This window comes from Massilia sp. CFBP 13721, assembly GCF_014842025.1.
In the GTDB taxonomy this organism is placed as follows: Bacteria; Pseudomonadota; Gammaproteobacteria; order Burkholderiales; family Burkholderiaceae_D; genus Telluria.
Genome location: NZ_JACYUY010000008.1, coordinates 1 through 107,143 on the forward strand (window position 1 = coordinate 1; position 107,143 = coordinate 107,143).

The 107,143-nt window shown below is 62.7% G+C and carries 136 protein-coding genes and 1 tRNA gene (1 of these 137 cut by a window edge); 40 read left to right on the top strand and 97 right to left on the bottom strand.

Annotation, left to right across the window (positions count from 1 at the left end; translation table 11 throughout):
- Positions 1–557: 557 nt before the first annotated feature.
- The 6 genes from IFT60_RS09525 to IFT60_RS09550 form a co-directional block, all read right to left on the bottom strand.
- Positions 558–2,798 carry a carboxy terminal-processing peptidase gene (locus tag IFT60_RS09525; protein WP_192051734.1) on the bottom strand — a complete coding sequence of 747 codons (2,241 nt, stop codon included), beginning with the start codon at positions 2,796–2,798 and terminating at the stop codon, positions 558–560.
- Between the two features lie 157 nt (positions 2,799–2,955).
- On the bottom strand, positions 2,956–3,474 hold the full coding sequence (locus IFT60_RS09530; protein WP_374001138.1) for a hypothetical protein: 519 nt from the start codon (positions 3,472–3,474) through the stop codon (positions 2,956–2,958).
- Positions 3,475–3,525: 51 nt separating this feature from the next.
- Positions 3,526–4,077, bottom strand: a complete 552-nt coding sequence (locus tag IFT60_RS09535; RefSeq protein WP_192051736.1) for a thymidine kinase — start codon at positions 4,075–4,077, stop codon at positions 3,526–3,528.
- Between the two features lie 65 nt (positions 4,078–4,142).
- Complete coding sequence (locus IFT60_RS09540; protein ID WP_192051737.1) at positions 4,143–4,706, bottom strand: sugar O-acetyltransferase; 564 nt, start codon at positions 4,704–4,706, stop codon at positions 4,143–4,145.
- Between the two features lies 1 nt (position 4,707).
- Positions 4,708–6,942: a penicillin acylase family protein gene (locus tag IFT60_RS09545; protein ID WP_192051738.1), complete on the bottom strand. Its 2,235-nt coding sequence runs from the start codon at positions 6,940–6,942 to the stop codon at positions 4,708–4,710.
- Positions 6,943–6,990: 48 nt separating this feature from the next.
- Positions 6,991–7,782, bottom strand: a complete 792-nt coding sequence (locus IFT60_RS09550) for a hypothetical protein (protein ID WP_192051739.1) — start codon at positions 7,780–7,782, stop codon at positions 6,991–6,993.
- Positions 7,783–7,960: 178 nt separating this feature from the next.
- On the opposite strand from IFT60_RS09550, the gene IFT60_RS09555 reads away from it, so the two are divergent.
- Positions 7,961–8,047, top strand: a tRNA-Leu gene (locus tag IFT60_RS09555).
- Between the two features lie 75 nt (positions 8,048–8,122).
- Here the strand turns inward: IFT60_RS09555 and IFT60_RS09560 are convergent.
- Positions 8,123–8,356 carry a hypothetical protein gene (locus tag IFT60_RS09560; protein ID WP_192051740.1) on the bottom strand — a complete coding sequence of 78 codons (234 nt, stop codon included), beginning with the start codon at positions 8,354–8,356 and terminating at the stop codon, positions 8,123–8,125.
- A gap of 97 nt (positions 8,357–8,453) precedes the next feature.
- Between IFT60_RS09560 and IFT60_RS09565 the strand changes: the two genes are divergently transcribed.
- A complete protein-coding gene (locus IFT60_RS09565) occupies positions 8,454–8,633 on the top strand; it encodes a hypothetical protein (protein ID WP_192051741.1) in 180 nt (59 codons plus the stop codon).
- On the opposite strand, the gene IFT60_RS09570 is transcribed toward IFT60_RS09565, so the two are convergent.
- The 37 genes from IFT60_RS09570 to IFT60_RS09750 all read right to left on the bottom strand — a co-directional run bounded on the left by IFT60_RS09570 (position 8,630) and on the right by IFT60_RS09750 (position 41,456).
- Positions 8,630–8,944 carry a hypothetical protein gene (locus tag IFT60_RS09570; RefSeq protein ID WP_192051742.1) on the bottom strand — a complete coding sequence of 105 codons (315 nt, stop codon included), beginning with the start codon at positions 8,942–8,944 and terminating at the stop codon, positions 8,630–8,632. The genes IFT60_RS09565 and IFT60_RS09570 overlap by 4 nt on opposite strands.
- Positions 8,944–9,306 carry a hypothetical protein gene (locus tag IFT60_RS09575; RefSeq protein ID WP_192051743.1) on the bottom strand — a complete coding sequence of 121 codons (363 nt, stop codon included), beginning with the start codon at positions 9,304–9,306 and terminating at the stop codon, positions 8,944–8,946. The genes IFT60_RS09570 and IFT60_RS09575 overlap by 1 nt, the downstream gene beginning before the upstream one ends.
- Entirely contained in the window at positions 9,303–9,809 is a 507-nt protein-coding gene (locus tag IFT60_RS09580; RefSeq protein ID WP_192051744.1) for a glycoside hydrolase family protein, read from the bottom strand. Before IFT60_RS09580 ends, IFT60_RS09575 begins: the two co-directional genes overlap by 4 nt.
- On the bottom strand, positions 9,806–10,078 hold the full coding sequence (locus tag IFT60_RS09585; protein ID WP_192051745.1) for an HP1 family phage holin: 273 nt from the start codon (positions 10,076–10,078) through the stop codon (positions 9,806–9,808). The genes IFT60_RS09580 and IFT60_RS09585 overlap by 4 nt, the downstream gene beginning before the upstream one ends.
- A gap of 70 nt (positions 10,079–10,148) precedes the next feature.
- Positions 10,149–10,406 (bottom strand): pseudouridine synthase, encoded by a 258-nt coding sequence (locus tag IFT60_RS09590; protein WP_192051746.1) that lies wholly within the window; start codon positions 10,404–10,406, stop codon positions 10,149–10,151.
- Between the two features lie 3 nt (positions 10,407–10,409).
- The gene (locus IFT60_RS09595) at positions 10,410–11,696 is read right to left on the bottom strand and encodes a phage head spike fiber domain-containing protein (protein WP_192051747.1); all 1,287 of its coding nucleotides are present in this window, start codon (positions 11,694–11,696) and stop codon (positions 10,410–10,412) included.
- A gap of 1 nt (position 11,697) precedes the next feature.
- Positions 11,698–12,330 carry a hypothetical protein gene (locus IFT60_RS09600; protein ID WP_192051748.1) on the bottom strand — a complete coding sequence of 211 codons (633 nt, stop codon included), beginning with the start codon at positions 12,328–12,330 and terminating at the stop codon, positions 11,698–11,700.
- Entirely contained in the window at positions 12,327–18,107 is a 5,781-nt protein-coding gene (gene gpJ, locus IFT60_RS09605) for a TipJ family phage tail tip protein (RefSeq protein ID WP_192051749.1), read from the bottom strand. The genes IFT60_RS09600 and gpJ overlap by 4 nt, the downstream gene beginning before the upstream one ends.
- Entirely contained in the window at positions 18,104–18,781 is a 678-nt protein-coding gene (locus tag IFT60_RS09610; RefSeq protein WP_192051750.1) for a tail assembly protein, read from the bottom strand. The genes gpJ and IFT60_RS09610 overlap by 4 nt, the downstream gene beginning before the upstream one ends.
- A gap of 38 nt (positions 18,782–18,819) precedes the next feature.
- On the bottom strand, positions 18,820–19,560 hold the full coding sequence (locus tag IFT60_RS09615; protein WP_192051751.1) for a C40 family peptidase: 741 nt from the start codon (positions 19,558–19,560) through the stop codon (positions 18,820–18,822).
- Between the two features lie 2 nt (positions 19,561–19,562).
- Positions 19,563–20,252, bottom strand: coding sequence for a phage minor tail protein L (locus IFT60_RS09620; RefSeq protein ID WP_192051752.1), 690 nt, complete (start codon positions 20,250–20,252; stop codon positions 19,563–19,565).
- Complete coding sequence (locus IFT60_RS09625; protein WP_192051753.1) at positions 20,249–20,584, bottom strand: phage tail protein; 336 nt, start codon at positions 20,582–20,584, stop codon at positions 20,249–20,251. Before IFT60_RS09625 ends, IFT60_RS09620 begins: the two co-directional genes overlap by 4 nt.
- The gene (locus tag IFT60_RS09630) at positions 20,581–24,720 is read right to left on the bottom strand and encodes a phage tail length tape measure family protein (RefSeq protein ID WP_192051754.1); all 4,140 of its coding nucleotides are present in this window, start codon (positions 24,718–24,720) and stop codon (positions 20,581–20,583) included. The genes IFT60_RS09625 and IFT60_RS09630 overlap by 4 nt, the downstream gene beginning before the upstream one ends.
- Before the next feature lie 3 nt (positions 24,721–24,723).
- Positions 24,724–25,020 carry a DUF1799 domain-containing protein gene (locus IFT60_RS09635; protein ID WP_192051755.1) on the bottom strand — a complete coding sequence of 99 codons (297 nt, stop codon included), beginning with the start codon at positions 25,018–25,020 and terminating at the stop codon, positions 24,724–24,726.
- A gap of 14 nt (positions 25,021–25,034) precedes the next feature.
- The gene (locus IFT60_RS09640) at positions 25,035–25,457 is read right to left on the bottom strand and encodes a phage tail assembly chaperone (RefSeq protein ID WP_192051756.1); all 423 of its coding nucleotides are present in this window, start codon (positions 25,455–25,457) and stop codon (positions 25,035–25,037) included.
- Positions 25,458–25,540: 83 nt separating this feature from the next.
- The gene (locus IFT60_RS09645; RefSeq protein ID WP_192051757.1) at positions 25,541–26,188 is read right to left on the bottom strand and encodes a phage tail protein; all 648 of its coding nucleotides are present in this window, start codon (positions 26,186–26,188) and stop codon (positions 25,541–25,543) included.
- Positions 26,189–26,269: 81 nt separating this feature from the next.
- Positions 26,270–26,623 (bottom strand): DUF3168 domain-containing protein, encoded by a 354-nt coding sequence (gene gp17 / locus IFT60_RS09650; protein ID WP_192051758.1) that lies wholly within the window; start codon positions 26,621–26,623, stop codon positions 26,270–26,272.
- The gene (locus IFT60_RS09655) at positions 26,613–27,146 is read right to left on the bottom strand and encodes an HK97 gp10 family phage protein (RefSeq protein WP_229510773.1); all 534 of its coding nucleotides are present in this window, start codon (positions 27,144–27,146) and stop codon (positions 26,613–26,615) included. The genes gp17 and IFT60_RS09655 overlap by 11 nt, the downstream gene beginning before the upstream one ends.
- On the bottom strand, positions 27,143–27,451 hold the full coding sequence (locus IFT60_RS09660) for a phage head closure protein (RefSeq protein WP_192051759.1): 309 nt from the start codon (positions 27,449–27,451) through the stop codon (positions 27,143–27,145). The genes IFT60_RS09655 and IFT60_RS09660 overlap by 4 nt, the downstream gene beginning before the upstream one ends.
- Positions 27,448–27,993, bottom strand: coding sequence for a head-tail connector protein (locus IFT60_RS09665; RefSeq protein ID WP_192051760.1), 546 nt, complete (start codon positions 27,991–27,993; stop codon positions 27,448–27,450). Before IFT60_RS09665 ends, IFT60_RS09660 begins: the two co-directional genes overlap by 4 nt.
- Positions 27,990–28,418, bottom strand: a complete 429-nt coding sequence (locus IFT60_RS09670; RefSeq protein WP_192051761.1) for a hypothetical protein — start codon at positions 28,416–28,418, stop codon at positions 27,990–27,992. The genes IFT60_RS09665 and IFT60_RS09670 overlap by 4 nt, the downstream gene beginning before the upstream one ends.
- 381 nt (positions 28,419–28,799) lie before the next feature.
- Positions 28,800–31,403, bottom strand: a complete 2,604-nt coding sequence (locus IFT60_RS09675; RefSeq protein WP_192051762.1) for a hypothetical protein — start codon at positions 31,401–31,403, stop codon at positions 28,800–28,802.
- Between the two features lie 29 nt (positions 31,404–31,432).
- Positions 31,433–31,849 (bottom strand): hypothetical protein, encoded by a 417-nt coding sequence (locus IFT60_RS09680; protein ID WP_192051763.1) that lies wholly within the window; start codon positions 31,847–31,849, stop codon positions 31,433–31,435.
- Between the two features lie 10 nt (positions 31,850–31,859).
- Complete coding sequence (locus IFT60_RS09685; RefSeq protein ID WP_192051764.1) at positions 31,860–32,039, bottom strand: hypothetical protein; 180 nt, start codon at positions 32,037–32,039, stop codon at positions 31,860–31,862.
- 3 nt (positions 32,040–32,042) lie between these two features.
- Positions 32,043–32,201 (bottom strand): hypothetical protein, encoded by a 159-nt coding sequence (locus IFT60_RS09690; protein ID WP_192051765.1) that lies wholly within the window; start codon positions 32,199–32,201, stop codon positions 32,043–32,045.
- A 51-nt stretch (positions 32,202–32,252) separates the two neighbouring features.
- Positions 32,253–33,452, bottom strand: a complete 1,200-nt coding sequence (locus tag IFT60_RS09695; protein ID WP_192051766.1) for a phage major capsid protein — start codon at positions 33,450–33,452, stop codon at positions 32,253–32,255.
- Positions 33,453–33,536: 84 nt separating this feature from the next.
- Complete coding sequence (locus IFT60_RS09700; RefSeq protein ID WP_192051767.1) at positions 33,537–34,340, bottom strand: head maturation protease, ClpP-related; 804 nt, start codon at positions 34,338–34,340, stop codon at positions 33,537–33,539.
- Positions 34,337–35,629: a phage portal protein gene (locus tag IFT60_RS09705; RefSeq protein ID WP_192051768.1), complete on the bottom strand. Its 1,293-nt coding sequence runs from the start codon at positions 35,627–35,629 to the stop codon at positions 34,337–34,339. The genes IFT60_RS09700 and IFT60_RS09705 overlap by 4 nt, the downstream gene beginning before the upstream one ends.
- An 8-nt stretch (positions 35,630–35,637) precedes the next feature.
- Positions 35,638–37,311, bottom strand: coding sequence for a terminase large subunit (locus IFT60_RS09710; protein WP_192051769.1), 1,674 nt, complete (start codon positions 37,309–37,311; stop codon positions 35,638–35,640).
- Positions 37,312–37,779: a terminase small subunit gene (locus tag IFT60_RS09715; RefSeq protein ID WP_192051770.1), complete on the bottom strand. Its 468-nt coding sequence runs from the start codon at positions 37,777–37,779 to the stop codon at positions 37,312–37,314.
- A 139-nt stretch (positions 37,780–37,918) separates the two neighbouring features.
- Complete coding sequence (locus tag IFT60_RS27045; RefSeq protein WP_192051771.1) at positions 37,919–38,626, bottom strand: HNH endonuclease; 708 nt, start codon at positions 38,624–38,626, stop codon at positions 37,919–37,921.
- 327 nt (positions 38,627–38,953) lie between these two features.
- Entirely contained in the window at positions 38,954–39,280 is a 327-nt protein-coding gene (locus tag IFT60_RS27050; RefSeq protein ID WP_192051772.1) for an HNH endonuclease, read from the bottom strand.
- On the bottom strand, positions 39,280–39,450 hold the full coding sequence (locus IFT60_RS09730) for a hypothetical protein (protein WP_192051773.1): 171 nt from the start codon (positions 39,448–39,450) through the stop codon (positions 39,280–39,282). The genes IFT60_RS27050 and IFT60_RS09730 overlap by 1 nt, the downstream gene beginning before the upstream one ends.
- Positions 39,450–39,719, bottom strand: a complete 270-nt coding sequence (locus IFT60_RS09735; RefSeq protein WP_192051774.1) for a hypothetical protein — start codon at positions 39,717–39,719, stop codon at positions 39,450–39,452. Before IFT60_RS09735 ends, IFT60_RS09730 begins: the two co-directional genes overlap by 1 nt.
- Positions 39,716–40,066: a hypothetical protein gene (locus IFT60_RS09740; protein ID WP_192051775.1), complete on the bottom strand. Its 351-nt coding sequence runs from the start codon at positions 40,064–40,066 to the stop codon at positions 39,716–39,718. Before IFT60_RS09740 ends, IFT60_RS09735 begins: the two co-directional genes overlap by 4 nt.
- Before the next feature lie 120 nt (positions 40,067–40,186).
- On the bottom strand, positions 40,187–40,360 hold the full coding sequence (locus IFT60_RS09745; protein WP_192051776.1) for a hypothetical protein: 174 nt from the start codon (positions 40,358–40,360) through the stop codon (positions 40,187–40,189).
- A gap of 664 nt (positions 40,361–41,024) precedes the next feature.
- Entirely contained in the window at positions 41,025–41,456 is a 432-nt protein-coding gene (locus IFT60_RS09750) for a hypothetical protein (protein WP_192051777.1), read from the bottom strand.
- 390 nt (positions 41,457–41,846) lie between these two features.
- Between IFT60_RS09750 and fliT the strand changes: the two genes are divergently transcribed.
- The gene (fliT, locus tag IFT60_RS09755; protein WP_229510774.1) at positions 41,847–42,218 is read left to right on the top strand and encodes a flagellar protein FliT; all 372 of its coding nucleotides are present in this window, start codon (positions 41,847–41,849) and stop codon (positions 42,216–42,218) included.
- A gap of 14 nt (positions 42,219–42,232) precedes the next feature.
- The gene (locus tag IFT60_RS09760) at positions 42,233–42,490 is read left to right on the top strand and encodes a hypothetical protein (RefSeq protein WP_192051778.1); all 258 of its coding nucleotides are present in this window, start codon (positions 42,233–42,235) and stop codon (positions 42,488–42,490) included.
- A gap of 9 nt (positions 42,491–42,499) precedes the next feature.
- Here the strand turns inward: IFT60_RS09760 and IFT60_RS09765 are convergent, their stop codons facing one another.
- The 7 genes from IFT60_RS09765 to IFT60_RS09795 are packed head-to-tail and all read right to left on the bottom strand — an operon-like array spanning position 42,500 to position 45,739.
- Entirely contained in the window at positions 42,500–42,844 is a 345-nt protein-coding gene (locus IFT60_RS09765; RefSeq protein ID WP_192051779.1) for a DUF1064 domain-containing protein, read from the bottom strand.
- Positions 42,841–43,095, bottom strand: coding sequence for a DUF7220 family protein (locus tag IFT60_RS09770; RefSeq protein ID WP_192051780.1), 255 nt, complete (start codon positions 43,093–43,095; stop codon positions 42,841–42,843). Before IFT60_RS09770 ends, IFT60_RS09765 begins: the two co-directional genes overlap by 4 nt.
- Positions 43,092–43,565: a dATP/dGTP diphosphohydrolase domain-containing protein gene (locus IFT60_RS09775; RefSeq protein ID WP_192051781.1), complete on the bottom strand. Its 474-nt coding sequence runs from the start codon at positions 43,563–43,565 to the stop codon at positions 43,092–43,094. Before IFT60_RS09775 ends, IFT60_RS09770 begins: the two co-directional genes overlap by 4 nt.
- A gap of 19 nt (positions 43,566–43,584) precedes the next feature.
- Positions 43,585–43,824 carry a hypothetical protein gene (locus IFT60_RS09780; protein ID WP_192051782.1) on the bottom strand — a complete coding sequence of 80 codons (240 nt, stop codon included), beginning with the start codon at positions 43,822–43,824 and terminating at the stop codon, positions 43,585–43,587.
- Positions 43,821–44,462 (bottom strand): DUF6475 domain-containing protein, encoded by a 642-nt coding sequence (locus IFT60_RS09785; protein WP_192051783.1) that lies wholly within the window; start codon positions 44,460–44,462, stop codon positions 43,821–43,823. The genes IFT60_RS09780 and IFT60_RS09785 overlap by 4 nt, the downstream gene beginning before the upstream one ends.
- Positions 44,452–44,949 (bottom strand): phage replication protein O, encoded by a 498-nt coding sequence (locus IFT60_RS09790; RefSeq protein ID WP_192051784.1) that lies wholly within the window; start codon positions 44,947–44,949, stop codon positions 44,452–44,454. Before IFT60_RS09790 ends, IFT60_RS09785 begins: the two co-directional genes overlap by 11 nt.
- A complete protein-coding gene (locus tag IFT60_RS09795) occupies positions 44,942–45,739 on the bottom strand; it encodes a phage antirepressor KilAC domain-containing protein (RefSeq protein ID WP_229510775.1) in 798 nt (265 codons plus the stop codon). The genes IFT60_RS09790 and IFT60_RS09795 overlap by 8 nt, the downstream gene beginning before the upstream one ends.
- Positions 45,740–45,857: 118 nt before the next feature.
- Here IFT60_RS09795 and IFT60_RS09800 point away from each other — a divergent pair, with 118 nt between their 5' ends.
- Positions 45,858–46,133, top strand: coding sequence for a hypothetical protein (locus tag IFT60_RS09800; protein WP_192051785.1), 276 nt, complete (start codon positions 45,858–45,860; stop codon positions 46,131–46,133).
- 2 nt (positions 46,134–46,135) lie between these two features.
- On the opposite strand, the gene IFT60_RS09805 is transcribed toward IFT60_RS09800, so the two are convergent.
- From IFT60_RS09805 to IFT60_RS09875, 15 genes are all read right to left on the bottom strand, one after another.
- Positions 46,136–46,840, bottom strand: a complete 705-nt coding sequence (locus tag IFT60_RS09805; RefSeq protein WP_192051786.1) for a metallophosphoesterase — start codon at positions 46,838–46,840, stop codon at positions 46,136–46,138.
- On the bottom strand, positions 46,837–47,325 hold the full coding sequence (locus tag IFT60_RS09810) for a hypothetical protein (protein ID WP_192051787.1): 489 nt from the start codon (positions 47,323–47,325) through the stop codon (positions 46,837–46,839). Before IFT60_RS09810 ends, IFT60_RS09805 begins: the two co-directional genes overlap by 4 nt.
- Positions 47,322–47,549, bottom strand: a complete 228-nt coding sequence (locus IFT60_RS09815; RefSeq protein ID WP_192051788.1) for a hypothetical protein — start codon at positions 47,547–47,549, stop codon at positions 47,322–47,324. The genes IFT60_RS09810 and IFT60_RS09815 overlap by 4 nt, the downstream gene beginning before the upstream one ends.
- Positions 47,546–47,935, bottom strand: coding sequence for a hypothetical protein (locus IFT60_RS09820; protein ID WP_192051789.1), 390 nt, complete (start codon positions 47,933–47,935; stop codon positions 47,546–47,548). Before IFT60_RS09820 ends, IFT60_RS09815 begins: the two co-directional genes overlap by 4 nt.
- Before the next feature lie 2 nt (positions 47,936–47,937).
- Entirely contained in the window at positions 47,938–48,492 is a 555-nt protein-coding gene (locus tag IFT60_RS09825) for a Ref family recombination enhancement nuclease (protein ID WP_197986667.1), read from the bottom strand.
- Positions 48,492–48,698, bottom strand: a complete 207-nt coding sequence (locus tag IFT60_RS09830; protein WP_192051790.1) for a hypothetical protein — start codon at positions 48,696–48,698, stop codon at positions 48,492–48,494. Before IFT60_RS09830 ends, IFT60_RS09825 begins: the two co-directional genes overlap by 1 nt.
- Positions 48,695–49,393: a hypothetical protein gene (locus IFT60_RS09835; protein ID WP_192051791.1), complete on the bottom strand. Its 699-nt coding sequence runs from the start codon at positions 49,391–49,393 to the stop codon at positions 48,695–48,697. The genes IFT60_RS09830 and IFT60_RS09835 overlap by 4 nt, the downstream gene beginning before the upstream one ends.
- Positions 49,390–49,818: a hypothetical protein gene (locus IFT60_RS09840; RefSeq protein WP_192051792.1), complete on the bottom strand. Its 429-nt coding sequence runs from the start codon at positions 49,816–49,818 to the stop codon at positions 49,390–49,392. The genes IFT60_RS09835 and IFT60_RS09840 overlap by 4 nt, the downstream gene beginning before the upstream one ends.
- A 256-nt stretch (positions 49,819–50,074) precedes the next feature.
- Positions 50,075–51,139 (bottom strand): DNA cytosine methyltransferase, encoded by a 1,065-nt coding sequence (locus IFT60_RS09845; protein WP_192051793.1) that lies wholly within the window; start codon positions 51,137–51,139, stop codon positions 50,075–50,077.
- Complete coding sequence (locus tag IFT60_RS09850; protein ID WP_192051794.1) at positions 51,136–51,606, bottom strand: hypothetical protein; 471 nt, start codon at positions 51,604–51,606, stop codon at positions 51,136–51,138. Before IFT60_RS09850 ends, IFT60_RS09845 begins: the two co-directional genes overlap by 4 nt.
- Complete coding sequence (locus tag IFT60_RS09855) at positions 51,603–52,385, bottom strand: hypothetical protein (RefSeq protein WP_192051795.1); 783 nt, start codon at positions 52,383–52,385, stop codon at positions 51,603–51,605. The genes IFT60_RS09850 and IFT60_RS09855 overlap by 4 nt, the downstream gene beginning before the upstream one ends.
- Before the next feature lie 228 nt (positions 52,386–52,613).
- Positions 52,614–52,922 carry a hypothetical protein gene (locus IFT60_RS09860; RefSeq protein ID WP_192051796.1) on the bottom strand — a complete coding sequence of 103 codons (309 nt, stop codon included), beginning with the start codon at positions 52,920–52,922 and terminating at the stop codon, positions 52,614–52,616.
- A 59-nt stretch (positions 52,923–52,981) separates the two neighbouring features.
- Positions 52,982–53,197, bottom strand: coding sequence for a hypothetical protein (locus tag IFT60_RS09865; RefSeq protein WP_192051797.1), 216 nt, complete (start codon positions 53,195–53,197; stop codon positions 52,982–52,984).
- A gap of 51 nt (positions 53,198–53,248) precedes the next feature.
- Positions 53,249–53,533, bottom strand: a complete 285-nt coding sequence (locus tag IFT60_RS09870; protein ID WP_192051798.1) for a hypothetical protein — start codon at positions 53,531–53,533, stop codon at positions 53,249–53,251.
- A 64-nt stretch (positions 53,534–53,597) separates the two neighbouring features.
- Positions 53,598–53,894 (bottom strand): hypothetical protein, encoded by a 297-nt coding sequence (locus tag IFT60_RS09875; RefSeq protein ID WP_192051799.1) that lies wholly within the window; start codon positions 53,892–53,894, stop codon positions 53,598–53,600.
- A gap of 72 nt (positions 53,895–53,966) precedes the next feature.
- On the opposite strand from IFT60_RS09875, the gene IFT60_RS09880 reads away from it, so the two are divergent.
- From IFT60_RS09880 to IFT60_RS09905, 6 genes are all read left to right on the top strand, one after another.
- On the top strand, positions 53,967–54,674 hold the full coding sequence (locus IFT60_RS09880; RefSeq protein ID WP_192051800.1) for an XRE family transcriptional regulator: 708 nt from the start codon (positions 53,967–53,969) through the stop codon (positions 54,672–54,674).
- Positions 54,671–54,958 carry a hypothetical protein gene (locus IFT60_RS09885; RefSeq protein WP_192051801.1) on the top strand — a complete coding sequence of 96 codons (288 nt, stop codon included), beginning with the start codon at positions 54,671–54,673 and terminating at the stop codon, positions 54,956–54,958. Before IFT60_RS09880 ends, IFT60_RS09885 begins: the two co-directional genes overlap by 4 nt.
- 38 nt (positions 54,959–54,996) lie before the next feature.
- The gene (locus IFT60_RS09890; RefSeq protein ID WP_192051802.1) at positions 54,997–55,392 is read left to right on the top strand and encodes a hypothetical protein; all 396 of its coding nucleotides are present in this window, start codon (positions 54,997–54,999) and stop codon (positions 55,390–55,392) included.
- A 54-nt stretch (positions 55,393–55,446) separates the two neighbouring features.
- Positions 55,447–55,764, top strand: coding sequence for a hypothetical protein (locus tag IFT60_RS09895; protein ID WP_192051803.1), 318 nt, complete (start codon positions 55,447–55,449; stop codon positions 55,762–55,764).
- A 220-nt stretch (positions 55,765–55,984) separates the two neighbouring features.
- Positions 55,985–56,143 carry a DUF3761 domain-containing protein gene (locus IFT60_RS27170; protein WP_229510786.1) on the top strand — a complete coding sequence of 53 codons (159 nt, stop codon included), beginning with the start codon at positions 55,985–55,987 and terminating at the stop codon, positions 56,141–56,143.
- 463 nt (positions 56,144–56,606) lie between these two features.
- The gene (locus IFT60_RS09905) at positions 56,607–57,116 is read left to right on the top strand and encodes a hypothetical protein (RefSeq protein WP_192051805.1); all 510 of its coding nucleotides are present in this window, start codon (positions 56,607–56,609) and stop codon (positions 57,114–57,116) included.
- A 381-nt stretch (positions 57,117–57,497) separates the two neighbouring features.
- Here IFT60_RS09905 and IFT60_RS09910 read toward each other — a convergent pair whose 3' ends face one another.
- On the bottom strand, positions 57,498–57,869 hold the full coding sequence (locus IFT60_RS09910) for a hypothetical protein (RefSeq protein ID WP_192051806.1): 372 nt from the start codon (positions 57,867–57,869) through the stop codon (positions 57,498–57,500).
- Positions 57,870–58,384: 515 nt separating this feature from the next.
- On the opposite strand from IFT60_RS09910, the gene IFT60_RS09915 reads away from it, so the two are divergent.
- From IFT60_RS09915 to IFT60_RS10005, 21 genes are all read left to right on the top strand, one after another.
- Positions 58,385–58,543, top strand: a complete 159-nt coding sequence (locus IFT60_RS09915) for a hypothetical protein (protein WP_192051807.1) — start codon at positions 58,385–58,387, stop codon at positions 58,541–58,543.
- A gap of 24 nt (positions 58,544–58,567) precedes the next feature.
- Positions 58,568–58,861, top strand: coding sequence for a hypothetical protein (locus IFT60_RS09920; protein ID WP_192051808.1), 294 nt, complete (start codon positions 58,568–58,570; stop codon positions 58,859–58,861).
- A 94-nt stretch (positions 58,862–58,955) separates the two neighbouring features.
- Entirely contained in the window at positions 58,956–59,369 is a 414-nt protein-coding gene (locus IFT60_RS09925) for a hypothetical protein (RefSeq protein ID WP_192051809.1), read from the top strand.
- 61 nt (positions 59,370–59,430) lie between these two features.
- Positions 59,431–60,228 carry an SPFH domain-containing protein gene (locus IFT60_RS09930; protein ID WP_192051810.1) on the top strand — a complete coding sequence of 266 codons (798 nt, stop codon included), beginning with the start codon at positions 59,431–59,433 and terminating at the stop codon, positions 60,226–60,228.
- A gap of 96 nt (positions 60,229–60,324) precedes the next feature.
- Complete coding sequence (locus IFT60_RS26795; protein ID WP_267874626.1) at positions 60,325–60,459, top strand: hypothetical protein; 135 nt, start codon at positions 60,325–60,327, stop codon at positions 60,457–60,459.
- A gap of 119 nt (positions 60,460–60,578) precedes the next feature.
- On the top strand, positions 60,579–61,478 hold the full coding sequence (locus IFT60_RS09935; protein WP_192051811.1) for a recombination-associated protein RdgC: 900 nt from the start codon (positions 60,579–60,581) through the stop codon (positions 61,476–61,478).
- A gap of 32 nt (positions 61,479–61,510) precedes the next feature.
- Positions 61,511–61,678: a hypothetical protein gene (locus IFT60_RS09940; protein WP_192051812.1), complete on the top strand. Its 168-nt coding sequence runs from the start codon at positions 61,511–61,513 to the stop codon at positions 61,676–61,678.
- A gap of 177 nt (positions 61,679–61,855) precedes the next feature.
- The gene (locus tag IFT60_RS09945) at positions 61,856–63,538 is read left to right on the top strand and encodes a hypothetical protein (RefSeq protein WP_192051813.1); all 1,683 of its coding nucleotides are present in this window, start codon (positions 61,856–61,858) and stop codon (positions 63,536–63,538) included.
- A complete protein-coding gene (locus tag IFT60_RS09950) occupies positions 63,539–63,856 on the top strand; it encodes a hypothetical protein (RefSeq protein WP_192051814.1) in 318 nt (105 codons plus the stop codon).
- Positions 63,857–63,863: 7 nt separating this feature from the next.
- Positions 63,864–64,862: a hypothetical protein gene (locus IFT60_RS09955; protein WP_192051815.1), complete on the top strand. Its 999-nt coding sequence runs from the start codon at positions 63,864–63,866 to the stop codon at positions 64,860–64,862.
- Entirely contained in the window at positions 64,859–65,251 is a 393-nt protein-coding gene (locus tag IFT60_RS09960; protein WP_192051816.1) for a hypothetical protein, read from the top strand. The genes IFT60_RS09955 and IFT60_RS09960 overlap by 4 nt, the downstream gene beginning before the upstream one ends.
- A gap of 3 nt (positions 65,252–65,254) precedes the next feature.
- The gene (locus IFT60_RS09965; RefSeq protein WP_192051817.1) at positions 65,255–66,037 is read left to right on the top strand and encodes a hypothetical protein; all 783 of its coding nucleotides are present in this window, start codon (positions 65,255–65,257) and stop codon (positions 66,035–66,037) included.
- A complete protein-coding gene (locus tag IFT60_RS09970) occupies positions 66,034–66,237 on the top strand; it encodes a DUF1382 family protein (protein ID WP_197986273.1) in 204 nt (67 codons plus the stop codon). Before IFT60_RS09965 ends, IFT60_RS09970 begins: the two co-directional genes overlap by 4 nt.
- Positions 66,234–66,494 (top strand): hypothetical protein, encoded by a 261-nt coding sequence (locus IFT60_RS26495; protein ID WP_229510776.1) that lies wholly within the window; start codon positions 66,234–66,236, stop codon positions 66,492–66,494. Before IFT60_RS09970 ends, IFT60_RS26495 begins: the two co-directional genes overlap by 4 nt.
- Positions 66,491–66,706, top strand: coding sequence for a DUF4224 domain-containing protein (locus IFT60_RS26500; protein ID WP_229510777.1), 216 nt, complete (start codon positions 66,491–66,493; stop codon positions 66,704–66,706). Before IFT60_RS26495 ends, IFT60_RS26500 begins: the two co-directional genes overlap by 4 nt.
- Position 66,707: 1 nt before the next feature.
- Positions 66,708–67,820, top strand: coding sequence for a tyrosine-type recombinase/integrase (locus tag IFT60_RS09980; RefSeq protein ID WP_192051819.1), 1,113 nt, complete (start codon positions 66,708–66,710; stop codon positions 67,818–67,820).
- Between the two features lie 359 nt (positions 67,821–68,179).
- A complete protein-coding gene (locus IFT60_RS09985; protein WP_192051820.1) occupies positions 68,180–69,214 on the top strand; it encodes a tyrosine-type recombinase/integrase in 1,035 nt (344 codons plus the stop codon).
- Between the two features lie 89 nt (positions 69,215–69,303).
- A complete protein-coding gene (locus tag IFT60_RS09990; RefSeq protein WP_192051821.1) occupies positions 69,304–70,107 on the top strand; it encodes a hypothetical protein in 804 nt (267 codons plus the stop codon).
- Positions 70,108–70,204: 97 nt separating this feature from the next.
- Positions 70,205–70,927 carry a hypothetical protein gene (locus IFT60_RS09995; protein WP_192051822.1) on the top strand — a complete coding sequence of 241 codons (723 nt, stop codon included), beginning with the start codon at positions 70,205–70,207 and terminating at the stop codon, positions 70,925–70,927.
- A complete protein-coding gene (locus tag IFT60_RS10000) occupies positions 70,908–71,267 on the top strand; it encodes a hypothetical protein (RefSeq protein WP_192051823.1) in 360 nt (119 codons plus the stop codon). The genes IFT60_RS09995 and IFT60_RS10000 overlap by 20 nt, the downstream gene beginning before the upstream one ends.
- A gap of 267 nt (positions 71,268–71,534) precedes the next feature.
- The gene (locus IFT60_RS10005) at positions 71,535–72,653 is read left to right on the top strand and encodes an acyltransferase family protein (RefSeq protein WP_192051824.1); all 1,119 of its coding nucleotides are present in this window, start codon (positions 71,535–71,537) and stop codon (positions 72,651–72,653) included.
- Here the strand turns inward: IFT60_RS10005 and IFT60_RS10010 are convergent, their stop codons facing one another.
- The 29 genes from IFT60_RS10010 to IFT60_RS10150 all read right to left on the bottom strand — a co-directional run bounded on the left by IFT60_RS10010 (position 72,654) and on the right by IFT60_RS10150 (position 103,361).
- Positions 72,654–72,905: a hypothetical protein gene (locus tag IFT60_RS10010; protein WP_192051825.1), complete on the bottom strand. Its 252-nt coding sequence runs from the start codon at positions 72,903–72,905 to the stop codon at positions 72,654–72,656.
- A gap of 119 nt (positions 72,906–73,024) precedes the next feature.
- Positions 73,025–73,423 carry a DUF1353 domain-containing protein gene (locus IFT60_RS10015; protein ID WP_192051826.1) on the bottom strand — a complete coding sequence of 133 codons (399 nt, stop codon included), beginning with the start codon at positions 73,421–73,423 and terminating at the stop codon, positions 73,025–73,027.
- Positions 73,420–74,073: a glycoside hydrolase family 19 protein gene (locus IFT60_RS10020; RefSeq protein WP_192088008.1), complete on the bottom strand. Its 654-nt coding sequence runs from the start codon at positions 74,071–74,073 to the stop codon at positions 73,420–73,422. Before IFT60_RS10020 ends, IFT60_RS10015 begins: the two co-directional genes overlap by 4 nt.
- Positions 74,070–74,315 carry a hypothetical protein gene (locus IFT60_RS10025; RefSeq protein WP_192051828.1) on the bottom strand — a complete coding sequence of 82 codons (246 nt, stop codon included), beginning with the start codon at positions 74,313–74,315 and terminating at the stop codon, positions 74,070–74,072. The genes IFT60_RS10020 and IFT60_RS10025 overlap by 4 nt, the downstream gene beginning before the upstream one ends.
- A 130-nt stretch (positions 74,316–74,445) precedes the next feature.
- A complete protein-coding gene (locus tag IFT60_RS10030) occupies positions 74,446–75,273 on the bottom strand; it encodes a hypothetical protein (protein WP_192051829.1) in 828 nt (275 codons plus the stop codon).
- A gap of 98 nt (positions 75,274–75,371) precedes the next feature.
- On the bottom strand, positions 75,372–75,773 hold the full coding sequence (locus tag IFT60_RS10035) for a DUF4376 domain-containing protein (RefSeq protein WP_192051830.1): 402 nt from the start codon (positions 75,771–75,773) through the stop codon (positions 75,372–75,374).
- Between the two features lie 178 nt (positions 75,774–75,951).
- Positions 75,952–78,450 carry a hypothetical protein gene (locus IFT60_RS10040; protein WP_192051831.1) on the bottom strand — a complete coding sequence of 833 codons (2,499 nt, stop codon included), beginning with the start codon at positions 78,448–78,450 and terminating at the stop codon, positions 75,952–75,954.
- The gene (locus tag IFT60_RS10045) at positions 78,447–80,018 is read right to left on the bottom strand and encodes a hypothetical protein (RefSeq protein ID WP_192051832.1); all 1,572 of its coding nucleotides are present in this window, start codon (positions 80,016–80,018) and stop codon (positions 78,447–78,449) included. The genes IFT60_RS10040 and IFT60_RS10045 overlap by 4 nt, the downstream gene beginning before the upstream one ends.
- Positions 80,015–80,977: a fibronectin type III domain-containing protein gene (locus IFT60_RS10050; protein ID WP_192051833.1), complete on the bottom strand. Its 963-nt coding sequence runs from the start codon at positions 80,975–80,977 to the stop codon at positions 80,015–80,017. The genes IFT60_RS10045 and IFT60_RS10050 overlap by 4 nt, the downstream gene beginning before the upstream one ends.
- A gap of 1 nt (position 80,978) precedes the next feature.
- Complete coding sequence (locus IFT60_RS10055) at positions 80,979–83,570, bottom strand: hypothetical protein (RefSeq protein ID WP_192051834.1); 2,592 nt, start codon at positions 83,568–83,570, stop codon at positions 80,979–80,981.
- Between the two features lie 49 nt (positions 83,571–83,619).
- Positions 83,620–88,653 carry a tape measure protein gene (locus IFT60_RS10060; protein WP_192051835.1) on the bottom strand — a complete coding sequence of 1,678 codons (5,034 nt, stop codon included), beginning with the start codon at positions 88,651–88,653 and terminating at the stop codon, positions 83,620–83,622.
- 13 nt (positions 88,654–88,666) lie between these two features.
- Positions 88,667–89,011 (bottom strand): DUF1799 domain-containing protein, encoded by a 345-nt coding sequence (locus tag IFT60_RS10065; protein ID WP_192051836.1) that lies wholly within the window; start codon positions 89,009–89,011, stop codon positions 88,667–88,669.
- A 14-nt stretch (positions 89,012–89,025) separates the two neighbouring features.
- Positions 89,026–89,478, bottom strand: coding sequence for a hypothetical protein (locus tag IFT60_RS10070; protein WP_192051837.1), 453 nt, complete (start codon positions 89,476–89,478; stop codon positions 89,026–89,028).
- Positions 89,453–90,424, bottom strand: a complete 972-nt coding sequence (locus IFT60_RS10075) for a phage tail tube protein (RefSeq protein ID WP_192051838.1) — start codon at positions 90,422–90,424, stop codon at positions 89,453–89,455. Before IFT60_RS10075 ends, IFT60_RS10070 begins: the two co-directional genes overlap by 26 nt.
- Before the next feature lie 3 nt (positions 90,425–90,427).
- Positions 90,428–90,577: a hypothetical protein gene (locus IFT60_RS10080; RefSeq protein ID WP_192051839.1), complete on the bottom strand. Its 150-nt coding sequence runs from the start codon at positions 90,575–90,577 to the stop codon at positions 90,428–90,430.
- Positions 90,574–91,011 (bottom strand): hypothetical protein, encoded by a 438-nt coding sequence (locus tag IFT60_RS10085; protein ID WP_192051840.1) that lies wholly within the window; start codon positions 91,009–91,011, stop codon positions 90,574–90,576. Before IFT60_RS10085 ends, IFT60_RS10080 begins: the two co-directional genes overlap by 4 nt.
- Complete coding sequence (locus tag IFT60_RS10090) at positions 91,008–91,304, bottom strand: head-tail joining protein (protein ID WP_192051841.1); 297 nt, start codon at positions 91,302–91,304, stop codon at positions 91,008–91,010. The genes IFT60_RS10085 and IFT60_RS10090 overlap by 4 nt, the downstream gene beginning before the upstream one ends.
- 7 nt (positions 91,305–91,311) lie before the next feature.
- Positions 91,312–91,644, bottom strand: coding sequence for a DUF2190 family protein (locus IFT60_RS10095; RefSeq protein WP_192051842.1), 333 nt, complete (start codon positions 91,642–91,644; stop codon positions 91,312–91,314).
- Between the two features lie 36 nt (positions 91,645–91,680).
- On the bottom strand, positions 91,681–93,747 hold the full coding sequence (locus IFT60_RS10100) for a prohead protease/major capsid protein fusion protein (protein WP_229510778.1): 2,067 nt from the start codon (positions 93,745–93,747) through the stop codon (positions 91,681–91,683).
- A 66-nt stretch (positions 93,748–93,813) separates the two neighbouring features.
- The gene (locus IFT60_RS10105) at positions 93,814–95,286 is read right to left on the bottom strand and encodes a phage portal protein (protein WP_192051843.1); all 1,473 of its coding nucleotides are present in this window, start codon (positions 95,284–95,286) and stop codon (positions 93,814–93,816) included.
- Positions 95,286–95,498, bottom strand: a complete 213-nt coding sequence (locus tag IFT60_RS10110; RefSeq protein ID WP_192051844.1) for a phage head-tail joining protein — start codon at positions 95,496–95,498, stop codon at positions 95,286–95,288. The genes IFT60_RS10105 and IFT60_RS10110 overlap by 1 nt, the downstream gene beginning before the upstream one ends.
- Positions 95,499–95,548: 50 nt before the next feature.
- Entirely contained in the window at positions 95,549–95,908 is a 360-nt protein-coding gene (locus tag IFT60_RS10115) for a Mor transcription activator family protein (RefSeq protein ID WP_192051845.1), read from the bottom strand.
- Entirely contained in the window at positions 95,839–97,836 is a 1,998-nt protein-coding gene (locus IFT60_RS10120; RefSeq protein WP_192051846.1) for a phage terminase large subunit family protein, read from the bottom strand. The genes IFT60_RS10115 and IFT60_RS10120 overlap by 70 nt, the downstream gene beginning before the upstream one ends.
- A complete protein-coding gene (locus tag IFT60_RS10125; protein WP_192051847.1) occupies positions 97,833–98,399 on the bottom strand; it encodes a hypothetical protein in 567 nt (188 codons plus the stop codon). Before IFT60_RS10125 ends, IFT60_RS10120 begins: the two co-directional genes overlap by 4 nt.
- A 152-nt stretch (positions 98,400–98,551) precedes the next feature.
- Positions 98,552–99,307 (bottom strand): hypothetical protein, encoded by a 756-nt coding sequence (locus tag IFT60_RS10130; protein ID WP_192051848.1) that lies wholly within the window; start codon positions 99,305–99,307, stop codon positions 98,552–98,554.
- A 256-nt stretch (positions 99,308–99,563) separates the two neighbouring features.
- Positions 99,564–102,296, bottom strand: a complete 2,733-nt coding sequence (locus tag IFT60_RS10135) for a DUF5906 domain-containing protein (protein ID WP_192051849.1) — start codon at positions 102,294–102,296, stop codon at positions 99,564–99,566.
- Positions 102,283–102,477 (bottom strand): hypothetical protein, encoded by a 195-nt coding sequence (locus tag IFT60_RS10140; RefSeq protein ID WP_192051850.1) that lies wholly within the window; start codon positions 102,475–102,477, stop codon positions 102,283–102,285. Before IFT60_RS10140 ends, IFT60_RS10135 begins: the two co-directional genes overlap by 14 nt.
- A 44-nt stretch (positions 102,478–102,521) precedes the next feature.
- Complete coding sequence (locus IFT60_RS10145; RefSeq protein WP_192051851.1) at positions 102,522–102,965, bottom strand: phage regulatory CII family protein; 444 nt, start codon at positions 102,963–102,965, stop codon at positions 102,522–102,524.
- 66 nt (positions 102,966–103,031) lie between these two features.
- A complete protein-coding gene (locus IFT60_RS10150) occupies positions 103,032–103,361 on the bottom strand; it encodes a transcriptional regulator (RefSeq protein WP_192051852.1) in 330 nt (109 codons plus the stop codon).
- Positions 103,362–103,431: 70 nt separating this feature from the next.
- Here IFT60_RS10150 and IFT60_RS10155 point away from each other — a divergent pair, with 70 nt between their 5' ends.
- The 7 genes from IFT60_RS10155 (at position 103,432) to IFT60_RS10185 (ending at position 106,469) form a co-directional block, all read left to right on the top strand.
- Entirely contained in the window at positions 103,432–104,088 is a 657-nt protein-coding gene (locus IFT60_RS10155) for a LexA family protein (RefSeq protein ID WP_192051853.1), read from the top strand.
- 3 nt (positions 104,089–104,091) lie between these two features.
- On the top strand, positions 104,092–104,541 hold the full coding sequence (locus IFT60_RS10160) for a S24 family peptidase (protein ID WP_192051854.1): 450 nt from the start codon (positions 104,092–104,094) through the stop codon (positions 104,539–104,541).
- Between the two features lie 13 nt (positions 104,542–104,554).
- Entirely contained in the window at positions 104,555–104,872 is a 318-nt protein-coding gene (locus IFT60_RS10165) for a hypothetical protein (RefSeq protein WP_192051855.1), read from the top strand.
- A 234-nt stretch (positions 104,873–105,106) separates the two neighbouring features.
- A complete protein-coding gene (locus IFT60_RS10170) occupies positions 105,107–105,259 on the top strand; it encodes a hypothetical protein (protein ID WP_192051856.1) in 153 nt (50 codons plus the stop codon).
- Positions 105,259–106,011 carry a hypothetical protein gene (locus IFT60_RS10175; RefSeq protein ID WP_192051857.1) on the top strand — a complete coding sequence of 251 codons (753 nt, stop codon included), beginning with the start codon at positions 105,259–105,261 and terminating at the stop codon, positions 106,009–106,011. The genes IFT60_RS10170 and IFT60_RS10175 overlap by 1 nt, the downstream gene beginning before the upstream one ends.
- A 1-nt stretch (position 106,012) precedes the next feature.
- A complete protein-coding gene (locus tag IFT60_RS10180) occupies positions 106,013–106,201 on the top strand; it encodes a hypothetical protein (protein WP_192051858.1) in 189 nt (62 codons plus the stop codon).
- Between the two features lie 10 nt (positions 106,202–106,211).
- Positions 106,212–106,469 carry a P-loop NTPase family protein gene (locus IFT60_RS10185; protein ID WP_192051859.1) on the top strand — a complete coding sequence of 86 codons (258 nt, stop codon included), beginning with the start codon at positions 106,212–106,214 and terminating at the stop codon, positions 106,467–106,469.
- Here the strand turns inward: IFT60_RS10185 and IFT60_RS10190 are convergent.
- Positions 106,453–106,773 carry a hypothetical protein gene (locus tag IFT60_RS10190; RefSeq protein ID WP_192051860.1) on the bottom strand — a complete coding sequence of 107 codons (321 nt, stop codon included), beginning with the start codon at positions 106,771–106,773 and terminating at the stop codon, positions 106,453–106,455. The genes IFT60_RS10185 and IFT60_RS10190 overlap by 17 nt on opposite strands.
- A 71-nt stretch (positions 106,774–106,844) precedes the next feature.
- Between IFT60_RS10190 and IFT60_RS10195 the strand changes: the two genes are divergently transcribed.
- Positions 106,845–107,143, top strand: the 5' portion of a protein-coding gene (locus IFT60_RS10195) for a YfdP family phage-associated protein (RefSeq protein WP_192051861.1). The gene runs 52 nt beyond the window's last position; only the first 299 of its 351 coding nucleotides appear in the window; the start codon lies at positions 106,845–106,847; the stop codon falls past the right edge of the window.

The window sequence follows — 107,143 nt, forward strand, 5'->3', positions numbered from 1 at the left end:
CTTTTAGAAAGCGGACATTTTAACTTTGCCAAAAGCGGACATTTCTAATTTGCCTTTACACACCCTACGTACTGCGCGATGCGGGCGTTGCGGCCCGCATTGCGATCACCGTAGGGCGGGCATGCCCGCGTGCGGCGCATGCAAGTCGTCACCGCACGCCATGGCCACGAACGAAGAAGCTCCCGAAGTAACACGGTTGCATGTTGAAACGTTCTTCGCGGACATCCAGGTATGCATTGGTACGACCGCGTGGGCGGAGCCTACCCTGCATCTTGCGCGATGCGGGAGGCAGCGGCCGCATCGCGCGATACGTAGGGTGGGCTCTGCCCACGCGGACCAACGGATGCATGTCGACACGTTCATCGCGGACGCCCGGGTATGCATGGTACGACCGCGTGGGCGGAGCGGTTCGACGCCCGGCCCACCCTACGCGCGATGCAGGCGCCACGTCCTGCATCGCGATCACCGTAGGGCGGGCATGCCCGCCGCGACCGCACGCCGCGGCCACGGACGAAAAAAAAGCTCCCGAAGGAGCTTTTTTTGACGATGCAAAAACCTTATTCAGGCTTCGCGCTCGCCATGTACGGCATCGTGCGCGAGGCCATGCGCGTATCGGTTTTGAGCATGCCGGCTTCGTCGGCCAGGATATGGGCGGCTTCCTGCAGCAGCACGTCCTTGGCATCCTTGGCCGCCTTTTCCGCCGCGATCTCGGCCGACAGCGCGCGCTCGTCGCCTTGCAGGCCATCGTCGCGCAGTGCATTGCGTGCGGCGACGACCGCCTTGGCTGGACGGGTTGGCTCGGGCACCTTGCTGCGCGCTTCCTTGCCGCCCGGCGCCGCGACCGGTTCGTCGACGCTGCCCTTGGCGGCTGCCAGGCGTGCTTCACGCATCTTGGCGCGGGCGTCCTGGGTGTCGCGCTCCTTGCGGCGCACGGCTTCGTTCAGCGAGATCGCGTTTTCCTTGCGCAGCTTCATGACTTCGGCGATGTCTTCGCGCAGGTCCTGGAACTCCTTGTCCTTGGCGATGCGCGCCTCGTGGCGTTTCTGCAGCGGCGCCACCAGTTCCTTCAGGTCGCCGCTCGGGATGTAGGTCGCCGGCTTGATCGACACCCATGGCAAGGCGTTGTCGAACGAGGACTCGCCGAAGCTGTCCGGATCGGTGGTTACCGGCAGCTTGATGTCGGGCGTGACGCCGCGCAGCTGGGTGGTGCCGCCATTGATGCGGAAGAACTGGGCGATCGTCATCTTCAGTTCGCCGTAGCGCACTTTTTCCGACTGCGAGAAGCGGTCGAGGTCGATCAGGGTCTGGACCGTGCCCTTGCCGAAGCTCGGTTCGCCGATCACCAGGCCGCGGCCGTAATCCTGGATCGCGGCGGCGAAGATCTCCGACGCCGAAGCCGAGCCGCGGTTGATCAGGACGCCCATCGGACCGTCCCAGGCCAGGCCGGCCTGGGTGTCGCTCTCGACTTCGACGCGCCCTTCGGCGGTACGCTGCTGTACCACCGGACCCTTGTCGATGAACAGGCCCGTCAGCTCGACCGCTTCGGTCAGCGAACCGCCGCCGTTGTTGCGCAGGTCGATCAGCACGTTGTCGACTTTTTCCTTTTTCAGTTCGCCCAGGATGCGGGCGACGTCGCGGGTCGCGCTCTTGAAGTCCTTGTCGCCCTTGCGGCGCGCTTCGAAGTCCTGGTAGAAGGTCGGCAGCGAGATGATGCCGATGCGGCGGTTCACGCCGCCTTCCTTGACCTGGATGATCGACTTCTTGGCGGCCTGCTCTTCCATGCTGATTTTCTTGCGCACCATCGAGACGGTGACGTGCTTGGCGTCGACGCCGGCGTCGCCCGGGATCACGTCCAGGCGCACGGTCGAGCCCTTCTCGCCGCGCACCAGCTGCACCACGTCGTCGATGCGCCAGCCGAGCACGTCGGTGAAGGCACCGGTGCCCTGCGCCACGCCGACGATGCGGTCGCCCACCTTCAGCTTGCCGGACTTGTCGGCCGGGCTGCCCGGCACGATTTCGCGGATCACCGTGTAATCGTCGCGCGTCTGCAGCACGGCGCCGATGCCTTCCAGCGACAGGCGCATGGCGATGTCGAAGTTGTCGGCCGAACGCGGGCCGAGGTAGTTGGTGTGCGGCTCGATCGCGGTGGCGTACGCGTTCATGAACATCTGGAACACGTCTTCGTTGTTCAGCTTTTTCATGCGCGAGACGTAGTTATCGTAACGCTTGTCGAGCGTCTCGCGGATGCCCTTCTCGTCCTTGCCGGCCAGTTTCAGGCGCAGCCAGTCGTTCTTGACGCGCTTCCTCCACAGGTCGCGCACTTCGTCCTCGGACTTCGCCCACGGGGCTTTTTCGCGGTCGAGCTGCAGCGTTTCGTCGACCGTGAAGTCGAGTTTCGTCTTGAGCAGGCTGCGCGCGTAGTTCATGCGCTCGGCAAAGCGCTGCTGGTAGAGGTTGTAGATGGCGAAGGGCTGGGTCAGGTCTTCGTTGTTGATGGCGTCATCGAACTTGGTGCGCATCGGCGCGAAGCGGTCGAGGTCGGCCTGGGTGAAATACAGCTTCTCGCCGTCGAGCGTCTGGAAATAGTTGTCGAAGATTTTTTCCGACATGGCATCGTCGAGCGGCGTCGCCTTGTAGTGATAGCGCCCGAGCACGCGCGAGGCCCACAGCGCGGCTTGCGTCTGTGCGGCGATGGGTTTCATCTGGGTGGATGCGACTTTTTCTGGCTGTGCGGTGACCGCGTGCGTCGACAGGGCGCAGGCGGCGGCCAGGGCGACGATCAACATCTGCTTCTTCATTAGTCGTTCTCCGAACGTGAACTTGGGTATCGTACCGAACGCCGGATACTCATGGTATCGACGGCGTGCGAACTCATTCTACAGGAACGCGGGCCCGCGTCGAGTCGGCTCACGCTGGGCGGACTGACAAGATTAAGGATGGCTTAAGCCGGCGTGGTCAGCCTCGCACCAGCCTCAGTATCGCGTCGTGCCAGAAGTAAAGGCCGCCGCCCATGCCGAGCACGACGATCCAGGGCCAGGAACGCACGGCCAGGCGCCAGTCGACCGGCGACGGCCAGAACGACAGGAATTGCGGAGCGAGCAAGACGGCAAGCGCCAGGTCGAGCGGCGCGAAATGCCAGCCGGGGCCGGTGCGCCAGGCGGCCACCGCCAGCGGCAGCAGCAGGATCAGCAGTGGCGCCAGCGCCGCCGGGGCCGCGTTGTACCAACGCAGGTTGGCAAAGGTAACGGAACCGAGTTCCCACACCTTGCCCTTACGGCGCGGAAACAGGCTGATATTGGTCGGCTCGGCATTCGTCAGCAGGCCGACACCGAAGTGCGCCAGCTCGTGGCACAGGGTGCCGGGCGCGGTCAGCAGGAAAAAGGCGGGATGCCTGCCGGCCAGCATCCAGAACAGAAAGGCGACCGCCATCGACGGCACCAGGTAGAGCAGGATGTCCGCGCTGCCGCATAGCACACCTGGCAATACGCTAGTGCATGCCGGCAGCACGCTCGCCATCGAAATGCTTTAACGAGAATAAAAACAGCGGCCGCAGGCCTGCCGATAACTTTCGTTGCCGCCGATACTGACCTGCTCGCCTTCATGGATGCGCCGGCCGGCCTCGTCGACGCGGATATTCATGGTCGCCTTCTTGCCGCAGGTGCAGATGTTCTTGATTTCCTCGATGTCGTCGGCCAGCGCCAGCAGGTAGGCCGAACCGGGGAAGGGGTCGCCGCGGAAATCGCTGCGCAGGCCATAGCAGATCACCGGCACGCCGCGCACCTGGGCCAGCTGGTGCAGCTGCTGGACCTGCTCCTTGGTGAGGAATTGCGCCTCGTCGACCAGCACACAGGACACCTTGGGCGCCGCGGCCAGGAAATTGGTGCCGGCGTCAAAGGTATCGACCTGGCGCTGCGGACCGAGACGCGAGGTGATCAGGCCGACGCCGTAGCGGTTGTCGATCACGGCCGTGTAGAGCTTGACCTGCTGGCCCTGCTCTTCGTAGTTGTGCGCGACCTGCAGCAGCGCCGTGGATTTGCCGGCGTTCATCGCCGAATACCTGAAATAGAGTTTTGCCACTGCCCTGCCCGTGCACCAAATGAGAATCGCGAAATTATAGCGTGCGCGCTGGCCGCCGCGCCAGCTCAGCCGTTGACCTTGGGAGCGACGATCCGCGCCGGATTGCCCGCGACGGTCGCCCCGGCCGGCACGTCGCGCGTGACCACGCTGCCGGCGCCGACGATCGCGTCGTCGCCGATCGTCACCCCCGGCAGGATGATGGCGCCGCCGCCGATCCAGACATTGCTGCCGATGGTGACCGGGATGCCCGATTCCAGCCCGCTGCGGCGTACGGCCGGGTCGCGCGGATGGTCGGCCGTGTAGATCTGCACGGCGGGGCCAATGCGGGTTTCCTCGCCGATCGTGACGCGCACCACGTCGAGGATCACGCAGTTGTAATTGATGAAGACGTTCTTGCCGAGGTGGATGTTGCTGCCGTAATCGCAGTAGAACGGCGGACGCAATATCGCCCCCTCCCCCACGCCGCCGAGGCGCTCGCGCAGCAGCGTGCCCCAGACATCGGCGGTCGCGCCTTGCGCCGCGTTATAGCGCGCCATCCAGGCCGCACAGGCGGCCAGCTCGGCCTGGATTTCCGGGCAGCCGGCGTGGTACAGCTCGCCGGCCAGCATTTTTTCCAGTTCGGTTTTCATGTCATTTCCCCGGGTGGTACTCGCGCTCGAGCTGCTTGCGAATGTCTTCCTTGTAGAACAGCACATCCTTGAATTCCCCACGGCTGTACATCTCGGCCTGGTCGGCAAAATGCTTCGAGGCTGGATTGCCGCTCTGCCCACCGGCCAGGATGCTCCTCGCCCTCACCTTCGGCCCGAATTCGACGGCGGCGACGAAGCTGTTGCCGCGGTCGCCGTAGATGCGTTTGGTCTTTTGTTTGGCCACCATGCCGAACGACGCCAGCGAACCCCAGGTCGCCGACGTAAACGCCACCGGCCAGCTTGGCTTGCCGTCGTCATATGCCTGGTCGACGTCGCCGCTGATGCGCTGGAAACGGTTGATCTCGCCCCACGGGGTTTTCCAGGTGCCGAAGTCGCGCGTCAGCTTCGCGCTGGCGCGGGACAAGGCCTCGAGGCGCTCGTCCGCATTCAAGCGGGTGCTGATGAAATCGACCGTCGGCATGTTCGCCGCCCGTGCCCGTGGCGCGTTGGCGGCCACCATGTCCTGGCCCCAGTAGACGGCCAGCGCGGTCGGCACCGAGTTCGCGGCGAAACGCAGGTCCCAGCCGCGCAGGCTCGCCACCTGTTCGGCCAACTGCGCCTTACGCGCGTCGCCGGACGGCAGCGCATCGAAGTCCCTGGCCAGCTGCGGCACCAGCGGCTCGAAAGCGGTGAGATAGCTGTCGTAGGCGGCGGCAATCAGGCTGTCGAGCGTCAGGTTCCTGGCATCCTTCAGCACCCGTTCGGCGTGGATGCCGCGCGCATTTTCCGGCAGCGACCACATGTAGTCGGGATAGTCCTTGCGCTTGGGGCTATTAGCGCCGGATGCGCTGAAGGGCCAGTTGTTCGTGTTCGAGATATAGCCGCTGGCCGGGTTAGTCAGCGTGATCGTGTCCTTGACGTCGTGCAGGCCCTGCCATTCGGTGGCCGGGTTGCTGCCGTCGACCGGCTTGGACCAGTCGAACTTCGTGTCGCGCTTCGGGATGAAGTTCCCGTGGAAGTAAGCGATGTTGCCGTCGGCGTCGGCATACACGGTGTTGTTCGAGGAATTCGTGCGCAACTCCATCGCCTGGTAAAAAGCGGCGTAGTTCTTCGCCTTGGTGCGCGAATACGACTGGGTCAGCGCCTTGACCGGCTCGTCCATCATTTTCACGGCGACCCACTTGCCGTTCTCGCCGCGCACGATCGGTCCGTGGTGGCTGAAGTACGCCGTCACGCTGCGGCTGCCCATGCCGCCATCCGGCTTTTTAAAGGGCAGCGCGATCGGCACGGCGCGCAGCGCGCGCTCTTCCTTGCCGTATTTGTAGAAGAATTTACCCTGCCGTTCGACCACCGTTTCCAGGTATTCGTCGATCACGTCACCGCCGCCCGAGGTATGCATCCAGCCGGCGCGCTCGTTGAAGCCCTGGTAGATGAAGAACTGGCCCCAGGTCACGGCGCCGTAGGCGTTCAGGCCCTGTTCGCTGGCCATGTGGATTTCGGGGCGGAAGTAGAACGAGGTGTGCGGATTGATCAGCAGGAGCGGATGGCCGGAGCGCGAGAGCTTCGGCGCGATCGCAAAGCCGTTCGAGCCGCGTGGTTCTTCATCCTTCACGTTACGTGTATCGGCCAGGGTCGGTTTCAAGGCCTTGCCGTAAAACGCTTCCAGGTCTTTCAGCTCGATCGATTCGATGTCGCCGCCGATGCTGCCTTCGCTGAACGACAGCGCCATCCAAGGCTCGAAACGGGTCAACAGCTTGGGCTTCACTTCCGGGTGCGTGTGCAGGTAAAAATTCAGGCCGTCGGCAAAGGCAACCATCAATTCCTGCAGCCAGGCCGGGCTGGCCGCATACTTGGCCTGCATGTCGCTTGGTGTGATGTACAGCTTCATGCGCAGGTCGCGCCAGACTTCCTTTTCGCCCTCGACTTCGGCCAGGCGACCCATCGCATTGATGTAATTGAGCTCGACGCGGTTGAAGTCGTCCTCGGCCTGGGCATACAGCATGCCGAACACGGCGTCGGCGTCGCTCTTGCCGAACACGTGCGGGATGCCCCATTTGTCGCGCATGATCGTGACCCGGGCGGCCGTGGTTTGCCAGCGCGCCAGTTCCGTGGCGTTCGACGCGGTGCGCGCCGTGGCCGTGACATTCGCCGGGGCGCTCTTCTGCTCGGCCAGCGCCGGTGACGCGGCAATCACCAGACCGGCCAGGGCGATTGCTACAGAACGGGACAGGATCATGCGGAGTTCTCCGTGCGGTTATCGTTATCGTTATCGGCTCACATCAACTTAGCCTGCGTTGGCCAGCTTCTGCTTGAGGATCTCGTTTTCGGTCAGCAGCGTCGCCATGCGGTCCTTCAGCGCGGCGATTTCTGCTTTCAGTGCGACCTTTTCGTCGATCGGCTCGCCGTCCGGCCCGAGCTTCTTCGGCTTGGTCGCCGACTTTTGCTCGCGTACCTGGCGCGCCGCCTGCTGCAGTTCCTTGCGCCCGCCAGCCACTGCGGCGATCTGTTCCGATTCCGGCAGCGAGGCGACGTTCGCCGCCGCGTTGATCGAGATCGTGCCCGAGCGCACCGCTTCGACCAGCTGCGGCGTGGCCGCCTTCTGGATGCGTTCGATCTGGCTGATGGTATTGCTCGACACCCGCGCCGCCTTGGCGACTTCCTCGCGCGTGTTCCACGGCGGCGGCGGGCGCGGGTCCATGTCGTCCGGGTTCGGCGCCGGCGGCTCGTCGGCCATCTTCTGCGCCATGCGCGCGGTGACGATTTCCTTCTTCTTCAGCGCCAGCAGGCCGCGCTGGAAATCGGACACGCTGCGCCGCGCCAGGTGGTTGTCGATCATCCACAGCATGACGTCTTCGATGGTCTCGAAATTGTTGTTGTGGACGGTGCGGAAGGGGATGCCGTTGCGGCGGCAGATCTCGTAGCGGTTGTGGCCGTCGATGAGGACGTCGCGCCACAGCACGAGGGCGTCGCGGCAGCCCTCGGCCAGCAGGCTGCGTTCGAGCGCGGCGTATTCGATCTCGCTCAGCGGATCGACAAAGGCGCGCAGTTGGTCGTTGATGATGATATTCGTGGTCAATTCGGGTCCTTGTGCTTCTCGTTCAGGCGCGTGCGTCGAAGCCTCCGTGGCTCTTCTGCGCCGGGGAGCATGCTACACCATTCGATGGCTGGGCCATAGACCCGGCCCAGGCCGCCGCGCTTACAATCTTGCACTTTTGACCCGCCCCGGCACGCCTGTGCTAGAATCCTGCCGCGCTGCCCCGATGGTGAAACTGGTAGACACCCGGGACTTAAAATCCCGTGCTCGCAAGGGCGTGCCGGTTCGATTCCGGCTCGGGGCACCACTGTTTATGCGGCTCTCGCAAAACGAAGCGCAATTCTTCAGTTCCGCAAAATACACGCAGTTCCGCAAAAATCTTTCACGCGCCGGGCGGGAGGCGTGGAAACTCCTTCACGCACGGCTCATCCTTGAGCTTCTCGCGCAGGGTGTCGAGGATCGCGCCCTGCGGGCCAGGCAGCGTGGTCAGCATGCGCTGCAGCTGGTCGGCGTAGAGCAGCGTGGCGCGCATGCGCTTGATTTCCCACAGCAGCGCACGGACGTCGGGCGAGTCCGGATTGCGCCCCTGGATCGCGCGAAGTTCATCCGTGGGCAATGGCGGCTTGAAACCCATGAGGCACCTATACTGTATATTTGCACAGTATAGCAAGGCCGAACTGCTGAGCGTCAAAACCTGCTCGGCGCATGCTGGCATGATGCTGCCTATGGACAAGCGAACCGACAAAGCCACCGCCACCGTCATCGATGAGGCGCTCCGTTTGCGAGCGGCGGCCGGCGTCGGACCGGCAGCCACCTACCTCTACACCCGTTGCGTTCCGGTCTGGATCGCGCACCGCGTGCTGGTGCGTCCGCCGCGCCGGCGCCGCGGCTAAACGCCCTTCACCTTCTCGACGGTGCGCGAACACCCGGCAATCACCACCTCGAGCTTTGTGGCGTAGCCCTCCCATGCCGCAGCGTCGATCAGTGCGGCTTGCGCCGCCGCCTTGTCGCCCGGGTAGGTGCCGGCGCCGAACGTACTCACCGGGCGCGCCGGCACCGCGCCGACGCAGCCGACTGCGACCGGTACCGAGATTTTCGGCAGCGGCGAGCTCGTACAGCCGGCCAGCACCGCCACCACCAGGGCGCAGGCGCAGCGCCCAGCTGCAGGCGCGACCGAAAGCTGCAGGTGGCGCAGGCTCGGCATCACCACCGCCCCCACGCTTCGCGCATCACCCCGCCGCAGTCCGGCGCTTGGCTGGCGGCGACGGCCGCGCCGCGGCTCTGCGCCCGCGCGATCACGGCGGCGGCAAACTTCTCGGCAACCTCGCGGCGCCCGTCGGCGGCCACCTTCTCGGCGCCCAGCTTGTCGACGGCGGCGCTCTGCTCGAGCAGGCGGGCTTCGACAGCGACGCGCTTCTCGCGCTCCGCGGCCAGCGCGCGCAGGTGCGCAGCATCCAGGCGCCAGCCGTTGGCCACGGCGCCGGCGGCAGCAGCGCTGGCCAGCGCCAGCACCAGGGCGGCTAGGCCGGCGGCAAGCCGGTACTTCGTTGGGATTAGGTCGATCATTGCGCCTCCATGCATTTCTTGTGGCGTGCCAGCTGGCGGGTCCACACGCCTGGGCAGGTGCGGTTGCCCGGCGTCGAGCAGTCATAGCCGTCGGACTTGCGATACAGCAGCAGTGCGTCGCAGGCGGCGCCGTACTGGCCGGCCAGCAGCTGGCGGCGCATCGTCGACGCGCGCCAGGCGCCGGTACCGTACTGGTAGACCCAGTCCATGTACAGGTCGTACTCGGCCTGGTGCAGCTCCACGCCAGGGATCGACGCGCGAAACGCGGCCTCCTCCTTCGACAGGTGCGCGGCGGCGCGCTGCACTGCGCGCACGGGCGTGATACGGTCGCCCAGTTGCACCGGTGCGCCGTCGTCGCGGAAGGTCGACCCGAAGCCCACCGTCGGGCGGTCGTTCTTCGTCGGCACCACCGCGGCCTCGGTGTATCCCTCGCTGGAAATGATCCCGACGAAGGCGGACGCGCTCAGGGCCAGAGCCGCCGCCAGGATGCGCGCGCGGCTCACGGCTTCAGCCCCAGGGCCGCCAGCCGCGCGACTGCCTCGCGCTCGGCCAGGTCGGCCAGGTGTGCCTGCTGCTTGACCAGGTGCGCCTGCTGGTCGGCCAGATGCCGCTCGCGTGCGTTCTTCTGGCGCGTGTACCAGACGTTGAGCACGAGCGTGAGCAGCGCCGTGACGATGCCGGCCACGACGCCCCACTGGGAGAGGGTCAGCGCGCTGCCGATGGTCAGGCCACTGCCGGCGTAGGTGGTGGCGTCGAGGGGAGTTACTTTCATGGTTGCCTTTTCATTGGGCGTAAAAAAAACCGCTCGAGGCGGCTGGTCTATTGGTTGGTGCTGGCGCGGCTCAAGCGCGCTCGGTCGGCGGTGGTGACTGGTACCGCTGCCCTTCCTTGATGTGCGCGTTGACGCAGTGGTTCGGGCCCTGGAACGGGTGGAAGATCGCGTCAATCACCACCTTCCAGAACTTGTACGGGTAGCGGTGCCCCAGCCGGCCGCAGCGCGCTGAAAGCGTTTCATCAGGCCAGCCGAACAGGATCGTGTTGACCATCTGGTCGAGGCCGATTGCGACATTGCGGACATACTCGAGAGGCGTCATTTTCATTTATCAGACTTCCTTAAAAGTGATGCTGGTGGTGTAGCCGGCGGCATACTTCATGCCGATTGCACTGCTCTTGGACCTGGTCGCGTAGACCATGTAATCGCGCTCGCGCGCCGGGTCGGGATCGTTCGGGAAGACGCTCAGCAGCAGCGGATACACCGCGCTGTTGCGCGCCATGGCGGTCAGCGCGGCGCGATCGTCGGCCTCGAAATAAGACAGATCGATGCTGACCTCGTCCGAGATGAACCCGACTTTGCCGCAGGTGTCCCCGCCGCCGGTCTGTAAGTTCTCCGACCCGTCCAGCACCGTGACGGCCGCCGACGCGGCGTTGTACTTGGGCGACCAGTACGGCCCGGCCACCATGCTGCAGGCCTCGAGGTAGCCCTGCACGTTGTCCGGGTCGTTGATGTCGACCGCCAGGCCGCGCGCCTGCATCTCGGCCGGCAGCCAGTGGCGCGCGTAGGTGCCGCCGCCGTAAGCGTAAGCGCTCGCCGCCTGCGCCGCGGTAAAGCCGCGCAACTTGGTCGCCGGCCACGGGCATGCCGGTGCCCAGCCGCTGTCGTAGTCGTAGCTCTGCCAGGTGTCGATGTAGCCGGCCGGGCGCGTCGCGGCGGAGGCGCCGGTCGGGTAGTAGCTGGTGCACGTGCCGCCGGTCTCCAGCTGTGCGCCCCAGATCTGGATGTCACGTGCGTTGGTGCCGCTGCCGGTCGAGACGGCGAAGATGTTGTTACTCGATACTTTGCCCACCGCCTTCAAGCGTTGCCAGGCGCCGCTGAGCGTGAATACCTGGTCGACGCCGCCGGCGGAAACCGCAATCGTCTGGCTGGCAGTGCCCCTTACCCAGATCGATCCGGAGCACAGCACGCCAGCACCCAAGCCTGCAGCCTGCGAAACTGCCTGCCCGGCGCCGGTGAACTGCACCCGACACGCCGTGTTCGAGCCGTCTGGCGCCGGGCCATAGTTCGCCGTAAGCGTGATGCTTGGCTTGGACCAAGCACCATTGGCGAAGTCCGAGCTATAGCGCACCAGGTTCGTGGCCGCAGCCTCCTCGCTCACGCGCACGCGCATCATCACAGTCGGCGACCAGTTGCAGAAGGCAAAGCCCGCGAACTGGATCGGCTCGGGCGTGGCGAACAGCGCGGTGATGCGCGCGCTGGTACCGGTGGCGCGCCAGAACGCGGACTTCTTCCAGTTCACCAGGTTCGACGCCGCCAGCGCGCCGGCGGTGCTTGAAGCGGTGAGCGACGCCGCGCGCTCGAGCGCATTGTCGGAAACGATTCTCAGGTTTGGCATGCTATTCCGTTAGGGTGAGATTGAGTTGCGCGGCCATGGCCCGCATATCGATGCGCATGTCGGCGGTGATCGCGGCGATCTCAGCGCCTTCAGCCGCGTGCCGCACGTCCTCTTTGTTCATGAGGCGCAGATCGCGCACCTCGTCGAGGATGTGCATCCAGCCGTCGGCGGTGGCCAGGATGTCGTCGGCGGCCTGGCGGTTCGTCCAGCCGTCGCGCCATTTCGCCATGGCCCAGCCGGCCACGCCGCGCGGTGCGCCGGCACCGCCCTCCTCTTCTGGGTAGCCCGCTTCACGCCATGCGCGCGCCTGGGCCTCGACGCGCCGGTACTCTTCGGATTGCATGGTCATGCGGTTGACGACAGCCAAGCGCAAGCTTTCGGCAGCGGCGTCGATCGCCGTGATGGCCTGGGCGCGGATCTGTGCGAGCGGTGCTGTCTCGATCCACTTCGGCACCTCGTCGATCAGGTGCAGCACTTCGGTCGGCGTCGACTGCTCGCTCCAGTCGATCGGGCCGGGCAGCCCGATGTAACTGCGGCCGGCTTCCATGAAATTGCCCTGATACGGACGCTCGACGGCCAGGCACTGGGAAACGATTCTCGTGTCCGGGTCGAATTCGGCGAAAAATTCAATCATATGGATCCAAAATTGGCGGTACTCGTGAAGGACGCTGACGCGGTCAACCCGTTGGCGTCGGTGATGGTGCCGGTGATGCGGACGCGCGTGGAGGCGTTTGTGCCGTTGGCCGAAACGGAAACGGTGTCGGTGCTCTCTCCCGAAATGAAGGTGCGCGCAGCCGCACTGCCCTCGATGTCGGTCACGGTCCACGAAAAACTGCGGTAGGGGAGCTTGCCGCCGCTTCCGATGATTTGCCGGCTACCCAGCGAGCGCGAGCCGTTTGCGCCAGATGACGTGATGGGGCCACCTGATAACGACGCCGTGAACGCCGCGAACGTCGGGCTGATGATGATCGGGCTGGTAAGGGTCAGCTGTCCGCCTAGCAGTGTCAGACCAGGCGCATAAATATCGCCATTGGCATTTACCTGCAAAAACCTGTTGACATTGAAGTTCCCGAGCATCAGGCCTTCTGCGCTCAGATAAACAAGGTCTCCACCCGGCCACTGCCCGAACCCAGCCGCGTTCGCGCTTTTGACATAACCACCCTGGGCGAAAGTGATCGCCCCGAACGATCCGTAAGCGGCCGACAGCTGGCCTGCGAACCATGGGGCGCCGCCGGCGGCATCAAGCTGGAACGTCAGGTTGCCAGCTTGGTTGTAGGACACCCAGCCGCGCTGTGTTTGTGCGCACCCATAACCGCCCGAGCGATAACCGTTGGCGTCCACGGTAAGCGAGCCGGAGATGAGCGCGCCGGCGCCGGTCATGATGTTGGCTGCAGATTTGCTGACCTTGTCAGGCAAGGCGTTATTCGCCATAAGGCCAGAGTACGCCCAGCCGACGACGGTTTGCGCCTCGGTGTCACCCACCTTGGTGCCAGCGGGTGCACCCATCGTAGCGCCGCTCTGGAAACGGGAGATGCGCAGGTTGCTCGCACGCGCCGAACCAAAATTACTGCCGCCATCAATCTGGAGCCAAGGCGTGATGCAGTATGCTCCGGCGGGCATCACGATATAACCGGAGCGCTGTGCCCAGCTGGAACCCGGCGGGCTGGAAAGGGAGCTTGCGTACCAGATAATCGTTCCGTTCCGGTCGTAGACAAACGCACCGAACCGCACGCTGTAAGGCGTGGTTGAAGCGTCGATGTAGGCGTCAAAATACAGCGTCTCACCGGGGGTAACGGGAATTTTCGCCGCCCCTTCGTCGTGCAAACAGTCGCGCCCGGTGAATTGAAGCGCTTTCGTGAACGGCTGACCATCGACGTTGACCACGTAGCTACCGTTCGCCCACCCGTCAAGCTGCCCATCGTCGAACCGACTCTTGCGCAACAGGTTATTGCCATCATCTGGCCGGCCCGCAGTACCTGCCCATGTGGACTTTGTCGCCGCCACATTCGCCTTAGCGGTTGCATCAGCAGCAGCGGCATTGACGGCAGCCACGCGGGCAGCTTCAGCCTTGGCCGCCGCGTCTGCGATGGCGCGTGCCTCTTCGGCCGACACCTTCCCATCAGCATAGGCTGCTGCGTTTGTAGCGGCCAGCCCGGCTTGGGCTTGCGCGTACGTGGCAGCGGCATTGACAGCGGCGACACGAGCAGCTTCGGCTTTGGTCGCTGCGTCTGCGGCAGCGGCTGCAATGGCCTCGCTGTTCTTCGTCCCCGGTGCTTCAAAGCCCGGTTGCAGGCCGGTGGGCGTCAGGATGTCCGGGCCACCAGGCGCAGCAATGACCAAGTTCGTAGCGCGCGCAGCGCCCGTATTGGCCACCCGGAACGGCGCGGCGGCGAACGTGCCGGCGCCAGCCCACTGGTTGCCCGCAGCGTCCACGTGCCAGCTCGTCGCACCCGTGCCGATGTCGATACTGCCGCCGGTGATCTGCCCCAGATTCGCGACAATGGCCGACAGCGTGCCGACCTTGAGGGACGACCAGTACGGAATCGACCAGGTAACGGTATCGTTTGCCGGGTTGTAAATCCCATCCGTCTGGTACATGAACTGCCCGGCGGCGAGCGCAGGAACCGTTTTCGTGTACGTACCGGCCAGGCCGCCGCTGTTGGCCGCTGGCACACTGGTTTTACCGGCCGTTGGCGCCGGCGCGGTCGACGTGCTGGCGGTGGTGGACGCGCAGTATGCCGTGACGTAGCTCGCGCCCTCGGCGCCAGTGATGCTGGTACCGGCGCGCGCCTTCGACAGCGAGAGTTGCTTCTGGATCGTCACGCCACCGTACACGGCCTGCAGCGTCGCCGCAGCTTGGTCGGCACTCATGGACACGACCGAATAGGCGCCCGCCGAGGTGATCGAGACGTCGCAGCCGACCTCCGAAAACACCGAGTACGCCACGCCAGCGCCGGTTTTGTCGGCCGTGCCCTGATACACCTTGAACGTGCCGCCGGCAGTATCGAACGACGAAACGACGCCCGCACTGGTGGCGGCCAGCGCGGTCGATTCGTTGGTCAGGAAGCCGACGATCGCATCATCGCCATCGAGACCATCGGCGCCGCCGGTCACCTGCACCAGCGTGATTTCGTCGAGGTAGACCGTCCCAGCCATGGTCGACTGCACGCGGAACACGCGCGCGGCCGTGAAGGTGCCCGAGTCAACGGCATACGTGGCCGAGGTGGCGCCGGCGATGTTAACCCAGGCCGCACCGGTCCAGTATTGCCACTGGTGCGCGCTGGCGGCGCCGCCGTATGGCGTGGCCGTCAGGGTGATGGATGCTGGAGCGAACACCGCTGCCGCATTCGCCCGGCTGAACACCTGGCCGCCAGTCGTCGAGATCTCGACGTACATGGCGACGCCCTGCGAGCCGTTCAGGCCAGCCGAGCCGGCCGCCGTGATAGCCGCGCTGCCCCAGTTGAATGCCGTTGCGGCGGTGGCGGCGGAATCCGTCACGCGCACCGTGGCCTTCCACAGCGTATAGCCAGGCGATGGAGACGTGCCAGGCGTCAAAGACCAGTTTGCTGGTGCCGCACCAAAAGCGAAGCCCGCCCAGGTGAGCGTGCCCGTGCCGACTGGCCCAGCCGGAATCGTGGCAGCCCACTGGAAGACGGCCACCTCGTACGACTGCAGACCATCCAGGCCCTTCGCGCCGTTCTGCACGCCGTCCTCGATGACTGCGTTCGTGTAGGCGACCGGCGAAGTGATTGCGGCAACGGCGGCAGACAGCGGGACGGCGGCGGCGAACAGCCTCCAGCCGGGCGTGCCAGGATTGGCGGGGGCCGGGTTTGCCCAGCCGTCTTGACCGGTATAGCCGGAGTTCGTGAGGCTCGCCCAGATGAATGTGCTTACTCCAGTTGGCTTAGCCGGCGCGACCGGCGCCCACTGGAACAGCCGCGCAACCTGAGTTTTCAGGCCATCCGCGCCAGCTGCTCCATCACGGCTCTTGCCGACCTTAAGCGGGCGAGCATACGTGCGGCCGAACGAGGTCACACTCGCGGTCACCTCTGCCGAGGCGGCCGACATGTTCGCGAACGTGAGTTGCGCGGTGGTCGCAGTTTTGTTCGTCAGGGTGCCGCCGACGCAGGACCATGTGACAGGCCCGGTGAGCGCGATCAGCGTCGCCGAAAACGTAATTACGCCAGGCGTGGTTTCGCCAGCTTGGTTCGTGTGGAAGCCCGGAGCATCGGAGGTCAACAGGACATCTGCATTCTTCGACGCCCCGTCCTTCGCGATCTCGACCGCCACCGACAGCGTTTCGACCGACGTTACCCCGATCGAGTTCACCGCCGCCATTTTCGCGACGAACGACCCTGGTAGCACGTCCTGCACATCAAGAGTGGGGCTTGGCTGACGCGGGATAGCAACCCAGTTGTCGCTGCCGCGGCGGTACGCGCCCTCGTAGGCGACAGCACCCGGTACCGGCGCGCAGCTGACCTGCAGGGCCAGCTTCTGGACGTCGTCCAGCGACACCGTATAGCCTGCGAGCGTCACTGACGCTGGCGGCGCCTGGCGGCTGACATCGAGCGCTGTCTGCGTGCGCGGCACAATGGCCGTGCCGTTCTCGACGAAGTCGAACTTGCCAGTCTCGTGTTGGATCGCGGCGATCGAGAAGGTCGTTTCATCCTTTTCGGCGACCGACAGCACGCGGAACAATGGCGCCGACAGCTCGGTGCTGTCGACCGACCATACCGACTGCGCCTGTGGCAGGACGGACCAGGCCAAGGTAACCGTGACCGAGTCGCCGGCCACGCTTTGCACGGCGCGGGTTTCGCTCTGGCCGGTCGGGAGAATGACGGTCAGGTTATCGCCAGCCTTCACCAGCGGCGCCTTGTCCAGCACCACCGTGCGGCCAGTTGCCGAGTGAATGCGGCCGCCGGTGCGGCGCCCCATGCGCGACGGATCGGCGATGCGCACGATCTGGCCGGGCAGCGCGATTGCGCCGTCCATGCCGACGTCGAACGACAGTGCTTCGGTTTCCAGGCGCGAGGTGGCCAGCGCCCAGCGGCCGGCGCGCTGCGCCTGGCCCTGCGACGTGCAGCCGAACGCTGTCAGCTCGGTCTGCTGGATGCCGTAGCGTTTGATCCCCTCCGGGTCCTCGACGTACTCGACCTTCGGCTTGTAGAAGTCGGCCGGGTCGTTCCAAGTCACCACCGCAGTGGTAAAGCGCGTGCCTTTGCTGCTGCCGGCGCGCGTGAACTTGCCGCCAATGACGTTGGCCGCGGTGTACACGTAGACCGGATCGGTCGGCATGTCGGCGGACGCGATGATCGTGCCGCCGCCCCAGTACGAAATGCCACGGAAGATCGAGGCGATATCCTGCAGGACAGCATAGGCCTGCTTGCGGGTTTGCAGGTACAGGTTGCACGTGAAGCGCGGTTCGGTGCCGCCCTTCCCGTTCGGGACCATCTGGTCGCAATACTGGGCGATGCGGTACAGCGACCACTTGTCCAACTGGGCCGCCGTGATGCGGTCGCCCAGACCATAGCGCAAGTGCAGCGCGAGGTCGCGGAATACCCACGCCGGATTGTCGGACCAGGCCGGCTTGAATGTGCCGTCCCAGACGCCGATGTACACGCGGGTGACCGGATTGTAGTTGCTCGGCACCTGGATGATGCGCCCGAACATGTCGTAGGCGCGCGTCGGCACCGACTGAAATGCCTTCGCATCGACTTGGATACCCACGATGGCGGACATCGGGTAACGCAATTTCGCGTCGATCACCTCGGTGAAGCTGATGATGCGGGTCTTGTCGACGATGTTGACGACGCTCGAATCCGGGGTCAGACGCGAGACGCGGATTTGCCAGCCGCTGGTTGCGCGCGGCAGATCGATACGTGCGCTGCGCTGGTACGCGCTCATGGTCTTGCCGCTGAAGCTGTTCGACAGGACAGTCTGGTATGCCGCGCCGTCCGTCGAGAGCTCGATCCGGTAATCGACCCTGGAGCCGCCGACGTCGCCGTTCGAGGTATCGGCCTTGTACAGCTGGTCGACGCCGAGCGTGATGCGAACGGCGGAGAGCTCGGTATTGCCGATCGCGCGCACCCATGGCGTGCCGAATTTCAGCTCAACGCCGACGGAGACTTCGCTTTCGACGTCAGGGAAGCCGGGAATGAAGTCCTGGTCCTGCGTGCCGGTGCGGAAGTCGACCGTGACGCCAGCAAAATTCGGAGTGCCGTTGGCGTTCTGCACCGGGGTGCCGTTGAGGAACACCGACTCGACACCATTGGCCAGGCCGAGGATCTCCCCTTCGGACACCAGGTCGAGGACGCGCGCGTACGAGGTGCTGTGCAGGCTGTCCGGCGCTTCGTAGTGGGTGTGCGACGAACCGCCGCCCTTGCCGCCGCCGTAACCGATGATGTCGCTCATTGCTGGTCCTCGTAAAACTCTTTTGCTTTTGGAATTGGGTTCCGCGTGGCCGGCGCGCCCACGTAGGCCTGCTCCTGCGCGACGATGCCGGCGGAAATCACGGCTGAGCCGACGATCATCCGGCCATAGAGGACCGGGACCGCTCCACCCTGGATTGTCGTGTTGACGGCGCCGGAGAAGTTATATGAAGCGCCGTTTTCGGTACTGGCCGCTGCGGCCGAGCCACTCTGCTGCGGCGACAGCGCCTGCACGACGCCACCCACCATGACGGCCACGCCGTAACTCGAGATGGCACTGCCGACGGTGAATCCGACGCCGCCGAGGGCCGTGAAGGCGGTAAAGCCGGCAACGGCCCAGCCTGCGACGACCAGGGCGGCGCCGAGCAGCAGCGTGCCGAGCAGGCCCGACTTGGCACCGGCGATGACCGGAGCGATGCGGATGTCCTGCGCGCCGCCCGATAGGGCCAGCTCGTCCTTGCCGATGTTCTGCTTGCCGAGGAAGCACGCGTAACGCACGCCGCGCTCGCGGCTGGTCATCAGCTCGCGCTCGAAGCCGGGCACGAGCACGCACAGCGCGCGGATCGCCTCGGCTGTGTTCTCGACCGCCAAGCGGTGCACGCGACCGAACTGGGCGCCCAGCTTGCCGTACAGGCGAATGGTGCGAAGATTTTCCATAGGCTCCAGAAATGAAAAAGCCCGCTTTCGCGGGCCTGTCAGGTTTGCGGTTGATGCCGCAGAATCGCTCGGGTGCTTTCCTGATACCACCCGCCGTAGAGGTCTCGGCTCGACAGCCGGCCGTGCATGTGGTGCAGCATCAGCCCGTCGCCGATGTAGATGCCGGCGTGGTTCGGTACGCCGTTCTTGGCGCGGATCTGCATCAGGATGACGTCGCCGACCTCGGGCACCGCGCCGTCGGCAAGCTTCACGAAGCCGGCCTGCGGAAAGCCTTCGGTGTACAGGTCGGATTTCCCGTCGTTCCACCATTCGTCCGCGCGCGGGAACTGAGGCAACGCGATGCTGCGCTCCTGTGCGTACCAGTCGACGATGAGCTGGTAGCAGTCCAGCACGCCGTGCGAGAACTGGCGACCGACCAGCGGCGCCCGGTAGCCGGAAGGCTCGATTGTCACCATCTCGCCGGCGGCCGGCGCGCCGTCGACCAGGTCGACCCGCACGATATGCCAGGGAACGCCGGATGCCTCGCACGACACCAGGTCGGCCTGGCTGGCAGCCGCCGGCGCGCCCGGGTGGGAATGGACGACTGCCAGGATATCGCCGAGCGTCTCCGCAGCGGCGTATTCCTCGGCCGGCAAGACGAAGTGTTCGGTACCTTGCGCGGCATTCGTGCATGGGAGGTAGCGCTCGCGGCCCTTCACGACCAGGACGAGCCCACAGGCCTCGCGGGGGAACTCCTTTTCGGCATGCGCGCGGATCGCGTCGATAGTCTCGGTTTTCATGATCAGGATTGGATAAGGGCCGCGGCCGGGAAGCCGCCGAAATTGAGCACGCTGCGGGCGCCGAAGCGCACCTTGCAGCTGCTCAGCCGCTTCGAACAAACGTCGAGCGCCGGGTCGGTCACAGCCTGGTCGTTGACGTTGAACTTGGCCGCGCCGACGTAGCCACAATGCGCCCCGCGGTATTGCCAGGCGCAGAGGTTGGCGATGATCTGCCGACGCGGCAGCATCACCTCTTGGAAGTCGAGCGCGCTTTTCAGTTCGAACTCGACAACCTCATTCGTTTCCGACGTCTTCTGCTCGATGAACCACACCTCGAGCGGGAATTCCTGATCAGGATCCGCTGTCGGGTTGCCGTTCGCGAAATTGGCCGCGTCCAGGTACTGGCCCAGCGTGACGTGCCTGGTGAGCTTGGCGCCGACCAGGTCGTCCAGAGTGATGCACAGCGCCGAGATCGAGCCGTCGACGTTGCCAACCGAAAGCCGGGGCGTTGGCTGCTGCCCCTCGCTGGTCTTGGCGAAGCCTTCCGCCTCGATCGGCCAGGGCGTGTAATCGTTGCCCTGCCAGCGGATCGTGCCGGCCTGCTGGTAACCATGGAACCGGAGCAGGCCGCCGCCGGCGATCGCGGATGCATCAAGCTCGTATAGCGCGACGCGTGCGCCCGGCTCCAGGCCTTGGATGTCTGCTGTGATCATGGTTGGAAGGACTGCTCAAAAGTTGCGGTTAGCTGCCACATATCGCCGCCAAGGTGCTTGGAGTCGTACGATGCGCATTTGTAAAACCCCTGCGCGCCAAGTGGCGGCGTCCAGTAGAACGATTGCCAGCCGCCGCAGGTGTCGAGGAAAGCAGTTATCGGCGCAATCTTGCTGGCCGCGCCGGTGAACGACAGCGGCCAGGATTGCGATTTATTGTTGATGCCGTCGGCGGCAGTTTGCTGATAGCCGTCGCCGAACTGCGCCTTGAGCACGCGGAACGCGCTCGTGCCCGACGGTCTCGCGTCGTGCTTCCAGGTGAACGTCGTCGTCATCCTCTCCCCATCTTCATATTCCAAATCAGGCCACCCTGCCGGCTTTCGCGCACGATGACCTCTTTCGCCTTGGACGCGATCATGTCGGCCAGCGCACGGCCGGCGGCACTTTGATCGCCGGTTGTCGTGCTTGATGCGCCCCCTGCGGTCACCTGCACATTCGTCTGAATGGTGATGGGCGATCCACCGCCGGCGCCGATCATGTGATTCGGCGTGATCGCGCCGGTAGAGGATGGAGTGAAGATTTCCGGCCCCTTCTCGCCGACCAGGTACGACAGGCCAGAACTGACCGGCCCGCCGGCGGCGCGCGCGCCCGAGATGCCGAAGGCCGACATGAACGCCGACGTCCAGCCGCCACCGCCGCCGGAGCCGATCGACCCCAGCAGCGATGACGCGACACTGCTCAATGCCGATTTCGCCTGAATGCGCGCGAAATCGGCAATGATCGAGGTGGCCAGGTCCCGGAAGTTCAGCTTGCCAGTGGTGACGAAGTTGGCGAACGCGTCCTCCGCGCTGCGCAAGCCGTTCGTCAGCGCATCCCCGACCATCCCGCCAACGTTTGTAGCCTCCTCGCCGTATTGCTTCAGGGAGAGGCGGAGATTGACGTATGGGTCACGCGACTTCGTGAAGCCGTCACGCTCGGCGGCCGAGCCAGCGCGGATTGCCGCCGCCTGGTCCCGGTAAATCTGAGCAAGCGCGCTGCCAGGCTGGATCGCCTCCAGAGCAGCTGCGGCCTCGTCCTTGAGGTCGGCAATATTCGCAACGCGCTGCTGCCGCAGTTTCGCCGCCTCAGTGCCAGTGAGGCCGATCTCCTCGTTGTATTCCCGCTGAACCCTGACGTTCTCCAGCAGGCTGGTGCGTTCAGCCTGGGCGGACACGATGCCCGCCGAATACAGCTGGCTCGAATCGTCGGCCCGCCTACGCCGCGCAGCCTCCAGGTCGAGATCACGCTGCTCCTCTCGGTTCCGCCGCTCCGCGCGGTTCACGGCAATCTGGCCCTCAAGATCAGCCTGCTCGCGCTGACTGTTTATCTTGGAGCGGACCAGGCCCAGCTGATCCTGCAGGAGTCGCTTTTGCCGATCCAACGCAGAAACTTCGATCGCCGCGGTCTTGGTAATCGCGTCGTCTTCCGAGATGGCGCCCAGGGAGCGCTGCGCCTGCAGGCGCGCCAGCGCGCGCTGGTCGAGCGTGTTTTCGATCTCGGCGCGGTTGCGCAGGGCTGTAATGCTGGTGTCGATACCGGCCGTGTAGACGTCGTTATATTTCCGGCGAACGACCAACAGGCGAGTCTGAATTTCCTCCTCGCTGAGCCCGTTTGCGCGCCCCTCGGTTTCCGAGGCGGCCAGATCGCGTTTCAACTGGTCCTGGCGCGTGAGAAGGATGTTCTGCTCGCTCAGCCAGCGCTTCCGGACCTCTTCGGCCTTCAGTGCCTTTTCTTGCGCGGCGCCGGCCGCCACCTCGCTCGCCATGCCCGACTGGAGCTCTTGCCGGCGCGCCAGCAGTTGCGCAATGTCCCGCCGCAGTTCATTCGCGATACTGGAGTCGCCGTCGCCGCTGGACTCCCGCTGCGCCAGGCCGCTCTGCTTTAACGACAAGATGTTGTTGATGCGCCCGATTTCTTCGTTCGGCGTTTCCTTCCTGCCGATATCGAGGATGGCGTCCCAGCCCTTTTTCGCCCAGGTGGAGATATCCATCCAGCCGCGCTTGAGCGCCCCCATGTTTTCGAGGACTTTCTTGTTGCGCTTCTCGAATTCTTCGGCGTAGGTGCTTTGCGCCAGTGCAGCGGCGTCGTTCTGACGCCCCTCGTCCTGCAGCGCCTTCACTTGGGCATAGGTCGCTGCCGTGACGAAGTGGTACTTCTCACCCAGCTTTTGCAGCGCCTCGAGCGGCGCCCGGCGCAGATCAGCGAACTCGGCCGCAGTGTCCTTCACGGCCTTGTCGAGCACCCGCTCCGTCTCCACCGCAACGGCGGCGAAGCGCTGAAGGTTTGCTGACGAGACCGCGCCAGTGTCGACAAGCACCTGAAGCGCTTCAGCTGCGGCACCCTGCGTGTTCTTCGATACGTCGGAAATTCCGCGCGCGGCATCCATCAACTGGTTGATCGACGTGCCGGCGGCGTTGTTACTGAGGACGATGGCTTGACCAAACGCCTTGGCCTCATGCGCACCTTCGCTGTACGCATAGGCTAGCGTGCCGACGGCTGCGGCGGCAACTGTAACCGGGGTGATCATGCCCAGCACCGTGCTGCCGATTGCCTTCGCAGCACCACCAAAGCTACCGAACATGTCGCGCAGCTGGCCACCCTGCTGAAGAAACACAGTCAGCGGAGCCTGCCCGCCCTGCAGGCTGACCACGATGTCGGTGATCTGGGCCGGCGTCTGGCGCAGCGCAGCGTTTAGTGCCGCGGCTGACATCTCTCCGTTGCGCAGCCCCTGGTCGGCAGCCCGCAACTGGTTGATGAACGGCTGTGCCCGACTGGTGACGCCCATCTGGGCGGCCTGCAGCTCGAGCAACTCGATGCGGGTTTTGCCGAGGGCAGCCGCCTGCTGCTCAAGGCCTCGAATGAACGAATCCTTGCCGGCCTGGACCTGGTCAGCCTCACGCTGCGCCTGGGCTGTCGCCTTGGCCGCCGCCGTCACCTGCTCCTGCGCGGTGCGCATGGCATGCAGTTGAGCAATCAGCGGGTCGGCCGACGCCGTCAGGCCCATTTGCGCAGCGCGGTAACGCTGCACTTCTTCGATCGACAAACCGAACAGAGCGATTTGCTCTCGCAGGCCAGCCAGGAAGCTGTCCTTTCCGGCCTGCATCTGCGTTGCCTCACGCTGAGCCTGGTCGGCGGCGCGCGCGGCGGCGGCCACCTGCTCCTGCGCCACGCGCATCGCATGCAACTGCGTAATCAGTGGTTCGGCGGCTGTCGTCAGCCCCAGCAGTGCTGCGTGGTGCCGCTGCACCTCTTCGGTGGAGCGGCCGTACAGCGCAATCTGTTCGCGCAAGCCGTCAAGGAAGCTGTCACGCCGCGACTGCGCCTGGGCAGCGTCCTGCTGCGCCTGGGCGGCGGCGCGCGCGCTTGCGGTGACCTGGTCCTGCGCAGTCTGTAGGGCGCGCATTTGTGCAATCAGCGGCTCAGCGGCGCTTGCCGCGCCCATCTGGGCCGCGCGGTACCGCTGCACCTCGTCAGCCGACTTGCCGAAAAGTGCGATCTGTTCGCGCAGGTTTGACAGGAAGCTGTCTCGGGCGCCCTGGGCCTGAAGGGCATCTTTCTGCGCCTGGGCAGTCAGACGTGCTGCGCCGGCGGCCTGCTCATGAGCGTCACGTAGCGAGCGAAGCTGGGCGATCAGCGGTGCGGCGGCGGTGGCGGCACCCAGCTGCGCCGCCCGATATTCGAGAATGCCCTCGGTCGACCGGCCAAACAGAGCGATTTGCTCGCGCAGACCATCGAGGAACGTGCCCTTTGCCGATTCGACCTGCGCGGCCTCGCGCTGCGCTGCAGCTTGCGCTCGCGCTGCAGCTTCCGCCTGGCCCTGTGCTGCCCGCATGTTCTGCAGTTGCAGGATCAGCATGGACGATTCTTGCGCGGCGCCAGCCTGGGCGGCGCGGTACCGCAACACCTCCTCGGTGGATTTGCCGAACAGAGCGATCTGCTCGCGCAGGCCCGAGATGAACGACTCCCGGCCGGCGTGCGCCTGCGCGAGCTCGCGCTGCGCGGCTGCCTGGGCTTTGGCCGACTCGGCAGCCTGCTGCTGCGCTGCCTGCTGGGTGGCGAGCGTGCGCGCTGCCTGGGCCTGGGCCTGCTCGACCGCGCGCAGTTGCACTAGGTATTGCTCGAGCACGGCCGGGTCGACGCCGCGCTGGCGCGCCAGCACCTCGTAATAGGCGCTACCCGTCTTGCCGCCCGCCTCCATCGCAGCCGTCGTGCGCTGGATGGAGTTGACCAGGTTGCGCTGCGCGACTTCGACGCTGCGCGCCGAGGTGCTTGCGCTCCCGCCAATGCCTTCCACTGCGCGGTCGGCCTGCTGGCTGGCGCGCTGCACGCTGCCGGCCATCGCTCCGGCCTCGCGAACGATTTCATTGAAACCGGTGCGCGCGCCTGTGGTGTTGACTTGTGTTTCAAGTACGACGGCGCGGGTTTCGCTCATGCTTTAGTCCTCTTCTCTCATGGCCGCCATCGCGGACGCTTCCATCACGCGCATATCCGACTCGATGTCGTCGTACTCGGCCGGAGTGAGCTTCATCCGGTCCATCTTGTGATACATGACGCTGTAGTCCAGCCCGACGATGCCCATGCCGGCGCCGCGCCACTGCGTCTGGATGTCGCATAGCAGGCGGAAGGAAGGCCAGTTCTCCGGCCAGACCTCGAAGCACTCGTCGGCATAGTCCTCGCGCGTCAGGCCGCTGGCGGCCAGTTCCTCATCGGATGGCGGCGCGGTAAAAAGCACCCGCGCCGCCTCTTTCAGTTTCCCTGGCGGCCTTCGGTGATCGCGTCGCGGTAGGTCGCGACAATTGCCGGAATGGCGGCCGGAACTTCCGCCACCAGCTGGACGACAGCTGCTTTGTCGAAGGGCATGTCGAGATCCCAGCCTTCGACGCAACCCATGATGTAGCGGACGCTCGTCTCGTCCTGGCGCGCCAGGATGTCCGATTCGGTCAGCTGCGGGATCGGCGCGTTGCCTTCGGCCAGCTTCTTGAGCTTGTCCATTTCGGCGGCGTCTTCGGCCTGAATCTCGGCGACGATGCCGTCGGTGAACTTGCCGAAGTCGGTGCGGTCGCGATATTTGTACGTCACGCCGATCTGACCCGGCTCGCCGTCCACCTGGAGGAACTTCACCGTGCGGACGAACGAAGTGGGCGGCTTGCCCAGAATGATTTTTGCCATTTTGTTTTGCTTTCAGTCGAATAAAAAACCGACGGGAATGACCCGCCGGCGGAAAAGGCCGGAGGACTCCGACCTGGCAAAACTTAGGACGCGTAGCGCACCGGCTGACCCTGCTGGGCCATGTTCGCCTTGACGCTCATGACCTGGCCCTTGGTCAGGGTCGGGGTCTCGTCATAGGTGATGTAGCCGTTGTAGAGGATGATGCTGTTGCTCGGCAGCTGGGCGCGCACTGCGGCGATCTTGCGACCGTCGGAGATTGCCTTCAGGGCGGCGTGGTGCGGCAGCGTCGGGTCGTCGCCGATCGTGATGGCCAGCGTACGGGCCGAGTAACCGGCCGGGATGTTCAGCTCGGTGTCGGTATCCATCGGCTCGACGGTCACGAACTTCGCATCACCGCCCGACGGCTCGCAGGTGATGACCTGCGTGATCGGCACCCAGGTCGAGATCTTGCGCAGCGAGCCGATGCCGGCGCCGGCCGGGAACAGCGCAGTCGACGTGGTATCGAGGCCTTCGAGGGTTACGGAAGTGCCGGACACGGCCTTCGCACGAAACACGCGGCTGTTCGCGCGGGTCCAGCCGGAGGTGAGCTCCAGCAGATCGCCGATGGCGAACGTATTTGCTGCGGTGGTCAGCACCGATTCCGTTGCGTTCGTGGCGGCCGTGACGGTGATCGCCGTCGCGTAGGCCGAGGCAACCGCGTACGTGGTGCCGTTGGGGAGGGAAAATGCCATTGGTGGGCCTTTCAGGTAAGCGCCCGGCTGCCGGGCATAAAAAAACCGCCCGAAGGCGGCTGGTTTGTCGTTGCAGGCGGATCAGCGATCAGCCCAAATGTTGAAATCCTGTCTGCTGCAGTACCGCGCCATGTCGGCATCGAAATCACTGACTGCCGCCCCCTGCGGGCTGGCCTGGATGGTCGTTGCGCCGGTCAAGCGCGCCTCGATCGCGAGAATCAAGGTCTTGGCCTGCTTGCGGGAGTCGGCCCAGACATTGATCTGCATGTCGGCGTTCTCTTTGGACGGCAGCGTGTTGTCGAGACACGCAATCGACTGACCACCAATCTGCTGGAAGGTCACGTATGGACGCTCCGTCCCTGTCGACGCAAAGTCCGGGAATACGCGCGAGCAGACCGCGACCAGCTCGGCGAACAGTTTTTCCTCAAGTGTCATTGTTGATAAACCTCAGTAGGACGGTTTGGGCCGCGTCAGCCGCCGCTTCCGCTTTTGACACGGCCTTTCGCACGAAAGACTTGGCTGCCACTTGTTTCGGCGTAGCCAGCGGGATGTAGTACGCGTCCTTGGCTGCCTGTGACGCTCGCCCCTTTGGCTTGGGTTTGCCGCGCATCTCGGGGCGTACCGCTGTGTAATAATTGCCATCTCTGCCGACGTATGTCACATATCGCTGAATGTGGCCGTACTCGACCAGGTGTCCGTGCGGTGCTTTCTTGCGGTTCCACGAAATCTGATAAGTCGCGAGTCCAGGCTTGCTTCGAGACTGCGAGTACACTTGATAGATGCTGTAATACAGCTTCGCCGTCTTCATGCCGTTCGCGGCCACATTGCGCCGCACCTCGTCATACAGAACTTGGGCGGCCGCTTGTGCCGCCGGACGAGCCCCCACCTCCGTTGCCTCCGCCATTTCTTCGATAATCGCGTTAAGTCCTTCCGAGTCCAGCCGCAGCAGCAGGCTCATTTGATCGACTCGCAGACCAGGTCCATGAAGCGCCTGTCGGCGTTGCGCAGCGGCGGCGATTTGATCTCGTATGTGGTATCGCCGTGCACCAACTGCATCGCAGCGGTAATCTCAGGTCGGTGCCACATGCAGACCGATGCGCGCAGCACCGACACATCGGCGCCAGCGCGCAGAGTCTCCAGGCCGCGCAGATGGCGAACGTCAGCCCAGAACACGCCAAGGTCGACCCATTCGGCCGTTGGCTGGCCGATCGAATCAGCGCCCTGAACCCGTTCGCGGATGATGACGCGGTCGTTGAGCCTCATGCGTACACCCGGCAGCCGTCGAGCAGGCGCGGCAAATATTCCATCTTCATATTCCCCGTCTGGCCGAACTGCATGGCGATTTTTCCGAGGATATAGCCCTGAATGGCGGCCGGCACCGTGGTGTGATCAGGCCCGTAGCCGACCGTGTATTGCACCTGCACCGCGTTGATGCGCGCCATGGTTGCCGGCCAGGCTGCCCCGGGCGCCGGCACGATGTAGCTTGGCTCGCTTTCGTCGTCGGTCATGTAATCCTGCGGGTCGAGAGTCTGCAACTGGCCGTCGACGTCGTAGAACTTCACGTGTTGGACAGCGAGCAGCGGCGGCCGAGGCAACTGGATCGCTTGTGGGAACCGGTCCAGCGTCACGCGCCAGGTCTGCTCGACCAGCGCGCGCTGGGTTTCAAATTCGGCCTCGTCCGTGTAGGTTTTGATCGCCAGCGTCAGCTCGGCGTCGGCCGCCGCGCCATCCTGCCGCGCCGCGGTGCGCGCAGCATCGAGCGACACCGCCAGCGCTGCCGGCGGCGTGATCAGTCTTGCGGTCATCGAATGTTCCTTTGAATTGCTGCTGGTCGAGACTGGTGCTCGCTGCGCTGCGGGATATAGCCGGGCCCAGCCGGCGCTCGCGCGAACACGCCGCCACCAGTTGCCGTCGCGGCGCCGACGCGTGCGTACGCCGCCACGCCCAGCGGCGACGCCGTTGCCGGGATGGCGATGGTGCCAGCGGCGATGACCGCACCGACCGAGCCGAAGGCGGCGACGCCAGCCGGAGCACAACCGGCACCGCCTGATCCCGCCGCCGCGCCGACGCCTGCCGACGCGCCGACGCCTACCGGTGCCGCAGTGCCAGGGATGCTGCTGCCAGCGGATGCGCTTGCGGTACCGACCGAAGCCGACGCCGCCACACCCAGGGGAGCCGCACGCGCGCCGGCCGATGCCGAGGCCACGCCGACTGCAGCGGCAGCTGACACGCCAGCAGGCGCCGCCGTTGATGCGCTACCACCTGTTGCAGTGGCGGCGCCGACTTGGGCGAGCGCGCCGACACCGGCTGGAGTCGCAGTTGCGCCAGCTGATGCACCTGGTGTTCCGACCAATGCGGACGCTGCCACCCCCGACGGGGAAGCGATGGATGCGCTGCCGCCGGCCGCCGTGGCAGCGCCGACAGATGCCGACGCAAACACACCAGCAGGAGCGGCAGCAGCGCCGCCAGATGCCTCCAGTGCGCTGACGCTGGCATATGCAGTTACACCGGCCGGGTTTGCTACCCCATCGAGACCGATTACAACCGGCGCCCCATTAAAATACGCGCTCGGCGCGTAGGCGTTTGGCGAGAATCCTTGCATCTCACATCCTTATGTCAGGCCAACACCCATTGGATGATAGAGATTCGCGCCTGCATCCGCTGCGAGGTAGAACGCCGGGTAAAGAGCGGCAGTGCTACCACTCCCATAGTTATGGATCACCGACCAGGTCACGCCGTCAGCGCTGGTTTCCAACGTCAACACACCATTTTTCCTGCGGACGCCGTAGTGGTTCCCGACAATTCCATTCGGGCCACCTGTGGCAGCGCCGCCGGCGATGATCGTTATTGGCGCGGTATTTTCGTAGGTGATAAAGCCAGCTGCGATTGGCGAACCGATCGTGTTGTCCAGCGCCAGACCGAAGTTCACGTAAATGCCCTGCAACCCAGAGGGATGCTGACAGTAGATAAAGCCGTCACTATTGGCGGCGATTTTCTGTGTGCTCGACCGCCCGTAGGTGTTGTAGCCCCCCGTCGGGTAGCCGCGCTGTGTGGTCGTCCACACGTTGCTGCCGTCGTTGGTGATCGTGCTATTTCCGAGGGTGTACGCAATTGGTGATGCTGCACCCGCGACGTTATTGACGATCGCTTGTCCTGCAAAATTTGCCAGCATATTCCCTGAAAGGTCCCGCGCGTTGCCTCCGGTGCCGGGTTGGGTGTATGCCCCGGTACGGGCAGCTTCGCCAGCGACGAACGCAGGCGTAACGGTCACGTCGATGTAGATGCCGCTGACTGCCACTGCCGTGGACGTGTGGCCTGCTATCAGGAACGCGCTGGCAGCCGGAACATAAGCCTCACCCATATTCTCCGACATGGTGAAGCGCACAACAGTCGGCGAGCCATTCGCAACCGCGGCGCTTATGACGGTCGGCGGCGTGGTATCCGCCACCGCGGAAACGCCGTCGCCGGACACCTGCGTGAAGGTTCCCGAAGTAGCTACCGCACCACCGCTGGGGAGATAGCCGCTCAGGTTCAGGCGAGGAATCGTCGACGCGGTGGCGAACGTGGCCGATCCGCCGGAATGGGTGATGTTCGCTGCGTTGATGCTGCCGATAGTTCCGTTCGTATTCGCCAGCAGGTTGGTGATGTTTTCGAGGGAAACGCCGCTGGCGATCAGCGAGTTAATCACCGCACCGCCGCTTGTTTCCAGCAGCACGGATCCATTCGCAGCCCCCGCGCGTTTCACACGGCTGTCAGTAATTCGCACTTCCTTGACGGTGCCGCCTACCATCTGGAAATGCTTCGTGACGAAATTGCTGGTCGCATCGACTGCGTTGTAGCCAATGATCCAGAGCGACTCAAGATTGACGCCGTTGCCGTCGATCAGGATGGTCGGCATTGAGGCGTTGAACGCCCGGCGCTTCAGCGCCCGGATAACGACGTGCTGTGCGCTGGAGCGAATCCGAATGACGCATGCGCCGGTCACATCGACCTCGATGTCATCCAACAGGATATTTTGAATATTGCCGATACCCGCAACACCTGTCAGGTCGTTCTCAACTTGCCGGTTGTCCAGCAAGATGGCATGACCAAAATTCGTTTTCCCTTTGATATTGCTGTAGACAGCATGGTCGATAGGATTGACTCCGGACATGACCCGGATGCCGTAGGTTGCGGCATTGTCAAGCATCACATCGCGCACGGTGATGTGGCTCATTGACCCATTAGCGCCGACGTAGAACGGGTAGGTAAACCCTGGAGTCCACGCCCACACATCGTCAGGGCTGGTCGAAATCGGATCGTCCGATGTATTGGCGACGATATTCTCCAGCAGGAACCTGTGACAGTTACCGCCAACGTTGATGCCGTCATTGTTGACGACGTAGCCTGGACCGACGTCCACCCGAACGTTGCGCACCGTGCCGTCGGTACAATTGAGGAAGTGACAGGCGTAACTCGGGCTGTTGTACAGCAGATGATCTTCCACCAAGATGCGACTTACGCCATAGAAGCGCATGTTGCAATTCAGGCCGACCGTCCCATTACCTTTGTCGTTTTTGTCCCCGTTCTGATCGCCACGATTAACGCCGCGGTTGCCGTTGGTCGAGCCGCCCGTGATCTTGATATCGTGATCGATCCTACTGGCCGGATTGAAGGAACGGTTGTAGTTTTCGAGCAGCGTCTTGTTCGATCCCGTCTTCAGCTTAAGGTCACAGCCTGGAAGAATATCGAGATGTGTAGTGCTGCGTATGCGCAGGCCTGCCGCGAGGTACAGGCCGTCGACCACAACACGAATCGGACCGTCTACCGCTTTGTCAAATACCGCCTGAATGGCCGCCGTGTTGTCGGTCCCGTCGACCGCTGCCGTTGTGTCCGATACAGCCCCCATCTTGCTCAAGTAGAACACGCGCGCCGATGAGCCGCGATCGATTGCGTTCGCGTCCATTGTGGCAAACACGGTTTTCGTGCCGGCACCGAAATTGACCTTTGCGCCGCCATTCGAGCTATGCAATACCGTGTCGCGCGAGAACGTGGTCGCCGACAGGATCGTGCAGAGGGACAGCTCCCAATCGCTGCCAGCTTCGTCCTCGATCATCATTGCTACCTGGCGGCCGACAGCGATATCCGACAGCGGACGGCAGCGGGCGGCGGCGCCGGCCGAAACGGTAATGCTCCCGGTGCCCGTCGTGGTGGTCGTGGTCTTTATGCGGTTCATGCAGCGATGGCCTTTTGATGATGGATGCGTTAGGCGATCCGGATGACGGCGGTTGCCGCAACTGGGGCGGGCAAGGTCACACCGAATGTGCCGTTGGTCGATGTGACGTCGGCGCCGAAGTCCAGCACCGCCTTGACCTTGTTGCCGTTCGTGGTATCGACGATGGCCATGCCGCGCGCGGTGATGGTGGAATTCGGCCAGGACGGGTCGGCGAAGTCCATGATCGCGACGTCGCCGTCGAGCGATTGGGCGATGCCAGTCAGGACCTGGCCGCCGGCCGTGTAGCCGGGACCGGTCACTTCGCCCGCGGCGGAATACGTGGTCGTGGCCTTGCTCAGCGCGGCCGCGCTGGTGTACAGCACGGCCTTGTAGACGTTGCCCGGCGGGCAGCCGGCGATGAGCGCGTCCAGCTTCGCCTGGTTCGGGAATGCGGCGGTAATGGCCATGTGGTCCTCGTTATTTCTGGTTCAGCCGTGCGCAGATCAGCGCGACCAGCTGGTCATCGGTGCGGCCGGCGACATCCTCCAGGTAGAGGACGACGCGGCCGCGGGTGGTTTGTACCGGGAAGCACAGGGCTTCCGGGTCAGCAGCCCACGCGCGCAACTTCGTGAGCAGCGCGGTGGTGGCCGGGCCCATGGGTTACTTCAGCGATTCGGCGTACTCGACCGCAGCTGGGTCGGCGTCGACCTTGCCTGCGAGTGACTTCGCTTCAGCAGGATCGATCTCGATCACGTCATTGCAATTTCCATGGGCGCCGTCAACCAGGACGCGCACTTTCACTTTTTTGGTTTCTGCCATTTTTGTATCTCCGGTGGTGGCAGCCAGCACTTGGCTGGCCGCGGTTGGTTTTTACGAAGCGCTGTTCTGGTACAGGCGCACCGCGGCGGTATCGAGCAGGTTGCCGCCGGAACGGGTCCAGCCGCAGAAGCCGACCTGGCCCTTCAGGGCGAAGGCCGAGTCGTCGAAGCGGCGCATGGTGGTCGAGTTGGCGACATCGCGGATGGTGTACTGCGACAGGTCACCGAAGGCGATCGACTTGGCGTTTGCAGCCATGACGGGCACGTCGTCGTTGATCGCGATTGGTTTGCCGAGCAGCAGGTCCGGTGCGCCCTCGACAACCGCCGGGATCCAGATCGGACGGCCGACGGTATCGACCAGCTTCGACAGCGACGCCACGCTCAGGTCGTTCATCATCCAACGGGCGCTGCCGCGGTACGCACGGTTGACCGAGTGCTTGACGTCGACGAGGTCGCCGTAGGTGACGGTGCTGGCCTGGCCAGTGGCGCCGATCTTGCCGACGGTCGAAGCCGGAATGAGGCCCAGCGGCTGGCCAGTGCCGGTGCCGACGGTCTGGTGCATATTCTGGATGCGGGCGATGCGGGTCGCCAGGCGGTTCACGACGAATGCGACGACGTCGATTGCGCTATCCTGGATCAGTTCCAGCGGCAGCGCGATCTGCTTTGACGAATACTTGAACACCGGCAGGCCGAGGGTGTTGAAGGTGATGTCGCCGTTGCCAGCACTGCCATTTTCGGCCACGATCTCGCCGATTTCGCTCGTACCATCGCTGGTCGGGAAGTTCATCGCGTGACCGGTCTCGGTGGTCAGCACGGTGGCGACGTCGCGCATGCCGCCGAACGCCTTGAGGCGGTCGATGACCATCTTCGCGACTTCTGCCGGCACCGTATAGCCGCCCTCAGCCGGGGTCGTGGTCGACATCGCATTGCGGATCGCCGCTGCCTGCTCCGCGTTGACGTTCTGGCCGTGGCGCATGTACAGCGCGACGGCGACCAGGGCGCTGATTTCGACGTCGCCGCCTGCTGCCTGCGGCTTGGTGCGGGTCACGTCGTTGAAGAACTTCTCGGCTTCCAGCTCGCGCATGGTTTCGAGGTTCTTGATCTGGGCTTTTGCGCCGTTGATCTCGCTGGCAAAGTTGTCGAACTTCGCCTGGTCTTCGGCGGCCCAGACCTGGTCCCCCTTATCGGCGATCAGCTGGTTGGCTTGGGCTGCGAGGTTGGAAATCTTCTCGCGCAGTTGCTGGATGGTCATGTATATCCTTGAAATAAAAAGGGAGCCGCAGGGGCTCCCAAAGGGGCGAGGCGTCCGGCCTCGGCGGGTGTAGCGCGAGAAGCGTTACGAGGTTGCTTGAATCAGTGCGAGGCGGTTTCGGTTCGCCTGAGCCATCGAATTGGCGATAGGGGCCGGCGCCGCAACGGGCACCAGAGCGACCTCAGCGTTGGGCGTCGCGACGGCTGGCGCAGCAGGCGTGACCGCTGGCTCGACCGGAGCCGGTGCAGCGGCGAGCACTGCTGGAGCCCTGGAATAGGCCGACAAGTTCCATGCGTTCGAAACGCCGCCTTCGCCTGCGATGCTGTCGATGAAGCCGTGCTCGAGCGCTTCGGCTGCCGTCATCCAGGTCTCGGCTTCCATCATGGCGATCACCTCCTCGGCCGGCTTCCCGGTCTTGGTGGTGTAGTCGTCCACGATCGACAGCTCGACCTTCTCCATCAGATCGGCGGTGTCGCGCAGTGCGGTCTTGTCGCCGAAAGCTGCGCCCTGCGCGTTGTGGATCATGAAGAAGGCGCCTTTTTGCATGACGACCTCGCTGCAGGCGACCGCGATGCTCGTCCCAGCGCTGGCGCACATGCTGACGATGTTGGCGATGGTCCTGCCAGGGAAGTTGCGGATCGCTGCGGCGATTTCCTTGCCTTCGAAGACACTGCCGCCAGGCGTGTTGAAATGGAAGTGGAGATCCTTGGTCGGGTCGGCCTGATCGATCGCGGCGACGATGTCCGCTGCGTTGGCCTCATACCCGGGTGCGATCACACCTCGGACGAAGATCGTTTGGCCGGCTGAATTCGTCACGAGGACGGCGCGCTTCCCGGCAACGATGGCGGTTGCCGCGTTGTCGAGGCAGAGTTGGAAAAATGGGTTCATTCAGCTGCCTTGTCGTCTTGCGAGTTGTTCGATTTTGCTGTTGCCGCGGCGCCGTCACGCGGCGCGCGGTAGACCTCGCTGCCGCCGGCGGTCGGCGGCATGCGCAGCCGGCGCCGGACTTCGTCCTGACTCATCCAGCCGTCGCCAGCACCAGGTCCGCCCAGTGCGGAGCGGAAGTACTCGCCCATCGCCTTCAGGTCGGTTTCGTACAGGGCATCGCGGTAGAACTCGACAAACCGCCCTGTGTTGCGCGGGTATAGCTTGCGGTTGAGTTCCTGCTCGATCTTGCGCAGCCAGGTATTGAGCGTGTCGCGCACGAAGCCGCGGCCCATCTGCTCCAAGCCGCTGCCCCAGCTGGTGGAGCCGGTGCTCTCGTTGATCATGAAGCCGGGCACGCCGAAGGCCCGGGCGATGTCCATTACCTGGAACTTGCGAGCTTCAAGCAGCTGCGCGTCTTCGGCGGAAAGGCTCAGCTCTTTTGCTGTCAGCCCCTCGGTCAGCACCAGCGGCAGTTTGTGTGCATTCGCCAGGCCGGAGTACCGATTGACGAACGCCGCCTGCAGTTGGGTGATCTGGTCCGGGCTCATCTTCGCGCCAGCCTGGAGGATCATCGACGGGTGCGCGCCGCCTTCGAAGAACTTGCCGCTGTATTCGTCCATCGCCAGCGCGTTGCCGATCGCCGTACGCGCGCCCGCCTGAATGCAGGACATCGACCGCATGGTCGAGTCGTCGAAGTTCAGGCCCGGGAAGTGCAGGATGTCGGACGGATCGAACCAGGTCGAAATCCCGTGGGACGGCAGGTTCACGTAGTAGCGGACACCCTCGCCCGGCGTGCGAATCGGCGAAACGCAGCCCCAAGGCAGCGGCAGGATCTCGCGCAGCGTGCCGTTCATGCGCCAGCGCAGCAGTGCGAAGGCATCGCCGCGCAGCGTCTGCGACATGCTGACGCCTTCCCACATCGAGGCTGCGGTGTACATCGGGCTGGGCTGCTCGTTGAGCAAGTACCACAGGTCGTTGCGCGGCATCCGCGCCGGGATCTCACCGCCATCCAGCGAATACTCGTGGATCGGGCAGCTGATAATCCCGCCGGCGATCTTGGCCACGCAGGCGGCTACCGCGGAGACGCGCATGGCCGAAGTGGCCGACACGGTCATTCCGGACGGAGCAACGCCGAAGGACTCCATCACCTCCGGGCTGTATTGCGTCTGGTTTGAGACTTGCGGCTGCGCCGGCTCGGGCGATGCCTGTCGCCAGTGCTCGGTGGCGGCCAGAGCATCGAATATTTCCATGTGATTCCTTACAGGACGACGAAGCCCTGAGTAATTTCGCCCGACGATGCGACGGGATTGAGCGACATGAGGTAGACCGCGTTCAGCATCGCCATCAGCGGGTCGATCTTTCCGGTGCCCGAGGCTTGTTTCGTGATCAGCACCGCATTCGCGCTCGGCACGATCTTGGCGTTGCTGACGCACCAGGCCATGAGCGGTTGGCCGCTATGCACGAATAGGCCCTCGGCCAACTTGCGCTCAGCGGTCTTGATCGGGCTGGTCAGCTTCCAACCCTGTGTAACGCCGACGATCTTGTCCGTTGGGACGCCACTCATCTCGAGTGCGTCGAGAATGGCGCCAATGCCTTGAGGATCCAGGCCGAGCTTGTCCAGTACACCAGCCTCGTGGACCATGGCGACGTTCGCGGCAAAGTGGTCGATGTCCTGGCCGATGTGCTCGACCAGTGTCAGGTGACCATCGCGCGCGAAGTCCTGCAGGCGCGGCGCGATCTCCTTGCGGCGCTCCAGCACCGAGGGGTGCGCCCAGGCATGTGCCCAGCCGAGCCACCGCCGGGTTTCCTTGCAGCGGCCGATTGCGTATTGCCCCAGCAAGTCGTCCAGGCCGCCGCCGTCACCACCCATCGTGACCACCTCGGATCGCTCAATCAGGTCGGATAGCGAAAACGTGCGGTCGAGTACGCCCTGTTGCATCCAGAAATCGGCGCCAGCCCAGCGATCGGAGCGCAGATTCATGCCGATTTCGACGTTCGCGTGCTTCGCCATGAAGCCGCGGAACGACTCGGGGCCGGCTTGCTCTGCTTTCGTGAATTCGCGCTCAAGGAACGCGCGGTCGACTGAAAACCCGATGTTCGGATTGACCATCGCCATGTTTTCGAGCAGCAGGCATTCGCCCGACTCGACCATGTCGAGAGGGTGCTCGAAGATGATCGGGACGAAGGCCGGGTCGACGATCTCGCCGTCGCGCACCTTACGTGCGTACTCGAGCTTCTGCTTAAACACACCCGCTGGTGGCTCATCAGACTGCGTTGTCAGCCAGATGACAAATCCCTCCGGCCGCGATGCCAAGCCGCCCAGCGCCTCACGGAACATGTTTTCGGCGCTCGACATCTTGCCGAACAGGTGTAGCTCGTCGACCAGGGTGCCGACCGACTTCTTGCCGCCGACCGTGTTCTGATCGGCTGCCAACACCTTGAGGATTGAGTTGCTCTCCCGGTGCGTGATTTTCTTCTCGTGCGACTGCACGTGCATCAGCGCGTCGAGCTCATCGTCCTTCTGGACCATGTCGCGCGCTGGCGTGTATGCGTTGTTTGCCACCTCGACGGTCGGGGCCAACACCGAGAACTCCGCCGACTGCCGCCAGTTCAGAATCAATGCGGTCAACATGATCCCGGCGGCTACCGTCGACTTCGAGTTCTTTTTCGGCAGTAGCACGAAGAATTCAACAATCAGGCGACGTCCACTCTCGGCGTCGTAAGCGCCGAAGATGCAGCGCACCAGGTCGAATACCCATTCGGCACACGACTCGCCGAAGGTCGGGCTACCCGGCGCATCAACGATCTTGAGTTCCTTGAAGATGGCGAGCGCATGCTCAGCCTGCTCCGGAAAAATCGGCGGCGGGATGATTGTCTCGCCCGCGCGAAGTCGCGCCGCCCAATCAGGGCAAGCAGTTGTCCAATCCGGCATTTAAACCTTCTTTCCGCCGGCAGCGACAAGCTTTGGTGGTGCGGTGGCGGAGAATCTTCCGGCGCCAGCCTGTTTGGCGGCGTCCTGCTTTTGATCTTTTTTGCCGCCCTCACCCAGCTTCTTGTGCTTAAAAGGCAGCATGGCCTTGGCCGCATCCATGCGGTACCGCAGGTCCGCCGCCGGCTCGTTCATCACCGTGGTGAGGAACTCGATCGGGTCGGCCGTGTGCGGGATTTCGATGACGTCGGCCGGATCCGGGCCGGTCGGCAGCGTCCTCTTTGAGGTCGCGTCTGAGGTTCCCTGGTGAGCTTGGTCAAGCCGGGCTTTAACATCCTTGTCTTTAACAAGTCGAGAGCCGGCCGCTGATGCTGTTGCTTCGCTGTAGCCGGCACGAATCGCCGCTTCCTTATTCGAGAACCCGGCCAAAACGGCATCGGCGAAGGCTCGCTTTTTGCCTGTTAAAGCCATTAACAATTTCCTCCAAGGGAGATTTTTTCCGCGAATGGGAGACATAGCGGTGTCCAGGGCCTCTTGCCTTCTGGACTTTTTATGGGGGGGTGGGGGTCGTTGCATGGGCGCAAGCCATCGACCAACCTCCACCAAGGGCCTAGCCGATCAGCAGCAATTGCCCAAGAGGCCGATCGGACTTTTCCGCATTGCATTTCCTGCAAGCGCATTGAGTGTTGCGGTAGGAGTGCTCACCGCCCACCGAGAGTGGAATGATGTGATCAAGCTCGGGCGCACGATCATCGTATGTGCCGCGCTTCTCTTTCGGCGTCCTCACGCCACACAACTTGCAACGCCAGCCATCGCGATCAAATACCTTGAATGGGTCGACAGGCTCGGCTGTTGCCCCACGCTGCACGGCCTTTCTCTTGAGCCTATTGGCTCGTTTTTGGGCTCGAGACCGTTGCTCCGCGCAGGGCGCGCAGAGTGTAGTGCTGCCTAATCCATAGAGCGGGCAGAACTCGCACTGGCATTCCTCACACGCTATCTGCCTAGCTTCAGCACGATGCTTTTCCAGTGCAGCTTCAAGCGCTTTTACCCTGGCATGAGCAAGATCGCAAGCCCTAGAGCACCGCTCCCTGCTCGACCTTGTTGGGACGAAGGAAGCGGCGCAAACCTGGCATTCTTTAGCGCTTGGGCTTGTAGCCGCTGGCCTCTTGGCCACTGCCCAATCGCACCTGCACTTCATGGAGCAAAAGCGATTAGGGCTCGTGCTCGTTCCGCTTAGTCGGCGATGCGAATCCTTGCCACAATGTTCGCAGACGAACCAGCACCTCTCCTGCCGAATGGCCGCGAGGTGCTGCTCCATCGGGATATTTCGCTTTCGACGCTGCGCGAGTTGGCTGCACTTAGCCGAGCAATACACCGCTAACCGATTGTTAGAAAACCTCAATGCACAGTGCTTGCAGATTTGGTTCGATCGATCCTTCTCCTTGCGCGATCTGCGAACGTCCGCGCAGGCCTGGCATGCCTTGTGCGGCTTGCCAGACTTAAAAAATGACGAGATGCCATTCCCGCATGCGCAGACGGCATGTGAGGTGGAATTGAAAGCAGTCACTGTGATACCCGCGTATTCCAGTTGATTAGAGGCCGATCTGTGTTAGCGCACATATCGGCCTTGCTGCTTCAATTTTACCTACTTGATCAGTTCGCCTGTCGCACGCCGCTTGGCCTCAGCTGCGGATTTCTCGTTATGGCATGTAGTGCAAAGTAACCACTTATTGGACTCGTGGTCACTACCGCCAGCCCAGAGCGGAATCTTATGGTCGACATCAATGCCAACCGCCGTTATTCCCTTCACCGCGCATGCCTGGCACAGGCCGCAGTCACGCAGGCGGATCCGTTCGCGGTCGCGCACGCCGGCGCTGCCCCGCTTCCGCTCGACCATCGCGGTCGGCGCCGGGGCAAGCCGTGTGTTCGTGGCGGCCTGGAGGCGTGGCTTCAGGGTGTTGAGCCTGACCATCAGCGCACCTCGGTCTTGATGCCCTTGTCGACCCAGTAGCGCATGCGCTTCCGGTCGGGCTTGCGGCCGGTGAGCCAGCCCATGATGGCGACGCCGATCAGGTAGTGCTTGAGCCACCAGCGCCACGTCACCGTGACTTCCGCCGTGATCTCGCTCGTGGTCTGGGCCATCAGCTTTTCCCTTTCCGCCGGCGTCGGCGTGCAGGCCTGGCCGGCGCCGGTGCACCCAGCAGCAGCAGCTGCACCAGCTCCAGCACACTCATGCCAGGCTTGCCGTGCCCGTTGGCGCGCAGCAGGCGCTTAGCCTCGTAGCAGTCGGCGAGCAGCTCGCAGTGATCGGCCAGCACGGTAGGCTGGTGCACGTGGTGCAGCATGGCCGGGCGGTTCGGCACGACGGCGCGGACGATCTCGTCCCGGTACATCTCGGCGAGGGGAGTCATGCACTGGTCCTGTTGAGGTAGGCGTCGATGGCGCGCGCCAGTGGCGACCAGTCGCAGCGCAGCTGGCGCGACGTGCGCTCCATGAACTCGGCGTGAGCAGCGGCAGTGCGCTGGCCCATCCAGGCGTCGAAGTGGATTGCGCGCGGCGCGGGCGCCGGTCTGAAGCGCGGCACGAGGTCATAGACCATCAGGGCAGTGGTGATTGCCTTGCCATCCTGAGGGTAGTACTCGCATTGGACACGAACGAATTCGCCAGTGCGAGCATGCAGCGTGAAGGATTTCGTCAGCTTGGGCAGGCCCAGCGCTTCGATCAGATCCTTGCCGATCTCGTTTGCGGTGATCGCCATCACGGCGCCTTACCCTTCTCGGCAGTCAGGTCGATGATCGACTGCTCGCGGTTGATCTGCACCATGAAGCGCAGCCATTTGACCTCGGACTCGATGCTCATGCGCCGCCGATGCCTTCGCTCACGATGCCGACTCGATTACACGGGCGGCAAATTGACCATCCAGAACGAGGACACCCACATTTGGCGGAAGCTCCATGCGAGCCTGCGCAACAATCATGGCGCGCTGGTCGTCGGTCAGGCGCGCCGAAACGGACAGGACCAGCGTGGCGGTCTTTGGGATGGCGAGCGACATAGACACCTCAGAAATAAAAAAGCCGCCAGCAGCGAGAGCGCTACGGCGGCGAAGTCCAGCCGAGAGACTGGAGGAGACAATTTGTGGCGGCCGGGATCTCCCAACCCTACGCAGTGCGCTTGACCACACGGCTGCATGCTCGACTGTCGTTGATCACTTAAGATCCGCGTAGCCGCCCCACTCCGAGCATGCATGCGTGTGGTCACCGATTACGTCGGTGAGGCGCGAAGCTCCCATCAGGCAGGGTATTCCACAGAGGTGCAGGTACAAGCAGCGGTGCCAATGCGCTGCGCTTCGGTATTCTTGCCGGTTACAGCGTCCGGCGACGTGGCGCGCTTGGGTAGCGCCCGTCTGGTCTGGCCGGTGCCAGGTCGTATTCGAGTGTGATTTTGGTGCCGTCTCTTGAGTATCGCCGGGCGGGTGCTCCGGCACTCATCAGGCAACTGTGACCCCGTGCGCGTTTCGTCGCGCTTTCACGTGAAGACCAGCGGCAGGTGCGGTTAGCGCTTCATGTGTCACCTCGTCGGTAGGTTGGTCGCCCCGAACGAGGCGAACCGAACGAGCCCCAGAGCTATCTGCAAAGTGGGCCGTAAACGCAAAAAGCCCGAACGTTTGACGGTTCGAGCTTTTCTTTGGACGAGCAGAATCGCCCGATGCATGCAGTTTACGAGAATTGCAGCCGCGTGGCAACATTGTTGCGCAATTTCTTTTCGAGCTCGTCGCGCGCATCCGTCAGCACGTCTTCGTAGCGAGCATTCTGGAAACGCCAGGCCGACGCGATGCCCTGGCTCTTGTAGATCGCCCAGCGGTGTTGGATGCAGAGGCTGTCGACCATGGCGTTGACGACCTCGCCCAGCTTGAGGTCCGCCGCGCGCTGCTGTGCATGGACGTCGCGCTCGTCGACTGCATCGCTGGCCAGCTTCATGCCGCGCGAGCCCAGGTCCCGGTCGTCCACGCGCATGTAATCGGACCAGCAGGCCATCAGCTGGGCGTACGGGTCTGGCTTCTGAAAGGCCGGCTGCGCCACTCCCTGCTCTCGCGGGGCTCGGCGCAGTTGTGGGGAAAAGATTGTGCCGAGCGTTGCGGTCATGGTCATGGTTTTGCCCTCCGTAAAGATTCGCAAAGCTTATCATGCCTCCTGATTTTTATTGCCCTGCCCGAACTTTTCCTGAATTAAATTTTGTCGCTATTTTGCACCAATGCAAAAAGGTCAATCGCCAAGGATGCATTCTGTGACCTCTCGCAAGACTCGATTTCCGGCTAGAAATACACTGGCTTCACGGTCCTGCAGTTGGATCTATTACTTGGTTCGGTGGAAATAAAGGGCTAGTCGGAAAGTGTCCTCGGCGAAACAACCCCGACAGCCGGCAGCATGGCAGCCATTCGGCGCTTTCACCATGCGTGGCCGGCACCAGTTTGTATCGAACTAGAAGCACCAAAGCGAACATTGATCGAGTGCAAGGCTTCGAGAAAGTCGCCCCATAACATGAGATTTCTCCTCATACGGCGTTACGCCATTCGCGCACTCTATGCGTTCTGGATCCTGCTGATCACCTATACCTGGTGCATGACCATGAAACCACAAGACCTTCTGGCTATGTACGAAAGCATAGCGACCATCACAAGCAAGATGGTTTCGGCTGCAAACGCGCGCGATCTGGACACCCTGGAATCCCTGCGCGAGCAGTGCGGCGCCCAGCTTAGTGCGGCCGCCGGCGGAGTGTCCGCCCTGGAGGGTGCGCAGCGCTTGCGTAAGATCGAGCTGCTCAAGCAGATCATGGCAAACGACCGGGCGGTCCGCGAGATAACTGAACCGTGGCACGCCAAACTTGAGCAGCTGGCACGTGCAGCAGCGTGACGCGAAGGAATAGCATGCAAGGCGCCCTCACCCAGCCCAACTCCACGATCGACCGCAGCAGAGTGCGGCGCTTGGTGGAAGAATACAGCGCGCACCTTTTCGCGCTTGCCGCTGTCCGTGGTGACCTAAGCGAATCCATATCTACGCATGGCCGCCACGTGCGCGCATTTATGACCACGCTCGACGAAACGGACCGGGCGCAATTCGTATCTTTTTACATGCAGGAGATGAGCGCGCGCGGGATAGCGCATGATGTGACCCTATCCCAGTAGTGCGGCTGGTCAGAATTCCTCCAGCGCCCAGCCACCGCCATCTTTCTTTGGCTTCGCCTGGATCGCGATGAAGCGCATCGGGTACAGGTCGGCGGCAATCTTGATCTTCGCGCGCGCGTCGTCGAGCCAGTATCCCTTCACTTCGTGCATCTCCAGTTGGCCGTCGGCGAGCATGACCGCGAAGTCCGGGCTGTAGAACGTGTTGTCAGCCAGGCGCAGCTTGATCCCCTCGAACTTGAACCAGGCCACCTCGCCAGCGTGGCGCCGCAGCTCCAGCGTGGCGGCGTAGGCCTGCTCGGTCTTGTTCATCGCGCCCGTCTTGAGGCGCCCGAGTGCCTGAAGACCCTTCTTCACTGGCGCGCCTCGATCGTTGCGGCCACCGCGCTGGCCATGCGCTGCAGCTTTGCATTGAACCAGCGGCGCACGCAGTACGAGCGCGCCACGCTAATCACCGTGTATATCGCACCCAGGGCCAGGTTCGCGCCTGGCGTGATGTGAAACCCGAACAGCGGGAAGATGAACATGTTGGCCGTGAAGTTGATCGCGAAGCCGATGATGACGTTGATGATCGCCTCGATCAGCGAGCCGAGTCGAGTTTGCATCATGCTGGCAGCCCGGTGAAGTTGATGGTGTAGTGGACCGGCTGACGGTCCGCGTATCGGTCGATGATGTTGGCGGCGCCGGCATTCAGGGCCGGGTAGAACGGCAGCGCGCGTGGCGGCCGGTCGTCGGTGAACTTCCCCTGCATCATGGCGTCGCGCAGCACGACCAGCGAGGTGATCGCCTTCGTCACATGCGACATGCCCGAATCGGCGTCGATGTCCTCACCCTCCCACCAGGCCATCAGGTGCCGCATCACACCGTCGTAGTAGACGGAGCCGCGCACACCCACCGCGCGGTAGTTGTGGCGGCCGTACTTGCTCGCACCCTCCAGCATGGCCACGCCGATCTCGGCCAGCACCGTCGCGGGCACGGTCGACATTGGCGCCTTGCGCACGCCGACCAGGTCTTTCGGGTTCGTCAGCTTTGCGTCAGCCAGCGGGTGGAACGTCAGCATCTCGTGGGAATCGTTCATATCATCCTTTCGTTTCGGTTTATGCTTCGTCGTTTTTCTGTTTTGCCTGCTGCCTCTCGATCCAGGCAGTGCGCGGCGCCATCGGGCTGGCCCAGAAGAAGTGCACGCAGGTCTGGTGGTCCCAGGCCACGAACGGATTCTTCAATTCGTAGCTGGTGCCGTCGTACCCGGTGCACCGCCCTTCCCCGCGTGCTTTGTGCTCCGGGTAGCCGATGGTGGTGAAGTGCTTGCACCGGGCGCAGATCTCCTGCCAGGTCATGCGGCTATCACCAGCGGCGCGGCCGGCGCGGCACCCTTCGCGTCACCGCCCAGCAGCGGCGTTTCAAGAGCACGCCCGCTGGCGATGACCTGGCGCGCGACCTCCGCATTGCCGATCAGCCGCACGCACGGTTTCGCCAGCCCTTCGGCCGTGTTGTGGGTGCTCGCGGTCCCCAGCAGGTATCGTGGGTATTCAGGAATCTGGCCGGAGATTCGGAAACCGCGGTACCGGTTGATGAACTCCTTCGCCACGAACGGCCAGCCGTCATCGTCGTGCGAGCAGGTGCGCACCCAGCCACCCATGTCGAGCAGCACCCGGTGGATGATCGGATCATCGAAGGCGACGTCCGTCCAGATGCCGACCTGGCGCACCGCGCGATCGACCTTCGACCAGGCCAACTGCGCTTGATCTTCGGTCCGGCCCTGCAGCACCCGCGTGACGTCGGCGATCTTCGGCATGAACTGGCCGCTGTCCGGATTTTGCGTGTGCTGCCAGAGCGCGCGCTCGACCGCCTCCACGTCATACTGGCGCAGGCCTTCCCAATACAGGCCGATGGTGCCGGTCGATATCTCTTTGCTGTAATAATCTGCTATCCCCGTGAGCAGCGTGAGGAAGCGTGGACGGTCGTTAGGCTGCATTGCCGTGCTCCTCAAGCCAGCGCGCGGCGTTCTGCGCGGTTGCGGCGCCAGCCTTGCCCAAGGCGGGCACGGTGCGCAAGACGGATGCAACGGTCCCGTCACGCTGCTGCGCCAGGCGCCCCCACTTGTCGCGCAGGGTCTTCGGGCAGTGAATATTCCGGGTCCAGAACCGATCCGAGTGCGCCCACTGAAAGAGCTCGCAGATCTGGCGGTGCGTCCGGCCGTCGCGCTCGCGCATGAGCCGAACGTCGTTGGCCCAGGTCGTGTAATTCGGCTCCCTCGACTGCGGCGCGGCGCTGACCAGCACGCCGAACAGCCAGCGCGCACACCGCTCATCATCGGGATTGGTTTCGCGCGCGGATTTTGCTGCTTTCGTTTTCGTCTTGACCTGGTCGACAGCATCCAGCAGCTCGAGCAACTGCGTCGAGTCGACCAGCACGGCCGGCACCGAATGCGCAGCCTGGCGCAGGGCTTCGCGGCTAAGCATGGGCGACCTCCGCTGCTTGCTCCTGCTTTTTCTTCAGCTGCCACTTTGCCCACTCGCCGGCCACCCAGGTGATCCCCTTCGGCGTAAAGCGTGCGGCGTTGTAGGCATGACCGTTCGTTTGGGCGGTACCGGCCTTGACGCAAAAACGGCCGGCGTCGATGTGCTGCGCGTGCGGCGTGAGCGCGCGCCCCAACCGGTACCAGATCTTCTGCTCAATCAGAAACTCCCGGAACCGGTTTTCGTTGGCGCCCAGCAGCTTGGCTACTTCGCGAAACCCTTTCGTGCCAGTCGAGTCGGCGTAGCGCTCCACGAACTCCACGGCCGGCGCAGCGGCTTCCAGTTGCGCGGCCTGGGCGGCAATCACATCCTGCTGGTCGGCAGCCAGGCGCAGCGCCTGGGCGAAGGTCTGCGGAATGGCCGGCGCCGGCGCGAGCGAGTACGAGCCAGTTCGGCGAATCGTCGGCAGAATCTCTTCGAACACGAGGCGCTCGAACTGCTGGGCCGCCGGCAGTGCGCAATTTACGATCAGGCGCAGCACATCGGGTTCGGCCAGCACGCGCACCTCCTGCACGCCGCCCGAGGTTTGAAGGGGGTAGCGTTTCGCGATACCCCTGCAGTGCCGGTTAATTGCGTCGGCGGCGTTGGCATAGCCGAGGGCGTCGCAGACGTCACGGCCGACGAACAGCGGCTCGCCGTCGTCGCCGGTGATCACGCGAATCTCGCGGCCGTCAAAGTGGAACGGCGCCAGGCCAGCGGCAGGGCTGCCTTGCAATGTCAGAATGCTTCCCATTTTCGTTTCCTTTCTTTCTATTGGCGCCGCGTCAAGCGGCATCCCGGTAGAGGCGGCGGGCGCCGGCCGAAGCCAAGCACGGCGTCGTGCTACGATTTACGTTTTTGCCGGAGCCACAATGAAGCTGTCGACCGAAAGCACACACCTCGACTGGGACATTCGAACGGTGGCGGCGCCCGACAATCCCGAGGACTGGAAGCCGGGCGACCCGGATTGCTACTTCGTGCGGGGCGTGGCCGAACTCCGTGCTGACGGCGACCGGTTCAAATACTCGAGCGACAAGCCGCTGATGGTCGATACCGACCACATCGACGACGTGCGGCGCGCCGCGGTCTACCATGCCGACGCCAGGCTTCAGCTGCAGGACATGATCAACCGGCTTTTGATCAAGTAGGGTCATACCGCCCCCGCCGGGCAAAGGGTCGACGCGTCGAGCAGCGTGAAGGTGCCCGTCCGCCAGCCCATGGTGTCGATGTAGATCGTGTTACCGAGGGTGATCGACTTCAGCATCGGCGTGTGCCCCACAACCACAGCGCGCACGCCCTCGACCGGGTCGGTGTCGCCCATTTCGACGCGAACTCTCGACCACTGCGCACATTCGAGCAGCGCACGGCGCCTTTTGCCGGATAAGGTAAGGCTCTCCAGCATGGCGGTGAAGTCTCGCCAGACCGGCGTCGGGCACTCCGCGTGGACCACGCCCACCAGGCCCTGCTCCGTCTCCAGTTCGATGGCGATCGGTAGCGCGGCGAGGGTGGCGGCGACCTCCAGTTGAGTCTCGCGGTCAAGGGCGATCATCCATGAGCCGCCATTGGCTGCGTAATTGCCCCATTCCATATTCCCATCGGGCCAGCGGATCGCCATGTCCTCGTGGTTGCCCTGGACAGCATGCACCCACGGCTGCCCAAGCCATTCGACCACCCACGCCGATTCAGGCCCGCGATCAACCAGGTCGCCCACCATGATGAGGCGATCCCCTGCCTCTGGGCTGAAGCCGATCGCCTGTAGCGCGTACTGCAGCTTGGTGAAGCAGCCGTGCACATCGCCCACAATGATGTCGCGGCCGTCGGCATTACGCGCGAGGCGTTTTACCGAACCCCTCATGCCGCCTCCCGTGCCAGCTCGCGCACGACGCTGGTCGAGTTGATGTGGTGGCGCACCCGCCGGTCGACCTCCTGGCACGCGCGCTCGACGTCGATGGCGCGCACGTTCTCCAGCTGGGCGTCGTGACACTCCAGGCCGGCGCGGATCGCGTTGAGTTCGTCGCCCTTCAGGATGACGCGATCGAGTTTGACGATGCGCTTGCCCACCTCCAGCAGCGCGTCGCGCGCGGCGATGGTCTGCGCGCGGAACGCGTTGCCGATGCCCTGCTCGCACATGACGTTGGCCATGTTGATCGCGCCGACCAGCAGGTCCCAGCCCTCCCGCGTGCCGGCGCCCTGGGTCATTTCGGCCAAGGCCTTGTGGCTGCGGATCTGGATCAGGCGCAGGTGCTCGATGTGGTCGCCGCTCATGCCGCCGAATACGGTGGTCAGGACGTTGCGGGCGACGTATTTCGGGCGGTACTTTCTATTGCGTGGCTTTTTCATACTGTTTCCATTTCTTTCTTCGCGTCGGCGTGCTGCTCCAGGAACGCGCGGCGCTCGCGCGTCTGCCCGGCCGGCGCCGGCTTGAACAGCACCGTCGGCGGCGCGTCAGCGCGCACGTATCGCTCGTAGCCCAAGCACCAGCCGCGACCCTCGGCGGCCTGCTGCTCGTGGCCACTGATGATGAAGCGGGCGCACATGGCGCATGGATCGTGGGCGCGTGTCATGCTGCAACCGCCATCGACACGGCCACCGGGATCTTGAGGCGCTTGCACTCGTCCTCGTACGGCAGCCAGGTCTCAGCGGGCGCGCCGTTCTTGATCACCGGATTGCCTTCCTTGTCCCGCTTCGGGCCACGCACCATCAGCACCGTGTCGCGCACATGGCCGGGGTCGGCGGCGATCCAGTCGATGCAAAAATGCGGCGTGTCGAGTTCAGGGCTGATCTTCACGCGTCGCCCCCCCTGGTTGAACATTTGATCCGCCAGCGCATCACGGCGCGCAGCCCACTCCACCGGCGTCAGGTTGCGGCCGTCGGCCTGAGTGGAAGTCTTTTTCGCCGCTGCGGCGCGGCACACAGTCAGGCTGATTCCAAAAACGCAAAATGCACCCATGGTCAGTACTCCGTCATTTCTTCAGTGGTCGCGCGGGCATCCGCCGGCGCGCGCTGGTTAATTTCGATGAGGGCCACGCACTCGGCCAGCAGCTCTCGCTCGGTGCCATACCGCGCCTGGAACGTCGCCTTGCGCCCGTGCAGGCTGATCCGGCCGCGCGGGTCGGTGTCGTCCTGCTGGTGGTGCGCGCTGCAAAGTGGAAGCACCAGGAAGTGCGCGCCCGGCTTCGTTCGCCCGTCGATGTGGTGGATGCTCACCGCCGGGTTGGTGCGGCCGTCCTTCTTGCAGGCGATGCAGCCCAGTGCGGCAATCGAATCCATGAAGCGCGCTTCGGCGGCAGTGGGCGGGCGGCCCTTCATGCCGCGCGACTTCATCGGCTTTGGCAGCTTGGTCGGCTTCGGGTCGCGTGCGCGGGCCTTTGCCTGGACCGCGTGGACGCGCAGCAGGCCGGCGCCGGCCGCCAGGGTCTTCGTGCTTGAGCTGCTCATCGGCGTTTTGCGCTGGAGGGGCTTGCCCTGCTTGAGAGGCTTACCGGGCTTGAGGGTCGAGGTGCGCATCACAACTGCCTCCAGCAAAGCTCGATTGCCTGGGCATCGGTGAACCCTGCTTTTTGTAGTTCCACGAATTGCTGATGCACTTCCCGGGCGCGGTAGCGGATCAGCTCGCAGCGCATAGGCCAGTTTTCATTCGCCATCTCGACGAACTCCTTGACCTGGGCCGCGGCCTGTGCGCGCTTCCGCTCTTTGTTGTCGGCGGGCGTCATGGTGCCACCCGCTTGAACTCGACCACCCACACCCATGGGTTGGCGTCCCAGCTGCCGGCGCCGTTGATGCTTTCCCACAGCGCCTGGTATGCCTGCACTGGCGATGGCCCGATTGGAGGCTTCGCGCCGGCCGAGACAGCTTCGTCGAATAGGAAGCGCCAGGCTGGAAAGTGCTCGCGGTCCCATGCCTGGCTGCGGATATGCACTGCGCCTTCGGCGATCGCATCCGATTCGCTGCAGTCTTGCAGCCGCTCGACGCGCACCGACACCACCTCCAGCAGGATGCGGCTGGCCCAGCGGGGCATGTGAATGCTCGGGCGCCACACCAAGTCGGAACCGGTCCAGTCGGCGCGGAAGATGCAGTGCTCCGGCTTCTGAAACTTGCGCGGGATTTCCGACAGCGGCGAGCCTTTGCAGCCCATGTACTGCGTGTAATGCCAGGTGCCATCGTCCTCCGGGTCTTCCAGCCAAGTCTCGCGCACCCACAGGCGATCGCCAGGCTGGCCGTACGGGCAGTAGATCACGGGGCTGCCATACCGCCAGCAGCAGCCATTGAGTGGCTTGCCGTCGGCTTGGGTTACGCACACACCTTCAGCGGGATCCAACTGCTTCACCACGCGCCGCGTCTGCGTCTTGCTGCCGTCGAGCAGCGCGCGCACCATCGGCGCGCTGAAAAGGATTGGGCGCTCTTTCATCCCTCACCTCCGCCGGCAGTCTTGAAGCCAAACCCAGCCGGACGCTGGAACCTCGGATCGATCTCACGGATGCCGCGCGAGTTCGGCATGTACGCCTTGCGCAGCGGTGGGCGATTGAGGGCGCCCAGCCCGTCGCGGGGTGCTGCGACCTGGCCGATGTACACGTCGTGCACCACGCCGGCCAGCTTGTCGTAATAGGCGCGCGCGTCGGCGCTGCACGCAAAGTGCCCAGCCTTCGTAACGACCATCCAGCCAGAGCGGAGCGCACCCTGCAGCATTTCCGCGCGCTGGTCGACGCCCAGGTCGGGGCGCACTTCGAGGAACAATTCGCCTTCCGGCGCAGCGCCGACTTTGTACAGGTATTCGCCTGCGAGAAATGCGAAGCAGCCAGCTGGCGGCACGCGGGTTTTGGTATGGGCGCCCATTATTGAGCCCTCCGAATAGTGAAGCGGGCGACCCAGCAGCCACCGGCGTGAGGTTCGCCCTGGAGCCGGCCGCACGAGATGCAGCGCGGCAGGCTTTGAGCGACGGGTGCCGCGGTGGCGCGCGCAGGCGCCGGGCGGCAGTTGCATGGCCGGCGGCCACCGGAGCAGTCGCCGCTGCAGCCGGGTGCGGTGCGCACCAGGTCGACCAGGGCGGTCAATGGCGCGAGTGCGGCGCGAATGTGTGCTGGGATCGAGATCATGCTGCCTCCATTACGGCTTCGATGAAGACGCGCGCCGCCTCGGCGTTGATCGCGTTGCCGTAGGCGCGCAGGCGTCCCACTCGGCTGGCAGCCCCATGAGCCAGCGGGAATGTGCCGGGTTCAACTGGCCGCCACTTTCCATCCCGGCATCCGAGCCAGTCAGCATCGCGCCAGTAGCCGTTAGTCGGGCCGGGCCGCAGATCGCTGCCGCCATCGATAGATCCTGAGGTGATCCCTTCCTGGCAATCTCCGATGCCGCGCCCTCCGCCGTCCGCACGTTCTTCTCGCCGTCCGCTGCGCGAGGCGTCGGCCAGGCTGATAACGCTACCGTCTTCCGGCTGCTGTCGTTGTTCCCCGCTGCGTTGTTGCCGTTCTGCGCTGGCGTTCCCGCCATCGGTGTCGGCCAGCCGGACAATGCCAGCTTCACCGTCGCCGACAGCCCCATCGTTACCTTGGAACCGTCCGGCATGCGTCCTGTCATCGAGACGCCCGTGCGTGGCCCCTTGCCTCCGTCCCCGTCGCTCGCCGCCGGCGTTGGCCACCCAATAGAGCCGGTCTCGGATGTGCGGCGCACCGACGCCCGCAGACGGAAACGGGACCGCCCCGAAGGCGTAACCCAGGGCTTCCAGGTCAGCGTGTACAAGGTCGATCCAAGGATCTGCGTCTTTGCTCGCAACCTGCTCTCCAAGGATGACTGGAGGGCGGCGCTTTTGTGCGCGGCACCATTCATCGTGCTGCTTGATGAGGTGATAGAAGGCTGGCCACAGGTGCCGCTCGTCAGCAAACCCAGCTCCTTGGCCTGCCGCGCTGAAAGGTTGGCAAGGGCAGGAACCGGTCCAAACAGGTCGATCATCTGGCCAGCCGGCGCGACGAAGCGCGAGCGACCAGACACCGATGCCGGCGAAGAAGTGGCATTGGGCGAAGTCCTGCAGGTCGGCGGGGTGTACATCCTCAATGCTCCTGGTGTCGACCACGCCCGGCGCGATGTGCCCGGCCGCGATCAGCTCGACCAGCCATTCGGCCGCATATTTGTCGATTTCGTTGTAGTAGTTGGGCTTCATGCCCACACCTCATGACGGCCGGCGCCGAAGAAAGCAGCCACCAGCGGATCGCGCATCGGCGGCGTGCGGCTCAGGCGCACCATGTAGTGCACGTCGTCTTCGAGGATGTGGAAGTGGCGGCGCGGGTCGCGCGCGGCGACCATCAGGGCCGACATCGATTGCTTGGCCGGCCGCGATGGCAGGTCGCCCGCCAGGCTGGCCAGGTATGCCCGCGCTTCGTCGACGGTGATCGCCAGGCGGTAGACCGGGAAGCCTTCGAACTTTTCGGTGGCGTCGACGCGGCGCGCGATCTCGATCTTAGCGCCCAGCTCGGCGAGGTATTTGCGCACGCCGGATGGGCCCAGCTGCAGCACTTCGCCGATTTCGGAGCGCTCCAGGTCTCCGGCCAGCAGCGCGGTTACCAAGGTGCGCAGGCGCTCGGCGCGCGCGGCGGTCTGGCGGGGAGTGATGTTGCGGGCGCGGGTCATGCTGGCACCAATGCGTGGTGGCGAGCCCATGCCCATTCAGGACCATCTTCAGTATCGACGACGTACAACGTAAACCAGCCCTCGCCAGTCGGCGGCGTCGGCTCCCAGGTGGACAAGTCCGTTTCGCCGCGCTCGAACCATGCATCATGCAACGGGTGAGCAGGATCCCATTCCAGCATCTTATGGGCGGTTTCCAACTTCTGGTCAGCCGCCCAGCGGCGATAGGCCTCTCCGTCCCCATCGAAATTCGGGAGGTCCGGATGTACCCACGAGCCATCATCGGCACGCTTGACAGGCGCAGCCTGGATGCGAGTGCCAATCTTGGCCGGCGCCGCAGCTGCAGTGAAGTCCGCCTCCGTCAGCTTGTGGCGGTGCACGGTTTCCGCGCGGTAGACGAAGTCACCCGGGCGCAGCCAGTCGTTATGCGTGATCAGGTCTTCCAGCGAGGTGGCCGAGAAGGGTTCGATGATGACGGACCAGATGTCGACCTTGACCTGGCCGGTGACGGCCAGCTGCGTGGCGCCGGCCAGGCCCAGGCCCAGGGCGTTGGCGCGCGCCAGGTGGTTGAACAGGTTGATGACCGCCTTGTGGTGGTCTGCATCGATGCACTCGAGGGCGTTGTCGCGCTCGTCCTTCAGGTAGGTGTTGGCCAGAGTGTTGGCGGCGCCGAACAGGCCGACGAGTACGTTTTCCCAGTGGGCCTCGCGGGTCGCGAAGACGTCGGGCGAAGACTGATCTTCACCGGCGTGCGACGCCGGCGGATTTTGCTGTGGTAACATGCGTTCTCCTGTTGTTCTAGTTTCAAGAAGCCCTGGCTGCAACCGGGGCTTTGTTATTTCTGCTTTTGCTCTTCGAGCATCTTTTCGAACTTCTTCCTGCACATCACGTGGCCGGGCTCAATCGGCGCTGGGTGCTCGTCCTGCTCTTGATTCACCTCTTCTCCTTTCCTGACGTGGCGCAGTCTTGCTGACCTGCGCCGGGTTATCGTGGTATCGGTGGGGAGCCGATTACGCGCCCGCCGGGCTTGCGGGACGGCGATCGGAGATGCGGAAGAAATCGCGCCGATCACCCATCAGGGCGCGCAGCTCCTTGATCGACATGCCGCTCTCCTCGTGCATCCGGATCAGCATCGAGGCGCCCACTGGCAGATGGCGGTGGCGGATCTTGCTGATCACCGGCGGCGCCACTTCCAGGGCGCGCGACAGGGCTGCGTCGTTCTTCAGCTTCAGCGTCGACAGCAGCGTGTCGATCAGCACGTTCGGGTCGTATTGCTCGACTGCTTCCTGTTGCGCTACGGCGGCTGTTGCGTTGACCATCTCAAAGCTCCCTGTTGTGGTTGTATTGGTGACGGCGCGCCCCGCCGCCTGGGTGATTCCTACGTCGACCCGCTCTGGCCGGGTGGCGGTGCGCCGCTCTTTGCCCAGCCCTTCTCCAGTTTCTCGACCGCCTCGGCCAGTTCGTTGCCGTCCTGGCGGTGACGCGACTGCGCACGCTCGCGCTCTTGGCCGGTGGCCGCCGCCTTCGCCTTGCGGCTCGACAGCCAACTGCGCGCCTTCGCTACCACCTTGTCCCTTGCTATTTGCTCACTCATTACGCCCTCGCTGATCAGTCGAACTTCGCTGCACCCATGATCCGAAACCCCTTAAACCCGCATCGGAGGCTTCGGTGCGCCACCGCGGCGCATGCGCGATGCCGGCGCGACCAAAGCCCGTTTCAGGTCCGTTTTGGGCATATGCCCACCGGCCGGGCGCCGCGTACGATGTGCGGGGTCGAGTTGACGAAGCGACGTCGAAAGCTGCTGGAGGCCAAGGCCGATCGCCGTACTCATTGACAGGCCGACCGGGTCGAAAACTGCCTTCATGGCAAGGTAGACGTCCGGCGACAGGTAGCCTTTGACGGAAATGTTCTTGGCGTTCGGGTTGTTCATGCTTCTTCTCCTAGTGATGCGGGTTACAGGAATGGGTGAAACAGGTTCGGTGGTGGTGCTCGGCTTATTCGGGCGGCGGCTGGGCGCTCAGGGTCAGCATCCTTTCTGCGTTTGGCGGGGTGCGGCCGGCGCGGCCAGGGTCGGGCTCGACATCAGTGGAGCGGCGCAGCGGAGCATTCGGCCCACACCGCTCGGCATGAAGCTGCTCCAGGCGGTCACCCATAAATTTCGACGGGCGAGCGCCGCGGGTTCCGGCCAGGTAGGCCGCTATCGTTGACTGCGCACAGGGAACCAGGTCAGCCAGCGCCTGCTGGGTTAGGCCCGAAGCGATCAGCTCGGAGGTGATTTTTTGGGTGTCCATGAACAGACAATATCACGTTCGTGTTTGAACAGTCAACACCAACGTGATAGATATTTATATTACATTCGTGATATGAGAACATTGGCGGAACGTCTGATTTGGGCCCGTGAGCAAAAGGGCCTTACACAAGCCGCCTTAGCGAAGCTGAGCGGAGTTACACAAAGTACGATCGGGAATTTGGAATCGGGACTGCGGTTGAGCGCACGAAGGATCGTCGACATTGCTACGGCGCTGGAAGTTGACCCGGTCTGGCTGGCCAATGGCGGCGCCCAGGCGAAGCCGGGGGCTGTCGAGGTCAGCGAAGCGGCTACCCCGCCCTTTCCAAGTATGGTGCGCGTCCGCGTAGGTGATGAGCCGGACACGATCCCCGTGCGTCGCGTCGAAATCAAACTTCGCGCAGGCTTCACTGGCTTTGAAACGGTCCCAGAGGTCGAAGATGGCGGCGTGCTGCACGTCCCGCGGACGGTTATCGAAAGCCAGAAGCTAACTCCTCACGAGCTATTGGCTGTTCGCGTCCGCGGCTGCAGCATGGAGCCACTCCTCTTCGAGGATGACACGGTGGTGATCGATACCGGCGACAGGCAGCCGATCAGCCGCGAGCTGTATGCAGTGAACTGGAAGGCGGAGGCCTGCGTGAAGCAACTTGTTCATGAAGGTGGCCAGTGGTATCTCCGCTCGATGCACCCCGACCATCCGCCCGTGAACGTGCGCAGCGGCGAATGCGAAATTATCGGGCGCGTTGTGTATCAGCCTGGTCGGGTCATGAAGGGTCGTTTTTGAGGGTTGAGGTTGCGCTGACCCAGCTTAAGCAAGTCCGCCTGATCATCGCCTTTCCGCACGATTCGTGGGTGCGGCCAGGCGCGGGGGACGAACTGATCGGCCGGCTGCCGCCCTACTTGCCGCCGCTGCCGATCATGCTGGTGTCTGAAGGCGCGTACCCGCGCGCTTATGCGCCGTTCCAGACAGAAGAATTTCTCCGACTGTTACCGACCGTCCAACTGCAGCGCTTTGAGGTTGACCTCAGCCGGCCGCCAGAGGAGGAAGAGGATGATTTGCCGTTTTAGGCGCTAAGGCACGCCGTCATGCCGATCGGGAGAATCGAATGAGCTCAATGCTGCTGGAAAAGGTACCGCTGTTTCGGCCTGAACACATAGACCGCCAGGCCGTACGCGCATTTGTTGGTGAATACACCGAGCAACTGCAAGCCGCAAGCGCGCGCGGTGACAATGTCCATCAGCTGGCACTTGACCAGCAGGATGCTGTCGATGCAATGACCGCCAACTGGGGCGAGGAAGACAGGCTTTTGTTTTCGCGACTATATATCGAAGAGCTAAATGCCTATGCCGACACGGCTACCGACCAGGCCAACGCGATGAACGCACAAGCAACCCGGATAAATGTTCAAGCGGCCCAGGATGCTAGCAATGTGGCAACCTGGATTTCGCTGATCGTATTTTTTGGCTTTGTGTTTTTCATGATCAAGCTGTTCAAGGGCTAAGCAAGCTTCGTTTTAGGCGCACCGGCACGCCAGGATGCCGAAACAGGATGAGAAATGGCTTTAGCACCTTGCACTGACTGTGGTTACAGCATCAGCAACAAGGCGGCAGTGTGCCCACAGTGCGGCGCCAGGCCGGCCAAGAAGAAATGGTGGCCTTGGGCACTGCTGGCGGTGGTTGTCGCGATCGGCATCCTCGCAGCCGCCGGATCCTCGCCCGAAGCCCAGGCGCGCATACACGATGAGCAGATCATCGACATGTGCTGGGAAGACCACAAGACCAAATCATTCGAGCCGGCGACATCGCGTTTCGTGGCGAGCACATGCGAGATGCTCGAATCGAAGTACGAGAAAAAGTACGGACGTAAGCCTTAAGGCGCAGCAGCACGCCTGGATGCCGCCTGGAGAATGCATGAGACAGCTATTCGCCACCCTCCTCGCGCTCGTACTATCCGCGCCGATCGCTCACGCGCAACGGGCGCAGGATCTGGCGCCCGCCCTGTGTCACCAGCTGGTCGAGCCAGGCCAGCAAAAGCCAGCCACGCACCCGCGCGCTGAGCCGGAGGATGCGCAGCTGCTGTCGCATCGCTACTACATGACGAAAGACGGGGGGAGCGTTCACTCGCCGTCGAAAACGAAGGGCGACGTCGCTCCGGCCGGCGCCAGCGCGAAGTGCCGAGATGGCACCTGGAGCTTTAGCCAGAGCCGGCGCGGGACGTGCTCGCATCATGGTGGCGTAGGAACTTGGCTTTGATGAAGTACGGCACGACTGATGCCCCTTCTCGCAGGGTGTCGAGCCCTACCTCGACACCCCACCCCACCTTTGCAATTGATTGCAAACGGCAGCTGAGGTAGCGCAAGCTACTTTCCTCCTCCCACGATAGCATTACCGTTATTACGCCGGAGGCGCGCGATACGTGCTCCTCCGCGCCTGTTGCGCTTTCTACACAGGGGGACTATCCCGAGACAATGAGACGTCTAGAGACTCCAAGGGACGCCAGGAGACGTACCGGGACTGACGATTCCGTCATTTTGCTATACACTTGCGTTGTGTTCCAATAGCTCTCAACCTAGAGAGGCAGTCCCGGGGACCTGTCAATTTTCGAAGTTATCCACAGCGCCACATTCGTCGCTTGATTCTTCGCATCTGCCTAATATATAGGCAAGTCTACAGAAACCGCTGTAAGACACGTATTACTCCACATCTGGAGAAAAGCATGAATAGCATAAACAACTACCGTAAGCTGAAGGCTTTTGGAAACCAAGTCAAAACCGAGGCAGATCGAGACCTCGTAGAGTCAGTGCGAGATCTGACGGTACTTCGCCACATCGAAACCACTTTGGATGCACTCGATGTTCGATGCCTCCAGCTGCGCCAAGTGAATCTGGCGGCTGACCACTTTATTGAACTTGCGAGTCAGGCTGAGCTTCCACCATCCAGCTCGGACGTCGATGTTGTCGCCCTATTTGAGAACGCACGTGACGCTGTTGGAGATGCGTATGATCGCTGGAGCGTAAAGCACCTCTGCGCTGTCAACGCCCCTGAGCTAACCGAGGAGGATGGAATCGTTGACGGGTATGCGCTGCTCCTAACTGAGGTGGCATCTCTGCACGATAAACTAAACACCTTGTCGTGGATTATTCGTGAGCAAGAGGCTGATCAAGACAAGATGATGCCTGGCGAATTTACGGACGCGGATGACCTCTTCGCTGCAATGGGTGTTTAATTGGCGAGTTGCGTTCCCAGAATTACTGTACTGACACGGAACGAGAAATTCGAGAGCGATTTCAAGAGCTTGCCCAGAGAAATCCAGGAGGCCGCAAAGGTCGCAATTCGCGGCCTCATGCAGGACCCGATCCCCAAGTCACTCCGATTGCATGCTTTGAGTGGGTATAAAAATCCAAAAGTCTTTACGATTGACGTAACCTCTAATCATGCATATAAAATTTCACTTGAGATTACTGGTCCGAAGGCAAACCTGCGACGCATAGGTACTCATAAGGTGCTTGACCGTGCGCCATAGGATAAACCTGAACGACAGTCACGCCATAAGTGAAGCAATGCATGTAAGTACCGGTGCAATTAAGCCCACTTCGCGTGGGCTTTTTTACGCCCAGGGCGCCGACCTGCGTGAGCGGTAGCGGCGCGCCTGGCGCAGCACGAACCCCGGGATAGGCGACAGCCTCTCAGCGGCGCCGGCCGTGGGGCATGCAGACTTGGGTGAATTGGCCATCGTCGACGACGCCGGGGCTGCGGTAACGCGCTTCACGCTGCGACGGACCGCTTTATCCGCAGACTGGCTTGCCAAGGCGACCTGCGTCGCGACCCGCTCGACCATCTCTTCCGTGATTTCCATAGACCCATGGCGCCGTGGCCAACCAGCCAGCAGCGGGTATGGGATGCCGAAGACGTCAGCCTCGATTTTCGTCAACGCCTTCGCCTTCTTCCCTCGCTGCACCAGGTAGGCCGTCAGGGTCATTTTTTGCGCCATTTTCGGGCCTTTTTTATCTTGCACCTTGTATAGGTACTAATAAAGCTTGTAAGAGGTACTGCTTACTGCAGTATCTGTTCAACCTTTAACTTCAACCCCGGTTTTGCTTTTGAGGTAATCGGGGGCTGGGACGAAGACTCAGCTTTCCTATGACAGCTGGGCCTTTACGTGGATATCGGTACGCCGTATCTACGACTCGTCAGCCTTTCCGGTCCGCAGGTGCTAACTTCGCTGCCCGCGTGCGTATCTCAGACCATCCCCACAGTACGCCTATCCCCTCACCCCTGCCGGCGGTTCCCGACGAGTGAAGCGGCTGAATGCCGTCAGCTCGGTCGTTCTCTGGGCCGTTCGCGTCGGAGTTCCCCTCCCTGCTCCAGGCTTGCAATCAACCGAACTCGGCTGATGAAAGAATTTTACCCGATTAATCACGTTCGTGTTGATTTTCTCAAACACGTATGTGATACTGCATCTCATACGAAGCGAACTCACCAGTGGAGCCAGCCATGCCGCAGACCAGCAAACCGACCAACGAACAGGTGCGCAACTGGATGCAGCAGCGGCAGGCCGACAGATCGCCGCCACCGACGCCGGACGAGATCCGGCGCCAGTTGGGCTGGAACCTGGTCGAGGCAGAGCGCGAGAAAACGAACAGAAGCCGCTGAGCGGCGACGCACGAAAGGATCGAGATGGAAACGAAAGACATCAAACTGCCGCTGCGCTACACCTCGCACCGGCAAATCGTGGATGCGGCCGGCGGTCTGGTCATCCAGGTCTACTCAGGCGCCTGCGGCATTGAGGTGGCCGACCAGCTGCAGGAATTAGTGCCGGTCGCGTGCAACTCGCATGCCCTGCTGGTGGAAGCCGCCCAGGCCGCTCGTGCAGTGTTCGAGGCACAGAAGTGGCGCCCGACCTCGACCGATCCAGAATCGGTCGCCCTGCGCAAGCTGATCGAAGCCCTGGCCGCCGCAGGTGTCGCATGAAGCGCACCTGCACCGACCGTGCCGTCGACCTCATGGCGGTAGCTGCCGTCATCACCATCGCTTTCTGCGCAGCGCAACTGCTGGGAGTTCAGTGATGGCTACCTGGACCGAGGAATACCTGGAGCAAGCGATCGCCGACGAGATCGAACTGGCCAAGGCCGGCGGCTACTCGAAGGTGACCGTCCCGCCGATGCCGACGCGCACCACCGCATTGCTCGCGCAAAGCCGCGACCGCCTGAAGGTAGGTACGCCGCTGCCGCGGTGGCGCCGCGACTGGAATGCCGCCGGCGATCTGATTGAGGAATTCAACCTGAGCATTCGCCAGGACGACGAAGACGGCACGGTGTCGGTAGGCATTCGCGGCCGGCGCCTGGACGTCACCGAAAAGTATGCCGACCACCCCGACAAAGCCGGAGCAATCCTGGCCGCAATCGTGGGCATCTCGATCCAGTTGCGCGCCGAGCAGCGGGACAACCAGGCCGAGCGCCGCCGCAGCTACCGGCGATAACGATTATCGCCCACCCGGGCCGCCGGCACGGCGCCAGTGCACAACCCAAGACCAGGAAATCATGAAAAAAATTATTGTAATCGTCGCACTGGGCCTCATGGCCCTCAGTGGCTGCACTCGCATCGCCCAAGGCGAAGTCGGTCTCCGTGTGAACTTCGACAGGACCGTCGAAGAGAGCGAGCGCGCTGCAGGCTCGTTCAATCAGACCCTGATCGGCAGCATCCTGAAGTTTCCGATTCGCGAGATCAATGCGGAAGTGAAGGACCTGCGCCCACAGACCATCGAGAACGTCACGATGGACGACTTCGACCTGACCGTGGTCTACAACATCACGCCGGCGGCGGCCAGCGACCTGTACATCAACAAGGCGCGCTCGTTTCACGGCATGAACGAAGACGGCGAGCCGCTGCTGATGCAGAACTACTTGACCACGGTGGCCCGCAATGCGGTCTACAAGACGGTCCCGAAATACGAAGCGCTGAAGATCAACATCGATCGTAGCCAGATCGAGTCGGAAATCCTTTCCGGCATCAAGGCCGAGCTCGACAGTGAAAAGCTCAGCGGCGCGATTCAGGTCAGCCAGATCCTGGTGCGCAACGCAGTGCCGCCGCAATCCATCACCGTGTCGGCCAACAACTTGGTCAAGGCGCAGAACGAGCTGAAGCAGGCAGCCGTCGAAGTCCAGAAAGCCGAGCAGGAGGCGAAGCGGATCGCCACGCTCAATGCGAACGCCGGCGCAGTCAACTACATGGCAGCCCAAGCCAACCTGATGATTGCCGAGGGAATCCGTGAGGGCAAGGTGCAAACGATCGTCGTGCCAGCCGATTTCAAGGGAATGGTGAACGTCGGCGCCCGATAAGCAGCGGCGCCACTCAGCAACACCCACCGCCCGGCACGACCGGGCTTCCGCACTGAGAGGGTCACACCGGCCCCGACCATAACGAGGGAGAACACGATGAGCTTTCAAATCACGATCCGCGACGAGAACGACCAGCCCAAAACCTACACCGCCATCGGAGATCCGGCCGCGCTGGAAGCTGCTGCGTACGACGCCGGCGCCATGGGCGTGACCCTGATGGTGCTCCCATGAGCCAGCCCGAAGTCCGCGCGCGCATGCGCTCCTACGCGATCTCCTGCGCATCGGCGGTCGCCCTGGTGCTCGTGATCCTCTACACCCAGGCGTTCGCCCAATAACTTGAAGGAACCCGCATGTTCAAGAATCTCCAGCTGTATCGCCTCCCCGCCCCGTGGCCTGTTGGTCCCAACGTACTCGAGCAGGCAATCGCCGCGCAGGCCTTCGCGCCAGCGTCGAGTAACGAGCTGGTGCGCCAGGGCTGGTCGGCGCCACGCGAAGCCGATGGCGGCGGCCTCGTGCACGCCGTGGCCGGCCAGTTCCTGCTGCAGCTGGCCACCGAAAAGAAGCTGCTGCCGTCGACTGTAATCAACCAGGTCGCGAAGGCCCGGGCCGCCGAGATGGAGGAGCAGCAAGGCTTCCCGCCCGGGAAGAAGGCGATGAAGGAACTGAAGGAGCGCGTCGCCGACGAGCTGCTGCCGCGCGCGTTCCCTGTCCGCAGCAACACCTGGGTCTGGATCGACCCGGTCAACGGATGGCGCGCCGTTGACGCCGCCAGCCCGTCCAGGGCGGACGACGTCGTAAAGCTTCTACTTAAGGCGGTCGACCGCATGCCGCTCGAATCGCTGCGCGTCCAGAAATCGCCGGTCGCCGTGATGACCGGCTGGCTGGAAGCCGACGAGGCGCCGGTCGCATTCACGATCGACCAGGACACCGAACTGCGCGCCACCGGCGAGAGCCGCGCGGCGGTGCGCTACGTGAAGCATTCGCTCGACCCTGCTGACGTCGGCCGCCACATCGCCAACGGCAAGCAGTGCACGCGCCTGGCCATGACCTGGGAGGGCCGGATCTCCTTCGTGCTGACCGAGAGCCTGGCGATCAAAGGCATAAAGGCGCTCGACGTCCTGAAGGAAGGCGCGCACGCGGCGGCCAACGACCTGGAGCGCTTCGACAACGACTTCGTCCTGATGACCGGCGAGCTGGCCAAGATGCTGGCCGACCTGGTCGAAGCCCTGGGCGGCGAGGCCCGAGCATGACGGCGCGCCGCAGTCGCGGATCCTGGAGCGGCATGGGCTTGACGCGCCTCGAGCGGCAAATGGGCAACTCAGCCCAGGACCGCCAGGAGATCGCCAACGCCGCGGTCGTCCCGCGTGGCCGGGTCTACCGCCAGGACCTGGCCGACATCACGAACTCGGCACCGGCGCCCGCAGCGCCGACCACCGGCAAAGCCAAATAGCCGGCAACTCAAGGAAGCGCGCATGACGTACGAAGAAATGAGAGCGGACTTCGAGGGATCTGACGAACAGTTCGCCAGGTACGTCTTTGGCCTGTTCGCGCTCCAAGAGGCAAAACTGCAGCGCCTACACGACCAACTCGCCAAGCCGGCGCAATTCGATAGACGGGAGAACAGAGGATGAACGATAACCAGCAACGCCGCCAGAAGCGCGGTGACCGGCCAGAGCCTGGCAGCCTCAAGTGGGACGAAGGCGCGCGCGGCGCGGCTGAAGCAGCGCCACCTGCGAGCACCGATGCCGAACTGAAAACCGACGACTTCATGGTGTACGACCGCGCTGGCAATCGCCGCGTCGATCTGGAAGCAAAACTGCGGGATGCAATGAGCGGTGCTGCTACCTCGGGCGATGCCACGGCAGACCTGCGCAAGTTGCTGATTGAAGCGCGCGCTGTTCTGGAAACGTGGAAAGACGCTGTGCCCGCAGTCAGCCTGTGCGCGGACATCGACAAAGCGTTAGCGGCGTCTGCTCCTGACTGGATCAGCTACGACGAGAGGAGCGACACGCTGACGATCCACGGCATCAAGTACGCCGGCGAACTGATGCGCGACTTCGGGCGCCACATGCCGCAGGGACAGCTGTTCGAACTGGTTGCGCGCCAGGCTGATGGTGCGCTGTGCGTCAAGCGCATCGAGCGCGCTGCTGCTCCTGCGGATATCGGCCCACGCTGGGACGACAACGGCGAGCCGTGGAACGAAGCTGCCGAGAAGATCGACCGCGACCATGCGGCGGCCCCTGTTGCGTCAGGCATCAAGGAATGCACGCATGATGCCGGCTGTGAGTTCTGTAATTGGTGCGGGTTTCGTGCCGCCTCTCCTGCTACCGCATCGGGCGATGAGCTGCTGGCGTTGCGCGATCAGATCGGCCAGGCCATCGCAGACTATGCCGCCGAGCACATGAACCCCGGCGGCCAGGTCGGAATCGACTGGTGCAGCGCGACTGACATCGACCCTCTGGCAGACCGAATTATTGCCCTGTTACCTGTATCTGCCGCTACCAAGCCGAAGAGCGAGCTGCGCATTGCGATCCGCCAGATGGCGACCGCGCTGAACAACGACAAGTGGGATGGCATCCTGACGGCGGACGGCGACCTGGATATGCTCGGCTCCGAAATTTCACTCTTGATGGATCGTTTGTCGGATGCCGCTACCAAGCCGACCGCCGACCTGAGCAAGCACAACGGCCTGAAGCGGTTCGGCATGCACATGACCGCTGATGGCAACTTCTTCGGCGCGATGCCCGACGGGCCATACGTCGAGCTGGCCGATGTGCTCTCCCTTCTCGCCACCAAGCCAGCAGCACCGGCCTTGCCGCTGAACAGTATCCCGGCCACGATGCGCCACGACGAAGGCGCGATTGCGTGCTGCGCCTACTGCGGTCGCTATTCGCTCGATCCGGCAACTCTGTCGAGCCGCCAGCCTCTGTGCGAATGCGGCAAGCAGCACGGCTGGAGCGGCAGCTTTAAGAAGCCCGGTCCTGACGCACGCTGGAGTGGTAAAGGCCCTGCTTCCCCTATGGCATCTGCCGATGCAGCAACCGTGAAGTCAATGGCGTCGATGCTGGCAAACCGCGAGTGGGCCGAAGACCTGGGCCTGACCGGCGACTTGGCCGACTTGCAAGGCCAGATCACCGAACTCGTCGGCCGCGCGAACTCCGGATCATCTGCCGACGCAGTAATAGAGGCGCTGACTGAGGCCGAGAACATCGCGCGCTGCCATGACTTGGGCACGCCTGACGGCCACACGATAGCCGACGCCATAGCAGCCCTTCGCAATAAAGCTGCTGGCGCAGAAGGAGCGGAGTAAATGCGTAAGCCTACCGATGGAGAAATCACCGACCTACTGCTCGTACGGCACGGCTCGATCATGCCCACCTACGTGGTGAAGAACTGGTTGCGCGCAAAGTATCCGAAGCTGCAAACGGCGTGGGTGCTGCGCCGCCTGAAGGCGCTTGAGAAGGCCGGCAAGGTCGTGCGCACGCCGTCGAACTACGCAACGATGATCTGCTGGGCCATCGCTCCTGCCACCCATACCACAGAGGGAGGGAGCCTTGATGCAGCCATTCGCGCGGCAGCCGTTAAGCCGCCGCTGTTCGACAAAGACCCGACCAACATCCAATACTGAGGCGACCATGAACCACAATAATCAACAGCCTGGCAGCGCCGACCTGCCACCACTGCCAACGCCATCGTGGTCACGCGATATGCACGGCGAAACCGAAGTCTATACCGTAGACGAAGTGCGCAAAATCCAGCGCGACGCTATCGCCGCATCCCGCCGTGCCCTGTCCCTGCCCGATGTGGCGATGCCCGAGCAGATGCGCAAGGCGCTGAAAGACGTTACCGATGTGCTCGACATTTTCGGCAACCTGAGCGACGGCCAGATGGACCCGAAGGCATGGAACGCCGCCAAGGCCGAGGACAAGATCACAGCCGCGCGCGCCGTTCTCTCCGCCCAGCCTGCCGAGGGAAGCGCCGATCCATGCGACTGCTGCAAAGATATCCGCGCTGCTGAGGCGATCTATGGCGATGGGCCTCAAGTGGCGACCTGCACCAACGAGGACTGCGAGGGCGGACATATCTACAACACCGAGCACACCCACAAGATGCCTTGCTCGCAGTGCGCTACTCCTGCCGCCGTAGTGCGAGCAGCACCGGCAGAAAGCGCTGACACCCTGCGCAGCCTGTCCGAAGAAGATATTTGCGCTTTCCAACATGCTGTTCAGCAACTGGAATGGATCGCATCAGGCGAAACACCGGGTAAGAATTGCGACCTCTACGATGATCGCAACAAAGCGACGATTCGTCATGCCATGCAGCACGCCAATAGCGCACTTACCCGCCTCAAGCCTGCCTATGCGCGTCTGCTTGAGGTGTGGCGTGGCGACCGCAAAAACAGTTCAGTCGGTGCAGCGGAAGGCGCTACACAGGCGGGCTGGCAGCCAATTGAGACTGCGCCGAAGACTGGCCGCGAACTCATCCTACTGCTGACACCTAGTCGATTCCCGCAGGTTGCATATTCGAATACTTGGTGGACCTCGGGATTCTCGGTCGAGAACAAGCCGACGCACTGGATGCCGATTCCGCGCATCGACGGCGACAAGCAAGGCGCACAGGGAGGTGGCAAGTGAAGATCAACGTATCTGTATCCATCAGCAGGAACAGCAGCGACGAAATTTCGCTGACGTTCGTTGATCAAGCTAGCCGCGCTAAGTTTCTGGACGTTCGCATGACACCCGAGGCTTTCGCAATGGCGGTTACTGGGCAGGCATTTATCGACGCTCCTGCGGAAGTCCGCGCGCTCGATGTGGTAGGCAAGAGGAAGATCACTGAGCGTCGTTCAATCGAATGCCCCCTCGACATATTCAATAAGGATGAGATTGTTGCGTGGCTCGGCGAGAACGGGAAGGAAGAAGGATGGACTGTTAATACCTATCTTGGATCGCAAGGAAGCATCGCGCGGCGCGGTGATAAAACCATCATCAACTATAGCGTCTATCGCTTCGATCAGGAGGGCTGACCCATGACCACCAACACCCCACGCACCGATACAGCGCCCGCCGACAAGTTCTTCGCATGGTGGACTTCCATCGAGACCGACTTGCGCAAGTCTCTGATCCTTGGCGCACGTACCGACACCGAAAAGTTGCACGACCTGTTGCGCACGACTTACGAGGCAGGTCAGAGCAGTCAGCCATCCCCTTCCACCGGGGGGGAGCCAGCAACGGACAGTGCCGGGCAGCCTGCTAAAAAAATGGGCCTCGTGGCCTTGACCGATCACCTGATGGCGCTCGCCGATGTGCAAGACTGCGACATCACGCTTCATTTCGCCAATGGCGGCCAGCTGCAAGTAAAGAAAAGTCCCAACCGGCCACTCGCCGCCCGCGAGCCTGCGCCCGTTGCCCGCGAGCTGGACGTAGAGGCCGAGCGCCGGAAGTTTGAAGCTGTAATGCCGGAAGAGTACCCGCGCGACCGGAATATGCCTGATAAGTCCTACAACAGCCCGTTTCTCCATGTTGCATGGCAAGGTTGGCTCGCCCGAGCCACCGCCGAGAGCGCGCCGGCCAGTGCTGCGCCAGATGAGCAGCAGATCGGCCGAGGCCCGCGCTATACCTGCATCGGCAAGGGAGGCGATTACGAGTTGATCGGCGAAGCGCGCGGAGCGGGTTCAATGAAGCTCTACGGGAACATGGCCGTGTACCGCGACGTCACCAGCGGCGCGCTCTACTACCGGGCCACGCACGATTTCAACAGTCGCATGACCCCTTCTAACAGTTCGCCAGCAGACACACAGGAGCCGAAATGATCGAACGCGCATCCCCTGCCCAACTCCGCAAGGCGCTCGAAATCGCGGACACGTACAAGAAGACCGGACTTGGCTTCGTGCCAATGCCAGTAGCAAATAGTGCTGAGTTCGAGGCGCTTGCAGCCCAATCGCTCGCGCGCCTGGCTGAGTTGATCGAATTGGCCGAACGTTCGCCAGTAGGCGCAAAGGAATCGAAATGAGCTGCGAACACTGCACCGACCCTGACGGCCAGCCGTGCATGCCATCTTACGGTGTCGCGCCGCATGAATGCTTCTACAAGATTCCAGGCGCGAAGATCGGGGAAAGCCGACTGCTGCCGCGCGAGCAGTGGCCCGACAACTTCGCAGAAGATCCGGACAGCCCTGGCCTTGGCACCTACTGGTGCCCAGTCTGCGGAGAAGGCAAGCCGGAGAGGCTGATCGCTACAAGCACCAGCAAGGGGGAGGACAGAAATTGAGCGCGACATTTTTAGACTCGACAGAGATTGCCGAGCTGACCGGCCGTAAAATCAAGTCGAAGCAGATCGACGCGCTGCGCAAGACGGGCTTGCCCTTTTTCGTCAACGCGACAGGCCACCCGGTCGTGGCACGCTCGGCGATAGAGGCGCGCACGCCTGCAGCGGCGCCGGCGAAAAAGAAGTGGACATCGAACGCACTGAAAGCAAACTGAAATGGGCCGTACCCCAACACGAAATAAGAACCTCCCGGCCGGCATGCGCGCCAGGCACCGCGGCGACAAGGTCTATTACTACCTTGACACCGGCGCCAAGCCTAAGCGCAAGGAGATCCCGTTGGGGCAGGACTACGTGTTGGCGGTCCAGAAGTGGGCAGAGCTGACGGTGAGCGGAACAAAGCCTGGCGCCATCATCACTTTCCGCCACGTGGCGGAGCGGTACCAGCGAGAGGTTCTTCCCGGGAAGGCCGCGTCGACCCAGGAGGGGAACTTGCGCGAGCTGGCCAGCCTGTACAAATTCTTCGACGACCCGCCGGTCGCACTTGATGAGATCGATCCGGTGGACGTCCGGCAGTACATCGACTGGCGGGTAACGAGCACCGTGGCGGCCAAGGTCGAAGAGAACGTTGAACGTGCGAAGCGAGGCCTACCGGCTCTGCCAGTACCGAAGGACGCCGGCAGCGTGCGCGCGAACCGGGAAAAAGCGCTCTTCTCGCACATCTGGAACTTCGCCAGGTCGACCGGCCTGACGTCGAAAGCGAATCCGTGCGCCGGTGTAAAGGGGAAATCTGAGAAAGGCCGCGACGCCTATATCGATGATGCCGTGTTTAAGGCGGTCTGGGACGCGGCTGAACTGCCGCTGAAAGACGCCATGGACCTGGCGTACCTGACTGGCCAGCGACCTGCAGACGTGCTCAAGCTGTCGCAGGCGGACATTAAGGACGGCGCGCTGACGGTGGTGCAGAACAAGACGGGCAAGCGTCTGCGGATCGCAATCGAGGGCGAGCTTGCAGCAGTGATCGAGCGGATCAAGCAGCGGAAGGTGATGGGTCTCGGCCTGGTGAATACGATGGGCGGCGAGCGCATGGGAAAGGCGGGACTTCGAAGCGCGTTCGACCGGGCCCGCGCGGCAGCGAAAGAATCGCACCCTACCCTGGCCAAAGAAATCACAGCGTTCCAGTTCCGAGACCTGCGCGCGAAGGCCGGCACCGACAAGGAAGAAAGCGGCGGCATGGAGGCAGCGCAAGCGCAGTTGGGTCACTCGACCCCGTCGATGACGGCGCATTACGTTCGCCACCGGCGGGGAAAACTAGTCACGCCGACCAAGTAAAACCGTTCCGCAAATCCGTTTGATCGCGGGCCTTTGCGGGGCATCGGCAACGGTTGCTCTCAAGCGTATGCGGAACGATTTATGGCATAAGCCTTTGTTAACTAAGCATTTTTCGCCGGACTTAAAATCCCGTGCTCGCAAGGGCGTGCCGGTTCGATTCCGGCTCGGGGCACCAACGCACAATTTAGCATTCCCCTTCTTTACCCCGCTTTCTGAGTCTTTTCAAGGACTTACGACAACAGCGGCGGCTTGTACGATTCCACTTAATAACGCAAAATACCGCTATTTCTCAGCAGCGGTTACGCACGTTTTACGCAATAATTACGCACGCATGCGTAAGTGCGCTATTGGAGGACTGCATGGCATCCATTAAAAAAAGCGGCTCGGGTTGGCGCGCGCAGGTAGCAACCTTGGGCGTGCGCGAGTCGAAGGTGTTTTCGACCAAGGCCGAGGCGAGCGCCTGGGCATCCCTCCGTGAGGCGGAAATCAGGTCTGGCAAGGCTACGGGCATCCAGGTGGGTCGCACCTTGGGCGAGGCTTTCCGGCGCTACGAGAAGGAAGTGTCGGTGCACAAGGACGGCCATCGGTGGGAGGTGCTGCGCCTGAACGCGATCGGACGGTTCAAGATCAACGGCGTCCAGCTGGAGAACATGAGGCTGGTTGATGTGACTTCAGACGTCCTCGGACAATGGCGTGACTACCGGCTGAACGTCGACGGCACGAAGGGGCCACACAAGGGCGTGGTCGGGTCGACCATCAACCGCGAGTTGAACTTGATTTCGCACGTTTTTACATGCGCCACCAAAGAGTGGAAATGGATCGCTGAACGGCCAACGGCAAACGTACGCCGGCCGAAGGAGTCAGAGCACCGCGAGCGCCTGTACACGGAAGACGAGATCAAGAGGCTGTGTTTCGCCATGGGCTTCGACCTGGACGGCGAGGAGGAGGTCGAAACCGTCAGCCAGCGCGTGGCGGCCGCCTTCCTGTTCGCGCTCGAGACAGCCATGCGCGCCGGCGAGATCTGCAACCTGGTGCCGGAGGATATCGTCGGCCGAGTCGCCAAGGTACGCAAGTCAAAAACGACCGCGGGCAAGCGCAACGTGCCGCTGTCGACACGGGCAGTAAAGCTCCTCAAGCTGCTGCCGGAAGTCGGCGCCGGCGAGCCGATATTTGGAGTCTCTTCGGCGTCGGTCGACACGCTGTTCCGGAAAGCGAAGGCGCGCGCCATGATCGATGATGCGACATTCCACGATACCCGCCACAACGCCACGACCACGCTGGCAAAGAAGTTCCAGGTGCTCGACTTGGCCCGAGCGATCGGGCACAGTGACCTGAAGAAGCTGATGGTCTATTACAACGAAAGTGCCGAGGAGATGGCGAAGCTGTTGAACTGACTTAGGATACGATGCTGATGATGGCTCAGTACTTGTACAAATGAGCCCAATGGTTTTTTTCTAATTTACATTGGAAGCTACGCTCATATATGGAAGACCTACTTGCGATTGCCGGCCGACAGATTGATACTTTTCTCGATGTACAGACTAACGACGAATTCTATCGTGAAGTCGATAAGGTGCGGCGGTCCTCGGACAGCATTAGCTTCGTTCGCTCAAGCCGTTACCCCATAGCACTGGACGCAGCTTGCGCTGGGCTCATCACACGCTGCGGAGCGGGAATTTGGGAAATCGTGCATCGTTGCATCACTACTGGAAGAGTAGAATTTACACCGTCTCTTTCAGAACAATTGAAGAATTTCACCAAGCCGTATTTAGAGGGCGTGGTGCGCAGCCTAACCGAGCGAACCTCGCAAGCAGCAAATGGTATCTTTCAGCCCACCGCATCCGAGGTGGCGCGAGTACGTGCCGTCGCTAATCTTGAAACCGAGATCGACTTATTTTGCGCCGTTCTCTCAAGGGTGCCGCAACCGGCGCAGTATCAACCACCGCACATCATCAATATCCACGGCTCAAGCGTTGCCAGCTTGCAAACAGGCAACCATGCGTCAGCGAATGTGACGACGCTTACAGTAGGAAGCAGGCACATCGATGTCGCTGCTGCGTTAGCCCAGTTGAAAGCCGAGCTCATCGCAGCTAAAGTTGACGGTACGCCAATGTTCTTGGTTCAAGAGGCTGAAGCAGAGCTCGCGAAAACGCCCCCCCAGCAGTCTCGATTAAAGGGATTTGTGAATGCGATCGGAGGTTGCGTTAACGGAATGATCGAGGTCGGAACAAAGTTGCCTGGAGCCATCGAGGGAGCGAAACGCGCGATTGACATGCTGCCAATGTGAACCCACACTCAGCTGATGGCTAGGTATCTTCTCCTATGAAAAATTCCTTCGAAGTCTGAAACCTACGCCAGATCCTACGCCGAGGAGAGCGCTGCCCATGCATGACCAAATTGACAGTTTTCAGAGGAAACTTACAACTTATTTCCGGCAAATGACACTAGGATTTGTTTTTGCTGACTTGGGCAAATTGGTAGAGAACCCTGGAGAGATCGCCATTCGGCTTACCCTATCCAAAAAAGCTACCAGCGAGCCGATACCTCTCAACGATTTCATTCCCCACTCAGGCGAAGTTAGTGCTGGGGTAGCTGAGCTTTTCCAAGTTAGGGCTATCGCTGCGTGGAATGATTTATTAAATGATTTATTTTCTGTTTTTGTTCGAGAACATCTAACTGGTTCGCGGCAATTCAAAGCAATTAAGAAGCGGAGTGCTTCAGTTGATTTTTCCTCGAGTGAGCCGATCCAAGACCAAATTCTCAGATCGGTTGTAACCGACTTTACATTTGATCCCTATAAGGCCAGAATTAAATCTATAAAAGATCTGTGTATAACAAAACTGCCTGTTGATGACGATTTAAAGATAATCCGCAAGCACGTCGAGATACGAAACAATTTCCAACATCACGGTGGGGTAGTCACTCAAGATCTACTGGATAATCTAGGCTCAAATAAGTTGGAACTGTTAAATAGTACGGCGCAGGCTTTCGAATTAAAGAAGGGCGACCGTATCTTACTCTACATACCTGAGCTCAACCTTTTGAAGGCTGCCATGTATCGTGTCACTATAAAGTGGAGAAACGCCAATGCCGACTTACCAGCTTGAGCTAATTCCCTATCACACCCCGTATGTTACGATCAAACCGCTTTTCGTTCAAAACCGGCCTGTTGGAACCATTGCGGCGCGTGAAGGCGCTGAATATATATGCGGCGCATGCGAGGTCATTTTATTAGGACCTGTCGATCTCGGCGTCTCTTTTGAAGAGATGCCGATCCACTGCGGAATCTGCGGCGCATTCAACTTAATTAATGGAAAAAGACGCCGGTCGCCAACCGAAACAAAAGTTTATCCCACCTTACCAGCAGAATATCGTCAACGATTAATTACTCAATCAGTTCGAAAAGCTTTGGCTTATTCAATGAATAAAGACCGACCGCTACTTTAGGACAGAGGACAGGATAATTGAAACCCTATAGGTTCATAGCCTACCGGGGGTTCGAATCCCCCTCTCTCCGCCAAAACACGAAAGCCCTTAACCTTCGAGGGCTTTTTTCTTTTCCATGCTCACTTGCTTCGTCGCGCTGCTGGGCTTGGAGAATTTTCAGGGAATATCTACAACGAACCGTTGAAATAGTTGACAAAAGGAACTCCAAATATTGAACTGTTGTAGGAATTAGCTTACATTCAAGGCTACTTTGTCCTGAGGCCAACTATGTCGCTCACTTCGCTCACCTCCCTTAGATTTATTGCGGCAATGATGGTCGTGCTAAGCCATCTGGAGTTCCTCGACGAGAACAGGATCGGCCCTATCTCTTGGCTTGCCAAGAATGTCTTTCGTGAGGGGTACGTCGGCGTCACCTTCTTCTTCGTGCTTTCAGGCTTCATTCTGTCGCATTCATACTCGACCAAGATGCGCGAGGGCAGAGGTGGAGCTCAACAATTTGTGCATGCAAGAATTGCCCGAATTTTCCCCATCCATCTGTTAACCGCTTTGATAGCGTTGCCCTTGGCACTAATATGGAGGCAAGAATCCAGCGCGACGTTAGCTGGATCGCTCGTGCTCAACTTGGCGCTTCTGCAGGCTTGGGTGCCACGATCTACCTGGTACTTCTCGTTCAATACTCCCGCCTGGAGCCTATCGGTAGAGTTCTTTTTCTACCTCGCTTTCCCTCTGCTAATCACCATCCGATCGCGCACCCTACTATGGGCAACAGCTGCTCTGCTGTGTCTGAAGGCAGGGATTTCGATCAATGCAGACTCTCAGAATAAATTTTTGCTGTACATCTTCCCTCCCCTTCGTCTTGCCGATTTTATTGCCGGCATACTACTTCACCGGCTTTTTTCTTCAGTCGGCCCAATAAGCAATCGTACTGCCACGCTGGCCCAGGTCCTGTCGCTGAGCGCTCTGGCTATCGCCGCAGCGCTATCGCCTTTCGTCTCCCAAGGTAGCCGCTTCGACCTGTATTACTTGGCACCGATGGGGGTCCTGATTCTTTCATTCGCGTGGCAAAACGGGCTGATCTCTCGTGTGATTTCAGGCAAGACTTTAGTCCTCCTTGGAGAGGCAAGCTTCTCGCTCTATATGATCCATCGGCTTGTTATTGTGTATGGTCAGAAGATATTAGGGACCACGGGTGGCAGTTTCGACGTCGTGAGCGCTGCTGCTTATGTCCTTAGCAGCATTCTTCTCAGCGTCGCAATGTTTAAACTGTTTGAATTGCCTGCAAAGAAATGGGTGCTGGAATTATTATCGGGTAATTTTTCGGCACGCACACGACGAACCAAAGCGACCTTGGAGGATGTCGCCGAACTTCCAAGAAAATACGGATGATCAGGCGTTTGGTGGTAGCCGGGGAAATTCCCTTACGCACGGTTCGTTGTTGAGCTTCTCGCGCAGCGTGTCGAGAATCGCGCCTTGCGGGCCAGGCAGCGTCGTCAGCATGCGCTGCAGCTGGTCGGCATACAGCACGAGCGACCGTAGACGCGCTACCTCCCACAGCAGCGCGCGCACATCGGGCGAGTCAGGATTGCGGTCCTGGATCTCCTGCAGGGTTGCTTTCGGCAACGGTTCCTTGAATCTCATGTCCGGCTTTCACTGGATGGGCATCCAGTATAACAGCCGGGAACTCTACGCTCCGGCCGTCCTTGGTGCTGAACAGATGCAGATCGCCGTTTGAGGTGGCCAGGTGGAAGTCCATCAGATCACCATTCGCTTCCAGGCTCTACCTGGGTAGGCGCCGGCGCGTAGTGCGACGAGCCGCCAATGCGAACCCCGGCCCACATCATCCAGCTACGCCACGCTGGCACGCCGCTAACTTCCGAAGCCTCGCGCAGCACCGCATCGGCAACCTTGCGCGACACCAGGCGCTCGCTGTACAGGTAATCATGCACGACGGCCGCAGCGCGCGCGCTGTCGCCAGTGAGCACGTACACCACGGGAAGCCGCGGCACCGAGGCCAAGTCGGTCTTGAAACCTGCCGGCACGATGAACGTCTGCTTGGCCACGTCAGATTGGTACTCGAGCGGCTTGCACAGCACCCAATGGCCATCATCCCGGTCGGTAGCAGCAGCGAGAGCTAAACGGGTAAGGAACGCGCTCATGCTGCCATCGCCTCCATGAAGCGGTCGGTGATACTGCAGCGCTCGGCCAGACCGATATCGCCACCGTTCACCACACGCGAGATTGCGATGATCTTGCCCGCATCAGCAAGCAGGTTCAGGCTTTCGCCAGTGCGATTCCCCTGGTGCCAGAACCATGCAGCGGCTAAGCACCCGACGTCGGGGCGGGAGAGCAGATCCGGAGACGTCACCAGGTCATAGCCGATCGCGAGGCCACAGCGCCGGTAGTTGTCCTTGCCGGTCAACTGGATGGGTCCGCGGCCGCGATACCGCCAGCCGTCACCCGAATGGATCGGGCCATTGCCGAGCCGACTGCCGTACGCGATGTTGGCGATCATCTCCTGGTCGGCTCTCTGCTCGCCAGGAATGTACCCGAGCTTGTCGGCTTGGGCCCGGGTAAAGCGGCCCTTGAAGCCGGACACCGTCATCAGCGCCTCGGGCCGATAGTTCAGGTTCTCGATCATCCTGGTCAGGCCCTGTGATTCATGCAGCAGCTGGCTGACGAAGGCAGCTTGGCGTTTTGGCGTGCTAATGCTGAAGCGCGCCATCGCATTGTTCAGGTGATCGATGAAGAGGGCCGCCGTGCCGGGGCGGACGTGGCCAATGGCGACGAGCTGCTCGAGCTTCATCATCCCCTCCAGTGCGAGATCAACCAGCTGGCCACGCTGCCGAGTGAGCCTGCAGCCCCACCGACGAGCATCAAGGTCCGCCAGCCGCCGCGTGCTTCTGCCAGCTGCGCAAGCACCCGATCGAGTTTTTCGTTTAGCTGAGCATTTGTCGCACGAAGGTCCGCGACGGAAACCTTCAGGTGAGCTACTTCAACCTGGATGGCTGCGACCGCGATCGCATTGTTTTGTTCGATGGTGGTTTGCATGGGCGCCGTGTCTCAGAGTGATCGGAAAGGCGGCCCGCTCCGTCTCAAGGGCGCCTTTGATAACTGCTGAGTCTAGGACTTGCCTTGTCTCAATTCTCGGAAAATTGAGACAATCGCATAAGCTTCTGTCCTACATGCTTTCCCATTCGAGCGTGGTAGCGTGCCTCGCAAAATTTGGCCTACGCATCGCCGCGGTCTGCACCAGGGCGCCGTACATCTGATGGTCGCGCTCGCGCTCGCGCGACGCGTCGCCCGGGTAAAGGCTGATGATGATCGGTACACCGAGACCGTTCGCCACCAGCATGTCCCAGATGGCCGAGCGGTCCCGCTCAGTCATGCCTTCCAGGTCGACTGACAGCTTTGATCCTTTAGTACCGGGTACGAAGCGGCGGTCACCTGCATCGGTATAGAACGGCTCTCCCCTGTCGACTGGCGTCAAGCCAGGGTTATATGAAGCATTTTGGTCGGGAGTAAAAGACTCGCCGACGAACGCATGCGATAGCTCGAGGTAACCTTGCAGGCTGCCAGGGTCCTTGAGGCGCACCACCAGGCGCTTGACGCTGACGTTGTCGAACCAGGTGAACGCGTTTGCGCCGCCGCCCCAAGAATAAGCACTGGCGCCGCTGACAGCGGTCCACGGCGCCCGCAGCACCCGCGACCGCGCCGGACACGCTTGTCGCACGCCGGTGTCGAGCACCTTCGTGGTGCCGGCCGCGTCGGAATATCCAAGCACTTCGATGGTCGTCGACGGCGAGCCATTGCAGAGGAAGTGGGCACCTCCGACACGCTCGGGGACATCCCAGCTCATGACGATCTCGATTTCTTTCCCCGTCGCGCGGCACACGTGCGACTTTGTATCGTTCAAGATTACAGCCGGCGACATCCCGGGCGCGACTGGAGCAGCCGACAGCACTGCTCGAGAGGCAGCGTTATCGATAATGATTTTTAAATTAGACATTGAGAGAGTTCCAGGTGTAGCTGTAGGCCTCGGCGGGCGCGACTGGAGCAGCCGACAGCACTGCTCGAGAGGCAGCGTTATCGATAATGATTTTTAAATTAGACATTGAGAGAGTTCCAGGTGTAGCTGTAGGCCTCGGCGGGCGTGGTGGCGTTGTCGATCAGGTCGCGTAGCTGGCGGCCGCGCGCGTGGATAGTTCTCACATGCTGGGTGAGCGTCAGGCCGAGCGCGATGATCTGCGCTCCGGTCAGCGTCTTGCGCGTGTTGTCGGCGAGCGTCCATTCGTCGGCGATCTCCTGGCCCGCCAACTGCGCCAGGAGGGCCGCCAAGGCGGCGCCGGAAATGTTCTCCTTGTTCGGGTCGTACATGTCGCCCTCGAACTCGAACGGCGCTGCTTCCGCTGCGTCGCGGCTGGATTTCACGGCGCCCCATGCCTGCGCGCGCGCATGCTCTATGGAGGCTGTCTCAAGCCAGCTGTAATCGCCATCGTTCCACAGCATGACGGCCGTTTCGCTCGGACAACCCGACCAGTCAATGGGTGCGCTAAGAGGGTAGTACGCCCGCTCGGGTGTTTCTATTGGCGGTAGCGGGTAAGGCCCGACGCCGCTTGAGGCATACGTACCGACTTGCGCCTCTAGCTCGTCGCTATGCTTGTTTACTTGGGCGTACATGAAATCCTTATATGTGGTTCACGGAAACAGCGCTGGTTGCGATGTCCGCGCGGTTGTCGCCGCTGGAGATGGCGGTACACGTCAGCGTTCCGGTGTTCGTGAGGTTGGCGCCCTGAACCGACACCAGGCTCCTGATTGTCACGGTTGCGGTATTAGCCCCTGAAACAATCGATAGCGAACCGTTCGTGCTCGTGTCATGCAGCGTCCAAGAAATCGACTTGGCCGCCCCCGTAACAGTTGCCGTACAGGTAAGCGTGACTGTCTTGGCTCCCGTACCGCCAGATGTGTTGCTCGGAACGCTGAGACTAAACGCTGCGTATTGCGGATTAATGATGAGTGCGCCGTCAATGAGAAATACCCCGTTCGCCCATCTCATTTTCGGCGTGTAGAAACTGCCGTTGGCCTCGATCTGAAAATAGTTGCCCGATGCGTGGTCGCCGAAAAGTGCACCACCCTGGCTTAAATGAAAGCCGCCACCAGATGTAGGCCAGCTGTAGTCGGCGGTGTACGAGCCTGCGTAAATGGCGCCTTTCATACGCAGATTGCCCAACTCGCCGCTTGGCCCGATGAGGGTTCCGCTGAACCCAACCACCGGTTGCCCATTGACGATACCGCCGGAAAACATGACCTGCGGCGCCGCGCCAGGCGTTACGAAAGCAAAATTGGCGGCATTGACAATAAAGCTCGACGTCGGCTGGCCGTCAATAATTTCGCTGGCCAAGCCCCAGCCCACGACATAGCCGTTGTTGTCGATGACGAGCACGGCTTGTCCTTTCAGGCCGTCGACATCGCTCGCGGTGACCTCCAGCTTTTGCTCAATTGAAACGCCCGAGCCGCCAGAATTGTTCAGCCTAGCATTGATCGCCGTGTAATCTCGGGCTGACGCGCTCGCGTGACCCTGTGCATCAACTACGCTTTGCGCCGCGCTATTTTTATAGGTCAGAGCATCGCCTGCCGCAGTGCTGGCGGTGTTGGCGCTCTGGCTTGCGGCGTTGGCATACCATCCTGCATCGCCGGCTTTTGTGTTTGCCGTGGACGCCGAAGTCGATGCCGCATTCGCGGATTGCAAAGCACCGTCGCGCGCGCTCTCAGCGGCTACCTTAGCGGCGTTGGCTGCTGCAGCGCTGTTGCCCGCATTGTCGGCGTGCGTCGCAGCTGTCGAGGCAGATCCAGCCGCCGCTTGCGCGCTGCCCCCGACGCTGTTTGCTGAATTGGCCGCGTTGGTCGCGCTCGTCGACGCGCTGCTGGCAGACCCGGCGGCATTACTTTCCGAGCTGGCGGCGCGTGTAGCAGCTGCAGCCGCATCCCCTGCCTTGGTCGACGCCGTGCTCGCGCTTGTCGATGCCGACCCGGCCGATTCCCCGGCCTGATTTGCCTTGGTGACTGCAGTGTCGCGCGCAGTGACCGCTGCTGCAGCTGCCGTATCCGCCCCGCTCCTAGCGGCTTCCGCCTCAACTTTAGACGTATTCGACGCAGCCGCTGCTGACTCTGCTGCTGTAGCGTAAGACGAAGCGTTTTCGACCGATGTGCTCGCTGCGCTTGCAGCGCTCCCCGCAGCCTGGTTAGCCGCCTCGGCAGCGAGTCTGGCCGATTGCGACACACTGGCAGCACCGGCGCTGTCGCCTGCTGCCCGAATGGCCGCTGCCTTGGCCGCGATTGCCGCCTCTGCGGCTTCGATGGCCTGCACGGCAGATTCAGCAGACGATGCCGTGTCACCGTAGATCTCGACCAGAGCATCGACACGGTCGACCAGCCCGGTTCCTTCCGCGTCGACCAGGTCGATTCGATCGCGCAGTTCACCAAATAGTTCGGACTCGGTGATCTGGTCCTTCAGCAGGTCGAGGAGGTGCTCGGCGCCGGTTCCTGTCGTGCCCAGCGTGCCATCCGTAGAGTTGAAAGGTCCCGGGATGTTCGCCTTGGAGATGTAGCGGATCCAATAGTAAAACCGACCGGCTGCACCGATCACGTCCGGGAACACTCGGCCCAGGCCAGCGGTTTCCCCGACCGGCGCCGCGGCAGCCAGATCGTTATCCAGGGCACGCCAGATCTGGACCGTTCCGATGTTCGTGTTGTTGGTCGGGTCCCAGTGCAGATTGATAGTCGCCAGCGCGCCCTGCGCAGCCAGGCCGGCAGGCACTGGTGGCACGGACGAATTGAACGCCAGTTGTTTGGTAACCGACTGCCTGGCGACGTACGGCTCGCCCTGGTAGGTGACGGTGACCACGATCTCGCAGGTCGGCCCCATCATCGCCGCCGGCACTAGGGTGGCCACGTCCCCATCGACCGTGAGCGGCGTGCCGTTGCTGGTGGAGAACTCGACCGTGCCGCCCTCGAAGCCGACTCGGCTGGCAATGAACACGATCGCCGACGGGGTCACGGTCGCATCGAGCGCGATTACGAACGCACGGTCGCTGGCACTCAGGTTCAGCCTGCGCGCGTACGCCTGGGCATAGCGCGACGGCGCCGCCTGCAGTAGCCGGTCGATGGGATTGATGAATGGGATCATTTCAGGAACCTGATGGTGACTTTGCGCGTCCACCAGTTGCGCTTGATAGAAAGGATCTGGGCTTCGACGCCGGCGATCATGCCGTCCAGCTCGTGGTAGACGACCAAGCGGGCGCCGATGGAAAGCAGCAGCAGATCCGGGGTGCCTTCGAATTCGTAGATGTCGCGACCTGGCCCCCACAGCGCGTTCAAACGATCGGCTTCGCCCTCGGCATCCTCAGGCAGGAGCAGCATCGTCGGCCGCATCGTGGCGGTGCCCGGCAGCTTGTAGTCGCGCATGACGTCCGGACGGGTCCGGAGCACTGTCAGCGGCCATTCCTTGGCGAACAGGGCCAGGTGCTCAGCCCGCACGTTGCTCGACAGGCCCGGCTGCGGGGTCCAGTTCTTGCAATAGCCCAGCTCGACCGCCGCCACCGGTTCGATGTGCTGGACGTACTTCAAGGTCCCGCCGACCATGTGCTCGGCACGGATCTCGGTCGCGGGCCCGGCCGCAGGCAGCGCGATCTGGATCAGCTGCAGCTTGCCGCTCAGCGTCGGAGCGAGCTGCGCGCCGACGCTGCTGGCCAGCATGGCGCACGCGGCGATGACATTCAGGCTTTCGCGCACGTGCAGCCCGACCGGCTGCTGGTTGGCAGCGTCGAACGCGGCAAAGTTGACCGCGTCGATGTTGCCCAAGCTGTAGCGATCGGCGTACTTGCCATACCCAGTTATAAAACGCTGCACCAGGGTAGCGATCGTCTTGCGGAACACGCCGCCGAACTTGTCGCCCTGAACCGTTGCGGTGATGTTGGAAGTCTCGTTATAAGCGGTCAGCGTCGCCTTGCCTGTGCTCTCGGAGACGATCACCTGCTCGGTGATCGGCAGCGCGTTGGCGCGCGCCTCGGGAATACCCTCGATCGGACCATCGTGCCACTGCCGCTCGAGCGCGTTGGCGTCGCTCCACTCGCCTGCAGGGTTGAAGCATTCGCCAAAGGTCAGCGGGATCGGCAGGTTGGCGTTCGGGCCGCTGCCACCGAACGTGCGCTCGCTGAGCGGGTAGTTCAGCCCTTCCATCATATCGCGCAGGCGCAGAGCAAACTTGCCTCTGCCCTTGCGCACCAAGCCTGCGGTATGGCCAACGAGGATCTCGCGATAGTCCGCGCGCGCCCAGGTCTGATCGCCCACGACCGCCACCAGCTCGTCGGCCCAGATATAGCCGGCGTATGCCTCGTTTACGGCGTTTGTGTTGTCGATCTCGACGTCGCCGACCGAGAGTTCAGCGGCCGACGTCAGCGACAAGGCTTCATCGAGCGGCAGGCTGACCGAAATGATCGGTGCATAAAACACCGGGTTGTTCGTGCCGGCAGTGGTGTAGCCATTCGTCGACCAGGTGAATCTAGTGCGCACGCCGTTTACGAGTGCCCAGGTCTCGACTAGGATGTTCGTGATGGCGGCGTCGCTTTTCAGCCAGGCGGCGAACTGTTCATCCGTGATGGTGCGCGCGGCCGGCTGCAGCTCGGCGACGGTCGGCACATCGAGGGCCAGGCTTCCGTCAGGCGTATAGGCGGTATCGAATACGAACGCCGTCATGGGCCCACCAGAATCGGTGCGGCCAACGCCGTCGTGCCGTCCCCATCGGACAAGACCAGGAAGTACCAGCCTGCTGGAACTGTGGCGGCCGGCACCGCGATCTGGAATTGCGCGGAGCCGGTCGTCATCGTGTGCGTGCCTTCCGCCACTGGCGCCCCCATGTTCCCTGGCCGCCGCATGAACAACGACCAACTCACGGCCGCCAGGCTCACTTGCGGCACACCCTTGCGCGTGGCGAGGGTGCCACGGATGTAATTGGTGTCAGGCTCTCCACCAGAGGCCGGCGCACTGGTGGTGACTGCGACCACCAGCGGCTGCGAGACATTGCCGCTGGTGTCGACACAGCGCACCTCGATCTGGTACACGGTACTCGGTGTCAGGCCGGCGAACGTGTGCTTCTCGCTGCTTTCTTCCCCTGCACTGGCTGCCGCGTATGCACCGCTGCCGCCGATGCGGTACTCGCGCCGGGCTACTGCGACATTGTCGCTGCTGGTGGTGTTTGACCAGTCGATCGTGATCGTCGTCGAGGTCTTGGTGAAGGCAAGCGAGCCGGCGAAGACAGGTGGAATCCCCTCAGGCTGGGAGCCGCCGGCGACCGTCGTGACCGTTACCGACAGCGGGTCCGATGCGTTGCCGCTGGTGTCAACGCATCGGACTTCGATCTGGTAGGCGGTGCCAGCCGCCAGTCCGGCGAACGTGTGGCTCTGGCCTGCCTCCTCGGCCGAGGTGGCCGGGGTGTAGGTGCCCCCACCGATCCGGTATTCAAGCCGCGCGACGGCGACGTCGTCGCTGCTGTTCGCACCTGACCAGTCGACGGTAATCGATGACGATGTTTTCGTGTGCGCGAGCGAGCCTTGGAAGGTCGGCTTGGTCGTGTCGGGCTGCGGCACCACCACGCTCCCAGCGGGCGTGGCGGCGAACGCATTTGGCGCGTAGGCGTTTGGCGAGAATCCCTGCATATCAGACCAGGCCGACGCCCATAGGGTGGTAGAGATTTGCCCCTGCGTCCGCTGCAAGGTAGAAGATCGGGTAGAGATCCGCTGTGCTTGCACCCGGGTAGGTGTGGATTACCGTCCAGTTGACGCCATCGGCACTCGTTTCCAGGGTCACCGTAGTGCCGGTCCTGCGTACGCCGTAATAGTTGCCAACGATTTCGGCAGGGCCAGGTAGCGAGCCGCCTGCTGCAATGATGCTCAGCGGCGAGGAGTTCTCGTAAAGGATGAAGCCTGCTTGCACTTGCGCCGTCGCGGAACTTGTCAACGCAAATCCAAAGTTCGCATAAATGCCCTGCAAGCCAGTGGGATGCTGACAGTAGATGAATCCATTGCTGCCAGCCGGGATTTTCTGCGCGCTCGCGCGGGCGTACGTGGTGTATCCGCCCTCAGGGAAGCCGCGCTGCGTGGTAGTCCATACGTTGCTGCCATCGTTCGTGATGGAGCTATGGCCGACCGGGAAGGTCAGCGGTGCGGGGCCGCTGTACGTGATCGCCTGCGCGGTAAAGTTGGCCAACTGGTTGCCCGCCAGGTCGCGCGCGTTATTGGCGCCCGGCTGCGCGTATGCCACCGTGCGCGGCGCCTCGCCAGCCGCGAATGCCGGGGTCACGGTCAGATTGATGTACAGGCCGCTGACCACCACGCTCGAAACCGTGTGCCCCGAAACCGTGAATGCACTTGCGGCCGGCACGTTGGCCTCGCTCATGTTTTCCGACATGGTCAGGCGCACGATAGTTGGCGTGGTGCTCGAGACCGCGGCGCCTGTCAATGTCGGCGGCGTCGTGTCGGCCACAGCGGTGGCGCCATCGCCTGAAACCTGCGTAAAGGTTCCCGAGGTGGCCACCGCGCCGCCGGCAGGAACATAGCCGCTCAGGTTCAGGCGCGGGATCGTCGACGCGGTGGCGAACGTGGCAGAGCCGCCCGAATGGGTAATGTTCGTGGCGTTAATGAGGCCGATCGTGCCCGAAACATTCGACAGCAGGTTCGTAATGTTTTTGAGCGAGATATCGCTGGTAACGATCGACTCGACGACCGCGCCGCCGCTCAGTTCCAGCAGCACCGAGCCGTTTGGGGCGCCGCCCCGTTTCACCCGTGCGCCGAGCAGACGCAGCTCCTTGACCGTGCCGCCGACCATCTGGATATGTTTGGTGACGAAGTTGCTTGCGATGTCGATCGCGTTGTAGCCCTCGACCGTCAGGGTTTCCAGGTTGACACCGGATCCGTCGATCAGAATCGAAGGCATGGCCGCATTGAACACCCGCCGCGCTAGCGCGCGAATAACGACATGTTGCGCGCTGGCGCGAATGCGGACGATGCATACTCCGGTTACATCGACTTCAATGTCGTTAATCAGAATATTTTGTATATTGCCTGCGCCCGCAACGCCGGTGAGGTCGTTTTCGACCTGGCGATTATCGAGCAGAAACGCCCATCCGAAATTCGTTTTTCCTTTGATATTGCTGTAGACCGCGTGCTCGATGGGGCTGGTGCCCGACATGACGCGCACGCCGTAGGTTGCAGCGTTATCCAGCTTTACGCCGCGCACGGTGATATGGCTCATTGGCCCGTTGGCGCCGACATAATACGGGAAGGTAAAGCCGGGCGCCCAGCCCCACACGTCGTCCGGACTGGTGGAAATCGGGTCGTCCGACGTGTTGGCGGTGATGTTCTCGAGCAAAACGTGGTGGCAATTTCCTCCGACGTTGATGCCGTCATTGTTGATGACGTAGCCGGGCCCGACGTCGACGCGCACATCGCGCACTACGACATGCGTGCAGTTCAAGAAATGCAATGCGTAGCTCGGGCTGTTATAGAACACATGGCCCTCGATTGCGAGGCGGTCAACACCATAAAACCGCATGTTGCAGTTCAGGCCGACCGTGCCATTGCCCTTATCGTTTTTGTCTCCGTGCTGGTCGCCCCGATTTACGCCGCGGTTGCCGTTGGTGCGCCCGCCGGTGATCTTGATGTCGTGGTCAACCTTGCTCGCCGGATTGAAAGTTTTATTCCGGTTGGACAGCAAAGTTTTATTCGAGCCGGTTTTGAGCTTAATGTCGCAGCCCGGCATGATGTGCAGATGCGTGTTGCTGTGCAGCGTCAAATCCTCGGCGCAGTAGAGGCCATCGACCACGACCTGAATCGGGCCAGACTGCGCTCTATCAAACGTCGCTTGAATTGCCGCCGTGTCGATCGTCCCGTCGTTGGCATCCGTGGTATCGGACACGGCGCCCATTTTCGACAGATAGAAAATGCGGCTAGGAAGGCCACGCTCAACTGCGTTCGCGTCCATCGTGGCGAACACCGTTTTTGTTCCAGCGCCGAAATTGACTTTTGAACCACCGTTCGAGCCATTCAGGACCGTATCGCGCGAGAACGTGGTCGCCGTTAGGATTGTGCAGAGGGACAGTTCCCAGTTCGACCCAGACTCGTCCTCGATCATCATTGCCACCTGGCGGCCGACAGCGATATCCGACAATGGCCGGCAGCGCGCGGCGGCGCCGGCCGAAACGGTAATGTTGCCGGTGCCGGTCGTGCTGGTCGTGGTTTTAATGCGGTTCATGCTTCAGTCCCTTGCTAGATTTGAAATTTCATTTTTATCTACACGGCGGCTATCGGGGCGCTACGCGGCTTGGGTTGGCGACGATATGGGCGACCTCCTCCAGTGCCGTTTCGACGCTCGTCTCGAAGGCTTCGCCCGCCTCTCCGGTCGCAACGACCATCTCGTCCTTCTGCCGCTCCGCATCACGCCGGCGCCCCTTGGCTTCCTCGAGCAAGTAGTCCAGGGTGCGCTGCATCTTTTCGTTGGCTTCGCGCTGTGCCTTGAGCTCGGCCGCCAGCACGCCCGCGGCCTCGCTCGAGCTGGCCGCATACCGCTGCACGTCGAACATCGGTGCCACCATCGGCGCGCCGGCAGCCTGGTTGAGGATCGCTTCCTGGATCGCTGCGGCGGTGTCGTTCAGCTGGGCGATGCCGACCACCTGCTTGTCGAGCGCCGACAGTTGCCGCTGCGCGTCGGTCAACTGCTGGCCAGCGATCGCGGCCAGGCGGCCCATGTCGCCCATCACCGTCGACTTGTCGCCAATGAAAGCCGCGCTCGATGCGTTAATGACCTGAGAAGCCGTCAGGAAGGCCGTGGCAGTGCTTTGGGCGTTCGATGCAGCTGTGGAGTCCGACGGGTCAGCCTCGGCCTTCCTGAGCGCTTCTATGTACTGCCGCTGGGTTTCCAGATACTTTTCCATCGGGGTCAGCGTCGACAGGTTCCCGAGCATCAGCGAATCGCGGTAGGCCAGCGCGCTCGTCTTCGTGGCGCCCAGGCGCTCGACCGTGCTGGACAGCGCTTCCGACGCGGCCTGCGTCGAGGCCTTCAGGTCACGCTGCAGGGCGATCTGATCGAACAGCGCGCGATTACTCGGATCGATGGCCAGGCGTGCCTTGGCGTGCAGCTGCGCCGACGTCATCGTCAGTTCGTCCCATTGGGCTTGCAGCTCGGCGCGCTCGTCGGCGATGTCCTGCGCGGACCTCGACAGATCCTTGGCCTGCGCGGTTACCTTGGCAAACGCGCTCTCCAAGTCCATCAGCTGCGCGAATTGCTGCTGCTCGGCCGCAGTGACCAGCTTCAGGCCCAGTACGTGATTCTTGAATTCCTCGCGGGTGTCGATGTAGCCCAGGCCCATCTTGGCCAGCTGCTCGGTCACGTATTTCTGCAACGGCGCCAGGCGCTCCTGCTCGGTCAGGAAATTCTGTCCGAACGAGGCCGTCTTGCTCGACAGTTCATCCATGCCGCCGACCAGGCTGATGAGCCCTTCCCGTGCGGCGATGCTGGACATGCCGGTCGCGCCGAAGGTCATGTTGATCGCCTGCAGGCTGGCGTCGAGGTTGGCGTAGTTGGCCGAGATACGCACCAGCGTTTCGAGGTGACCCTCGCCCACTTTCTGGAACTGGGTCAGCCCCTGCACGCTCCACTGGGCCATGTCGTCGGCGATCTTCGAGAACACGCCTTCCAGCGCAGCCTGGATGTCGTCGCCGCTCATGCCCTTGAAGCTGATCTTGCCGAAGTCGACGACGAAGCTGCTCAGGCGTTGATTGAAGGCGTCGCCCTGGATTCCCAGCAGCGAACCGGCTTCCTTCACGGACTCGACCATGTCGGCGATCGCCGCTGAGAATTGCTGGTTCGTGGCCGCGCCCAGGCTTTGCGTATCGGTCCAGCGCTTGTCCGAATGGAACCAGCCCCCGTCCTTCTTCATGTCGGTGTATTTTTGGGCATTGAGGCCACCCGCCAGCACGCCGGCAACCGTCGTCCGATTGGACATGACGCCCGTGTCCAGCGCTTCGGTTTTGCCGCCGAAGATAGAGTTACCCACCTTGCCGAGCCAACCACCGCCAATCCCTGTCGTGGCCGGCACGATGCCGTCCACGCCGGCGCGGATCAGCACGCCGCCGAGTCCGGACAGCGACGACTCGATGCTGCGCAGTGACCGCAGCATGTCGGCCGTATAGTTGAGCTCAATGTTCGAATTGGCCAGCGACAGTTCCAGTGAACGGGCGATGGATTCCGACTTGGTGGTGGAGGCGCCCAGCACCGAGCCAGTGCCCTGGGTGGCCTGCCGCTGCTCCGACAAACTCGGTGCACCTCCGCCAAGCCCGCCCATCATCTTGGCGCCGATCGCGACGACGGCGGCCAGGGTAGCGGCGCCGGCGGCGATGTTCAGCGGGAACGGCATCGACGCGATCGCCTTGACCACCGCGGTGACGCCCCAGGCGCTCGCCTGCGTGCCGGCCATGGCGGTCGACGCCACGGTCGCCGTGCCCTCGGCTGCAGTCTGGGTGGCTTTGGATGCGACGAAAAGCCCGGTGAACGCCGTCAGCAGGCCGCTCTTCTCGACCATGCTCTTGATCGACATCGCCATCTCGTAGGCGCGGAACGCCTTCTCGGCGCCCTCCATCACCTTGTAGCCGGCGGTGTTCTCCTTGAAAAAGCCCTTGGCGGCCTTGGCCATGTCGCCGTACTGGCGGATCTGGGCGGTGGCGGCGGCCTGGCTGGCCCGGGTCTCCGCAGCCTTGATCTTGACCGGGTCGTTCTTGGCATCCTTCTTTTCCGCAGCCAGCTGCGCGGCGATCGCCGCCTGCGCGCGGCCGTAGCCGCTCAGGGTGGTCGTCATGTCGCCGATGGCAGCGCCGACGCGGCCGAACGATTCCGCCATGCCGGCAGCAGCCGACCTGGTGACCTCGTCAATCGACGTCATGATGTCGAGCAGTTCCTTCGCCTTGGTGACGTCAGATCCGCGCTCGAGCACGTCCAGCTTGCCGACAGCGGTCATGTTGCGGCGCTTCGCCGCGATCATCCGCTCCAGCTGGGCCACCTCCTCGGCGTCCAGCTCGAGCGCCGCACGCTGCGCCAGGCGGTCTTCGAGGCGGGCCAACGTCAGCTGCTCAATCTGCAGCTTGGTCATGCCGTAGGTGGCCACCAGTTCCTCGTTGGCCGTCACCTCGCCCATCACGGCGGCGTAGGCACTGCTGCGATCGTCGTTCAGTTCCTGGACGGCCTTTTTGACGTTGGCGGCCGAGACCAACGCGGCATCCTGGGCTGCGACAACGGCGATCTGCGCCCGGGCCGCTTCGATGTGTTCCTTCGACAATTTGTTCTTGCCGGTGCCGATCGCCGCGTCCAGCTGGATCGTCATCTTCTGGGCGTCGGTCATTCTCGAGTAGCTGGCCGCCTCAAGCTGGTTGGCAGCGATCTTTTCGCGAATCGACGTCATCAACGTGGCGTACGCGCTGGCCTCCTGCTTCACGGTTGCCGCAGCGCCCTTGTCCGCATGCTTGGCGCGCACGAACTTTTCCATTTCCGGCGTCACGCGGCCGTACTCTTTCCGGAGCTCTTCCAGCTCGTATTTGATTTTTTGGGCGGCGGTACCATTTTTGCCGAGCCACTCCGCCTCTTTGGAAGCGAACGCCAGATCCTTGTTTTTCTGCTGTACCGCGGCGAAGTTTTCCATCTCCTGCGTCACGGCATTGAGCCGGCCGCCCCAGACGCGCAATAACTCGGTCTTGGTCACGACGTCCAGGTCGGTCTGCTTCGAAATGCGGTTGATCTCGGCCAGGATCTGCTCGCGCTTTTTCTCGCCGTCCGTCGCCGGCAGCGCAGCAGTCGTCATGCCCTTGGCGGCCAGCTCGTTGCGTTCCTTCAGCTTGTCGATTTGCTTCTGCAGGTTGGCCAGGTAATCGTCGATCTCCTCGGCGAGCGTGCTGGTAACCTTCTTCTCCGCCTCGGAGCCTTTATCCCCCCAAACCTGCCAAGCCATCGCGCCGATACCCAGCAGCGTGACGATTGCGCCGATAGGACCGCCCAGGAAAGCCACGGCGCCGCGCAGGATGCCCATCGCGCGCGCCCCAATGGTAGCGGCCGCGGTCTGGGCGCCAACGGCGACCGTGTGCGCATTGGCCGCCACCGTCGCAGCGTTGGCGGCAACCGCCTGCGCTGACAGGGCAACAGCGTTGGCCTCGGCCAGCGCGATCGCGCGCGCCTGGGCTGGGATCAGGCCATTGGTGGCGATGGCAAGCGCGGTAGCGCCTTGGGCGGCCAAGACTGACGCGCGCAGCTCGGCGACGCGGGCGTTGGCCAGCGTCATTTCCGAAGCGGTCGCCCGCACGTTCGCCTGCGCCTCGGCCAGCTTCGCCGCGGCAGACACGGATGCAGCTTCGGTGGTAGCGACAGCCGATGCCAGCGTCGACGCGGCCAGCGCGCGGTTCGCGGTCACGGCGCCATAGGTGCTGGTGACCATGTTGCCCAGCCAGGTGGCGAGCTTCGCAGTGGTGACGGTAGCTACCGCACCCGCGATGAGCGCGAGGTTGTTGGCCAGCAGGGCGATCGCACCGGTCAAGGTGGCGACCGCGCCGCTGGCACTTGCCTCGACGCCAATGAATTCCATCGCGTTGTTCTTGAGCACCGTGAAGGCGCCGCCGATGGTCTGGATCTGTTTTGCTTCCTCTCGCAGGGTCTCCAAGGCCTTTGGCAGCACGTCAGCCATGATCTTCGACGTGATCTCCCCGTTCTCGGCCATTTTCTTGAGCGCACCAACAGGCACGCCGATGCCATCGGCAAGAGCCAGCATGAGGCGCGGGGCGGCCTCGTTGACGGCATTGAATTCCTCGCCGCGCAGTGTGCCCGACGCGAAGGCCTGGGACAACTGCAGCTGCGCCGACGCCGCTTCGGAGGCAGTCGCGCCCGACACCTTGAGCGACATGTTGACGACTTCGGTGATGGCAGCGACCTGCTTCTGGGTGGTGCCGAGCTCGCGCGTGCCGTTTGCGATTCGGGCGTACAGGACACCCGTCGAGGCCAGGCCTTGCTGCGCATCGTTCGCGATTCGTTTTACATCGGCATTTGCTGCGGCGTACTCGCGCTGCGACTGCGTGGCCAAGCGCAGCTGGGCAGTGTACTTGGCATACTCGTCCGCCATCTGGACAATCCCTGCGACGCCGGCGCCGATCCCGATCGAGGCGGCCAGGTTGCGCATGGCATTCTGCACCGTGCTCGACAGGTTGCTCATCGTGCGCGCGACGGTGTCAATTTCGCGGCGCGAATCCGCGGCGCCGTCGACGCCGATGCGGATGATTGCTCCAGGAGTCGCGCTGTATCCCATATCTTGCCGTTACCTATCGTCGTTTGGCCCACTCATCGAGGGCGGCAAATTCCATCGCCTGGAGTGCCTCGAAATATCGCGGCTTGTCTTTTTTCTTGATCGACCGGCTGTCCATGCACACCCGGACGCCCTGGTAGTCCAGCCGCGTGCGGATGCCGTTGTCGGTAAACCACTGCGTCTGCACCGAGAGCCACAGGCTCCAGATTTCGCAGTTTTCCGGCCAGAGGAAGAATTCATCCTCGAGCGGCACATCGTCGCCAACCACGTAGAAGCCGAATCCGGCCGCATCCGCGTCGAGGCGCGCGGCGGCCGGCGGGTCATCGGCTGACGGAAACCGCAGTTCCCCGCCCGCCAGCAACCGCGCGGCTTCAATCAGTTTTTTGCTTTGGCGCCCACTTCCTTCATGTAGGAGCCAACTGCGATATCCAGGACGTTGGGCGCCTGGAACATGATTTCCTTGGCTTCCTGATCGCACGGCGCCGGTTGCTTGGCTTCGTCGAGGACGAAGGTCTGGTTCGTCCAACCTTGAGTGATCCGGATCATCGTTTCCTGGATCTTCTCGTTCGTTGTGATGCCGTCGCTGTTCTTGTTGCTCGCCTGGAATTCATCCACGGTCAGGCGCTCGCAGGTCAGGCTGAAATTGAAGCGCTTAGTTTTATCGCCGTCCTGCATCTCGAAGATCATTGGGACGCGGACCGTGTCGCCGACTGCCAGTTTGTATTTGCTCATGTTTCTCATTTCGATAAATAGGTGGAGGATGTAGCCGACCAGGTGGCGCAGCAGCGTGCGCCATTCCGGTTTACAGGCAGACCAGGCGAATGTCATCGTTGCCGACGACCGGGATGAACTTCAGGTCGAAACCGGTATAGCGGATGCCCTGGATGTCGACCTTCTTCGGGTTGGACAGCTGCACGGACGGGCCATAGACCAGGATGCTGTTGCCGGTGACCAGGCCGATCTTGAGGGCGACGCTGATCTCTTCGCCGGCGCGAACTTTCGCCAGCATGGCCACTTCCTGGGCGGCGGTGAGCTGCAGTTCGGTCGAGCCGGTAACTTCACGGTCGCCGATGTCGGCCTCGTTGATGCTCAGGTTCGAATGGAACTCGACCTTGTTGCCGAGGTTGACGTCCAGGCCCGTGCTTGGGTAGATGTCGCCGCCGGCAACCGCTCCTGCTGCGTAGACGCCGCCGAAGGTCATGTCGACAACGTTTTCCTTGATCATGGCGACCGGCTTTTTCCACGGCGCCAAGTTGCCGACCACGTTTGGCGTCGCGCTGATTTCACCGGCCACGCCGGTGAATTCATACTTCAGCGACGGCGTGCCGCCCTTCTTCGCCGAGAGGGACATGTTGCCCATCGAACCGATGGCTTTGTGCAGGACGCCATCGTCGTAGTAATAGATCGTGGCATCCTTCAGTCCGGTCGAGATCGGCGTGTATTCGACGCGGTCCGGCACGGTCAGCGCGCCTTCGGCCATGGCACAGGCCATGTTCAGCTTGCCCCAGGCTGGCGGCGTCGCGACGGCGCCCGAGCCGGCCAGTGCCACCGTGATCTCGATCTTGACGCTGGCCGCGCCCATCAGGTCGGCGCTCGCGCCGAAGAAGCCCTTCATGGCGGGGCTGGCGATTTTCTCGATCTCGAGCGGCGTGATGGCCATCTCTTGGGCCAGCACCGCGTTTTCGGCACTGGTTGGTGCGGCGTCGGCGCCGGCGATGGTTGCCAGCTTGACCAGGATGACCGTATTGCGGATGCGACGGGTAGTTGCGGCCATGGCTTATTCCTTCACTTCAGCTGCTGGTGGATCGACAGGGTCGTTCGAGACCCACTCCCATTTCGTGCGGTCGAAGGTCCAGCTGCCGCCGCTCGGAGGCGTCGGGATTGGCCGCGGGTCGGCAGCCACTTGTTCTTCGTTTTTCGTTTTCATTCTTGCTCCAGGGTGGAATTGCTGGTTCGGTGTTCTGCGATGTACGTGATGCGCACCCATCCCGTTTTCTTTCCGTCGGATGTGTTCTCGGCCTCAACGCCTGCGATCGCCAAATCGCCCACAACGCCGCCGAGCGTTGCGTCCGCTGCCAGTCGCTCGTACACCGCTTCGAGCAGCGGGTCGACGGCGAGGTCGCCCGTCTCCGTGACGCTGCGCGCGAAGCACTCGACGGTGATCCGGCTGCTCCAGTCGATCGGGCCACCGTGCATGACGCCGCGGTTCGGCAGCGCTTGGTCGAACTGCACGCTAATAGCGCGGTCGAGCGAATCGGGAATAGCGTTCGAACGCGCGCGGTAGATGGCGTCGCACACGGCTGGAGCTTCCGACAGCCGGGACACCACTGCGGCGACGATGCCCGAAAATGCCGTCGTCACTGGGCGCACTCCACGGTCAGGATCGTCATGCCGGTGCCGTCGGGAGCAGGCAGGACGATCACGTAGGGCACGCCGTTAATTTCGATGAGTTCGTCCACCAGGTTCGCCGGCAGGCCCGCACTGGCGACCTTGACGGTCGGGCTGGTGTCCGCCGCCCCCGGACCGCCGCCAACGACAACAGACGGACACTGGAAAATCCCAGGCACGACCGTGCCAGCGATGCGCACCTCGGCGTTGGCCAGGTGCCGCATGATGGCGGCGTTGGTGACGGCTTCGATGGCGGCGAAGTTCATGGGCGACTTAGCGGATCACGCCGTCGAGGCAGACGCGCGCGACGCTCGCCGCCCCGCCTTTGGCTTCGGTCAGGGCGCCGACCAGCGTATTGCCGGCAGCGGTCGTGGTGATCTTGCGGGCGGCGTTGTCCCAATAGACCTTGGCGCCCTGGGCGGCCGCGTCGGCGGTGACAGCGGTGATGTCGAAGACGCCTTCACGGTCGATCTCGACAGGCTGGCCCTGGAGCGCGTCGCCCGCAGCGATGCCGAACAACGCGCCGACCAGCACGCCCATGCCGCCACTGAGGCCGTATGGGGCGGTGACGGTGATGACGCGGCCCTTCTGAATTTTGTTGCGCATATGGTTTCCCTAGTTGATGGTTTCGGTGAAGCGCGCTTACGCAGCGGCGCCCTTGTACAGGCCGCGGTGGTCGACCGCCTTGGCGGCGAAGTCGAGGCGGCATTTCCAGGTGACGCCGTCGACCTCGAAGCCGGCCTGGCTTTCGATGACCGGACCTTCGGCCCCGTCCAGGTAGCAGTACTCGACGGTGTCGATCTGGCTGTTGTTGCTGGCCAGGTACCATTCCTTGTCGCTGGCGCCGTCCAAGATCGGCTCGACGATCGGCTCGACCGCGGTGCGGCCGCCGCTGCGGAATTCGTTGATATCGCCCTGCTTGGCCGGCACGTAGTTCGCACTGGTGAGCTGGTAGGCATCCTGCTCGAGCGAGACCGGCACGATCAGGAAGTTCGGCGACAGGTTCAGTTCTTCGCCCTGCAGGCCCTTCTGCAGGCGCATCGCGGTGCGGCCCGCCTTCAGCGCGGACAGCTGCAGTGCCGAGCCGAGGCCGGTGCCGAGGTTCTTGTGGTCCTCGTGGAACAGGGCCTTGCTGTCGCCCATCGCAGGGTTGGCGGTCAGCTGGCTGTACACCAGACGGTTCTCCAGGCGGCTCGAGCTTGCGCCGAACGCGGTCACCAGGCGCTCGAAGGCGCGCAGGTCGTCGTTGATGATGGCTTGGCGGGTGAGCGACACCATGCGGCCATAGGTGACCAGCGCGTAGCTGGTGGCGCCGTCGACCATCGTGCCGTACTTGAACTCGCCGTGCTCGTTGGTGCGCAGCAGTTCCGGTGCGCCGGACAGCTGGACGATGTTGATGTTCTTGAAGTCCGGCGCGTTCGGCGCGCGGCGGGCCCAGCGCGTGTAGGTGCCCTGGTTTTCTTCATAGGCCGAGCGCATGCGCTTGTTCGCCACGTTGGCGAAGATGTTCGCGAAGTCGCTGGTGCCGTGCATGCCAGAACGGTATTGCAGCACTTCGGTGGCCAGGCGCAGGCGATCCATGCCGCGGGTCTGGATGCCACGCGATTCGAGGAAGTCGCGGCCGATTTCGAGCAAGCTCATGCCGCGGTACTGGCGGCCGTTGTCGGTGAGCTGGGCGCCTGCGTGCACGCGGTGCATCATCGCTTCTTCGATGCCGGCCATGCGCACCTGCTGCTCGTCGCCCACGACCTGGATGCGGGTGTTGTGGTGGCCGCCGGCCGCAGCGTCGTTGCGGGCGAGCTCGTCAAGCACAGCCTGGCGCGCTTGGTCGACGGAATTGCCGCCGCGGATCAGACCAGCAGCCAGGTTGCTGACGTTGTGCCGGACGCACATCTCGGTGATCTCCGCAGCGCGGGTGGCAGCGTCGTCGGCTGCCGGCGCAGCAGTTGGTGGCGTGGCGGCTGCTGCCGGCGCCGGTGCTGGTGCGGCTGGTGCGGCGGAACGGGTTGCATCGGTAGGCGCTTGATTCGAGGCGCCCGACGTGGTCGTGGTCATAAGATCTTCCTGGGATGGTGGGACGGACAATTGGGCGGGCGCCCGGGTAGTAAATTCGCAGTGCACGCCGTTCGCCGGCTGGCTGCGCGTGCTCGCGTCGGCATCGGCCGGGACGGTGACGAAACTGATCTCGTACGGCTGCCAGCTGACGGCGCGGTAGAGCGGCATGTTGACGCCGTCGGTGCGGTCGATGGCACGGGTAATTTCGTATTTGGTGACGTTGTAGCCGAAGCTGATCGATCGAATGATGCCGGCCTTGATGTCGGCAACGATGCCGGCCATCTCAGCACGGGTAGACAGGCGCAGCGTCGCGCGGCCTTCGCCGTCAGCGATGCTTGCCCGGGTGGCGATACCGATGATTGAGGCGACGCCACCGTAGACGCGATGGCCGTCGAGCACCTGGACAGTGCCGGCATCGAAGCGCGACATATCGACCGCTTCCGGCGTAACAGCCAGCTCCTCTTCGTAGGCAGTTTCGGTCCACCAGTCGTAGCGGCGCACACGCGAGCCGGTCGTCCATACGACCTCGACGGTGTTCTCGGCTTCATTGAAGGTGGTCGGAACCAGCGTTGCCTCGCGCATGACCGAAGGCATGGTGCGCGCATCGCCGGCAGACCGGGTGGCGTTTTGCGGGTGGGTGGTGGGCGTCGTCATGCACCCATTCTGCGGATTGCGTTGTCTCAATTCTCGGAAAACTGAGACAACTTTTCCGACAGACAATCAGACCTGTTTCGCAGGCTTGTCCTGGGCGCCTTGCTCGGTCGGCATGTTCCCGCGCTGCATGAACAGCAGCACGTCGAGGATGCCTCTTCCCTGGAGATCCTTGATGTCGGACTCAAGCTCGGCGAACACCACCTTCGGGTCGTATCCGCGCTGCCGCAATTTCTCGCTGATGCTCGACAGGCCCGCTCCGATCTCGGCCAGGTCTGCCTTTACATCCTGCTCGGGGTTCACGTAATCCCACTTCGGCGGGCTGAAGTCGACCGACTTGTCGCGGCTTTTTACCTTGCCGGCCAGGTAGGCCGCTTCGACGAACGCGCCCCACAGCGGTTCGAGCAGCTTCGGGATCAGGACCAGCCACTGCAGCTGCTGGACCGAGCGCCGGAAGTCGAGCAGGCGCACGCGCGCGCTGCTGAAGTTCACGCCGCTCATGTCGCCGGTCAGCATCTCGTAGGGCACGCCGATGCCGGCGGCGATCAGGTGCAGCTGGTACTTGACGTAGTCGACATAGCCAGGCGCCGCCTTCGGCTCGACAACGGTGAAGTTCATCCCGGCCGGCATGCCGACGACGGTGCCGCCGCCCAGGTCGCCCAGGTCACGCGCGCCCTGGCCCTCGCCGGCGCCGCCCAGCCCGGCGGGGTTTTCCATCTGGGTCATGTCGCCACTGGCCAGGACCGACAGGCGCGTCTCCAGGTTCTTGCGCGCCAGCTCGGCGTCCTCGTACAGCTGCAGGTCGCGTACGCGCGAAATCACCGACGCGAAGCGCGAGAAGCCGCGGCCCTGCCCTGGCCGCTCGGGCGAAAACAGATGCACGATGACGTCGGCCGAGACGCGCTGGCTTTGCGCACGCCCGCGCACGGTGCTCACCTCGCCAGGATGCTGGTCCCACAGCCAGTACGCCGCCACTGCGCCGAGCGGGCTGTACTCGATGCCGTTGATGATCGTGTTGCTTTGGTAGGTGCCGGTCTTGCTGTCGTCGAGCCAATCGATTTCCAGCAACTGCAGCTGCAGCGGTACCGGCAAGCCATCCGAAGCACGCCGCCAGCGCAGGCGCACCAGCACCTCGCCGTCCTGCTCCATCGCCGTGTCGGCCGCCTTGGTCAAGCCGAAGAAATCGAAACGACCGTCGGCGTCACAGACCTTGGACCATTCCGCGAACAGCTTGTTAAGGACGTCCTTCTCGCGCCCGGTGGCGCGCGGCAGGATGCCGGTGCCGACCGCGGCAGAGACCAGGCCTTCCAGGCCGGCGCGGATGTAGGGCACGTTCTGCACCAGGGCGCGGGCCTTGGTGCGCACGGTGCGGGCGTCGGCCTTGTGGTCGGCATTCGCGCTCGCGCCCGCGCGCCGTGGCCGCCAGGTGTCGCGCGGGCTGGCCGCTTCGTACGCGCGGGCCAGCTGCTGGCGGGCGAAGTGCCGGGCGATGCCGGCGTGCGGGCTGACCCAGCCGACGATCCGGTCGAGAACGTTCGGCATCAGTCGCCCCTGGAGGTGGTGAAGTTGAAGCGGAAGACGCCCGGGCCGCGGGTGCGGCCCGCCGCGTTGACCACCGTCGCGACGTGGTTGCGCGCGGCGATCAGGGCGGCGGTGGTCTGGTAGGTAATTTTGCGCCCGTCGAATTCCACCGACAGCGTGCCGGAGGCGATTGCGGAATCGAGCGCGTCGAGGTCAGTTTGGGAGAGGGCCATGCCGCCAAGGGTAGCGGCCGGGCTGTCTCAGTTCTCGGAAAACTGAGACATTATTTCTTTCCGCCATCCTGCTTGATGATCCGGTACACCGTCGCACGCCCGATGTTCAGCCGGCGCGCCACCTCGGCGGCGTTGCGACCGTTGAACATGGCCAGGACCTCTTTCGTGATCCGCTCACGTTGCGCGATCGAGCGCTGCGGGATGTAGATCTCGATGCCGCTGAACTCGCGCCTGACCTCTTCCTTCAACACGGCCGCGCGCGGCGCGAAGTCCGGAAACTCGGCAGCGATGAACGCGAAGATGGCGTCGACCAGGTCGGGGTTGCTGAAGACCTCGTTCGCTACCACTGCCTCCCCACAGGCCGGCGCGGCATGCTGGTGGTCGACGTGGGTTTCGGTGTTGGCGGCCATGGTTCGCTTTTCGTTTCTTGTGCTGGGGTGGATGCTGGTGGTGCGACAGGTATTGCTGGCGGCGCGCCGTCCGCTGGTGGTGGTGCCGGCGCCTGTTCGAACAGGTCGGGCGTGTCCGGATCGACGAAGTCGCGCAGCACCTTCCACTGCGCAGGCGTCTTCTTGTGCAGGCCCAAGTACTGCGCACAGGCCACGCCGTACACCATCAGGTCGCCGGCCTCGTTGCGGTCGGCCTTTTTCTTTTCCCACACCCGGACCTTGCGCCCGCGCTTGAAGGCGGTGACGCAGTATTCGGCTGTCAGCTGCTCGTAGTATTCCTTCGGCAGGTCGTTCGGGAAGTGGATCGCGCCCGGGCCGCTGGTGAGGTGGTAGCGCGCGGCCAGGTAGTCCTTGGCGGTGTCGGTACCGATCAGCCACAGCTTGGCGCCATGGGGCATGACCTTGCCCTGCCAGTTGACATCGACCAGCGACGGCTTCGCACTCAAGATCGGTTTGTTCAGCGTCGAGGCGCCCTTGATGGCGTAGACGTGCCGGTGCTGGCGGGTGCGCGTGAAGTTGTAGACGTCCTGGGTATTGGCGCCGCCCGAGTCGATGAACACCGCGGAGATCGACAACATGCGCCCGCCAGCATGGCGGTAGCGCCCGAGCAGCGCCTGGTCGAGCTTCTCCTGCGTCTCCGCGTCCGCCGGCGAGCCGGCGATCACCTGGTAATCGACCACCCATGCCTCGAGGCCTTCGCCCCAGGCCAGCACCTTCAGCTCGAAGCGGTCCGGCTGGGTGTCGACGGTGCCGGTGAGGATCAGGCCGCCCTTCGGCACCTCGCCCATCTTGTAGGCGTCGGCCCGGGCCTGCAGCTCGCCGGCCTTGGTCTGCTCTTTCTTGCGTTCCCAGCAGCGCGCCAGGCGCGTGTTGTAGAACGTGATCATCAGCTCCTCGCTGCCCTCTTCCAGCTTGGCCCGGGCCGCGCGGTACTCGAGCAGCAGCGCGCTCCAGGGGATCCAGCCGTAGGGCGCGAACATGGCGTTGATCGTGAAGCTGACGGTCTCGCCATCACCAGGCACGCCGGCGGACCACAGCCCGCGCGCGAACATGCGGCCCTTGTCGGTTTCGACCATGTAGTCGCCGCAGTCGCTGCACGGGTAGATGGCCTGGCCACTGTCGTCCTGCTCCAGGCGCTCGAAGACCAGCGGCTGGGCGTGGCCGCAGTGCACGCACTCGGCCAGGGCTTCCTGCTGCGTCCCCTGCAGGTACAGCGATTCGATGATCGACGCACCGGTGACCGTGGGCGAGCTGGGGAAATAGGACTTGCGGTTGCGTTCGAACGTGGTCTGGCGTGCCTTGGCCAGCGCGACCGGGTCGCCCTCGCCGTTGACGTTCGCCTCGGCACGGTCGACCTCGTCGAACAGCACCCGGCGCGCCGGGATCTCGGAGAGGTTGGCCGCGGCGCCGGCGGTGACGATGTGCAGCGAGCCGCCGATGTATTCCTTCGTGTCGAGCGTGTTGACCGAATCGCGCGAGCGCGGGCCGGCGACGCGGGCGCGCACTTCCGGCACCGCGGCGATGGTCTTGCTCACGCGCGCGCTGGTCCGCTTGGCCAGCTTCCCGGTCGGCAGGATCCACAGGAAGTTCGCCGGCGACTGGTGCACCGTCGAGCAGAACCAGTTCAGGCCCACCTGCGTCTTGAGCATCTGGGACGCGCCCATCAGCGCGACGACCTTGCACCAGTGGGCGTCAGACAGGGCGATCATCACCTCGCGCGCGTGGGGCGTGCGGCTGGTGCGGTACTTGCCCGACTCGTTCGCGCCGGATTCTTTCGGGATGATCATGTAGCGGTCGGCCCAGGCGTCGACCATCATGTTCGGGTCGGGCATCAGTCCGCGCGCAAACGCCTGCCGTGCGACTCCAGCTGCTGGTGCCAGGCCGATCATTCGAGCGCATCCTCGATCTGGATGGCCAGCTTTTCGCTGAACGTGTGCACCATACTTTCCAGCAGCGTGCGGGTCTCGCGATCGATGACGGCCTCGCATTCATCGGCAGTGGTCAGCGGCGCAACGTCGGCAGCGACACGGCGGCCGTAGTTCATCAGCCCATCGCGCAGCGCCCGCGCCACCTCGAACACGACTGAGTCCACGTCCGCTTTGAGGAGGTACAGGCCGGCCATCTCCGCCAGCTTGATCTCGGCGACGGCTGCCTCCGCCGCCTCCCTGCGCGCGCGGCTCGAATCGTACCCAGGGATCTTGGCAGGCGCCTCCGCACCTCCGGCACCTCCCGCGCCCGCCACGCTTGAGGGCTGCGCCCCATTTGCCAGCAGGTCAGGCTTGTTGCCCTTCGCGCGCTTGCGGGTGTTGGTCTCGTAGCGGTGGGTCGCATACTCGGCATCCACCTTGCCGTCGGTGACCGGGATCTCGCAACGGTCGACCGCGTCATACGCGGACTGGCGGGAAATTCCCACCAGCTTGGCCCACTCGGCAATGGTTGTCAGTTTCGGCATGTGTTTCGGTACGTTGTCAGGATGTTTGTCAGGAAATGTTTTGGGGTTCCGCTAGTGCGTCGTCGAGGCCTGAATTACCCTTGCTTAGGTGTTGCTGGGAAGAACCTAACCCCGGGGGAGGTGCTCCTATGCAACATTTTCACGGAGAAAGACTACCTCCGCCGGGCCGTCGCCAACGCCTTCGTCAGCTCGGCATTGAAGTGCCCAGGGAAGCGCGCACGCGCCGTCGCGTCGCCGACCTCGAAGAACTTGAAGATCGGACGGTAGTTGGCGCGCCTGGCGAAGATGAAGACCGGCTTGACGGTCGTGCCCATGCCCACCTTCTTCTTCATGTACACCCCAGGCTGCAGCCCGCGGCGCGGCTGGGCCAGCGCGAAGTAGGTAACGCCTTGGCGCGTGATCGTGCGGTTCGACGCCGCGCTGCCCGATGCCCGCGATTCGTAGCCGGCGCCGCGCTGCAGCTTCAGCTGCGACAGGATCTGGATGATCTGGCTGCGCTTGACGTTGCCGTTCGCGTCCAGCTGGGCGCCCACGGCCGGCACGGCCACCCAGCCGGCAGGCATGAGGCGGGACGACTGGAGCAGGCGTTCCATGCCCTTCTGGCGGCGCTCGCCACCGAAGATCTGCGGTGCCAGGTAGCGGTCCGCCGGCGTGCCCTTGCTCGATGGGTTGTCCTTCAGCCAGACGCGCGCCTCCAGGTTGCCGCGCGTGGCGCGCTTGAGGAAGGTGCTGTTGAGGGTGTAGTTGGTCGGACGGTCGAATGCCCGCGTCATTTCTTTCTTGATCGCGGGCTGGACGTCCTGGGCCGTACGGGTGAGCGCCACGGCGGCAGCGTACTCACCCTGGCGGCCGAACTCGCGGATGTTCGCCGCGACGTTCGGGAAATTGTGTTCGATGCTGATTCTCATACCCTGCTCCTCATTAATGCAGCCTTTTCCGGCTTTGTTTTCAACCCTGCTCGTCTGTAACCCGCATGGATGCTAGTTTTTAGCAGGGTGTGTATAGTTGCAGGGTCGTTTTTGATATGAGCACTAAAAAAAAGCTCATCATCAGAACCACAACGATTTGCGCATACGTGCGCAAAACCCGGCAAACCCTGCATACCCTGCTGAAACCCACTATCCATGCGGCTTTCAGACGTGCAGGGTTAACATGCAACCCTGCTCAACCCTGCAATACCCTGTCCGCACGAACGTCGCCCAGCTTCCGGAACTTGGCGATCTGCTCCTCCAAGCTCTCAGCGTGGTCGGGGTTGTCGACCACGAATGTCATCCGTGACTTCTTGTGCTTGCTTTCGACGGCTACTGCCTTCTTGGCCTTGGTCTCACGCCCGCCCATCAGGCCGGCGAACTTGCACAGCGTGAGCGGCTTCTCCCCGCTCTTGTCGCACCAGCGCTTGTAGATGATGTACAGGTCCTCCGACAGGCAGGAGCAGTACGGCGCATCCAGGTAGCCGTCTTTCCAGGCCCGGTGGAAGCTCATCCACCCGGCCAGGCCGAACTCGATCACCCGTTCCTTGGCCAGCGTCATCGGCGGCTTGGTGTGTTCGTTGAAGTCGTCCAGGGGCAGGTTGAGCAGGAAGTCGTAGAACGCCTCGATCCCGCCCTGGGCGATTGCCTGCTGGACAGCGGCATAGAAAGCCGGGTCCTGTTTCCGGCGCGCCTCGACCACCATGAAGCGGCGATCCTCCAGCTCGATCGGGATCGGCTGCGGCTCGTTCGAGAGGAACACCGAATTCATGTGGTTGCGCTCGTCGCGCTCCGGCAGGTTCTTCTGGTTGATGCTCATCGACTTGCCGGTGATCATGTACTTGAGCGTGCCGTTGTGGCTGTACTTGTCGTCCCGCGACAGCACCTCCTCGAACAACGTGAACAGTTTGCGGCTGCGCCAGGCCGTGAACGACGAGTCCAGCTGGTGTTGGCTGGCCACAGTGCCGTAGTCGCCATAGATCGGCAACATCACATCCTGGAAGAACAGCGACTTGCCGGTACCCTGCTTTTCCCCGAACATCAGCAAGGCGGTCTGCATCTTCGCCCCGGGGTGCTGGAGGGGATAGGCCAGCCATCGCAGGATCCATTCGACGCATTCATCGGCCTTGTCTTCGGCGTCGCACAGCGAACCCAGGAGCGCGAGGATCGGCCCGATCAGCGCAGGGTTATGCTTCGCCTGGACTGGCCAGCCCAGGAAGATGTTCACGTGACTGACCGGGTCGGCGGTCTGGGTCGGGTCGAACACCAAGTTGCGCGCCTCGATGGTCTTGCGCTGGGCGTGTTCCTGCCATTTCCCGGTCAGCTCGGCGGTGTAGTCGGCGCGCACGGCGCCCAGCGACATCACCTGCTGGCCGATGGCGTCCCACACCGTTTCCGTCCCTCGCAGGAGTGTGAGGTTGTCGAGCATCTCGCCCAGCTTGCCGCCCCCCGCACCCCCTTCGACGGCGCGCCCGCCCACCAGGGTGGGGAGGGATTCGCGCATGATCGTCCGACGCTTGCCGTCCTTTTCCCAGCTCGAAGCCAGTTCCTTGCCGACCCATGCGGTGAAGGCGGATTTCTTGAGGCGCTGGCGGCGCAGGCTGTCCCACACGTCGGTGGTGGGATAGATCAGGCTGAAGTGCGCGAGCAGCACCTCCAGCGTCGGTACCCGGATGGCCGACGCCACATCGGTTTCCGCAGCTGCTGGTGCAGCCTCGGGCGGCGGCGCTTCGTCCAGGTAGCTCGGCACGTCGTCCAGGCCGACTGGTACGGCAGCTTCCTCCGCAGTGAGGGCGCGGGAGCGCGCGGCGACAACCTGGTCGCGCACGGTCTCGAGCGATTCGGCCAGGTACAGGTCGTTGAAATCCGACCACTTGTCGTCGACGCGGTCGGCGAACTGGGGCCAGACCACGGAAGCGTTGCCGACAGCGCGGGCTGCGGCACGGGCGCGCGAAATGCCGGCATTCTCGAATTTGCGCAGCGAGACCTGGCGGCCGGCGCGGATATCGGCCTCGATGTAGTCGGTGCCGGTGGCGTCCTTGCGCCAGGTGGCGCGCACGCGCACGATGTCGCCGCCTTTGGACTGGATCTCGTGGTCGGCGGCGTCGATGACAGGAACCCACTCGGCGTCAAAATCCTGCTGCAGGGCTTCGGCCAGGCGCGCGACGATGCGCATGTCGTCGTCGGCCAGGAACAGCAGGTGCGCATCCGGGAAGTCGCGCCGCAGCTGCTGCGCAACCGGCAGCAGGTTGCCGGCGTTGAAGGCGACCATCGCCGGGGTATCGAAGCCGGTCGCCATGCGCACGCTCTCGACCGTCGCATAGCCCTCGCCGATCTCGATCAGCGGCGTGCCGGTCGGGGCGGTGCCAATGAGGCAGCAGGCGCCGATCATGTCGCCGCCGGTGCTGAAGCGCTTTGCACCATCGGCCTCGATCCGCTGCAGCGCCGACAGCGTCGCGCCGGCGGTGCTGTATTTGCGGGCGGGCACCAGCAACTGGCCGCTGGCCGTCACGCGCGTGCCCTCGGTGCCAACGCGCTTGCGCTCGAGATAAGCGTGGCTTTTCTCGGCGGCGCCGCGCCAGCTGGCACGCGCGCGATTCGCCGCCAGCTCGGCAGCGCGTTGCTTGCGCTCCTCGGTGGCACGCTGCTGCTCGGCCTGCTTGCGATCGGCTTCGGCCCGCTCGGCCGACGTGACGCCTTCCCAATCGGCCTTGACCGGCACCGTATTCGGGTCCTGGCCCTGCCAGATGCCGTAGGCGCCGGTAACAACGTGGCGTCCACTGCTAAGCCTCAGCTCGCGTAGCTGGTACCAGGCCTTGCTCTCCCGCCCGAAGCGATGGATCTTCCCATCGAGCAGCGGGTGGCCAGACGGCAGGCTCGGCAAGCCCGAGCCGGTCATCTGGCCGATGACTTGCTCAAGCGTTGCCATGCTCAGCCTTCTCTTGCAACAGTTCGATCAGCATGCCCTGGTAGTGGGCCAGGATGCGCAGGCTTTCCTTTTCCGTGCGCGGTCCCTTGCGGATGTGACGGCGCTCAATCGGTTTCCTTGCCGTATCGTGTGGACGGTCGTTTTCGAGTGAAATATTCTTTAGCGGGGCGTGATTTTGCATCGTGCTTTTCATTGGGTGGGACGGGGAGGCGGGAGGACGCCGATTCAGCGCTCCGCCATCCCTTCAAGCCGGGCAACCACGCTCTCCAGCGCACGCTCGGCCAAGCGCACAGCCTCGCGCACGCGCATGACTTCAGCCTTGGTAATGCGGCCATCGGCCAAGGCCTGATTGATTTCGGCACCGACCTCCCCGTTCGTCTGCCACACCTGGGTGACCATTTCCAGCACGGCCATGTCTGCTGCTGACGCGCCCTCCTCCACGCGCACGCACACGAAGCCATGATTTGCCGCCAGGGAGTGCAGGACGTCGTACACGCCGGTGACGCCCATCAGGCGATCAGCTTCGTCCAGCGTCGGCTTGTTGGTCGCGCTGTTCGGATTTGCCTTGTTGCGCAGGATGCCTGCCGACAGGCCCATGCGCGGCGCGAGCGCGTCGACGCCTCCTGGCGAGCCATGAACAGTTTTATGGAATGCGTCGAGGTGGTTCATGTAGGAAACCCTTCATAAAATGGTGTGGCTAAACTGCTGTACTGCAATGATTAGGTTATGAAAACGTCAATCAACGCCACCCTGATCACTTGCGCGCCGCTTCGGCATCGGCGGGGCAAGCTCGACATCCGGAATGGTCGTTTCACACCCCTGCGCGCTGCTACCTACATCGTGTGCGGAAGCGAGTTCTGGCCAGATGCGGCGCCAGTCATCAGGCCTCAGGTGCTCGCGCGTTACAACACCGCCGGTTTCTCGCCAAATGTCGACGCATCGCTCAGGCGAAATTGGCGACTTTCCGTTGGCCATCTGCGAGAGATAGGAAGGCGATACACCAAGGCGGGCAGCCAAGGAGACAGCCCGCCCACGTTCCGTTGAGATGTAAGTTTTGAGGTCCATGCGCTCAGTTTAGTGAATACTAAACCGAACGTCAAGTGAATACTAATTTAGAAAACGCTAAACTTGGCATATGGATATTGTTGAGACAAGACGCGAGAACTTGCGCCGCTGGGTTGCTGCAAACGGGACACCAGTGAAGGAAAGAAGCTTTTTTTCGCAGCTGCAGAAAGATGCGTCTTTCGGTGAGCGAGTGGCCCGCCGTCTGGAGCAGCAGTACAAGATGGGTGCTGGTTACTTAGATCGATCAGCTGACGCCGACACCACTTCCTCAAAGGTTCCATTCGATGAAAATGTAGTGCCTGCGCCGATGGGCTTGCGCCCAGTTCCAGTTATCTCATCCGTACAGGCGGGAGCCTTGCGGGATATGGAAACCCCTTATCAGCCCGGCGACGGCTATGCATACGAGTACACTGATCAAGACCTGTCAGCCTGGGCCTTCGCTCTCGACGTCGAGGGACTTTCTATGGCGCCCGACTTTCGCCCTGGAGATCGGATCATTGTGGATCCGGAGATTTCGCCGAACCCTGGCGACTTTGTTATCGCCAGAAACGGCAGCGAGCAAGCCACGTTCAAAAAATACCGCCCACGTGGAATCGATGCGGCTGGCAACATGGTGTTTGAGCTTGTGCCACTCAATGATGATTATCCTACTCTCCGGAGTGATACGGAACAGTTGACGGTAATCGGCGTCGTAACGGAGCATCGCAAGAAGCTCCGTCGCTCATAACCGATGAGCGAAAGCGGACTGAATCAGCTACAGGTAGCAAGGATTCCAAGAATAAGTCTTAAGCTTCGCGCAGGCTCAGAAAATTACGAAACGGTTCCTGATTTAACTTTCATGGAACCGCTTTTAATATTGCAGCAGGAACTGAGTGTGCTTCGACTCGATGCCCGACGGCTTCTAGCTATGCGCGTGCGCAGCCAAGGCATGGAACCACTGTTGTTCGAGGATGACTGGGTTGTTATCGATATAGGCGACACTGTCCGCCGCAACCGAGAGGTATTCGCCCTAAACTGGAATGGTGAGGTGTGCGTCCAGCAACTGGTGGAAAGAGGTGGCCAATGGTATCTCAATAATGTGAATCCAGACTTTCACCCTATCAATGTCCGCAGCGGGCATTTGAGTATCATTGGGCGCGTGGTATATCAACCTGGCCGCACGATAACTGGCCGCTTATAAAACTGGAAACTCGATGAACTTGTCGAAAGTAGCGATCGCACTATTGGCTTTCGCAGTATTCTCAAACTCGCGGGCGGGCGACTATAGCAACGCTTATGAGAAGCAGAGCCGATGTGAAAGTGCAGGTAAATTAGCACAGTCATATTACAGGTCTGATACGAAGGCATTGAGATCAGCTGCAGCGAACATCGACAGGCAGGTTAAGAAAAAGGAAGTCTCACGGATGCTGGGTGAGAAGACGAAATATATCCTCTTTCTAGGCAATCAGGCGAAATCGCCTAATGATGCTTATATGAGCGCCTGGGCCTGGTGCATGGACCAAGATGAGTAATTCTTCTGCACTATCTGTAGCAGTCAACCTGCCCTGACAACATCACGACTTGCACCTCAGCCATTTCACGAACCCCGCCAGCGGGGTTTTTTTTCGCCTCAACGCCTCACACGAGAACAAAGTTAGCAAAATTCTGAACTTTGTTTAGTAAGTACTTGACCATCGGTTTAGTATTCGCTAAAGTCCTCCTGACCAAACGAGCCCAGCACCCGCCAGGCATTCTCAGGAGAGCACATGCGAACCTTCCACGTCACCGTCCGCACCGCCGGGCGCCCTACCGAATACATCGACATCACGTCCCAGTCCGCTGCTGAAGCCTGGGACCGTGCAGCTGCACGTGTTGGCGATGAGCCATGCGGCATCACCGTGATGACGGGAGGCCGTTGATGGACGCGCAGATCCGCCCTCGCAATCCGGTAGGGATGCCATCCCCAGGACGCCGGACTGGCACGCTTCGTTTGGCACCGAAGGACACCGCCACATCCCTGCGCAAAGCAATCCTCGACTGCGCGCTCCAGGCAACGGCCGCCGAGCCGACCGATACCGACGCTCGCCTGCACAGCTTCATCGCGAAGCTGTCCGGCACGATGGAAGGCCTGGGCGAGCGCGAGCTGGACGCCGCCCTGTGGAACCTGATGACAACCCACCGCCAGCCGACCGCCGACGAGCAGCTCGGCATCGACTGGTGGAACGGCCTTACCGAGGAGCGCCGTGCGCACTGGCTGCGCGTTGCCAACTCCGCCGCCCCCTTCGCCGCCTGGCAGGCCTTCTGCGCGGCCGAGAGCGACCTGGCGGTGGACGGCGTGAACGAAACCGTCTTGCCCGGGTGGGCCTCGTTCCACCAAGCCTGGAAGGGTGGCCATCTCTCTGTGCCCTACTGCTCGTGCTTGAGCGAAGACCTGTATATCGCCTACCGCCGCTGGGTTGACAAAAGCGGTGAGACGCCGCTGACGCTGTCCAAGTTCGCCGCGTTGATGGCCACGCGGGAGCGCAAGGCGCGACTCAACGTCGCGGCAGGTGCGAGCGACAAGACGATCAGGGCGGTATTTATCGTCGACAACCCGAATGAGACGGGCGGCCAGGCGGAGCAGATCGCACGCTTCCACACCACCGTAGACGCCCCCGCCAGCAGGGGCTGACATGCACCGCATCTCGCCCGACGCAGCCGCCCTGGAAGTCGCACACCACATGCTGCGCACCCCGCAACCGCTGGACGAGATGCTCAAGAACCCCAGCCTCAAGATCATCCTCGAGGCAGTCGCCCGCCGGCACATGCAGCGCCGCGCGCGCATCGACGTGAAGAAGCTGCAAGCCAACGACAACGATTAGCGAGATCCAAATGAAGAAGACCACTTCCATCACAAACCAGAACGCCGGCATCGTGATCCACGGCCCTTCCGGCTGCGGGAAGACCCGTAACGCCGCCGCGCTCGCACGCCATTACGGCAAGTCCTCGATCCTGGACGACTGGACTCCACGTCCGGGTGCGAAGCTGCAGGCCAACGTGCTCGCTTTGACCAATGAATCCCCGGCGCCGCTGGGCGCAATTGCCTTTTCCGACGCGATGTATGCGGCCGGACTCAGTCGTCGTCCATGACCTCCAACTTGGCAAGCACTTTGAGACGTTTCGAATATGCCTCCCAGTTGGCAGGACTTTCGGTCGGAATACAGCCGTCGTTGTACAGATAGATGACATCGACTGAATCCGAATCACGGGCAGACATTGCCTTGGCTTTTGCCGCAGTGACGCCCTTCAGACGCTGGGCAGTTGGGTGGCTTTCATAGACGACCCAGTCCTCGCGCGGATTGCCGAGTGGCTTGTAATAGCGGTTCAAAACGATGTAGCGCCCATCACCCAGGCGCTGCAAGCAATAGGGCAAATATTGATGGCGAACGGTCACGGTTTCCCCTCTAAAAAATAACGATTTAACCACGATTCGCATCACCAACCCGAGAAAGGATCAAAAACCCCATGAGCAAGAAAGCATTCGCCGTCTTCCTGCAGGAGCTGTGCGACGGCCGCACCCACGCCGAGCTGAGCGATCAGCTGGCCACCCTCCTCGAGAAGGTCAAGGAAACCGGCAAGGGCGGCGAGCTGACCCTGAAGCTGAAGGTGAAGCCAGCCGGCCGCGGCGCCGACGTCGACAAGATCGTGATCGGCGACAGCGTCACCCTGAAGCTGCCGAATCCGGAGCGCGGCGAGGACTTCTTCTGGCTGACCGAAGACCACGACCTGTCGCGCAATCACCCGCGCCAGGGAAACCTCGAACT

Excerpts from the sequence above, each read along its gene's own strand:
- IFT60_RS09525 (WP_192051734.1), bottom strand. The coding sequence starts at position 2,798 with ATGAAGAAGCAGATGTTGATCGTCGCCCTGGCCGCCGCCTGCGCCCTG.
- IFT60_RS09540 (WP_192051737.1), bottom strand. The coding sequence starts at position 4,706 with ATGAAAACCGAACTGGAAAAAATGCTGGCCGGCGAGCTGTACCACGCC.
- IFT60_RS09545 (WP_192051738.1), bottom strand. The coding sequence starts at position 6,942 with ATGATCCTGTCCCGTTCTGTAGCAATCGCCCTGGCCGGTCTGGTGATT.
- IFT60_RS09565 (WP_192051741.1), top strand. The coding sequence starts at position 8,454 with ATGATGCTGCCTATGGACAAGCGAACCGACAAAGCCACCGCCACCGTC.
- IFT60_RS09570 (WP_192051742.1), bottom strand. The coding sequence starts at position 8,944 with ATGCCGAGCCTGCGCCACCTGCAGCTTTCGGTCGCGCCTGCAGCTGGG.
- IFT60_RS09575 (WP_192051743.1), bottom strand. The coding sequence starts at position 9,306 with ATGATCGACCTAATCCCAACGAAGTACCGGCTTGCCGCCGGCCTAGCC.
- IFT60_RS09585 (WP_192051745.1), bottom strand. The coding sequence starts at position 10,078 with ATGAAAGTAACTCCCCTCGACGCCACCACCTACGCCGGCAGTGGCCTG.
- IFT60_RS09590 (WP_192051746.1), bottom strand. The coding sequence starts at position 10,406 with ATGAAAATGACGCCTCTCGAGTATGTCCGCAATGTCGCAATCGGCCTC.
- IFT60_RS09595 (WP_192051747.1), bottom strand. The coding sequence starts at position 11,696 with ATGCCAAACCTGAGAATCGTTTCCGACAATGCGCTCGAGCGCGCGGCG.
- IFT60_RS09600 (WP_192051748.1), bottom strand. The coding sequence starts at position 12,330 with ATGATTGAATTTTTCGCCGAATTCGACCCGGACACGAGAATCGTTTCC.
- gpJ (WP_192051749.1), bottom strand. The coding sequence starts at position 18,107 with ATGAGCGACATCATCGGTTACGGCGGCGGCAAGGGCGGCGGTTCGTCG.
- IFT60_RS09610 (WP_192051750.1), bottom strand. The coding sequence starts at position 18,781 with ATGGAAAATCTTCGCACCATTCGCCTGTACGGCAAGCTGGGCGCCCAG.
- IFT60_RS09615 (WP_192051751.1), bottom strand. The coding sequence starts at position 19,560 with ATGAAAACCGAGACTATCGACGCGATCCGCGCGCATGCCGAAAAGGAG.
- IFT60_RS09620 (WP_192051752.1), bottom strand. The coding sequence starts at position 20,252 with ATGATCACAGCAGACATCCAAGGCCTGGAGCCGGGCGCACGCGTCGCG.
- IFT60_RS09625 (WP_192051753.1), bottom strand. The coding sequence starts at position 20,584 with ATGACGACGACGTTCACCTGGAAGCACGACGCGAGACCGTCGGGCACG.
- IFT60_RS09630 (WP_192051754.1), bottom strand. The coding sequence starts at position 24,720 with ATGAGCGAAACCCGCGCCGTCGTACTTGAAACACAAGTCAACACCACA.
- IFT60_RS09640 (WP_192051756.1), bottom strand. The coding sequence starts at position 25,457 with ATGGCAAAAATCATTCTGGGCAAGCCGCCCACTTCGTTCGTCCGCACG.
- IFT60_RS09645 (WP_192051757.1), bottom strand. The coding sequence starts at position 26,188 with ATGGCATTTTCCCTCCCCAACGGCACCACGTACGCGGTTGCCTCGGCC.
- gp17 (WP_192051758.1), bottom strand. The coding sequence starts at position 26,623 with ATGACACTTGAGGAAAAACTGTTCGCCGAGCTGGTCGCGGTCTGCTCG.
- IFT60_RS09655 (WP_229510773.1), bottom strand. The coding sequence starts at position 27,146 with ATGAGCCTGCTGCTGCGGCTGGACTCGGAAGGACTTAACGCGATTATC.
- IFT60_RS09660 (WP_192051759.1), bottom strand. The coding sequence starts at position 27,451 with ATGAGGCTCAACGACCGCGTCATCATCCGCGAACGGGTTCAGGGCGCT.
- IFT60_RS09665 (WP_192051760.1), bottom strand. The coding sequence starts at position 27,993 with ATGACCGCAAGACTGATCACGCCGCCGGCAGCGCTGGCGGTGTCGCTC.
- IFT60_RS09675 (WP_192051762.1), bottom strand. The coding sequence starts at position 31,403 with ATGAACCGCATAAAGACCACGACCACCACGACGGGCACCGGGAGCATT.
- IFT60_RS09680 (WP_192051763.1), bottom strand. The coding sequence starts at position 31,849 with ATGGCCATTACCGCCGCATTCCCGAACCAGGCGAAGCTGGACGCGCTC.
- IFT60_RS09685 (WP_192051764.1), bottom strand. The coding sequence starts at position 32,039 with ATGGGCCCGGCCACCACCGCGCTGCTCACGAAGTTGCGCGCGTGGGCT.
- IFT60_RS09690 (WP_192051765.1), bottom strand. The coding sequence starts at position 32,201 with ATGGCAGAAACCAAAAAAGTGAAAGTGCGCGTCCTGGTTGACGGCGCC.
- IFT60_RS09695 (WP_192051766.1), bottom strand. The coding sequence starts at position 33,452 with ATGACCATCCAGCAACTGCGCGAGAAGATTTCCAACCTCGCAGCCCAA.
- IFT60_RS09700 (WP_192051767.1), bottom strand. The coding sequence starts at position 34,340 with ATGAACCCATTTTTCCAACTCTGCCTCGACAACGCGGCAACCGCCATC.
- IFT60_RS09705 (WP_192051768.1), bottom strand. The coding sequence starts at position 35,629 with ATGGAAATATTCGATGCTCTGGCCGCCACCGAGCACTGGCGACAGGCA.
- IFT60_RS09710 (WP_192051769.1), bottom strand. The coding sequence starts at position 37,311 with ATGCCGGATTGGACAACTGCTTGCCCTGATTGGGCGGCGCGACTTCGC.
- IFT60_RS09715 (WP_192051770.1), bottom strand. The coding sequence starts at position 37,779 with ATGGCTTTAACAGGCAAAAAGCGAGCCTTCGCCGATGCCGTTTTGGCC.
- IFT60_RS27045 (WP_192051771.1), bottom strand. The coding sequence starts at position 38,626 with ATGGAGCAGCACCTCGCGGCCATTCGGCAGGAGAGGTGCTGGTTCGTC.
- IFT60_RS27050 (WP_192051772.1), bottom strand. The coding sequence starts at position 39,280 with ATGGTCAGGCTCAACACCCTGAAGCCACGCCTCCAGGCCGCCACGAAC.
- IFT60_RS09730 (WP_192051773.1), bottom strand. The coding sequence starts at position 39,450 with ATGGCCCAGACCACGAGCGAGATCACGGCGGAAGTCACGGTGACGTGG.
- IFT60_RS09735 (WP_192051774.1), bottom strand. The coding sequence starts at position 39,719 with ATGACTCCCCTCGCCGAGATGTACCGGGACGAGATCGTCCGCGCCGTC.
- IFT60_RS09740 (WP_192051775.1), bottom strand. The coding sequence starts at position 40,066 with ATGGCGATCACCGCAAACGAGATCGGCAAGGATCTGATCGAAGCGCTG.
- IFT60_RS09745 (WP_192051776.1), bottom strand. The coding sequence starts at position 40,360 with ATGTCGCTCGCCATCCCAAAGACCGCCACGCTGGTCCTGTCCGTTTCG.
- IFT60_RS09750 (WP_192051777.1), bottom strand. The coding sequence starts at position 41,456 with ATGACCATGACCGCAACGCTCGGCACAATCTTTTCCCCACAACTGCGC.
- fliT (WP_229510774.1), top strand. The coding sequence starts at position 41,847 with ATGAGATTTCTCCTCATACGGCGTTACGCCATTCGCGCACTCTATGCG.
- IFT60_RS09760 (WP_192051778.1), top strand. The coding sequence starts at position 42,233 with ATGCAAGGCGCCCTCACCCAGCCCAACTCCACGATCGACCGCAGCAGA.
- IFT60_RS09770 (WP_192051780.1), bottom strand. The coding sequence starts at position 43,095 with ATGATGCAAACTCGACTCGGCTCGCTGATCGAGGCGATCATCAACGTC.
- IFT60_RS09775 (WP_192051781.1), bottom strand. The coding sequence starts at position 43,565 with ATGAACGATTCCCACGAGATGCTGACGTTCCACCCGCTGGCTGACGCA.
- IFT60_RS09780 (WP_192051782.1), bottom strand. The coding sequence starts at position 43,824 with ATGACCTGGCAGGAGATCTGCGCCCGGTGCAAGCACTTCACCACCATC.
- IFT60_RS09785 (WP_192051783.1), bottom strand. The coding sequence starts at position 44,462 with ATGCAGCCTAACGACCGTCCACGCTTCCTCACGCTGCTCACGGGGATA.
- IFT60_RS09790 (WP_192051784.1), bottom strand. The coding sequence starts at position 44,949 with ATGCTTAGCCGCGAAGCCCTGCGCCAGGCTGCGCATTCGGTGCCGGCC.
- IFT60_RS09795 (WP_229510775.1), bottom strand. The coding sequence starts at position 45,739 with ATGGGAAGCATTCTGACATTGCAAGGCAGCCCTGCCGCTGGCCTGGCG.
- IFT60_RS09800 (WP_192051785.1), top strand. The coding sequence starts at position 45,858 with ATGAAGCTGTCGACCGAAAGCACACACCTCGACTGGGACATTCGAACG.
- IFT60_RS09805 (WP_192051786.1), bottom strand. The coding sequence starts at position 46,840 with ATGAGGGGTTCGGTAAAACGCCTCGCGCGTAATGCCGACGGCCGCGAC.
- IFT60_RS09810 (WP_192051787.1), bottom strand. The coding sequence starts at position 47,325 with ATGAAAAAGCCACGCAATAGAAAGTACCGCCCGAAATACGTCGCCCGC.
- IFT60_RS09815 (WP_192051788.1), bottom strand. The coding sequence starts at position 47,549 with ATGACACGCGCCCACGATCCATGCGCCATGTGCGCCCGCTTCATCATC.
- IFT60_RS09820 (WP_192051789.1), bottom strand. The coding sequence starts at position 47,935 with ATGGGTGCATTTTGCGTTTTTGGAATCAGCCTGACTGTGTGCCGCGCC.
- IFT60_RS09825 (WP_197986667.1), bottom strand. The coding sequence starts at position 48,492 with ATGCGCACCTCGACCCTCAAGCCCGGTAAGCCTCTCAAGCAGGGCAAG.
- IFT60_RS09830 (WP_192051790.1), bottom strand. The coding sequence starts at position 48,698 with ATGACGCCCGCCGACAACAAAGAGCGGAAGCGCGCACAGGCCGCGGCC.
- IFT60_RS09835 (WP_192051791.1), bottom strand. The coding sequence starts at position 49,393 with ATGAAAGAGCGCCCAATCCTTTTCAGCGCGCCGATGGTGCGCGCGCTG.
- IFT60_RS09840 (WP_192051792.1), bottom strand. The coding sequence starts at position 49,818 with ATGGGCGCCCATACCAAAACCCGCGTGCCGCCAGCTGGCTGCTTCGCA.
- IFT60_RS09845 (WP_192051793.1), bottom strand. The coding sequence starts at position 51,139 with ATGAAGCCCAACTACTACAACGAAATCGACAAATATGCGGCCGAATGG.
- IFT60_RS09850 (WP_192051794.1), bottom strand. The coding sequence starts at position 51,606 with ATGACCCGCGCCCGCAACATCACTCCCCGCCAGACCGCCGCGCGCGCC.
- IFT60_RS09855 (WP_192051795.1), bottom strand. The coding sequence starts at position 52,385 with ATGTTACCACAGCAAAATCCGCCGGCGTCGCACGCCGGTGAAGATCAG.
- IFT60_RS09860 (WP_192051796.1), bottom strand. The coding sequence starts at position 52,922 with ATGGTCAACGCAACAGCCGCCGTAGCGCAACAGGAAGCAGTCGAGCAA.
- IFT60_RS09865 (WP_192051797.1), bottom strand. The coding sequence starts at position 53,197 with ATGAGTGAGCAAATAGCAAGGGACAAGGTGGTAGCGAAGGCGCGCAGT.
- IFT60_RS09870 (WP_192051798.1), bottom strand. The coding sequence starts at position 53,533 with ATGAACAACCCGAACGCCAAGAACATTTCCGTCAAAGGCTACCTGTCG.
- IFT60_RS09875 (WP_192051799.1), bottom strand. The coding sequence starts at position 53,894 with ATGGACACCCAAAAAATCACCTCCGAGCTGATCGCTTCGGGCCTAACC.
- IFT60_RS09880 (WP_192051800.1), top strand. The coding sequence starts at position 53,967 with ATGAGAACATTGGCGGAACGTCTGATTTGGGCCCGTGAGCAAAAGGGC.
- IFT60_RS09890 (WP_192051802.1), top strand. The coding sequence starts at position 54,997 with ATGAGCTCAATGCTGCTGGAAAAGGTACCGCTGTTTCGGCCTGAACAC.
- IFT60_RS09895 (WP_192051803.1), top strand. The coding sequence starts at position 55,447 with ATGGCTTTAGCACCTTGCACTGACTGTGGTTACAGCATCAGCAACAAG.
- IFT60_RS27170 (WP_229510786.1), top strand. The coding sequence starts at position 55,985 with ATGACGAAAGACGGGGGGAGCGTTCACTCGCCGTCGAAAACGAAGGGC.
- IFT60_RS09905 (WP_192051805.1), top strand. The coding sequence starts at position 56,607 with ATGAATAGCATAAACAACTACCGTAAGCTGAAGGCTTTTGGAAACCAA.
- IFT60_RS09910 (WP_192051806.1), bottom strand. The coding sequence starts at position 57,869 with ATGACCCTGACGGCCTACCTGGTGCAGCGAGGGAAGAAGGCGAAGGCG.
- IFT60_RS09915 (WP_192051807.1), top strand. The coding sequence starts at position 58,385 with ATGCCGCAGACCAGCAAACCGACCAACGAACAGGTGCGCAACTGGATG.
- IFT60_RS09920 (WP_192051808.1), top strand. The coding sequence starts at position 58,568 with ATGGAAACGAAAGACATCAAACTGCCGCTGCGCTACACCTCGCACCGG.
- IFT60_RS09925 (WP_192051809.1), top strand. The coding sequence starts at position 58,956 with ATGGCTACCTGGACCGAGGAATACCTGGAGCAAGCGATCGCCGACGAG.
- IFT60_RS09930 (WP_192051810.1), top strand. The coding sequence starts at position 59,431 with ATGAAAAAAATTATTGTAATCGTCGCACTGGGCCTCATGGCCCTCAGT.
- IFT60_RS26795 (WP_267874626.1), top strand. The coding sequence starts at position 60,325 with ATGAGCTTTCAAATCACGATCCGCGACGAGAACGACCAGCCCAAAACC.
- IFT60_RS09935 (WP_192051811.1), top strand. The coding sequence starts at position 60,579 with ATGTTCAAGAATCTCCAGCTGTATCGCCTCCCCGCCCCGTGGCCTGTT.
- IFT60_RS09940 (WP_192051812.1), top strand. The coding sequence starts at position 61,511 with ATGGGCTTGACGCGCCTCGAGCGGCAAATGGGCAACTCAGCCCAGGAC.
- IFT60_RS09945 (WP_192051813.1), top strand. The coding sequence starts at position 61,856 with ATGAACGATAACCAGCAACGCCGCCAGAAGCGCGGTGACCGGCCAGAG.
- IFT60_RS09950 (WP_192051814.1), top strand. The coding sequence starts at position 63,539 with ATGCGTAAGCCTACCGATGGAGAAATCACCGACCTACTGCTCGTACGG.
- IFT60_RS09955 (WP_192051815.1), top strand. The coding sequence starts at position 63,864 with ATGAACCACAATAATCAACAGCCTGGCAGCGCCGACCTGCCACCACTG.
- IFT60_RS09965 (WP_192051817.1), top strand. The coding sequence starts at position 65,255 with ATGACCACCAACACCCCACGCACCGATACAGCGCCCGCCGACAAGTTC.
- IFT60_RS09970 (WP_197986273.1), top strand. The coding sequence starts at position 66,034 with ATGATCGAACGCGCATCCCCTGCCCAACTCCGCAAGGCGCTCGAAATC.
- IFT60_RS26495 (WP_229510776.1), top strand. The coding sequence starts at position 66,234 with ATGAGCTGCGAACACTGCACCGACCCTGACGGCCAGCCGTGCATGCCA.
- IFT60_RS09980 (WP_192051819.1), top strand. The coding sequence starts at position 66,708 with ATGGGCCGTACCCCAACACGAAATAAGAACCTCCCGGCCGGCATGCGC.
- IFT60_RS09985 (WP_192051820.1), top strand. The coding sequence starts at position 68,180 with ATGGCATCCATTAAAAAAAGCGGCTCGGGTTGGCGCGCGCAGGTAGCA.
- IFT60_RS09990 (WP_192051821.1), top strand. The coding sequence starts at position 69,304 with ATGGAAGACCTACTTGCGATTGCCGGCCGACAGATTGATACTTTTCTC.
- IFT60_RS09995 (WP_192051822.1), top strand. The coding sequence starts at position 70,205 with ATGCATGACCAAATTGACAGTTTTCAGAGGAAACTTACAACTTATTTC.
- IFT60_RS10000 (WP_192051823.1), top strand. The coding sequence starts at position 70,908 with ATGCCGACTTACCAGCTTGAGCTAATTCCCTATCACACCCCGTATGTT.
- IFT60_RS10005 (WP_192051824.1), top strand. The coding sequence starts at position 71,535 with ATGTCGCTCACTTCGCTCACCTCCCTTAGATTTATTGCGGCAATGATG.
- IFT60_RS10010 (WP_192051825.1), bottom strand. The coding sequence starts at position 72,905 with ATGAGATTCAAGGAACCGTTGCCGAAAGCAACCCTGCAGGAGATCCAG.
- IFT60_RS10015 (WP_192051826.1), bottom strand. The coding sequence starts at position 73,423 with ATGAGCGCGTTCCTTACCCGTTTAGCTCTCGCTGCTGCTACCGACCGG.
- IFT60_RS10020 (WP_192088008.1), bottom strand. The coding sequence starts at position 74,073 with ATGATGAAGCTCGAGCAGCTCGTCGCCATTGGCCACGTCCGCCCCGGC.
- IFT60_RS10025 (WP_192051828.1), bottom strand. The coding sequence starts at position 74,315 with ATGCAAACCACCATCGAACAAAACAATGCGATCGCGGTCGCAGCCATC.
- IFT60_RS10030 (WP_192051829.1), bottom strand. The coding sequence starts at position 75,273 with ATGTCTAATTTAAAAATCATTATCGATAACGCTGCCTCTCGAGCAGTG.
- IFT60_RS10035 (WP_192051830.1), bottom strand. The coding sequence starts at position 75,773 with ATGCTGTGGAACGATGGCGATTACAGCTGGCTTGAGACAGCCTCCATA.
- IFT60_RS10040 (WP_192051831.1), bottom strand. The coding sequence starts at position 78,450 with ATGATCCCATTCATCAATCCCATCGACCGGCTACTGCAGGCGGCGCCG.
- IFT60_RS10045 (WP_192051832.1), bottom strand. The coding sequence starts at position 80,018 with ATGACGGCGTTCGTATTCGATACCGCCTATACGCCTGACGGAAGCCTG.
- IFT60_RS10050 (WP_192051833.1), bottom strand. The coding sequence starts at position 80,977 with ATGCAGGGATTCTCGCCAAACGCCTACGCGCCAAATGCGTTCGCCGCC.
- IFT60_RS10055 (WP_192051834.1), bottom strand. The coding sequence starts at position 83,570 with ATGAACCGCATTAAAACCACGACCAGCACGACCGGCACCGGCAACATT.
- IFT60_RS10060 (WP_192051835.1), bottom strand. The coding sequence starts at position 88,653 with ATGGGATACAGCGCGACTCCTGGAGCAATCATCCGCATCGGCGTCGAC.
- IFT60_RS10070 (WP_192051837.1), bottom strand. The coding sequence starts at position 89,478 with ATGACATTCGCCTGGTCTGCCTGTAAACCGGAATGGCGCACGCTGCTG.
- IFT60_RS10075 (WP_192051838.1), bottom strand. The coding sequence starts at position 90,424 with ATGGCCGCAACTACCCGTCGCATCCGCAATACGGTCATCCTGGTCAAG.
- IFT60_RS10080 (WP_192051839.1), bottom strand. The coding sequence starts at position 90,577 with ATGAAAACGAAAAACGAAGAACAAGTGGCTGCCGACCCGCGGCCAATC.
- IFT60_RS10090 (WP_192051841.1), bottom strand. The coding sequence starts at position 91,304 with ATGAACTTCGCCGCCATCGAAGCCGTCACCAACGCCGCCATCATGCGG.
- IFT60_RS10095 (WP_192051842.1), bottom strand. The coding sequence starts at position 91,644 with ATGCGCAACAAAATTCAGAAGGGCCGCGTCATCACCGTCACCGCCCCA.
- IFT60_RS10100 (WP_229510778.1), bottom strand. The coding sequence starts at position 93,747 with ATGACGACGCCCACCACCCACCCGCAAAACGCCACCCGGTCTGCCGGC.
- IFT60_RS10105 (WP_192051843.1), bottom strand. The coding sequence starts at position 95,286 with ATGCCGAACGTTCTCGACCGGATCGTCGGCTGGGTCAGCCCGCACGCC.
- IFT60_RS10110 (WP_192051844.1), bottom strand. The coding sequence starts at position 95,498 with ATGGCCCTCTCCCAAACTGACCTCGACGCGCTCGATTCCGCAATCGCC.
- IFT60_RS10115 (WP_192051845.1), bottom strand. The coding sequence starts at position 95,908 with ATGGCCGCCAACACCGAAACCCACGTCGACCACCAGCATGCCGCGCCG.
- IFT60_RS10120 (WP_192051846.1), bottom strand. The coding sequence starts at position 97,836 with ATGATCGGCCTGGCACCAGCAGCTGGAGTCGCACGGCAGGCGTTTGCG.
- IFT60_RS10125 (WP_192051847.1), bottom strand. The coding sequence starts at position 98,399 with ATGCCGAAACTGACAACCATTGCCGAGTGGGCCAAGCTGGTGGGAATT.
- IFT60_RS10130 (WP_192051848.1), bottom strand. The coding sequence starts at position 99,307 with ATGAGAATCAGCATCGAACACAATTTCCCGAACGTCGCGGCGAACATC.
- IFT60_RS10135 (WP_192051849.1), bottom strand. The coding sequence starts at position 102,296 with ATGGCAACGCTTGAGCAAGTCATCGGCCAGATGACCGGCTCGGGCTTG.
- IFT60_RS10140 (WP_192051850.1), bottom strand. The coding sequence starts at position 102,477 with ATGCAAAATCACGCCCCGCTAAAGAATATTTCACTCGAAAACGACCGT.
- IFT60_RS10145 (WP_192051851.1), bottom strand. The coding sequence starts at position 102,965 with ATGAACCACCTCGACGCATTCCATAAAACTGTTCATGGCTCGCCAGGA.
- IFT60_RS10150 (WP_192051852.1), bottom strand. The coding sequence starts at position 103,361 with ATGGACCTCAAAACTTACATCTCAACGGAACGTGGGCGGGCTGTCTCC.
- IFT60_RS10155 (WP_192051853.1), top strand. The coding sequence starts at position 103,432 with ATGGATATTGTTGAGACAAGACGCGAGAACTTGCGCCGCTGGGTTGCT.
- IFT60_RS10160 (WP_192051854.1), top strand. The coding sequence starts at position 104,092 with ATGAGCGAAAGCGGACTGAATCAGCTACAGGTAGCAAGGATTCCAAGA.
- IFT60_RS10165 (WP_192051855.1), top strand. The coding sequence starts at position 104,555 with ATGAACTTGTCGAAAGTAGCGATCGCACTATTGGCTTTCGCAGTATTC.
- IFT60_RS10170 (WP_192051856.1), top strand. The coding sequence starts at position 105,107 with ATGCGAACCTTCCACGTCACCGTCCGCACCGCCGGGCGCCCTACCGAA.
- IFT60_RS10175 (WP_192051857.1), top strand. The coding sequence starts at position 105,259 with ATGGACGCGCAGATCCGCCCTCGCAATCCGGTAGGGATGCCATCCCCA.
- IFT60_RS10180 (WP_192051858.1), top strand. The coding sequence starts at position 106,013 with ATGCACCGCATCTCGCCCGACGCAGCCGCCCTGGAAGTCGCACACCAC.
- IFT60_RS10185 (WP_192051859.1), top strand. The coding sequence starts at position 106,212 with ATGAAGAAGACCACTTCCATCACAAACCAGAACGCCGGCATCGTGATC.